Source organism: Falcatimonas sp. MSJ-15 (assembly GCF_018918265.1).
Classification (GTDB): domain Bacteria; phylum Bacillota; class Clostridia; order Lachnospirales; family Lachnospiraceae; genus Falcatimonas.
Genome location: NZ_JAHLQC010000010.1, coordinates 57,672 through 148,265, shown reverse-complemented (window position 1 = coordinate 148,265; position 90,594 = coordinate 57,672). Strand labels below are relative to the sequence as shown.

The window sequence follows — 90,594 nt, the reverse complement described above, 5'->3', positions numbered from 1 at the left end:
TGAGATATCCCAAGCGCAAGCTGTAAGACCCCTTGAAGACGACAAGGTAGATAGGACAAAGGTGGAAGCGTGGTAACACGTGCAGCTGATTGTTACTAATAGGTCGAGGACTTAACCAAAAGAAGAGGTTAACCTCAGAAAAAGGATTCTAAAAGATATAAATTCAGCGTGTAGTTTTGAATATATAATATTCATTTGGCCTGGTGGCTCAGCTGGTTAGAGCGCCGCCCTGTCACGGCGGAGGTCGTGGGTTCGAACCCCATCCGGGTCGTTTCATTGTGAAACAATGATAATTAAATAATGTGGGATCATAGCTCAGCTGGGAGAGCACCTGCCTTACAAGCAGGGGGTCATAGGTTCGAGCCCTATTGGTCCCATATATATGCCGACATGGCTCAATTGGCAGAGCAGCTGATTTGTAATCAGCAGGTTATCGGTTCAAGTCCGATTGTCGGCTTGCATTTTTTTGTGCAGCATATGGATGGATTCCCGAGCGGCCAAAGGGGGCAGACTGTAAATCTGTTGACTTCGTCTTCGAAGGTTCGAATCCTTCTCCATCCATTTATATTGACGCGGGGTGGAGCAGTCTGGAAGCTCGTCGGGCTCATAACCCGAAGGTCGTAGGTTCAAATCCTGCCCCCGCTACTAAGCCCAGATAGCTCAGTCGGTAGAGCAGAGGACTGAAAATCCTCGTGTCGCTGGTTCGATTCCGGCTTTGGGCATTTCCACTTAGGTGGTTATGTAAAAAATGGGATATTAGCTCAGTCGGTAGAGCACTTGACTTTTAATCAAGTTGTCCGGGGTTCGAATCCCCGATGTCTCATTATTAACAAAGACGTTACTATTTGTTTGGTAGCGTTTTTTTGTTTCTAATAATATATAAGAGTAATTGAAAGGCTGTATTCCTTAAGAAGTATGAGGGATACAGCCTTTTTTGTTGTGAGATTATTAGTAGATGTATAAGTTAGAGAGAGTATATTGGGAAGATTTGATAGCATAAGTTGAGTAGGAGTTGGTAGAAATGGTGGAGTAAGTTGTATAGTATAAGTTGAATATGAGACAGCCAATTTTAGCAGATAAATTGGCTATGTATTATGTTGGCAATATTGTGATATACTATAAGTTGCTTTATAATCTATAATCGCATAGAAGTAAGATAGATTATGTTGGAAATATGAATTATGTAAGCACTTAATGTAGTGTATTACAGAAAGGATTTATCATGATAAAAAATAAGGATAGTGAAAGCATTGCTAATAGATGTACCGGTAATATTTTAAATAGTGAAGAATATAGTCATCCTTTATATGAAACACTTTTAGAATACTGTGAACGTACATACAAAGACCATACAAACATTCCTTTTCATATGCCGGGACATAAGAGAAATGTGGAGTATATGAATTTTGTTAATCCTTTTATGATAGATATTACGGAGATAGATGGTTTTGATAATTATCATAATCCTGAAGGAATTATAAAGGAGAGTATGGAATTAGCTACAAAAGTATATGGAACAAGAGAGAGTATATATCTTGTTAATGGGAGTACTGTAGGGCTTATAGCGGCGATCTATGGTGTGACTGATAAAAAAGATAAGGTAATTGTTGCACGAAACTGTCATAAAGCAGTATATAATGCACTTTTCCACCAGGAACTTGAAGCAGAATATATTTATCCACAAATGCACAAAGATACAGGTGCATATTGTGGAATAGATCCTTGTAAGCTTGAAGAAATGTTGAAAAAAAATATAGATACAAAAGCTGTTATTATAACATCGCCAACGTATGAAGGGGTTGTATCTGATATAAGGAGAATTAGTGAAATTGTACATAAGTATAATGCTGTTCTTATTGTTGATGAAGCACATGGGGCACATCTCCCATATATGGATATGTTTCCAAAATCAGCTATATATGAGGGGGCAGATCTTGTGATTCAGAGTCTTCATAAGACATTGCCATCGTTAACACAGACAGCAATATTGCATATATGTTCAGACAGAATTAATAGCAGTAAAGTCCACAGATATCTTGGAATATATCAAAGTTCAAGTCCTTCATATATTATGATGGCGTCTATGGATAATTGTACAAGATTTATGTGCAGAGAAGAAACAGGTGGGATTATAGAGGATTATTATAATAATCTTATGTCTTTGAGAAGACGAATTAATGGGCTTAATGGGATAAGTCTTGTGGAGAATTATGGATATACAATGTATGATTATGATATGTCAAAGCTTGTTATAAAATCGGACTTTTTAAATGGAAGTCAGTTATATAACATTCTTCATGACAGATATGGAATACAGCTTGAGATGGCTTCTGAGAGATATGTAATAGGAATGACATCATTATGTGATAATTTTGAACATTATGATATTTTATATAATGCATTAAGTGAGATTGCAACAATGAGTGGATGCGTTGACATTGTTAATGCAAAAGGATGCGTTAAAGAAAAAAAATGTATATCAGGTGATGAACAGGAGAACTGTGACATAATTAAAAATGATAGAATTGATGTGACTGATAGTAGGTCAGAGTATATACAAATTAATCAGGCTCCGGCTAAAAAAATGACGATATATGAAGCTTTGAATAGTAATTGTGAAACTGTGAAACTCGTAGAATCTCAGGGTATGATCTCGTATGATTATGTATATCTTTATCCACCAGGAAGTCCTATTATTGTTCCAGGTGAAGTGATCTCAGATGCAATTATCAGGAAGATTATACAATATATAGATATGGAACTTAATCTTATTGGTATTACAGAAGATGGAGATATAACTATTGTAAAAAAATAATATCATACATAGTTTGATATATGTTATAATCTAGTAAACACAATGTTGAATAAGAAGATAGCATAGTAATTATTTAAACAAAAAAGCAATATAAAAGGGTAGAGAAAAATGGGAAAGATATTTTATCTAATGGGAAAAAGTTCATGTGGAAAGGATAGCATATATAAGAAGCTTATAGAAGACGGTGAACTTAATCTTAAGAAGATAACAGGATATACAACAAGACCAATAAGAGAAGGCGAGACAGATGGAGTAGAGTATTTTTTTGTTACAAAAGAAGATATGAAAAAGCTTAATCTTATAGAAATGCGAAGTTATAATACTGTTGCAGGAGAGTGGTGTTATGCAACAGCTGATGATGGTAATATTAATGAAACTGATAATTATCTTATAATTGGGACACTTGAATCATACGAATGTTTTTTAAGATATTATGGCAGAGATAGAGTAGTACCATTGTATATTGAAGTTGATGATTATACCAGACTTATAAGATCCTTAAACAGAGAAAAGCAGCAGGCAAGCCCACGATATGATGAGATATGTAGAAGGTATCTTGCTGATGAAGCGGATTTTGCTAAGGAGAATATAGAAAAACTTGGTATAGAGAAAAAATTTGAAAATTATGATTTTTTAGAATGTGTAAACAATATAAAAAATTATATAATGCAAGTGAATATTATGTAATACAAGCCAAACTATATGATGCAGGTGAATTATATAATATAAGCAACTATATGATGCAAGTGAATTATATAATATAAGCAACTATATGATGCAAGTGAATTATATAATATAAGCAACTATATGATGCAAGTGAATTATGTAATATAAGCAAATATATGATGCAAGTGAATTATGTAATACAAGCAAATATATGATGCAAGTGAATTATATAATACAAGCCAAACTATATAATGCAAGTGAATATTATGTAATATAAGCAATTATATAACCCAAGTGAAATCTATAATACAAAACATATTACAGAACAAAACCTGCTTATAATAGAATAATTGCTTGTTGCATGATGACTTTGTTAAGATAGATCCAAAGTGTTAAATAAAACAGCTTAAAAGTCTATACAGTGGTAATAAATATAAAAAATAGACGATAATATACATAAGGATAACGTAGATTATGTCAATCTAAAAATGGAGGGTTTCGAGTGGATATTAGAGTAAATGAACTTCAACCTGTAAATCAGGTTGCAGATAAGTCAAAGACAGCAGTTAATACTGATGATAATTTTAAATTTACACTGGTTAGCAACATTGAAGAAGAAGAATTAAAAGATAGACTCAATGGGCTTATTGATAGAATTACTGAGCAGGGTGATAAGTTGTCAAAGCATATGGATATAAAAGATATGAAGACATATCGTGAACTTGTTAAAGGATTTCTCAATGAAGTTATAAACAGATCACATAAGTTTTCAAGAGAAAATTTTCTTGACAGAAGAGGACGACACAGAATATATGGAATTGTGAGAAAAGTAGATGAGAATCTTGATGCACTTGCATCAGAGCTTATTAAAGATGAAAAAGATAACCTTACAATACTTGGAAAAGTGGGAGAAATAAGAGGATTATTACTCGATATACTTACCTGATAATAAGTTATACTTAATTAATGGAAGGTTATACTTATCCTATAAAAGTTATACTTAATTGATGGAAAACTATACTTATCCTATAAAAAGTTATACTTAATTGATGGAAATTTATACTTACCTGATGAGGAGTAAATTAATAGCAGCCTGGCGGCATAATAAGAGATAATGGAGGACCTGATGAGCGTGGAGAATGACAAAAAGAATAGTGAAGAAAAAAGTATATCATATGATAAAAGTTTTGAAGGATTCATTGGTAACAATGCAATAGTAATGCACCTTAAAGAGGCAATGAAGCATGATAAAGTATCCCATGCATATATTATAAATGGCGAAGATAAATCCGGAAAAACACTTCTTGCTTTGGAATTTGCAAAAGCACTTATGTGTGTTGATGAGAATGAAAGACCATGTGGACATTGCAAATCGTGTATACAGGCAGATTCACATAATAATCCTGATATAATATGGATAACGCATGAAAAACCAAATACCATAACTGTAGATGACGTGAGAGAACAGATTGTTAATGATGCACAGATAAAACCGTATGCAGGACGTTATAAGATATATATAATTAACGAAGCAGAGAAGATGAATGTTCAGGCTCAAAATGCAATCCTAAAGACAATAGAAGAACCTCCACATTATGTTATTGTTATACTCATAACTAATAATGCGGGTGCTTTTTTACAGACAATAACATCAAGATGTGTAATGTTATCTATGAAGCCTGTAAGAGAAGACATAATAAGAGAGTATATTATGAAGAAATATCAGATTCCGGATTATAAAGCGAATCTGTGTGTGTCATTTGCTCAGGGTAATGTTGGTAAAGCAATAGAACTTGCCAAGACAGAAGAATTTGATGAAGTAAAAACAGAAGCAATTCATCTTGTAAAATATATAGATGATATGGAAATTGGTGAGATTATTGATGCAATTAAAAAAATAGAAGAATTCAAGATTTCTGTTAATGATTATATTGATATTCTTATGATATGGTATAGAGATGTATTAATGTTTAAAGTTACAAATGATGCTAATTCAGTGATATTTAAAGAAGAAATTGGCAGCATAAGAGAGCAGGCAAACAGACATTCATACAATGGAATAGAGAATATTCTTAATGCAATGGCAAAAGCCAGACAGAGGCTTAGTGCAAATGTTAATTTTCAATTGACACTTGAGCTTATGATACTTACAATAAAAGAAAACTAATTTTAATTATTCAGATAATATAGATGGAGGTTAATATGATAAAAGTAATTGGGGTCAGATTCAGAAGTGCTGGAAAAATATACTTTTTTGACCCGGTTGGCCTTGACATAGAGGCAGGACAGCATGTAATAGTTGAAACAGCAAGAGGTGTTGAATATGGACATGTTGTTATTGGCCCAAGAGAAGTTGAAGACGAGAAGGTAATACAGCCTTTGAAACCGGTTATAAGAATAGCAACACCAGAAGACGATCAGATAGAGATGAACAACAAAGAAAAAGAGAAAGAGGCATTTAAGATATGTCTTGAGAAGATAACAAAACATGGTCTGTCAATGAAACTTATTGACTCAGAATATACATTTGATAATAATAAAGTATTATTCTATTTTACTGCAGATGGAAGAATAGACTTTAGAGAACTGGTTAAAGATCTGGCATCTGTATTTAAGACAAGAATAGAATTAAGACAGATAGGTGTAAGAGATGAGACAAAGATAGTCGGAGGAATAGGAATATGTGGAAGACCATTGTGCTGTCATTCATATCTGTCAGAATTCGCACCTGTGTCAATTAAGATGGCAAAAGAACAGAATCTGTCACTTAATCCAAGCAAGATATCAGGAGTATGCGGAAGACTTATGTGTTGCCTTAAGAATGAAGAAGAGACTTATGAAGAACTTAATAGCAAACTTCCAGTTGTAGGCGATAATGTTGGAACTCCGGATGGTCTTAGAGGTGATGTACAGAGTGTCAGCGTATTAAGACAGCTGGTTAAAGTTATAGTTACACTCGAAAATGATGAAAAAGAAATCCGAGAGTATAAAGTAAGTGAACTTAAGTTTAAGCCAAGAAGAAAGAAAGAAAAATTAAATATTAATGACGAAGAACTTAAAGCACTTGAGGCTCTTGAGAAAAAAGAAGGGAAATCATTATTAGATGACAATTAATATTAATTCTAATGAAAGAATAGATGACCTGCAGCGTAATGGATATAGAATAATACAGAATCCTTCACTTTTTTGCTTTGGTATGGATGCAGTACTATTAAGTGCATTTGCCAAAGTAAAAAAAGATGAAAAAGTACTTGATTTTTGTACAGGGAATGGAGTAATACCAATACTTCTTGAAGCAAGGACAAAAGGAAGTCATTATACAGGGCTTGAGATTCAGGATACAAGTGCTGATCTTGCAATGAGAAGTGTTATGCTTAATAATCTTGGCGATAAGATAGATATTGTAAAAGGTAATGTAGTGGAAGCTTCAGATATATTTAAAGGAGCTTCTTTTAATGTAATTACATGCAATCCACCATATATGAATGACAATCATGGACTTAAGAATCCGGATCTTCCAAAAGCGATAGCAAGACATGAAGTACTCTGTACACTTGAAGATATAATAAGAGAAGCATCTAAGATACTTAATGAAAATGGACGTTTTTATATGGTACACAGACCGCACAGATTAGTTGAGATAATAACGCTTATGCACGAATATAAGCTTGAACCAAAGAGAATGAGAATGGTATATCCTTTTGCAGATAAAGAACCTAATATGGTGCTTATAGAAGGAATAAAAGGTGCAGGTTCAATGTTAAAAGTAGAAAAACCACTTATCGTCTATAAAGAAGTAGGCGTATATACACAAGAAGTATATGAACTCTACGAAAGCGAATAGACATTAGTGTATGTCAATAAGATAAAGAGGAGAATAAGATGGAGCAAAATACAGCTGGTAAGTTGTACCTGTGTGCAACACCAATAGGAAATCTTGAAGATATAACTATCAGAGTTCTTAATACATTAAAAGAAGTTGATCTTATAGCAGCAGAAGATACAAGACATAGTATAAAACTTCTCAATCATTATGGTATAAAGACACCTATGACAAGTTATCATGAATTCAATAAAGTAGAAAAAGCAAGATATCTTGTTGAAAAATTAAAAGAAGGTGTTAATATAGCTCTGATTACAGATGCCGGAACACCGGGAATATCAGATCCTGGCGAAGAACTTGTTAAACAGTGTAGAGAAGCAGGAGTTGAACTTACATCACTTCCAGGACCGGTAGCATGTGTTACAGCACTTACAATATCAGCAAGAGAGACAAGAAGATTCTGTTTTGAAGCATTTCTTCCAACTGACAAAAAAGAGAGAAAACATATACTTGATGAGTTAAAAGATGAGACACGAACAATAATAATATATGAAGCACCACACAGGCTTATAAGAACGCTGATAGAACTTAAAGAAGTCTTTGGTGGTGACAGAGAACTCACTATATGCAAAGAACTTACCAAGAAACATGAGAATGCATATATGAGTAGTTTTGATGATGCTCTTTCTTATTACGAAGATAATGAACCAAGAGGAGAATATGTTCTTGTAATAAAAGGAAAGACATTTGAAGAGATAGAGAGAGAAAAACAGCAGGAATTTGATGCAATGACAGTTGAAGAACATCTTAATATGTATATCAGTCAGGGCATTGCCAAAAAAGATGCTATTAAAATGGTAGCAAAAGACAGAGGAGTATCAAAAAGAGATATCTATAATATGACATTGAATCAGCAAGATTAGCACATAGATGCAAAATAAATCTTAGTTATAAAGTTATCCCCACAGGAATATAGTTAGTATAAACATATTGGTGTGGGGATTTTTTGTGTGAACATAATCTGGGGAATAATGATAATTGGTGGAATAGTATATGCAGCCTTAACAGGCAGAATGTCAGACATAAGTGACGGAATAATGAATTCAATGAAAGATGCAGTATCATTATCTATTACAATGCTTGGAATAATGTCATTCTGGAGTGGAATAATGGAGATCGCAGCAGATAGCGGAATAATAAAAAGTATGACCAAGAAGATGAGTGTAATAATTAATTTCTTTTTTCCAAATATTCCAAAAGAAAATAAAGCAAGAGAATATATATCATCGAATTTTATAGCTAATATGTGTGGACTTAGCTGGGCAGCGACAGCATCAGGGCTTAGCGCAATGCGTGAACTAAAGAAAATGCAAAATCCTAACGAAGTGAGAGCATCAGATGAGATGTGCACATTCCTCGTACTTAATATATCTTCACTTCAGCTAATACCAATTAATATAATTGCATACAGAAGTCAATATGGAAGTGTCAATCCATGGGGGATAATACTTCCAGGACTTATAGCAACGACAGCATCAACACTTGCAGCAGCAATATTTTGCAGAATAAGATGCAGGAAACAATAAGTATAACAAAAAATAAGATATGTAATTATTATGAAGAAGATGAGGTCGGAGAAGAATATGAACATAGTGAAATATCTTTCGGAGCTTATAATACCACTTATGGTATCTACAATAGTATTAAATGGATTGCTTAATAAGACAGATGTATACGAAAGCTTTGTAAGAGGTGCAAAGACGGGGGCTAAGACAGTAATCGGAGTATTTCCGACACTTGTAGGGCTTATGGCAGCAGTCGGGATAATGAGAGATTCAGGACTTCTTAACGCAATAGGGCAGACAGTTGGAAGAATATCAGAATATATTATGGTTCCGGGAGCAGTAGTTCCTGTTATGATTGTAAAACTGTTCTCAGCATCAGCAGCGACAGGACTTGTGCTTGATATATTCAGAGAATATGGGACAGATTCCTGCGAAGGACTTATGGCATCATTATTTATGTGTTGCAGTGAGACGCTATTCTATACGGTAAGTATGTATTGTATGGAAATAAAAGTTAAAAAGACAAGGTGGATAATACCGGGAGCATTATTTTCTTTGGGAATTGGAACAATTGTAAGTATAATTTTATGCAATATGTGACGATATATATACCAAAACACTAATGATTTGTAGGACTAATTAATATTAAAAAAAAGCAATGGTATATAGGAAGGAGTAATGCATAATGACGATTAAGAAAAGGTGGGCTGCGATTACAGTAACGGCATGTTTATTAACAACAACATTGTTTGGATGTGGAAGTGGTGGTAATAAAGGCAGTGACACTACTGATAATAGCAGTACTGAACAAGAGCAGACAAATGAAGTGCAGACTACATTACCGGGAGGAGATGTCTCGTTAAAATTGTGGAGTGCACCCAATGATGAAGCTCTTATTAAGGACCTTACAGACGCATTCATTGAAAAATATAAAAATGAGGCAAATATAACAATAACATATGAGCCTATGGTTGAAGGTGACTGTAAAGACTCTCTGCTTGGAGATATAACTAATGCACCAGATGTATTTGCATTTCCTGATGACCAGATTATGGCATTTGTAGCAGCAGGTGTGCTTGAACCAATTGAAAATGAAGAAGCAGTAAAATCAGCCAATATAGAAACATCAGTTGAAGCAGCAACAATAGATGGAAAGCTGTATGCATATCCAATGACAGCAGATAATGGATATTTTTTATATTATAATAAAAAATATATTACAGACGAAGAAGTAAAGACATTAGATGGAATTCTGGACGCAGCAGCAAGAAATGGCAAAAAGTTCCTAATGGACTGGTCATCAGGATGGTATATGTATTCATTCTTTGGAAATACCGGAATGGATATGTATCTTAACGATGATGGTGTTACTAACTATTGTAACTGGAACAGAACAGATGGTGATATCAACGGTATTGACGTGGCAGAAGCTATGATTAACATTGCTAAGAATCCGGGATTTTTAAATGCTGGAGATGATGAATTTGAAGCAGGAGTAAAAGATGGCAGTATAATAGCAGGTGTAAGTGGCGTATGGCTTGAAACATCAATAGAAGAAGCATGGGGAGATGACTATGGAGCAGTAAAACTTCCAACATATACATGTGCCGGAAAGCAGATACAGATGTCATCATACGCAGGATATAAGTATCTTGGTGTTAACTCATATAGTGATAATAGGGAATGGGCAGAGAAACTTGCAGATTGGCTTACTAATGAAGATAGTCAGAAAGAGAGATTTGTTCAAAGAGGACTTGGTCCATCTAATATAAATGCATCAGATTCAAGCGAAGTAAAAGCATCACCTGCAATAAATGCAATAATCGAGCAGTCTCAATATGCAAAACTACAAAGAATTGGCGGCAATTATTGGTATCCAATGGAAAGATTCGGAGAGATTATGGCTAGCGGTAATCCTGATAACAAAAACCTTCAGGAAGTTATGGATGATTTGGTTAAGAAAATAACAGCATTAATAGGAAACTAAGAGGAGATTATTAGTATGAAAGATAAGAGATTAAGTATAAGAACAATGATACTTGTGCCAGTGCTTCTTGTAGGAATTATGCTGATAATTACTAACTATACAGGACTAGCAAGTATGAAAAAAGTTAACAATAGTGCCAATATTATTATTGATAAGCATTTAAAGAGTATAGAACAGTTAGCTAATATACAAAAATATGCCAATACAATACATAAGGAATCACTTTCACACATAACAGCTACAAGTTTTGAACAGAAGATAAGTGTTGTTAGTAAAATAAAAGAAGATGAAGCAGGTCTTGAAGCCTTGTTAAAAGAGTTTGGAGATGGTATAGACAGTGATTATAAGTCAGATTATGACAACATAATGATGGTATATGATGAATATAAGATGTCAATAAGGAATCTCCTTGCATATAGTGCAAATAGTAAATCAGAAGCAGCATATTACAGTGCTAACAATGATGTCGCAGTATATGCAGAACAGATATATACAAGCATAGAGAATATAACAAATAGTATTAATAAAAAACTTGAAGCATCCAAAAAAGAACTTGCAGGAGTATATACAGCATCACTTAGTACTAATATAACAACAGCAATAGTAGGAATGTTATTTGCAATATTTACAATAATAGTAGTAGTACGATGTGTTACAGATCCACTTGTAAGAGCAGAAAAAGAGATTAAAGAGATAATAAGCAGTATAGATAATGGAGAAGGTAATCTTACAAAACGAATAACTGTAAAATATGATAATGAGATAGGCTCTCTTGGTAAAGGTATTAATACATTTATGGAGAAGATGCAGCATATCTTAAAAACAATAACAGAGAATTCAGATAAGATGGATGAAGTTGTCAATGAGGTTCTTGAAAGCGTTAAGACATCTAATACAAGTGCAGGAGATCTTTCAGCACTTACAGAAGAACTTGCAGCAACAATGCAGGAAGTATCTAACAGTGCAGGAGCTATTAATATCAATGCTAATACTGTAAAAGAAGAAGTAAAGACAATAGCAGATAAATCAGACGAGATTAACAATTATGCAAAAGACATGAAGACAAGTGCTAATGAGATGGAGCAGGCAGCTAAGAAGAATAAAGAAGTAACATCAGCTAAAGTTAATGAGATTCTTAAAGTGCTTGAAGAAGCAATTGAAGATAGCAGAAGTGTAGATCAGGTAAATAATCTTACAGATGATATCTTAAGTATATCAAGTCAGACTAACCTTCTTGCACTTAATGCAAGTATTGAGGCTGCAAGAGCAGGAGAAGCAGGAAAAGGTTTTGCAGTAGTAGCAGATGAGATAAGACAACTTGCAGATTCGAGCCGAGAGACAGCTAACCGAATACAGGATATCAACAAGATAGTAACTAATGCAGTACATAATCTGTCAGAACATTCAACAAGCATTGTAAATTATCTTAATGAATCAATACTTCCTGAGTTTGAGACTTTTGTTGCCGGAGGCGTAAAATATAGAGAAGATGCAACATATATTGAAGAAGTTATGAATGATTTCTCAACAAAAACAGAAGATCTTAATGGTAACATAGCAGAGATTGCGGGCTCTATAAGCACAATAACAACAGCTATTGAAGAAGGTGTTAATGGTGTAACAAGTGCAGCAGACAGTACACAGGTACTTGTTACAGATATGGATAATATCACAAGAAGAATGGATGAGAATAAAGAGATATCCAAACAGCTTAAGACAGAGACATCAGTATTTACGGTACTCTAGTATATTGTTTTCGAAATAACTAAAACATTCACTTGTCTGTAAATCCGATTGGTATAGTTATCTACGAAACGCATACTGGTATATCTGTGGTGATATAAGCCATTAATCTGTCTGGAAATATTATAAGATATAGAGAAAATATATAAGACGTAAGCAAGTGATATAAAACACAAACAAGTAATATAAAACACAAAAGCTTCGGCACAGATGATAATAAATATCCTGTGCCGAAGCTTTATATTTGCATAAAAATTTTGGTATATATAAGTCTTAACACATATAAGATTTAGTACATATAGGTTATTTATGTATAAAATATTATTAATTAATACTAGGAAGATACATATCAACACTTATATCGCTTTTAGGATTAGAATAAGGATTAATTTTCTCAGTATCATATACTTCATAGTACATACCATTTGCCCATGATGTGGCATCAAGGTCAAGAATTGAAGAACTACATCTTTTTACAGTGATATAATGTTCTTCACCAGGTGAATTGTTATCATAGATAACAATCTTAAGATCATCAGCATTGTCAAGAGAACGGATAATCTTAGTTGCAACAACAGCATGTCCGGCAGTAGAATTACTGATAGACAGAATATAAGGTTTACCACTGTTAAGTGAATTGATTATATCAGTCAGCTGCTCATTCTGATTCTCGCCAGAGAATACATTAGCAGTAGGGAATGAGGTTGTATTCTCATCACATTCAGAAGAAAACTGTTTGGTAAACAGATTAGATATAGCAGTAAACATCTCATAGATCTCAAGATCTTCACCTGTAAGCTCATCTTCATCTATGCCTTCAAGTGAGAAATATACAGAATCATAAGAAGTATACTTAGTTCCATCATCAAGTGTTTGCTCATCGTCACATTCAACAACTTTAGTCTTAATAAACTTACAATTGGCAATAACAGCTTTAGCTTCATCTGTAAACTGAAGATATCCATCGTCATCAACACTAAAACGTTTAGTAGGATCTATAGCTTTAAGATCTTTATAAGCCTTAGTAGCTGAGTTGTTATAATCATACAGATTGTTCTTTGTATTAACTGAAGTTCCGTCAGTTGAGAAGAATGTATTGTTTCCAAGGTCATATTCATCGGCAGTAAGTGTGTTCTTTATAATCGTATTAGATGTATGTGAAGACGCAGAAAGTGTAACAGGAAGATTGCCTGTATAGTAAAGCTGTGAGAACATAGCCATACCAAAGCATTGTCCGTTTGAGTAATCATTATCATCAGTTACGATACCATAATTAGGAAAAGAGAATCCATTAATATCAGCTTTAAAACCTGAATCTGCAAGAACAAAAGTATTATTCTCAAGATCATAATTAATTGCACTCATAATAGTCTTATATACTTCCTCAAGAGCATTAGAATTATTAGCATATACATAACGGCCACCTGTAAGAGAAGCAACTTCGGTAAGAACATCGGTATCAACAGCAGTTCCAAGACCGATAGTAATTATAGTAACATTATTATCTGTAGCATATTCTATAGCGTCGTTAATACTGTGATAAGCAAAGCTGAAAAGACCATGAGATTCGGCACCGTCAGTAAGTTGAACTATGAATTTTCTTGAAGAATCAGAAGATGAGAATCTGTCAACTGAATCATAGAGTGAATCAGCGATACCTGTACCATCGAAGGCCTCGTCTTCAGTTCTAATCTTATCTAAAGCAGCATTAAGAGTATCAGCATCAGAACCCATTGATGCAAGTTCAGTAGGTGTAGAAGTGAACTTGGATATTGAAAAAGAAGCATCATCGCCGCACATCTCAATTAACTTTGAAGCCATATCAAGACGCTTAAAATCAACATCATTTTCATCAGAACCAGGACAATCTTCTTCAGAATACATGCTTCCTGAATTATCAATTAGAAGTACAACTTCAGGTTTGCTATTCTTGCCAATAGTAGTTGCATTGCAAAGAACATATTTACCAGACTCACTTATTGTTGCACGAACAGCATTGTTGTCAGCATCAACTGATTGATCTTTAACTTTAGAAAAAGATGCATCAACAGGATTAAAAGAATATATTCCGATATCAGATGTATTAATATTATGTTCAGACAGATAATCTTCATCATATTTTATTGTGAGTACAGCAGTATCAAAATCAGCCTTATAATAGAACTCATAAAGTGGACTTAATACGCCGGGTGTAGATGAAAAACCTGTAAGATTAAGTTCATTAAAGTAACAATAATGAACATCTGCATTGCCTTTTATAGAAAAAGAACACTGATCGTCATAATCTATATTGTTAGTAGTCTTAACTTTGCTGTCATCTGTCTTGCCATCAGTTTTAGCTTTAAGAGGATCAAGACCAGCTAATACTTCGACACCATCACTAAGACCATCGCCATCAGTATCAGGATTAAGAGGATCAGTCTTAGTAGTATTAATCTCATCATAATCACTAATACCATCACCATCAGTATCTATAAGATGCTTATCAGTCTTATATTCATCTTCCTCTTTGTTAGTAAGACCATCGCCGTCAGCATCGTCATCAGGATTTTCATTTTTAGCGATATATCCTCCTGTAAGAGCAAAGTCAAATGGATCATTGTGATGTACATGAGCAGTTGCCGGTGAGATGTTCATAGATGCAGAAATATCATTTTTGTCAAAGAAAAAATAATAATATCCGCCGGTTATACCAGTTAAGATAGCAAGAATAACTATCATGCTTAATAAGAATTTCTTTTTTTTCATTATTTTCCTCCCTTGTTAAAGAACAGATATTGTTAATATCTGTAAGAATATAAACTCCCTTGTTAATTATGTATAAAAATATATTGTACATATAATATAGACAATTTGAATTGTACGTTAAATGTAAAGATTTGTAAATATGAAAAAAGTAATAATAAGGAATTTAACGTGCTAATACGAAGATGAGATAATAAAAATAAGAAGATAGTATCGAAAAATATTGGATTAATTGCGAGTTAGAGATAACTAATTGTAACTAGGGTTTTCTATAATATGATAAAAATAAAGAAAATATCAGCAAAATATAAATAATTAATGAGAAAACTTATCATATCACTTTATTGACTTTTAATATTAATAAATGCTAGAATAATCCACGTTAGATAAAACTAACTAATATTAGTTATAACTGAAAGGCGTTTTGATATGAAGAAGTTTAAGTTTCTAAAAGAACTTGGAATAGGCGTTGTTATTGCGGGGATTATACTGCTTGCAATATTTTTAATGCGACCTTCAATCGGTGGAGGGAATGAAGAACAGACAACACCTATGTTTGAGGAGAACCAGACAAGAGATGAAAAAGAAGCAGGAATATCTGCAGGAATTAAGATTCCGGGGTTTCGTACAATAAGCATTGATGCGGGAACTAGGAATGTAAGTGTAAACTTTGAAAATCCAAAAGATAATCCATGTTATTTTCAGATTGATATGTATATAAGTGATTCTAGCGATCTTATATATCAGTCGGGTTATATAGAACCGGGAAGTCACATATATGATATCGAGCTTAATCATGAACTTGAAGCTGGTGAGTATGAAGCGATAATAGAATATCATACATTCACAACTGATGGAAACTTTGTACCTCTTAACGGAGCTACAACTAAGTGTACACTGATAGTAGGATAAGCGAAAAGTAATGAAACAGTATATCTAGAAAGAAAGAGGATAAAGAGGATGAAAAATTTAAAAAGAGCAGCTTCGCTTGGACTTTGTGCAGTAACAGTACTGTCACAGATGAATATTCAGGCATTTGCAGCAGACACAACTAATACAGCATACGCAGATGGTACATATATTGCAGAGACACACTTTATGAAGTCATCAGATATTAATACAGCAAGTATGTGTGACAGTCTTTTCTATGATTATGCAACAGCAGAGGTAAAAGGAGAAGACACAACACTTACATTCTATGTAGTAGATCCGATTCCTGCATTCAGCAGTGCAGGACAGCCACTTACAGAAGTGAAATTCACAGTAGATGGAACAGATTATGAGGCATCAATAGACAGCGACAATAAAGAGACAAAATCATTTGGAACAGGATTTGGTTTTACATCAGCAGGAGATTATGAATGTGATGTAATTACAGTAACAGTACCAACAAAAGCGGTTGAAAATGACGAAGATGGAGCATTATACTGTACAGCTTATGTTAATGCAGTAATGTCAACATATCAGTATTTTTATATGATACTTGATATGGATAATGCACAGTTTACACCAGCTGAGACAACGGATGATTCTAAGGAAGAATATGTAGAGGCACAGGGAGAACAAAAAGAAATTAATGCATATAAAAGCGGAACAACAGATAAGAGTTCAATGGCAAATTATCTATATAATAATGTAATTGTAGCAGATACAGAAAATGGACACAGTGTTACATTATATGCTAATGCAGGTGAACTTGGATATGTAAAATATAATGATGCAGAAGCTAAAAAATATGCTAATGCAAAGACAATTGACGGAGTAACTTATGATGCATTTGTAATCTCTGTAAGCGAAGTGGCAGATGTTATGAATCTTACAGTATATGTTAATCAGATGGCAGCAATCAATCCTAACTTTGCAGTGCAGAGCTTTGACTTATCATTTGTAAAAGAAGATGCAAAAGATGATGATACAACTAAGAAGGAAGAGCAGTCAGTAGTTATCACAGCATCAGTAGCAGAAGAAGACGCAGAATATTATGTAACAATACCGGCATCGATCTCACTTGGAGAATTAAGCAGAGATACAGATACAGTAGTGTCATACGATGTAGTTGTAGATGTAAAATCAATGCCTGAAAATGGTTCAGTAAAAGTAAGTGCACCAGAGAATGGCAGCTTAAACAGTGGTTCAAATGTTATTGCATTTGCTAACTCATTTGGAACGGTATCATATACAGAATCAGCAACTACAACAGCTGATATCAGTGTAAAAGCAGATGATGTAAAAGTAAAAGGTGATTATCAGGGAACAACAGTATTTAACATTGAATATTCAGAAGCAGAATAATACACTTGATATAAGATGATATATAAGTAAGCATATTATTATATGGTATGCTTTTGCTATGCAGGTAATAAAAATATACATGATCATACAGGTTCCGCCACCAGGCTGGTGGTGGAACTTTATTAATTGTGCATAAGATTACAATACAAATATGAGAAGAAAATGTAGAGATTTTTTACTTAAAAAAGATGAAGAAGAAAAAAGTAAAGAAGCGAAAAGACAAAAAAGAAAAGACAAAAAAAGAAAAGATAAAAAATATAAAAAAGGAAAAACAAAAAAAGAAAATATAAAAGAGAGAAAGGATAAAAAGAGAAAAGGAAAGGGAGTGTGATTGTGAAGAAAAATAAGAAGTCAGGGTATGTATGCAAGATACTCGCAATAATTATTACTATGTGGACATGTAACACATATACAATATTTTATAAAGATAGTAATAATTCTTTTACAGACATAGGAATGGGGACAATGACTATATGGGCTGCAGATGGTTTGGCTAAGAGAATTCATGCAACAATTGATAATGAGATACTTAGCAAAGATCCATTTGATACAGGAGATATATTTTTTTATGAAGATGCAATAATAGATGGAGATAAGCTTATTGTATATTATAAAGGGCTTGGAAAGATTAGTTACAAAGGAAAGACATATAATCCGGTAAAAAGCAGCGGAACACAATATGATAATGGAGAATGGGATTACTATGAACTTCCATATACAAAGGGACAGAATGATTATACTTATAAGATATATTCAAAGATAACAGATTATGTATTTCATATAAATATGCATATTGATGTTACTGAAGATAAAAATGACAATAATAATAGCGATGATAATAAGAATGATAATAGTGACAACAATAATAATAAAGATGACAGCAGTAGTACAGAAATACCAATTACTGTACTTCAGGAGACATTAGATAATAAGAGTGTACTTAATGATTATGCATATCAAAAAGCAGAGATTACTAAAAATCAAAATGATTATACACTTACTATATATATAAAACACTGGTATGACAAAGCATCTGGTGTTCAGGCAGTTGAATATATTAATTACAATGGTGAAAGATTAGTAAAAAAAGAGAATGTAAAAGAGATAGATGGAGAGATGTATGATACACATGTTATAAATCTGCAAAAACTTACGGATACATTGCCTGTTACTGTTATGGTAATTCCGATGGAGCAGATGGCAGCAGGATTTGGAACACAGAAAGCAAGGATAAGGCTTGAACTATCTGGTTATTCCGGATATGACAATTCAGGCGACAACACAGATAATGACAATAATGGGAATAATACTAATAATAATCAGAATAATTCAGGCAATAACGAAGGCAGTAATGAAAATAGTCAGAATAACAATACATACAATAATGCAGGTACATATATTAATGGTGATTATATGGTTAATATAAGTGCATATAAAGAAAATGTTAATGAGAAGAGCATGGCATCATCATATATGAAAAATCAGGCAAAAATAAATGTTAATAATGGAATATACACACTTACAGTATATTTTAAAAAAAGTGAGATGACATTTCTTGAATATAATGGCATAAGAGCCAGTGTATATAATGAGGGAGAATATGATGGTTTTACATTCAGGCTTAATGATGCAGGAGAATATCAATTAGTAACAGCAGGTGTGGCATATATGGAGAAGATAAATCTTGCAATGGCAGTACAGAGATTTCGATTAAAAATAGATTGGAGTGGGGTAAGTGGCAGTAATCAGAATAATAGTGGAAGTGATGTTGCAACAGGCGATTCAGATGTTACAACTGACATAACAGCAAGCGTGTCAGGAAACCTTACTGCAACAACTGGTACACTTACACCACAAGGAAACTTGATGGCTAATAACACAACTGATAGTGAACTAAAAAATACATTAAATAATAGCCAATCAGGCAATTTGTCTAATGCTATACAAGGTGGTAATAAAGGAAACTCAGATGAATATAATAGTGAAGTCAATGCGGCAGAATATTCTAATAATATAACACTTAGAGAAGCATCAAAACTTGGTATTGTAATATCTATGATAATTATAATTCTTACAGTGTTGATAACAGGCGGTATTGCAGGGATTACATATTATAGTAAGAGACGAAGATTATATAGATTATAGAAGATAATTATAAGTGATATAAGCCTATAATCTAATATTTTTTGCATATAGAAAGGCTGAAACTGATTATTATACATTATGCGATTGCAAGTGACTAAAGCCATAGATAATATCGCATATATAAAAAATAATGTAAGATGCATGAGAATGGATATAGACAGAATTAATAACATATAGACAGAATTGGCAATATATACGAGACTAGCAATATATATGGAATTAGTAACAGATACAGAGAGGATTAATTATGAAAAAAAGTAGAAAAATAAGGAAACTAATAGCATGTGTTATCGTGTTATGTATAACGATAGGAATGGGATTAACAGAAAATATTGGAAACTATAATAATATTATGAGTGTGTATGCGGCAGTTAAATGTGAGACAGCTACATTAAGCATTACATATAGGCATCCACGCACAGGAACTATTGAAGACTCAGGTGGAGAAGCTGGTGAAGCGATAGGCCAGGGAATGGTTGCGAATGTACTTCTAAGTCCTGCACTTGTGGAAACTGATAGTGCCGGTAATGTATATATGACAGTAAGAATGGCAATGATGGATAATATAACAGATGTGAACTTTGCAGTACAAAAGAATGGAGATTCGGCTTATAGTAATACACAAGTTACAGAACTTTCATCTACAAGTACTACCAAAGATTATAGATTATTAATGGCAGGCAGAGATGGGATAATAAGAGTAAGTGCATATGTCACACCGATGGGAAGGAGTGTAGTATTTTTTGCAACAGCATCATCATATACAGATGGAAACCAGACTCCTTTTGACAGTTTGATAGAAGATGTATCTGATAGTAATGCAGGTGAAGGTACCAAGGAAGATACTCTTAGCGATAGTGAAGATAGTGCAGACAGTGCCAAAAAAGCTATCGCAGAAGAAACCGGACTTATAACAGGAGAAGGAAACCCGACTACACAAAATAGTGATATAGATGAGCTTATTAAAGAAGCACAAGAAAACCAGGCGGCAAATGATGAGAAACTTAAAAATGAAAATGAGGTTAAGGCAGCACAAGAGAATAATACAAAAACCATTAAAACAGGTTCTTATATACAAGTAAACAGACAGTTCTGGCTCTATCTTTTTCTAGTAATGACAGCATCAGTTATAACAGGTGGAGTAATACTAAAACTTCTCTTTAAAGTATGTGCTAATTACAAAATAGAGAAAAAGAGGAAAAAAGATGATGAAAGTACAGAAGTTAAGTAATAGATTGAGTAAAGTTTTTGCTAAGAAAAAAATACATTTAAGTATATTATTATTACTTATTATAATTAATGTTACCGGCTGTGTTAATCAACATCCGAATAAGAGTGAAGAAGTGAAAGCGGCAACGCAGACTAATGATGTGCGTGTTGCAACAACAAGCGTAGCGATAACTCAGATATGTGACAGAATGGGAATAAGTCCAATAGCAGTACCAAAAAGTCAGATATCAGACATTGCCGCAACACATCCTGATGCGACAGTAATAGGTTCGCCTATGTCACCTGACATAGAGGTTCTAAGACAGATAGCACCTGATTATGTATTAAGTCCGTCATCACTTATAAGTGATCTGCAGCCAAAATATGAAGCAGCAGGACTTTCGTATGCCTTTTTTAATCTAAAGAGTGTTACAGGAATGTACAAATCAATAGAAGAATTTGGAGCACTTATAGGAAGAGAAGATAAAGCACAGGAATTAATCAGTGAATTTGAGGATTTTTATAATGAATATACTAAGAATCATGAAGGAAAAGAAGGACCAAGAGTTCTTGTGCTTATGGGACTTCCGGGTTCTTATGTAGTGGCAACTGAGAATTCTTATGCCGGAAGCCTTGTAGAACTTGCCGGAGGAATTAATGTATATGCAGGCACAGATAAAGAATTCCTTAATGTTAATGCAGAAGATATGCTGCTTCAGAATCCGGACATAATATTAAGAACTGCACATGCAATGCCGGATTCGGTTATGGAGATGTTTAGCGAGGAATTTGCAACTAATGATATATGGAGTCATTTTGAAGCAGTAAAAAATGGAAAAGTATATGATCTCCCAAGCGAATACTTTGGAATGAGTGCAACATTTGAATATAAAGAAGCACTAAATGTGTTAGAAGATATATTCTACTAAAAGTAACAGCTAGAAAAAACTGTTAAGTGATATATAAAGAAGATTGTTAGGTGCATTGTATATATTTATATATACTTTTGGTTAACAAAATGCAAAATATACATTATGAAATGTAAAATACACATTACAGAATGCAAAATACAAAAATAGGGAAATAAAGAGATGGATAAAGAAAATACAGGAGCAAAGATTTTTAAATTAGAAAAAGCAGAAATTAAGAAAGTGGAAACAAAGAAAAATGAAATAAAGAAAGTGGAAATAAATAAAGCAGAAGCAAAGAAAAATGAAATAAAGAAAGCAGAGATAAATAAAGCAGAAGCAAAGAAAAATGAAATCAAAAAGTCAGCTTTAAAAAAGAAAGGAATAATAAGGATTACAACTGCATTTGCTATACTTATTATATTACATATAGCATTAATATTCATATCTGTACTTGCAGGAAGTATTGATACAGGATTTATAAAACTGTTTAGAGGACTATTTGTAGAATATGATCATGATATTGCAATAATATATGATTTGCGCTTTCCAAGAATAATAGTATCTATGACAGCAGGTGCAGCACTAGCTACAGCAGGAACACTTCTTCAGGCAGTACTTAAGAATCCACTTGCAGATCCGGGAATAATAGGTGTTACAAGTGGTGCAGGATTCGCAGGAGTCATTGTAAGCTCATTCTTTCCGGCAATATATTATCAAAAACCATTATTTTGTGTAGTTGGAGCATGCGTAGCTTTCATTATGGTATATATGTTGTCATGGCAGAATGGTCTTACACCAATAAGAATAATACTTGTAGGAATTGCAGTCGAAGCAGTATTTAGTGGATTTACACAGGGCTTTGAAGCGATGGCAGGAAGTACACTTAGTGGAGTGGCATCTATAACAGATGGCAATGTCACACTTAAGACATGGACAGATGTTAAGACGATTATAGTATACGCAATCCCGGGACTTATAATAGCATTACTTACTTTTAGTATATGTAACATACTGATACTTAAGGATGAGACAGTAAGAGGACTTGGAATTAATGTTAACAGAATTAGAATAATAGTAAGCTTTATAGCTGTATTTTTAGCAGGAGTGGCAACAGCATTTGCAGGAGCTATATCATTCCTTGGACTAATTGTACCGCATATAGGAAGACTTATTGTTGGCAATAATCATAAAGTGCTTATACCATATTCGATGATACTTGGTTCGTTCGTATTTCTTCTTGCAGACACGCTTGGCAGAACAATAGCAATGCCATACGAGATATCACCGGGAATAATAATGGCAGTTATTGGAGGACCGTCTTTTATAATGCTGCTTAGAAAGGAGAAAAACTATGGACGTTAAGGAAATATCATTCTCATATGGTAAGACGAAAATATTAGATAAAATATCTTTTTCTCTAAAAGAAGGAAAAATAACAACAATTATAGGAGCGAATGGATGTGGTAAATCAACACTTTTTAAATTAATGACAAGAAATCTGGTTCCGACATCCGGTAAGATAGTACTTGGAGATAAGAATATAAGATATATCCCGTTAAAAGAATTTGCAAAACAGGTTGCGATTGTGCATCAAAGTGGTAATGAGGGATCAGATATAACAGTAAGACAACTTGTAGAATATGGGAGAATACCACATAGAAAGATAAGCTGTATAAAGATGGCAGATGATGATAAGAAGATAGACTGGGTGATAAGTGTAACAGGACTTGACGAAGTGAAAGACAGACAGATAAATGAATTATCAGGAGGCCAGAGACAAAGAGCATTTATCGCAATGGCACTATGTCAGGATACAGATATATTATTTCTTGATGAACCCACTACTTATCTTGATATAAGATATCAGGTTGAGATACTCGAACTGGTAAAAGAACTTAATAAGAGATATGGAATGACAATAGCAATGATTCTTCATGATATTAATCAGGCTGTACATTATGGAGATGAGATTATAGGACTTAAGGAAGGACATATCCTTATACAGGGAAAGCCAAAAGAAGTTATTGATGAAGAAGTTATACAAAAAATATACGGAATACATCTTCCGGTCAGACAAGTTGATGGTGATATAGCTGTACTTGCAGTCGGAAAGAGAGATATAGACACAGATAAGCAATAAGAAAACGGTATTTTATATATAATCAGTAATAATAGTGAATAAAAGGCTTTGTAGAAAACTGTAAAAACAAATTAAGACATCGGTATGCATTAATAAAAAAATAATATGAATTTTTTGTAAAATAACACTAAAAATAATTACAAAAATGAAAGTTTTTGTTGCTATTTCACAAAAATATGGTAAAATAATGGAATAATTACTTGGTTTGCAATAATAAATTGCACAAATAAGTAGCAATATTTTATTAGAAAAGAGATGTTTTATATGAAGAAAAAAGTACTAATGGCAACAGGGATAACACTGGCAGCTGTAATGGTTACAGTAGGCGTAATGGGAAATACAGTATTTGCAGACCAGGCAGAGGTAGCGAAAGAGCAGATAGTATATGAACAGGGAGTTGTAACAGATGTTGCATCAGATTCACAATATCAGATGCTTGATGATACAAGCTTTGTTCTGTCTGAAAGCAGTGTAAAAGAAGAAAATCTGTCAGATGGAAGTATTGTAGTTGTTAAGGATGACAACGGAGAGAGCAAGGCACTTGAAGTAACAGGACTTGAAGAGAATGCAGATGGTGACGGATACATAGTAACAGGTAAGGAAGCAGATAATATCTTTGATGTATTAAAAAGTGTATCAGTAAGTGGTACAGCGTATGTTAATCCATCAGATATAGTTACTATGGATGGAGTAAGTATTGCATCTGTTCAGTCAGACAATGTAAGAAGCAGAGGACTTCTTGGAATGTTTTCTTTTGGCAAAAAAGGAACAGCAGAATTAACTAAACTTACACTTAACATTAACAGAGATATTGAAGGAATAGGAAGCATTAACGGAGATATAGTGCTTGCACCGGAATTAGAATATGACATTGCTTTTAACACATCAGGAATACAGAAGTTAAGACTTGTAGCAGATAATAAACTTACATTTCACAATCTGTCAGTAAAATGTGCAAAGGCAGGAGAGATACCGCTTGTAAGACTTCCATATACATTCGCTAATGGAATGTTTACAGCATACCTTAACCTTGATCTTGTATATGAGGCAGACGGAAGTGCGTATGTAACATATTATGTATCAGGAGAATGTGGAGTTGATTATGACGGAACTAATACAAGATTCGTATGCAACTATACACCTGGAGAATTTACTTATGGTGTAGATGCAACAATGAAGACAGGTGTGAAGATGGAGATTGGACTTGTTGCGTATGGAACATTTACAATTATGGATATGAATGTTAATACAGGATTTGCAGGAGATCTTGAATGTAACAGTAATGGAGCAAATACAGGAGACATATATTATTACCTTGATGGAGATTATGGTTATAATAGTGTACTTGCACAGTATGGAATATGCGGTAAAGTTATCGTATATGATAAGAATAATAGTGTGTTTAGATATGGATTCTAGTAAGACCATTATAATATAATTAAGGTGTAAAAATCTCCCAAAGCAGATAAAAAGCTGGTTTTGGGAGATTTTTAAAATAAGGTTGGGTGAATGTATGACAGCTATAAATTATATCGGAAGTTACACAGAACCACTTTCGGCTGATATATTTATTGTCGAAGGTGAGAAAAATGTATATATGTATGATACAGGCAACGGTGAGAAGAGTCTTAATGATGTGAAAAACGTGTTGTGTGCGTACGGTGACAAAATGGTAAACGTGATATTATCTCATTTCCATCCAGATCATATGGGCAATATTGATAAGATTAATAAAGAAAAAATATATGCTAGTGCGAATACAATTAAGTATATGAATGAAAAAGATAAGGAGCTTAGTGAGATTGTATCTGACAGACTAGAGATAACTGATGGAAAATTAAATCTAGATATAATATATCTTCCATCATCACATGCAAAAGGCTGTATAGCTATGAACATTAATAGAGAGATATGTCTTCTTGGAGATGCCACATACTCAACTATGAAAGCGGGGCAAATCGTATATAATAGAAGTCTTCTTAGTGAAGAGATAGCAACGCTTGATAAGATAGATACAAAAAAGTTCGTGCTAAGTCATCAAAAAGGACTTTTCAAAAGTAAAGAATCAGTTATAAATGAATTAAAAGAAATATATAAAAGCAGTAATAAAAATGACGCATATATCTCATTTGGAAAATAACAAGTGAGATATATGCGTTATTAATTAAGGGTGATTACAACAACCTCCGGGCGATTGTTAATTCTTAGAGGAATAATACTGTTTCCTAATCCACGACTTACTATCATCTGAGTGTTACCTACAATATATTTTCCAGATGTATATTTTGGAAAAAAACCTTGATTAGGAGCAACTAAACCACCTATAAAAGGAATACGAAATTGTCCACCATGTGCGTGCCCGCTTAATACAAGATTAATATTACAATCAGAGTAGGCATTAATAAGTTTAATTAGATAGTTTTGTCCGTTACCAAAATTAGCATTATGTAAATCTGATATTTGAATAATTTTATAATTACGAAATTCAGAAGGAATCATCTCATCGGACACAGATATGTGATTAATATCGACTGAATAATTTCCCCATAATAGCCATATTGTTAAGAGTATTGCTATGCTAAAAAATATCTTTTTGCGCCATTTTTTCATGATTAAAAATTCTCCTGTAATTGTATAATACATATTAGAAAGCTAAAAGTTTTACCTAACAGTATAACATATATAATTGGTAAATACCATGACGTTTCAGGGAATATTTAAGCATATAGAGAAAATGTGGGGAAAATAAAATGCTAACAGTATACAAATATCTATACTAGATTATGTAAACGTTCAATCTCATAATTAATCTCATCAACAGGTGCACCTTCGCTAAATCCCCAATCGTCTTTTAACAAGACTAATATCTGCTTGTAACATTCGATACTTTTTGCAATATCGCCTTTTATCTCGTATATAAGAGCCATGGCAGTTAGTGGATCGGTATATCTTGGACTCTTAGATGCGAGAAATGCTTTGTCAAAATATGTAAGAGCTGTATCATATTCGCATCTGTCAGCATAGAATCCACCCGCTTCGAATAATGCACACCAGTTATTGGGATAATTAGTTACAAGTTCCTGTATGTGTTGTCTTGCAAGTTCGTGATTGCCTTGGCTTAGGGCAATTCTTGCCTGATAAACAGGAACCTGAATCTCATTGTGATTTTTAAGAGAACGATATTTTAGAAGATATGATAAAGCTTCTTCGTGTCTGTGATCAAGAAGAAGATTATCCATAAGTTCTAAGTAGTTGCGTGAGATGTCAGGATGTTTGGCTACCTGTTCTTTGTAAAAGTTGATGGTCTTAGTATGCTGTCTTGCGTTCCAATCAGTGATGGCAGCACCTTCAGATAATTGTAAAAGCCATTGACAGTCTTTTTTATCAGGATTAAGACGCATAGATTCTCTGGCATATCTGCTTACAAATACAGAATCAGAAGCCATTCTATGATGATATAGTCGTGCAAGCAGAGAATATATTCTTGCTGTATCCTGATTGGAATTAAGTTCTTCCATGAGAAAATGTCTTGTATCGTTAAATGTGTTGTCATTAAGACTGCTCTCGATGTCAAGCATATTCTCAATTCTGTTAAGTTTTTCATCAGTAGTAAGGTTAAATAGCTCGTCAATAGTGATACCGAATATTACTGATAATTGTGGAAGTACATATATGTCTGGAGCACATATATTGTTCTCCCATTTTGATACAGCCTGACTGCTTATTTTAAGTTTGCCTGCAAGATCCTCTTGTGTATATCCTGCTCCTATTCTTAATGATTTTATTTTTTTACCTAAATCCATAACTAGAATCCTTTCCCTGTGCTTAATTATTGGTTAACACAGATTAAAATAATCTATTTCATAACATTGACCGGTCATGTCTTATAACACATTAATTGTATGATATGCACTAATAATATACAATAACGTCTATGGAGAGAGGACTAAACTGTTGGTTGTATAGATGAGTCTAAGATAGAATGATTATGAAGTTGCCTTACAAATGTAATAAGGAATTAAACAAGTTTTAGTGTAGGAATAATTGACCGATATAAAAGATAATAATTATATTTTAAAAGAGGGGTGTATATATGATTATTCAACATAATCTTACAGCATTAAATATCAATGGTAATTATTCAGTGTCAGCCAAAAACAAGGCGAAAATATCTGAAAAGATATCGTCTGGATATAAGATTAATACGGCAGCAGATGATGCAGCGGGGCTTGCAGTATCAAGAAAATTAAACAAACAGGTGCGAGGTCTTAGACAGGCAGTTTCTAATATTCAGGACGGAGTATCAATGGTTCAGACTGCTGATGGAGCGATTGCAGAGATTCAGGATATGTTGCACAGAGGACGAGAGCTTAGTGTAATGGCTGCAAATGATGTCCTTACAGATGAAGACAGAGAATTTTTGCAGGATGAGATAATACAGATAAGAAGTGAGATAGATGATATATCTAAGAATACTGAGTTTAATAAGATTCCACTTCTAAGAGGTAATATGCCTGATATTACAGATCAATATGGTGATGTGATAATAGTAGGTGGTATGCCGGATTGGACACCAATGGATCCTGATGTGAATAATGGTGCTAATAAAATACTCTCAGGAACATATACAACTGATGTTGGATACAGTTATATAGATAATTCCGTAACACCACCTGCCACTAAGACTGGAACTACACAGATTGAACATTCGGCTGGAAGAATAGATTTCACCAATTTTACAGGAAGTAAAAAAGATATAGAAGAACTTGCTGGTAATGGATTCTATGCAACATGCTGTACTTGTCAGAGCCATTATAGTATAAAATTTGAGGATACAGCAACTAGCAGTAAGAAAATTAGTGGAGATAATTATATATATACAATAGGAATAAAAGATGCAACAACTCCACAAGATATAATCTCACGAATAATAGCAGGAACAGATGGCGGTAATCCTAATAGCCATTTTACAAAGCTTGTAGAAGATCCGCAGTCACCGGGAACGCTTATTGTATATGATGACAGAGGTAAGAATCAAGAGCCTGCAGATCTTTTAAATCTTAGAAAAGATCCTGCAAGTAATTTTGCGTATTCTATGTCAGATTGGGATAATCAGATGTTTGGAGTGACAGCATGGGGACCATATGGCAGATTTGGACCGGGAAGTGCATTCTCTGCAGACGATAGTGAGATGTTCAGAGATGCAGACAGCCGTATTCTTCAGGTGGGATCAGAGACAGGTCAGGAACTTGAAGTAAAACTTGCAAGTACATCAAGCCTTGCACTTGGAATCGTAAAAGCTAATATTGGAACACAGGAAGGTGCGTCACAAGCAATAGAAGTATTTAAGTCGGCACTTGAATATGTTAATAATGAGAGAACGAGAATGGGAACGTATCAGAACAGGCTTACAGCAGCTAGAAGAAATCTTGATAATGCAGTAGAGAATACTGAAAAAGCAGAATCAGCGATAGAAGATACAGATATTGCTGAAGCTTCGGTAAAATATGCAGGAACAGATATGATAACAAAAGCAGAAGAGATGTTGCTTGCACAGGCAAAACATGCTGATGATGGGGTTGTAGAGATGTTTGAGCAGAGATAATGAGATTAAATACAGATTATACGTAAATGGAAACAAAAAAGTTTCCATCTACGTAGATATGTAAAGTTATATATTGAAAGCCCCCTATGATGAATATAGATAATAATCATTATAGGGGGCTCGTTTTTAAGCTATATAAAACATAAGTTACACTAATATAATATTACTAATAGTATTTTACATTGTAACGACAACTTCAACACAGTCTTTGCCTGGTTCATAAGGAATTACACATCCGTCAACTTCCTTGCCGTCAACAGTCATGCTTGTAATACCTTTTTCAGAACCGGATTTATTAATAACGTGTATATTATAAGTAGTACTACGGAATAGTCTTGTTATATCAAAATCACCAAAATCTTTAGGAACACAAGGGTTAACGCTGAGTCCTTTGTGTGTTGGATATATGCCTAAAATATATTGAGAGATGTTGACAAAAGTCCAGGCTGCAGTACCTGTAAGCCAACTATTCTTAGCTTCGCCATGATACTTGGCATCTCTTCCGGCTATCATCTGGGAATATACATAAGGTTCTGTTCTGTGTATGTCACTTATATCTTCGATATATGATGGACAAGTTTTTTTGTATACTTCAAAAGCTCTGTCACCACGTCCGATAACAGTCTCTGCGATTGATATCCAAGGGTTGTTGTGGCAGAAGATACCTGCATTTTCTTTGTATCCAGGTGGATATGAAGATATTTCGCCAAGTTCTAGATGATATCTTGTATAAGCTGGCTGGAGAATCATGACACCATATTTTGTATCAAGTCTTTCTTTGACAGAATCAAGAGCCTTTTTGGCTATACCTTCTTTTACACCAACACCGGCAAGAACACAGAAGCCCTGAGGCTCAATGTATATCTGACCTTCTTCGCATTCTTTAGAACCGACTTTGTTGCTGTATGCATCATAGGCTCTTAAGAACCATTCACCATCCCATCCGGCATCAAGAATAGTATTATACATCTCATTAACTTCTCTTAGTGCACGTTCTTTTTCTGCATTATCGTCCATAAGCTCGCATAAGTCGGCATATTCTTTACCATATTTTACAAACATACCTGCAATAAATACAGATTCAGCAACAGGTCCTTCACTAGGTCCGAAAGTCTGGAAAGATTCACCCGGATGCTTAGAGAAGCAGTTTAGATTAAGGCAGTCATTCCAGTCGGCTCTTCCGATAAGAGGGAGTCTGTGAGGACCTTTGTGATTAACAGTATAATCAAAAGATCTCTTTAAATGTTCCATAAGTGTTACAGATTTACTCTCATCATTATCAAAAGGAACCATCTCTTTAAGAATTCCTATATCGCCGGTTTCTCTTACATAAGCAGAAGTTCCTGCGATAAGCCATAGAGGATCGTCATTAAAACCACTTCCGATATCGGAATTACCTTTTTTGGTAAGTGGCTGATATTGATGATAGGCACTTCCGTCTTCGAATTGTGTAGAAGCGATATCTATGATTCTCTCTCTTGCTCTGTCAGGAATGAGATGAACGAAGCCAAGAAGATCCTGACATGAATCACGAAATCCCATTCCACGTCCAATACCTGATTCATAATAAGAAGCAGAACGTGACATATTGAAAGTTACCATACACTGATACTGATTCCATATATTGACCATACGGTTTACATGTTCATTGGAAGATTTGACGCTATATCGTGCAAGAAGAGTATCCCAATAAGTATTAAGTTCCCTAAAAGCTTCATTAACATGTTCTTCTTCGCTGTAACGGTTAAGCAGTTCATGAGCTTTTGTCTTGTTGATAATACCATAAGATTCCCATTTGTCATCATCATCATTTTCGATAAAACCAAGAACGAATATTAAGTTTTTGCTTTCACCAGGGTTTAGTGAGATTTTTAGATGATGAGAACCGATAGGAGCCCATCCACTTGCAACAGAATTAGCAGACTGTCTGTTATGAACAACAACCGGATTGTCACTTCCATGGTAAGCACCTAAGAATTCATCTCTTATAGTATCAAATCCGTCAACACAATTGTTGACTGAGAATACAGCGTAGTGGTTTCTGCGTTCTCTGTACTCTGTTTTATGATAGATAGTTCTTCCACCGTCTTCAATCTCTACCTCACCGATACTTAAGTTACGCTGAAAATTCTTCATATCATCATCTGCATTCCACAGACAGAACTCAACGTATGAGAAAAGTGAGAAGTCCTTAACCTGATTAGAAGTGTTAGTAAGAGTAAGACTGTTAATCTCGCAGTTATCATTCATAGGAACAAAAGTAAGACAGTCGGCTTTAAGTCCATTCTTAGAAGAAGTAAAGCGGCTGTAGCCAATGCCATGACGACATTCATAAGAATCAAGATCTGTTTTAACGGGCTGCCATGCGACATTCCATACACATTCACCATCGTTAATGTAGAAATACTTGCCGTTACAGTCAGCCGGAACATCGTTGTAACGATATCTTGTAAGCCTTAGAAGTTTGGCATCTTTGTAAAAAGAGTATCCTCCTTGAGTGTTGGATATAAGTGAGAAGAAATCCTTACATCCAAGGTAGTTTATCCATGGTAATGGAGTTGTTGGTGTTGTAATAACATATTCTTTGTTAGAATCATCAAAATAACCATATTTCATAATTGTTTCTCCTTTAACTAAAATATTCAAGTAAACGATTAAGTAAAAGGATTAATTAGATTGTAAGATTGGTTACAGGCTGATTATACAATGAATACAGCTCAAAATCAAGAACAAAAATTAACATAATATATGAGATGATTTCGTAATGTATTACTTAAAAACAAAGCAAATAAGCCAGGAATATACTAAAAGTGCGCAAACGGTTGGCAAAAATAACAAAAACATATAGACTATTACTAGGAAAAATATAAAAAATATACAAATGTTTTCAAAAAAACTATTGCATTTGTATAAAAAGTGTTGTATATTAAAGATACGAAAACGATTAAGTAAAAAATAATTCTTCTAAAAATTGAGATGTGATACAATGTATAATAGGTTTTACACACAGGAGGATTATAAATGGTTTCAATGAAAGATGTAGCTTTAGCTTGTAATGTATCAGTGGCAACTGTAAGTAAGGCACTTAATAACCACAACGACATAAGCGAAGCGAAAAGGGAAGAAATCAAGAAAAAGGCAAAGGAGATGGGATATTTCCCAAACATCTCAGCGAGAGCACTTAAAACAAATAGAACTTACAGCATTGGGGTGTTGTTCGTTGACGAAGCCAGAAGTGGTCTGACACATGACTATTTCGTTGCAGTATTAGAGAGCTTCAAGGTGACAGCAGAGAAAAAGGGATATGACATAACATTTTTAAATTGTAACAAAAGCAGAAGCAACAGGTTATCATATCTAGAGCATGCAAGATTTAGGGGATTTGATGGAGTGGTCATCGCGTGTATTGATTTTTCTGATCCTGAGGTAATGGAGCTTGTAGAGAGTGACATTCCGGTAGTTACAATAGATCATCTGTTTAACAACAGAATATCAATTGTATCGGACAATATCAAGGGAATGAGAGATTTATTGACATATATATATAATCATGGGCATAGAAAGATAGCATACATACATGGAATGGAATCAGCAGTAACAAGCAGCAGACTTTCAAGTTTTTACAAGACAGCAGAGGAACTTGGACTTGTGATTCCTGATGAGTACGTTAAGGAAGCAGGCTACAGAGATACTGATATGACAGCGAAGAGAACAAGAGAACTTCTTGATCTGAAAGAACCTCCAACGTGCATTATTTTTCCGGATGACTATGCAGCATTTGGTGGAATCAATGCAATTAAGAAAAGAGGATTACGAATACCACAGGATATATCAGTTGCCGGATATGACGGAATCAGAGTGGCAAGACAGATTGAACCGGCGATAACAACGTTAGCACAGAATACTAAAAAACTTGGCAGATATGCCGCAGAGAAACTTATAGGACTTATTGAAAAACCAAAGACAACGCTTATCGAGCAGGTTATTGTACAGGGTGAGTTGCTAGAAGGAGCTACGGTAGGAAGAATTGAGTTATAACTAAGATTACTGACAGCAAAAAGGAAGGCTGTTGTAATAAAAGAAACTAAATAACCTATACTTATCATTTAGGAGGACTTAACTATGAAGAAAAAATTATTAAGTGTATGTTTAGCGACATCAATGGCAGCAACATTGTTTGCAGGTTGTGGTGGTAATACAGCAGATAATGACAAGAACAATGAGCCTAAGGAAAGTAAAGATAGCCAGTCAACAAAAGAAGACAAAAAAGATGATACAAGTAAAGACGAAGAAGGCAAGGTATTTAGAATTTATTGCTGGAATGACGAATTTAAGGGACTTTTTGATACATATTTTGCAAGTGAAGTTCCATCAGATGTCAAAGTAGAATGGGTATCAACACCTAGTAAAGACAATGCTTATCAGCAGAAACTTGATCAGGGACTTCTTGATCAGGATAAAGCTTCAGATGATGACAAGATTGATATGTTCTTAATCGAAGCAGATTATGCTCTTAAATATGTTGACAGTGATTACACACTTGATGTTATTAATGATATTGGACTTACAGAGGATGAACTGTCAGACCAGTATCAGTATACTAAAGACATCGTAACTGATTCAGACGGTAAGTTAAAAGCTGTATCATGGCAGGCAACACCTGGATTATTTGCTTACAGACGCTCAATCGCCAAAGAAGTACTTGGAACAGATGATCCAGAAGAAGTTCAGAAACAGTTATCTGACTGGGATAAATTCGATGAAGTAGCTAAGAAGATGTCAGACGGTGGCTACAAGATGTTATCAGGATATGATGATTCATACAGAGTATTCTCTAATAACGTAACAAAACCTTGGGTTGATGAGAATGACAACATAGTAATTGATGACAATATTATGAAATGGGTTGACCAGACAAAAGAATATACAGATAATGGATACAACAATAAGACTTCTCTTTGGGCAACAGAATGGTCAGCAGACCAGGGACCAACAGGTAAAGTATTCGGTTTCTTCTATTCAACATGGGGAATTAACTTTACATTACTTGGCAACTCACTTGAGACACCACTTCCAGAAGGACTTACAAAGACATCAGATCCTGATGCTTACAAAGCAGCAACAGAAGGCAATGGTATCTATGGTGACTGGGCAGTATGTGAAGGACCACAGGCTTACTACTGGGGTGGTTCATGGTTATGTGCAGCAAAAGGTACAGATAATCCTACACTTGTAAAACAGGTTATGGAAAAATTCACATGTGATAAAGATACAATGAAGACTATCACACTTGATACAGAAGATTATACTAACAGTCAGTCAGCTATGAAAGAACTTGCAGACGATCCTGATTATGGTTCAGCATTCTTAAGTGGACAGAACCATATCGCATTATTCTCATCTGCAGCTCCTAAGATTGATATGAGCAACTGTACACCATACGACCAGGGCTTAAATGAAGCATTCCAGTCAGCATTCAAAGATTACTTTAATGGAACAGTAACTAAGGATGAAGCACTTGAGAACTTCTACAAAGCAGCAGTTGTTAAATATCCTAACTTAAAATATAAATAATAAGTTGGCAGATATTGATTAAATTATACAGTTAGAGAATTGTTATATTAAAACTTATATACCTGAGGTATAAAGATATGCAATCGATAACTGGGATTTGAAGGTAATAAAATATATGGGGACATATTAAATGTAACCGGTTTGGGGCAATGGGTAATATATAATATCAGAGATAGAGAATCTACACTATAAGGGGCACATTTTACAGGATGGGTAACCAAAATGTGCCCATCCTGTAAAAATAAAATGAGGTGATGAAAATGACGAAAACATCAGGTAACAGGAAAAAATCGAAATGTGTTAAATACACAAAATGGGGTTATATTTTCCTTATTCCATTTTTCCTAACATATACGATTTTTTCATTTATTCCATTAGTAACAACTATTTACAACAGTTTCTTTGAAAATTATATGCTTGGATTACAGCAGATTGGACCAAGATTCGTAGGGCTTGATAACTATAAAGCGATTATATCTAACGGTGATATGGTTGCATACGCAAAGAATACAATAATTATGTGGCTTATGGGATTCATTCCACAGATAATAGTATCACTTTTACTTGCAGCATGGTTTACAGATATCAGATTAAGACTTAAAGCAGCAGGATTTTTTAAGACAGTAATATACTTACCAAACTTAATAATGGCATCGGCATTTGCGATGTTATTCTACTCAATATTCTCAGATCAGGGACCTGTTAATCAGATTCTTATGAATGCAGGAATAATTGAACAGCCAATCAGATTTTTATCAAACGTATGGACAACAAGAGGTCTTGTGGCACTTATGAATTTTATGATGTGGTTTGGTAATACAACAATACTTCTTATGGCTGGTATGATGGGTATAGATACAGCACTTTTTGAGGCGGCACAGGTAGATGGTGCTAAGCCTTTTCAGACATTCACAAAGATTACATTACCACTTTTAAAACCAATTCTTATGTATGTATTAATTACATCTATGATTGGCGGTATACAGATGTTTGACGTTCCACAGATTCTTACAGATGGAAGTGGAGCACCTAATAATACGAGCATGACGCTTATTATGTATCTTAATAAGCATTTATATAGTAAAAATTACGGAATGGCCGGTGCACTTTCAGTTATCCTGTTTATCGTAACAGGCATACTAAGTCTTGCAGTATACAAATCACTGGCAGCGCAGAGAAAGGCATAAGGGGGATGAGGTTATGAACAAAAAAGAAAGAAGCGATAAGGCTGTTCTTGGAGTAAGAAGATTCATAAGCTATCTTGTACTTATATTGCTCTCAGTTATATGCCTGTTTTCATTCTATATTCTTGTAATTAACGCAACACGAGCTAATGCACAGATTCAGCAGGGATTCTCGGTAATACCAGGACAAAGACTTCTTGCTAATATTAAAACTGTATTTGCCAACAAAGAGATACCTATTCTCTACGGACTTAGAAACAGTTTTATAATATCAGCATCATGTGCAGTGCTTACAACATATTTTTCAGCACTTACAGCATACGCAATTCATGCTTATAATTTTAGATTCAAAAATGCAGCTTTTACATTTATTCTTATGATAATGATGGTTCCGGCACAGGTATCTAGTATGGGTTTTGTTAACTTAATGAAATCAATGCATCTTATGAATACTTTTGTACCACTTATAGTTCCATCAATAGCAGCTCCGGTTGTATTTTTCTTTATGAAACAGTACATGGAGAGTTCACTTCCAATAGAGATTATTGAAGCGGCAAGAATAGATGGAAGCAGTGAATTCAGAACATTTAACCATGTAGTTCTTCCTATATTAAAACCGGCAGTTGCAGTTCAGGCGATATTTGCATTCGTATCATCATGGAATAACTACTTCGTACCAGCTCTTATTCTTGAAGATGCTAAGAGAAAGACACTTCCTATCATGATTGCTATGTACAGAAGTGCCGATTACTTAAAATTCGATATGGGTCAGGTATATATGGTAATTGCAATATCAATTCTTCCGGTAGTAGTTGTATATCTCTGCTTATCTAAATTCATCGTGCAGGGTGTTGCTATTGGTAGTGTTAAAGGATAAGATGTCATGCTATTAAATATGGCTGTACATACATAACTTTCCATAAAAATATAATCAGAGAACCACTCCATCGTCTTTTGAAAAATAAAGGTGGTGGGGTGGTTTTTTGTGTGAAAAATGTGATGGAGATGGGGGATATAAAATATAGAAAAAGTGATTAAGATGGGAAATATGGAATATATAAAAAAGTGATTAAGATGGGAAATATGAAATATAGAAAAAGGTGATTAAGATGGGAAATATGAAATATAGAAAAAGTGATTGTGATATGAAATATAAAATATAGAAAGAAATTTTGGGATAAATATTAGTGGAATTATATATACCATAATGATAAGATAGAAATATAGATTAAGTGCGTATAAAATAAGATATATCCAAGCAGATATTAAAGATTATAGATAATAAAGTTCACCGGACCATCGAATGAAGAAAAATCGAGGTTGTAATAAAATTGAACTAGTCAGTAACTATGGATATATCAGAATATATAGATATTAAATGGCAGGTGGATGAATATGGGCGAAGAGATTAAAAATACAGATGGTAAATTGGAATTAGATGCAGTCAGTACTGATGGAATGATATCAGAACTGGATATTACTAATGTTACAACTGGTGATAAGAATAGAGGAAGATATCTATACTATCAGTTAAAACAGAGTATGCGAAATGCCAAATCAATAGATATTGTTGTATCATTTCTTATGGAATCCGGTGTTAAGATGATATTAAGCGATCTTAAACAGGCATTATCAAGAGATGTTAAGATTAATATTCTTACAGGCAATTATCTTGGTATTACACAGCCATCGGCATTATATCTTATAAAACATGAGCTTGGAGATAAGATAGATCTGCGTTTTTATAATGATAAGAGCAGATCATTTCATCCAAAAGCATATTTTTTTCATTATGAGAACAGAAATGAAGTATTCATAGGTTCTTCTAACATATCAAGAAGTGCGTTAACATCAGGAATAGAATGGAATTACAGGCTTGAGGATAGTGTTGATTTGAGAAGTTATCAGATGTTTTATAGTACATTCGTGGATCTTTTTAATAATCATTCAATAATAATTGATGATGATGAACTTGATAATTATTCTAAAAACTGGCATAGACCTGCAGTATCAAAAGACCTTGCAAAATATGATACTCTTGATATTAGCGATAACAATGTAAAAATATTATATGAACCAAGAGGAGCACAGATAGAAGCACTTTATGCACTTGAAAAGAGCAGAGCGGAAGGGGCATCAAAAGCACTTATTCAGGCAGCTACGGGAATTGGTAAGACATATCTTGCAGCATTTGATTCTAAGAATTATAAGAGAATATTATTCGTTGCACACAGGGAAGAAATTCTTAAACAGGCAGCAGAATCATTTAGAAATGTACGTAATTCAGACGATTATGGTTTTTTTGATGGAAAAAATAAAGACACAGACAAATCTGTCATATTTGCATCAGTAGGAACACTTGGTGATGAAAAATATCTTAGCGAAGAATTTTTTGCAAAAAAATATTTTGATTACATGATTATAGATGAATTCCATCATTCAGTAACAAAAGGATATCAGAATATTATTAAATATTTTGAACCGGAATTCATGCTTGGGCTTACAGCAACACCGGAGAGAATGGATGGTAAGAATATCTATGAGATCTGCGATTACAATGTGCCATACGAGATATCACTTAGAGATGCTATTAACAAGGGGATGCTTGTGCCTTTTCACTACTATGGAATATATGATGATACAGATTATTCAAAATTACATATTGTAAAAGGAAAATATGCTGAAAAAGAACTTACAGATACATATAAAAATGCAATAACGAGATATGAACTTATATATAAGAATTATATGAAATATGGCTCAAAACGTGCGATAGGATTCTGCTGTTCAAGAGAACATGCTGAAGATATGGCAAGAGAATTCTGCAAAAAAGGAATAAAAGCAGTTGCTGTATATAGTAATTGCGATGGTGAGTTCTCTGAGAAAAGAGATGTTGCAATAAGACAGCTTAAAAATCTTGAGATAAATGTTATATTCTCAGTTGATATGTTTAATGAGGGTGTTGATGTGGCAGCACTTGATATGGTTATGTTCCTTAGACCAACAGAGTCACCGGTTGTATTTCTCCAACAGCTCGGAAGAGGATTAAGACTTAGTAAAGGTAAGACATATCTTAATGTTCTTGATTTTATTGGCAATTATGAAAAAGCGGGAATAGGTCCAAAATTACTCATGCGTGCAAAGTCATCTAATGAGATTGATGATAAAGCCAGAGGTGTAAAAAATGAAAAAACAGATATATCAGATGCTAATAAAACAGCTTCTATGTATAATGATTCGTCGCTGTATCCTGATGACTGTTTTGTAGATTTTGATTTTAGAATTATAGATATCTTTAAGAAGCTTGATGAACGTTCGGTTAGTATAAGACAGAGAATAGTTAAAGAATATGAGAGAGTTAAGGAGATATTAGGGAAAGTTCCTACAAGGGTTGAACTTTTTACATATATGGACAGTGATGTATATGAATATTGCATCGGAAAATCTAAAGAAAATATATTTAAAGATTATCTTGGATTCCTAAATTCTAACGGTGATCTTAATGAAAATCAGCAGATTATATATGGTGGAATTGCAAGAGAATTCATTAAGAATATTGAGAATACTGCAATGACAAAAGTCTACAAGATGCCTGTGCTTGCAAGTTTTTGCTATATAGATGATGATAATGTTGATGCAATGAATACCAAGAATGTAAAAGAACAGGTGGATAAAGTGCATAAAAACTATATAAAGATGGAACTTAGTGAAGCAGATGTTCTTAAAGGATGGAAGAAGTTTTTTGATAATGGCACTAACTGGAAAGATTTTGGAGATGCAATTACAAGAGAAGAATATATGCAGATAAGTGATAAAAAACATCTGTCGAAGATAAAACAAATGCCGGTTAAGTATCTTCTTGCTTCTGGTGAAGGATTTTTTGTAGAAAAAGAAGGATATGTCATAGCTCTTAGTGAAGAACTTAGAAAATATGCGGGTATGCCTGAATTTGCCACACAGATGAGAGATGTATGTGAATATAGAGCGATGGATTATTATAGAAGAAGATATGAGGAACGTAGGATGTAGGGGGAATATCAATTAATGGATGTGCTAGAGAAAAGCGAGATGGACAAAAGACTAGGCAACAGCCATAGAAAGCTGTGCTTAGTCTTCATAATGTCCTTTACAAGCGATAATCCATAAAAAACCATTTTCATCAATTGTATATACAAGTCTATTAGCGGAATCAATTCTTCGACTCCAAGCTTTGCGATGTTTTAATGGTTCTGGTTTTCCAATTTCTTCCGATAATCCTTTGCGTTCAATCGATTTAACTAGTTCATTGATTCGTTTCATGGTTTTTTTATCCTGAGTTTGCCAATATAAATAATCATCCCATGCTCTGTCTGACCATAATTTTTTCATTAGTCTACCTCTATTAATTCATGTTCCTGTCCTTTGCCGGCTTCTAATTGAGCAATACTTCTGTCAATCATGGCAAGGTATTCGTTGTTTCTAGCAGCTTTTTCTAGCTGATTGTATTGTTCAAGGCTCATAAGAACAACATTTTTTTCGTTTTTTCTTGTAATAATAACTGTTTCTTGAAAATCTGAAGCTTTATCACAGTATTCTTTTAATTTGTTTCTGATGGTTGAATAATTTACAGCTAACATAATTATACTCCTCCTAAAAATTGTACAAGATAATGTACAGATATTTGTACAAATAGTTTATCATGTTAGTAAAATTGAGTCAAGATTATATTGTAAAATAGTTGAAATTAACATTTTCCATTAAAAAAATAATTAGTAGTTTGTTTCAAAGAATCTGAATGTAAAGTCTATACAAATATGATAGAATGAAATTGAGATTTTATACATTTTATGTGTTTATTATAGAAAGAGAAACCATAAATGCCTTAGATAGATAAGAGATAATTAATAATTGTTTGATAATTAACAATGGAATGATTATTTAAGTATAGAAGAATATGTGAGGAATAGATATGAGAAAAGATGAGATAAAGCAGACAATAGAATATTATAATAAAAATGCAGAGAGTTTTGTAAAGACAACAAAAGATGTAGATTTTAGCGAAGCGGGGAATATCTTTTTGTCTTATGTGAGAGATGGTGGAAGTATATTAGATTTTGGCTGTGGAAGTGGTCGTGATAGCAGATATTTCCTTGAAAAAGGTTATGATGTATCTGCGTGTGATGCATCAGAAGCTATGTGCAGACTGGCTTCTGAGTATACTGGAATTATGGTTAAGAAGATGTATTTTGAAGAACTTAATGATGAGAGTAAGTATGATGGAATCTGGGCATGTGCATCACTTCTACACTTGTCAGAAGAAGAACTTAATGATGTCATTGTTAAGATAAAGCGTGCGTTAAAGCTAGATGGGGTGCTATATGCATCTTTTAAATATGGTATAGGAAGCAGAGAGAAAAATGGAAGATATTTTACAGATATGAATGAAGAGAGCGTGAAAAAATGGTTGTCAGATGCCGGTATGTCAGTCTGTAAGATATGGATTAGTGGAGATGTTAGAGAGGGAAGGGATGGAGAAAAGTGGGTTAATGTTGTGGGGGAGAATAGGGAACAGATGTAAGATGTTGTTCAAATATAAAAAATAAAGAGATAAAAATAGAAAATAACTTAAAACACTGTAAGACTTTTGCATTATATGGTATAATACTAGTAAAATGTAAACGATAAAATAACATTATGTACAATATAAAATCTTTTTGAGATAAGAGAGGTAAGTATGCAGAAAAAAATTACCGGTGATATGTCACTAAGAGCAATTGAAAATATGATTGTTGAAGAATTACAGGATAAAGACTTATGGGGAGATATTCCTTTTTCAGTAGACGATTATGAAACAATTAGAAAGAGAATAAAAGACATAATAGAAAATTCAAGTTATGAAATAGGTAATATTTGCAAAAATTATCCGGTAGCTATAACAACATTCCTTGTTTTTATGATGAGATATAAGTATGATGTAAATTTTTGGGGACTTATGGCAGAAGAATTAAATATAGGGCTTAATTCTGTTTTGGAGACTGAGATTGGCAAATGTATAAGAAGAACATTTAAAAAATATGGATTCGATTATAGTGACATAAAAGATGAAAGGCGTGTCAATATGGCTCCCATTTTTTTTGAAGCTGGAATACCACCAGAAAGTAGTTTGGAGAATTTGTTTTATGTCTTAAGTTATGATATACATTCATTTTTTGATCCTCGATTAATAATAGAGGATCTTATTGATATGCGTTCTTGTAAAATAAGAAAACCTTTGCTTGATTTTTTACAGAGATATAGGAATGATAGGGCGGTTGAATTTATTTTGGAAGTTCATGATGCAATGTTAGCAGTAGAACAAGGACGTTATGGCGAATCAAGATATATAGGTATCTATTCGGATTGGAAGAATCGTGAAAGAAGCAATGCGAGAGGTAATGCAGATAAGAAGCAAGAGTTTCAAACAAAACCTTATCTAGCTTTTGAAAATGGAAAAAAAGGCTTATGTATGGTGCTTCCTAGAGTAATTATGAAATCAGAATGGATTGATGATGTTGAATGGCGAATTAAAGGAAATAATGGTGTAAATGTGACTATGAATATGTCTGTTTATGGAGATGAAGGATGTCGCTATATTCAGCCTATTGAAGTCCCTATAGGTGCATCAAATATTTATCAAATTTCTTTATTATAGGTAATTGCGAAACTCGCTTAGCTTGTTCGCAATTTTGAATTCAAAATAAGGAAAAATTCGCGCGGAACACGAATTTTAAGATGAAAAGTGGATAACTGCCAAATTTAGGTGCACTTTAATAAGCCTTAGAATTTATGAAGTTGGTAAGTCCTAGGCTATGAGAGGTTTTAGACTTTGGATGTATTTATGATGGTTGATCTTATCTGCAAGAACAACTGTAATGAGGTGTGTGATACCTGCCAGAATTAAATCAACATGCGGAGGGGGTTCGTTTTGCGTCTGACGTCCTGCCAGACAGAGGTATCTTTGATATGACTGATATCTCTTTCATCAGTGGTTCTGATTTTATAAGTATTATTCCATTCTTCTGTACCACGAAGAACACCAGGGCAGGCACGATGCTCTTTTTCTGGATAAATATAAGTCATCCGACCACACGAAGATGTTGTACAAGGAGAATCACACATGCATTCACGATGGGTTTTACGAGTGGTTTTGTCATAGACATATTTGATTTTGGGACAAACAAACTTATATCTTGTTAATCCGTTTTTGCGTTTAGATGAGCCTTCAGGTTTCATGGGAAGAGAATCATCTTTAGGACAACAAGGTATGCTGTTTTCGTTGATTTTGCAATCAAGATTCTTAATTACTGTACATGAATTAAGAGGAATGTATGCTTTAGAGAAATGTTTATCTTCTCCAAAAGTGCTGCCTGTAAGTAATTCACTGTAAAGCAGAGATGAATCGAAAGCTGCATTACCAAGAAAGGTTTTAGGATTTATAAGAGGGTGTTTTAAAAAGAAGTCTTTCAGTGTTGGAATCAAAAGCTTTGAATCATGAACACATTTATCTTCGTCAGGAGAATCGGATTTCTTTTCGACAACGATATCTGAATGTGATTTCATAAAGTCATTGTTATAAAAAGAGATATGACGGATGATGCCCAGCCCGTTAGTGATAATACCAAACTTGAAGACATAGTAAAAATGACCATTGATATAAAGCTGTTTAATCTAAGGATTAGCAGAGGCATGGGATGGCATGGAACCATATGCAGCCTTGTAGGGAGCATAAGATTCATCAAATCCCTGGGCTTTGGCATAGGCTTTAAGTTGCTTAATAATACGGTTTGCGTATTTGGGATTATTTTCAGTAACAAAAGCTTCAATCCCAAAAGAATCAAAGATGGTGATATCAGCTTTTGCAGAGTCAATCGCCCGACAGATAGGTTCGGTAACATCAAGGTTATCAAATACAAGCTGCAGGTCATCTAAAAAGTCCTGTTTGAAGCGGGTAATTTTGGAAGTGTCCGGAACTTTGGTAAAACCACAGAATTCACGCAGTGGTTTTGAGTAAGCGAGAAAAGTCAGGAGAAGCTGAACTGTAGGGATAGAGAAAATATGCTGTATAATCAAAGCCCACAGGAAAGCCTGTAAAGGGTATTTACGGGTTCTGCCCGTTGAAGCATAAAAATGATTTCTAAAAGAAATCGGAATAAACTCATCAATATCGATATGATTTTCTAATAGGGATAGAAATGCAGGTTTGTCATTTTCAAATTTATTTGGGCAATCTGAAAAAAACTGCCAAAGAAAGCTGTTTATATGGTATCATAGGTATCAGAATAACTCCTTTCTTGGTACATGGTTTATAGTTTTTTTGACAACTCTATTATACCATATCTAGTGAGGGGTTATTTATCTTTTAGCAACAAAAAAAGCTGTATTTATGCGGCTTGTGGCGTTTCGCAAACGCCTATTATAAGATTATGATGGAGGTAAAGAAAAATCAATACATAAAGCTGAGGAAAAATGCATTAAGTTTAGTGGAATTGAGGCAATTCGAATGAAAAAGATGTAGATAAATTATTAAAATATTATGAGGAGCATAGGAAGATGGATAAGCTGATTATTGTAACTGTTAATCAGTGAAGATATTATCTTAAAGATAATTTTTTGCAATATTATGTTTCAAAAAAACTTAAAAAGACATGGATAAAAGCTACTATGAATATGGAAATTAAAAATGAAAAAAGTGAAATAAGTTGTGTTATGAAATTTGACGGATATTTTTGAAATTATTAAGTTTATTATATGTTGCTTTATACAATAAACTTAATAATTTGATTGTTATATAAAAATAAAATTTATATGGAAAAATAAAAGCTTTAGAAAACTAAAAGTTGCTCTATGCAAAATTAGTAAGATATGCTATAATTTATAATAGGTGTTAGCACTCAGTTGGTTGGAAAGAAAGAGGATATAGAGATGAAAATATCTTATAACGGTTTATGGAAAAAACTTATAGATAATGATATGCAAAAAAAAGATTTGACAGAAGCACTCGGTATAAGTTCGGCTACTATAGCTAAAATGGGAAAGGGTGAAGCGGTGTCGCTTGATGTTCTTGAGCGTATCTGTATATATTTTAATTGTGATATTGGAGATGTTATGAGTTTTGAAAAAAGAAGTGTTGATTAAGGAGTATAGTTATGAAGAAATTTACATGCTTGGATCTGTTCTGTGGAGCAGGAGGTTTATCGGAAGGTTTTTTGGAAACCAACAAATTTGATTTTTTGGGTCATGTGGAATGGGAGAAGCCTATGGTAGACACTCTCAGAAATAATTTGGTTAAAAGATGGAAATATTCTGAAGACAAAGCAAAAGAAAGTGTTATACAATTTGATATTCAAAAAACAGATGAACTGCTTTTTGGAAATTGGCCTGAAGAAACGATGAAAGATTATGCAAAGGCTAATTCGGATATAGTTGCAAAAAAGGGCCTTGATGGAATTATTGGTAAGAAAACAGTTGATGTCGTTATTGGAGGTCCGCCGTGCCAGGCATATTCATTGGCGGGAAGGGCACAGGATCCGAATTCTATGAAGAATGATTACAGAAATTATCTTTTTGAAAGTTTTGTTAAGATTGTGGAACATTATAGACCAAAAGTTTTTGTGTTTGAAAACGTGCCCGGAATGCTTAGCGCAAGACCTGGAGATACTCTTGTTATAGAACGTATATGTAAAGCATTTAACGAGATAGGATATGAGATAAGAAGTCCACAAAAAATGAAGAAGTCTATATATTGTGCATCTGATTTTGAAGTTCCGCAAAACAGAAACAGAGTAATTATATTTGGTGTTGATAAAAATTCTGAATATAAGACAGAGGATTTTTATGAAGCGTTGAATGCACAGAAGCTTACCGGTCCTAAAAAAACAGTCAGGGATGCTATTGGAGCCATGCCTAAGTTTAGAGAATTAGAACATCCGTATAAGAAAGGAAATGCCAATGTATCGCATGAACTGATTGGTAATGAGGTAATCTCTCAGCATGAGGCAAGATATCATAATAAGAGAGATATTCAGGTATTTAGAAAATGGGTATCTCAAAAAATGAATGATATTCCTAACGAAGAAAAGTTAGAATTTTATAAGCAGGTATCAGGAAAAACGACAAATCATAACAAATATAGAAGTCTTGAATGGGATAAGCCGTCACCTACAATTGTATCACATTTACATAAAGATGGGCTTATGTTTATTCATCCGGATGAAGAGCAGGGGCGTTCGATTACAATAAGAGAAGCAGCACTTTTGCAGAGTTTTCCTATGGATTATGAATTTATTGGTTCGAATGCGTACTGCTATAAGATGATAGGAAATGCCGTACCAGTATTATTTGCAAAAAGCATAGCGAAAGCAGTAAGTTCAGTTTTGGAGGTTAATGATAGATGAAAAGATTAAATGTGCTGGTTGCATGCGAAGAAAGTCAGAGAGTTTGCACTGAGTTTAGAAAACTTGGACATATAGCGTACAGCTGTGATTTATTGAAATGTAGTGGAGGTCATCCTGAATGGCATTTTAATACAGATGTATTAGATATTATAAAGAATAAAGGTGGAATTTTGCAGAACGGAGAGGAAGCATATATTGATGGTGATTGGGATATAATGATAGCGCATCCACCATGTACTTTTTTGGCTGTTAGTGGAGCAAGATGGTTTTATCATCCAGATGATAAAAATCTTCCTGTTGAGCAGAGAAGGCCACATCCAAGATTTCCAAACAGAGCAAGAGACAGAGAGGAAGGTGCAGCTTTTTTTATGGCATTGGTCAATGCTAATATTAAACATATAGCAGTAGAAAATCCGGTAGGTGTCATGAATACGAGATATAGAAAGCCGGATCAGGTTGTACAGCCATATTTCTTTGGAGATGAAGCATCCAAGTCAACCTGTCTTTGGCTTAAGAATTTACCTTTGCTAGAGAAAACTAACGTAGTTGGTAAGGGAGAGATGGTTGTCTTAAGTAGTGGAAAAAAATTGCCAAAATGGTACTCTGATGCATTGGTAAAAGCGAAAACACCAGAAGAAAGAAGAAACATGAGAAGTAAAACTTTTCCTGGATTTGCAAAGGCAATTGCAGAGCAATGGAGTGAATATGTACTTAGGGAGGATTATAAATATGATAGTGTATGTAAGAAAAGTGTTTCCCCATGATACAACTCATGAGATAAGTGTAAAAACAGATATTGTAAGAAGCTTTTTTGAAAATAGAACATTAGGTGTCGGTTTTCGAGGAATACGTTCTGGTTCGGAAGGCGAAGTGACCATAAATAGTGCTACTGATCCAAGATTTGGCGGAGATTTTAAGAAGATTCTCGCTGATGAGGGCAGGGCTGATATAAATGATATTCTGCTGATATATAAGAAAGATTCAGAACATTATGATGTTGAAATCGTAAAAAGTGGAGATAGCAGATATCTTGATCTTTTTATACTGTTTAGAGGAAGTGACAGGCATGCATTTTTACAAACACGAGAAGAACTAAAGCTTACAGGAAGATATTGATATTACCAATGGAGGATATTATGGCAAACAGTATTTATATTAGAAGAATGGATAAACAGTGTATTACACATCAGATAGGAATAACAATTAAAATTCAGCAGGAAATATTTAATGGCAGAGATACTTTCACTGTAATAGGTGAGAAAAGTGGAGAAAAAGAAGAAATTACTATATTTTCTCAGACTGATAAACGCTTTAGTGGAAATATAAAAACTGCAATGAAGAAAGAAATAGACTGTAGAGGTTTGATTAGAGATATTCAGGAAGGAGATCTGCTGACTTTAAAGGCGGAAAAAGGTGACGTGTTCAAGCTCGGAGTAATTATATCTGATGACGGAGCAGTATATGATTATATGAGTGAATTATGCAGAGAGGATAGGCACAGTGTTGTTATAGCGGCATCAGAAAAGAAAGATTTGGAAGAATCAGGAATAGAGGTTAGACAGCTTATAAAGTATGGCGTGCCAGGAACTGGAAAGAGTTATGGCATTACAGAAAAGATAAAAGAAACATACAGCAATTATGATGAATCTGATGAAGATAATGACTGTGAGTTTGTATTTAGAACAACGCTGCATCCGGAATATTCGTATTATGATTTTGTTGGAACAACATATCCGGTGGTTAAAGATGATAAAAATATAACTTATGATTTTAAACCTGGAATATTTACATTGGCATTATCAAAAGCGATGGATTTAGAGAATGGTGACAAAAAAGTTTTTCTTGTGTTGGAAGAAATGTCGAGAGCGAATGTTGCAGCGGTTTTTGGAGATTTATTCCAACTGTTGGATAGAAGGGATGATGGTAGAAGTGCATACAAAATTAGAAACGATCTTGTTGCAGAATATGTAAAAGATAAAACAGGATTTGAATTTAATAATAATAATATTTATTTGCCTGAAAATTTTTACATATATGGTACTGTTAATACAAGCGATCAAAATGTATTTGTTATGGATAATGCGTTTAAGAGAAGATTTGAGTTTGAATATGTTGGTACAGAGCCGGTTTCACAAAAGAATGGAGATTATAGGAATGATTATAAGTTTGAATTGGGAAATCATATATTAAAATGGACTGATTTTTATCAAAAACTTAATAAATATGTGACAAAAGATATGAAGCTTAGAGAAGATAAACAGATAGGACAGTTTTTTGTTAAGTTTAAAGAAGGTTATAATAGCAATGTTGAGATTGATAAATATAACTATAATCAGATAAAGAACAAGGTATTACAGTATATTTGGGAAGATGTTCATAAATGTGCAATGGCAGAAAAGCCTCTTTTCAAGGAAGAAATAGCTACATTTGGTGAGGCGTATTCAAGGATTGAGAAGCATGAAAATGTTTTTTGTGAGAAGTTTTATGATGAACTTACTGAAGAAGCAGAGGATGACAGTACAGAGTTAAATTCAGATGATATTCAGGAGAATAAAGATGCAGAAACCTCAGATAATTAATATAATGGATGGTGAAATTGCAGATTCTCAGCTGGTAAGGGAATTTGAGATTTCAGAACTTTGTAGAGATGGAAGATATGCCTTTGTAGGATTCATAAATAAGAAAAACAGGATGCTTATATCTGTTCCCAAACATTTTAATTATACTGATGACAGTGATATAAAACTGATAATAAGGTGCATATTAAAAAGCTTTAGGGATACTGACAAAGGTTCAACGCAGATGATAGACTGCAATATACCATATAGAGCATATACGCTTATATGTGATTATTATAATAGGTATGGTTTATTTAAAAATAATGTCAGAGTAAGCAAAAGTGGATATTCAGGTAATATAGATTGGAATAGAACAGTAAGAAAAAGTCAAAAAATTATAAGTGGAAAGAATCTTATATTCCTTCCGTTTGAAATAAGAAAAAATGAACAGTATAATACATTCCTTGGTGAGTGCATGAAGTATACTATAAATGATGGGTATGAACAATTTGGAAGATATGCTGGAATTGGAGAAAAGATTGACAGCGATGGATATCATTTTAACTTTAAAAATACTCAGGCAGTTATAAAGAAACTCAAAGAGGAAGAAGAGAAGTATTTCAAAGATTCTGAAATACAGTTAATAAGGGCAATGATTTCTTATTTCAGATGGCAGGGAAGTATTACAGAAAGTTCCTATTTTTTAACGCAGGCATTTGCATTATCGTGGGAGGCTATGGTACAGAATTACCTTAACAATAATCTTTTGAGGTATGATAATTACAGCAAGAATATGATTTTTGAGCGTGGATGTAAAAAATTTAATTTTCATAAAAGACGTGATAGTACAGAGAGCGTTATAAATCAGAAAAAAAATCATGATTTTACTGTTGAATACGATCACTTTTTTGAACAACAGGAAGAAGGGAAAGTGTGGATTTTTGATTCTAAGTATTATCAAAGGATGTCAGAACTTAACTATAAGCAGGTAGCCTACAGTTATTTTCTCATGAATGATATTTATGGAAAAAGAGTGTTGCCAGAAAAGATTATCAATGGTTTGGTGATGCCATATGAGGGAGAGTATTACTCTCGGGTTCATATAGACCGAAGGGATATTGATGGAATATATATACAGGAACATTATCTTAATATAAGAGATGTGATGCGGTCATATATATAATTGCTGAATTTGGAATGGATGGTGAAATTATGTCTGATGTTATGTCAAAAGAACAAAGAAGCAGAAATATGAAACACATCAGGTCATCTGATACAAAGATAGAACTTATATTACGAAAAGCATTATGGAATAAAGGTTACAGATATAGAAAAAATGTTGCAGATCTCCCTGGAAAACCAGATATAGTGCTTACAAAGTATAAAATAGCAATTTTTTGTGATGGAGAGTTTTTTCATGGAAAAGATTGGGGGACTCTGAAAGAAAAATTGAAGAGCAGTAATAACAGTGAATTTTGGATAAAGAAAATATCAAGGAATATTGAAAGAGATGATGAAGTGGATAAGAAGCTAAGTTTTAACGGATATACAGTATTAAGGTTTTGGGGAAATGATATAAAATGTAATCCTGAACAATGCGTTAAAACAATAGAAGAAACAATATTCAGATTAAAACTTCAGGAAGATTGGGAGGAGACAGAAGATAATGTATGAACAGGAATGTGTGCCATTTGCACCAACATTAATTGAATCAATGAGATCGATTGGATATTCTTTTTCATCGGCAGTTGCAGATTTACTTGATAATAGTATTGGCGCTCGTGCAACAAGGATAGATATAGTATCAGAGCCTTCAGAAAATCCATCGTTAATTATAATCGATAATGGATGTGGCATGTCAGATAAAAAATTATATGAAGCTATGAGATATGGAAGTAGTAATCCGTTAGAAAAAAGAGATGATTCTGATCTTGGACGATTTGGACTTGGTTTAAAATCGGCTTCATTGTCACAGTGCCGTAAACTAGTTGTTGTCAGTAAGCATGATGATGAAATAAACGCATATTCATGGGATTTGGATTATGTTATAGAAAAAGGAGCATGGATGCTAAAAGGGTTTGATACAGACGAGATAAGAGCATTTCCCAAAATAGAAAAATTGTTGAATATGAATTGTGGAACATATTTGTATCTTAACGATTTTGACAGAGTTAGAGAAGGAACAAAAAATATTATTGAAACATTTAATGAGCGTCTAAAAGAAATGGAAGATCATATTGCATTGTTATTTCATCGCTTTTTAGATGATAACCTTATTATAACTGTCAACAATCGTGAAATCGAGGCAAGAGATCCGTTTTTGACATATCATAAAGCAACACAGATAAAGCGTGAGTCAAAAATTCATCTCAAAGGAGAAACAATAACTTTAAAGCCGTATATTTTGCCACATTTGTCAAAACTTACAGAAAAAGATTTTGAAAAAGCAGGTGGAAAAGAAAACTTAAGAACAGAACAGGGATTTTATGTTTATAGAAACAGAAGACTTATAGTGTGGGGAACATGGTTTAGGCTTGAAAGAAAAGATGAACTTAATAAATTGGCGAGAGTAAGAGTAGATATACCAAATTCTTTGGACTATATGTGGTCGATTGATATAAAAAAAAGTACTGCTATATTACCGGATATTATAAAGAAAAATATGTATAATGCAGTATATGAATCGGTGATGGGAAGTGAACGGGTTCATACATACAGAGGCAGAAAAGAAAAGAAAGATGATAATATTGAGTATATTTGGGAACGAATGAAACTTAGAAATGGGTATGAGTATGTTGTAAACAGAAATATTCCACAGATTAAAATGCTTGAAGAAACACTTGATAAAGAACAGGTAAAGATGCTTGATGATGTAATTAAGGTATTAGAGGAGTCGTTTCCAACGGCATCACTTTATGTTGATGCAGCAAAGGGAAATATTGAAGAAAAAAAAGCTGTTGAAGGTGATGATAAAACAGAAGAACTTTGGATTAAATTGCAGGAACAGATTAGGTATATAAAAAATAATGGACTTTCTGAGAAAGAATATTATAAAGCTTTTTACAGAGTTGAGCCTTATTGTGATAATGAAATAGTAAGACAGAGAATAAAGAAGGAGCTTGAAAAGTATGAATGAGATACAGAAACAGTTTAAAAAAATGGTTAAGGCGTTTATGAGCGATGATATGGATATTAATGAGATAACAATCGATGCAAAAATGGCGGAATTAAGAATGTTACCGACATATAGCAGTCTTAAAAATGAAGAGATAGAAGAGGTTGGAGCAGAGATAAAGTCGGAGATGTCGATAAAACTTGACAAGGGAAGTTTGGTTGAACAGAAAAAGCATGAAAAATGGTTTTTGACTAAGAAGGCAGAGTTGGAGATGCGATATTGGAGTAGATATAGACAATATCTCATTAATGATAAAAACTTTGCAACAGGTGTTGTTAATAAGATGGACGATATACTTGATACGCTGACAGATCTGCTTGGAGATCCGTCAGCTAATGCAGTGTATAGCAGAAGAGGGCTTATAATTGGAGATGTACAGTCAGGAAAAACAGCCAATTATATAGGACTTATGTGTAAAGCGGCAGATGCCGGATATAAAGTAATAGTTCTTCTTACAGGAACAATCGAAAAACTTCGACAGCAGACACAACAGAGAGTAGATGAAGGTTTTGTTGGTGCTGACAGTAATGTAATGATTAAGAATAAGACAGAAGGTTTGTACGTTGGTGTTGGCAGGTATGATAAAACTGTAAGTACAGTGGTTCTGACATCTGTAGATTCTGATTTTAAGGCACAGAATGCAAAAAACTTAAATTTCGATCTTAAGAGTATTAATGGAACGGTGGTTTTTGTGGTTAAAAAAAATTCAGGAGTATTAAAGAGACTTAACAAGTGGCTTAGTACATACAATAAGAATGATGAAAATGCAATATCTCAGTCACTTCTTGTTATTGATGATGAAGCTGATAATGCCTCTGTAAATACAAAAAAGGAACAGGATGAAACACCAACTGCGATAAATGGTGAAATAAGAAAAATGCTGAAAATGTTTGAAAAATCAAGTTATGTTGGATTCACAGCGACACCATATGCTAATATATTTATAGATCCGGATACAGAAAATGAGATGTATGCAGATGATTTGTTTCCAAGAGATTACATTTATTCATTAAATGCGCCATCTAATTATATTGGAGCGAGAAATATATTTAGCGAAAATGGTTCAAATAGTAATATGTTGGTTGCAATTGATGATAATATCAAGAATCAAAACAGTATAGCGCTGCTGCTCCCCCAGAGTCATAAAAATTCAATACAGGTTCAGAAACTTCCAAAGGATATGGAGACAGCAATTAATACATTCATACTTGCCAATGCAATTGAAGATTTGAGAGGTATTAAGAAAAATCATCGTTCTATGCTGATTAATGTAAGTCGATTTACATTGGTTCAAAAACAGATAGCTGACCTGGTAAATGATTATCTTAAAAAAATGCAATCTGCAATTAAGATTTATGCAGGACTTGAAGAAAGTGTGGCATTAAGAAACTCAGAATTGTCGGCACTTAATGAAACATATTACCAAATATATAGTAATATTTCAGAAGAGTATGAATGGTCAGAAATACAAAAAACACTTTATCGATCCTCAGCAGGAATAATGGTGCAGATGTTTAATATAGAAGAAGGTCAAAAATTCAGTTATGATGATTATAAAGATGGAGTAAGAGTTATAGCTGTTGGCGGGATGAGCCTGTCAAGAGGGTTGACATTGGAAGGCCTTGTTGTAAGCTACTTTTACCGTAATTCAAAAATGTACGATACACTTATGCAGATGGGAAGATGGTTTGGATACAGAGATGGATATAATGATGTATGTAAAATATTTATGTCAGAAGATAGTATAGAATGGTATCGATATATAAGTGAGGCTACAGATGAACTTCGAAAGGATGTAAAAAAGTTTGAAGACAGTGGACTTACACCGAATGATTTTGGATTAAGAGTAAAATCGGATATGGCAACACTTATGATTACAGCTGCTAATAAGATGCGAAGTGCAGAGAGTAGAAAGTGTGCAATAAGTTTTAACAGTGTTGTAATTGAAACTCCGGAAATATATGCTGATGAAGATATGAATTTGTACAATGAGAAAGAAGTAGAGGAATTTGTGGATGAGTTGACATCAGCTAAATATCAGGTCAGAAAAGAAGTAAATGGGAAAGTTGGATTTGTTAATGTTGCAAAGAAAATGATAATGGAATTCTTGGAAAGAATACAGGTATCGCCTAAAAATGCTTATTTTGATATAAAGACTATCAATGATTTTATTGGTAACTACGAAGGGGAAGAACTTGAATTGTGGGATGTTGCATTTGCAAGTGGAAAATCATCACATGTGAAAGAGTTTGGAAATGGTATAAGATTCAATTGTATTGAAAGAAGTTTTACAGTTGTTAATGATGGGAAAATATTAAAGATGAGTGGTTCTAAAAAAAGACTTGGTTCAGCGATGGATGGAGAATTTGGTTTGACAGAAGAGCAGAAAAAAAATATTGAAGAAACTAATGATGAAAAGGCACTTTCACAAAAAGACTGCTTTTTGATAAAAAGGAATCCTCTCTTAACGATATATTTTATTGAATTAAAAATAGATGATAAAAAACAAAATTTAGATGAGATAAAAAAGGCTGTAAATAAATATAAGGATAAAGAAGTTATTGGATTTAGTATAGGAATTCCTAGACTTGAAAATTCAGAAGCTCAGTATGCAAAATATATGCTTAATAAGGTTGCAATAAGAGAATTGCTCGGTGAAGAAGATGTAGATGAAGGTACATATGAGGAGGAATAACTAACTATAAATATATGGGAAAATTTGCATATGGTGCGAAAAATCACACATATCAGAGAATAGATGCAATATACAGAGCAAATATATATCTTAGATATAATAATGAGGGAATGATGTCAATGGTAATAACCGAACCAGGAAGTGAGAGCGGGTAAAATCATCGAAACTGATAGATGTTACGTTGGCAAGAAGAGAAGATGGAAAGATGGCGCTTTCATTTGAAATTTTGGACGGAAAATATAGCTTGGTATTTGTTATTTTCTGTATCGATATGATAAAAGTGTGTGAGAAAAGCGGAAAAGAAATGATTATATCTACAGCCTTTACAAGATGGAAATATTGGCAAGAAATGTTTGGAAAGCGTAAGATTGTAAGAAAAGATGTTTCGCAGACGGTTGGAAATGTAAGTTATACTCTGATGACCGATGGGTTGACAAAGTTTATGGAGGAATAGGAAAATGGAAGTAAACGAATACAGAACTATGCTGCAAACGGAGATTGATATTGCTGCTGAAACAGGTATGTCAAATCCTGAGGAAGAATTTTTAAAAAAAATTACAGATATTTTGAAGGATGGTGAAGAATTTGATGATTTTACAGAATGCTTCTATGAAGGGGAAACAAAACATAAGGCAAAGATGAGAATTGATGGATATGCAATGGATGAAATAGATGGAAGCTGTTCTGTTTTTATTACGGATTACAGAGGAATTTATGAAGATGATTCTGTCAGGACAGATGAGATAAACAGTATGTTCAGAAAGATAAGGTATTTTGTAGAAGAAGCAATAAAATACAAAATTTATGATGACATGGAGGAAAGTTCTGAAGTTTATGAATTTGCACAGATATTACATAATGAAATTGATAATATTAGTAAATTCAGGTTCTATTTTATTACAGATGCTTACAACAGACAGAGAGTAAAAAACATTAAAGATGATGTAATAGCAGGAAAAAATGTTGAATTAAATGTATGGGATATAAATCGTATATTTAATGTGGTAACATCAACGATGCAAAAAGAAAGTGTAGAAATATACTTGTCAGAATTTGGTATGGAAGGTATACCATGTGTAAAAGGAATGGAGTGTAATAATGTTCTTGCCGACATAGAGATTTTACCTTTGTATAACGAAGATGATGAAAAAACGGATAAAAATAACAAAATCACTTATAGTTCATATTTGGCATCGGTACCGGGACAGATTTTGTGTGATCTGTATCTTGAGTATGGTTCAAGACTGCTAGAAGGCAATGTGCGTTCTTTTCTTAGTGTTAAGGGTAAGGTTAATAAGAGCATACAGAATACAATCAAGAATTATCCAGATATGTTTTTTGCATATAATAATGGAATTGCTGCAACGGCAACAGAGATTGATACCAAGATGACAGAAAATGGTCTTGTAATCACAAGAATAAAAGACCTTCAGATAGTAAATGGAGGTCAGACAACAGCGTCGATAGCAAATGCAGTGCTTACTGCTAAAAAAGGAGAAAAGGTTAAGTTGGATAATCTTAGAGTACCAATGAAGATATCGATATTGGAGTACTATGTGTCAGAGAAAATTATTCCTAAAATTTCGGAATATTCAAATTCTCAGAATAAAGTTGATGCATCTGACTTCTTTTCTAATCATCCATTTCATATAAGAATGGAAGACTATTCTAGAAAAACGCCAGCACCAGCGGTAAATGGAAACCAATATCAGCAATATTGGTATTATGAAAGAACTAGAGGCCAGTATAACCAGGGAAAAATGAAGCTTACAGTGGGAGAAGTAAATCAGTATAAGTTAAGATATCCTGAAAATCAGGTTATAAAGATGGTTGAATTGGCAAAGTATATGGAGATATATGCAGGAGCACCGGATAAAGTCAGCAAGGGAAAGCAGGCAATAGTTAAGGCGTTTGCAGAGAAGATAAAGGTTCAGTGGATGAAATCAGACGAAGAGTTTGATGTTTATTATTTTAAAAGAGTAGTTGCCATAGCAATTATATATAAGAATGCAGACAGGATAATAAAAAATAGTGACGATTACAGAAATGGTGAAAGAAACTCTTATAAGGCTAATGTTATTGCATATATGATGAGTATTATATTTGAATATGTTCAAAAAAATGAGAAAGGCAGGAGCATTGATTTTATGCGAATATGGTCAACACAGAACATTTATCCTGAACTTGAAAAACAGATTAGAGTTTTATGGCCAGAAGTATATGATTTTATTACATCGGTAGACAGATCAACACAAAATGTTACAGAATGGTGTAAGAAAAAGGAGTGTTGGGAGAGGGCTAAAAAACGTAGATGGACAATACTTTCTGAGTTTTTGGATAGTTTGTCAGACGCAAAAAATAGGAAGAAGGATGTGGTATCAAATAAAAATTTGGAAAATGAGATAGATAATTTAAAAATGATAATTGGTGCAGGAGCCTCTTATTGGCGAAAAGTTCTTGAGTGGGGAGATACGAGAAATCTTTTGTATGATGTTGAGAAAGAAGCACTTAAATCAATTATTGCGTTATATACAACAGGTGTAATGCCAAGTGAAAGGCAACAGAGAGAGATACTTAGAGCAAGGGAAAAATTGATAAGAGAAGGAATGAGGATATAGTATTTGGCATTGTTACAATATAATAAGGATAAAGATTGTTGACAAAAGTAATATAAAGATATAATATTTGTTTTTGAACGAAAACTAAAAAGGGCGCAAGCGTCATGTTTTTCGATGAAGTTGTCAACTGTTTTTGACAAGATTTTAATAAAATTGCATTAAATAAGTATTCTCTTGCATATTTCGCTTCAATGCATTACAATAAACTTGTATTCGAGAAAATTATATCAGTTTTTAAAGCTGATCGTTATATTGTATTTTAAACACTTAAGTTTTATCAGAGGGTTTATTTTGACATATCAGGTTTTATATATTTTCGGATATATAGAACCTTTTTTGTTATCAGAGTGCATTGAAAAGGAGAAAAAAGGCATGAATGGAAGTTTAATAGATAATTTAAAAAAGATGATGGATTATGGAATGCTTGGCGTGTACAGGAGAAAGCAGCTTATAGATGAACATTCAGATATAAAGACAGTTCCGGCACTGATTAAAGCATGTTCAATAGGGGCATGGCTAAACAGAATGTATAGATTATTTGATAAAGATGGCAATGGAATTCTTCCACAGATAGAGAGTGAACTCTTTCATATGTTTGAACATCCAGTTGCAGAGATGATAGACAGATTGCCAGAGCCATACAGGACGCAGGCAACATCAGGTGTTACATACTATGGAACAGATGAACTTATAGATGACGGTGACAATGATATTATAATAACAGAAGATGGATATAGGGTATTAGAGATTAATGCGATAGCTGCGGCTAAAGATAAGGCAGAGCAGATGAACGAATATGATGAGTATAACATATATCAGAATATGAATGAGAACAATTATGTAGACAAGAGACAGTTTATTATCAGTGGAGACAATGATTATATTTCGGTACAGGATTTAATTGTGGATGCAGATAAAAGAAGATTTAAAGAGAATTATCCGGAGTTATTCCAATTAGTATATAAGAGAAATGAAAGAACGGACTTATACAGGTGCTACCACTGCGGCATGATATTAAAAGAGAGAAAAGTTGGAGATTTTTCGTGTGTTTCAAAAGAATGCAATCGTTATTTGGACAAAAAAATAAAGATGGATACGACAGCGGGTTGGATAATGAGAGATGTTGTGGTTCAGAGCATACGCTATCCAGGACAGCTTGAACTTAAGATAAAAGATGTTCTTGAGAAAGCTATAGAAAAAGGTACTGTGAAATCATATGACATATGGCCTGGTAAATGGGAAGGAACTAATGATACATGGGATTTTAGGGTATATATGAGTGATGGCAGTATTCTTCTTCTTGATGCCAAAAATGTTACCAATCTATATTGGATAATTAATGATAAGAGAGAATATATGGACGGTGCCAAATTTTGGTATGTTGTACCTGACAGCAAAGAGAAGAGATATGTTGATATTATTAACGAAAATATAGCATATGACGGAATTGCAGGATGTTTAAAAGTTAGAGAACTTAAGAAGATGTTGGGGGTAAAATAATGTTAAAGACAGGAAGAGAACTTAAGAATATTTCAAACATTGTTAAGAAAAATATGGAACTTACAATGAGTAGTGATGAATTTGTGAAGATTGAGCTATTACTCAGGCTGGCGGAACGTCTAGGGGAAACTCAGGATGTAGACATTCTGTATATGCTAATATCAAGACAGGAATTAATATTTAAAGAAAAATATGATAGTAAAGATTTTTTGATTATGAATGCAAGAGTGGTGCTTTGGGAATTTACTTATCCAGCGAAATATAGAGATGTGCTTGAAATATATTGTACGAGTGATAATAAAAGATACGCTATGTACACTGTTGAGGATAATGCCATTAAGAAAAATCCTGAGAGAATCTCTGTATATGATGACAGGCATGTGGATTATGATTATATACTTGAGAATGCTTTCTATATGCAGAATGACAAAAGAAATCTAAAAAAAATAAAATTTGATGAAATATATTTAGCAACGGTAAAACCTGATAAGGAGATTCGTATACGATTTAAAGAACTGGATGGCATGACTGATAAGTTTACTGCAAGAGACAGAAAAGGCACAATTGTAAGGATGTCGGTAAGAAAAATATTAGAGGCAGCAGATCGTATTGATATGCACGAGGGCAGTCGCTACAGAAGTGGAGTGCTTGAAAATCATATATATGATGTTATTGATAATGACAAAGTGCCTAGTAGTGATTTTACGATAAAAGGAGTGTGTAACGTAGCTGGGCAGGTAGGGGCAGGCAAATCAACTTTTGCAGATTCTTTAAGTGTAGCTGCAATGGATGATGGATACAGAATTGTTATGATATTGGCATCGGTTGATGATGTAATTAAGAAGGCCGAGCTTTTGGATAAAATGGGTTATAAGGTATGTACACTGATTGCAGATTCAGGAAGAAAGAGACATATTGAAAATCAGATGAGAGACAGGGCATATCTTTCATTTTTTACATCAGGAGTACTTCAGCAGCCATGTCTGCTTAATGCACTGACTGAAGAACCTAATGATATTATAGAATATGGAGAAGAACCCTGTACATCATTAAAAAAACCAACAGATAAAAATGTAAATGAAAAAATAAGATCAGAGACGTATGTCTGTCCATACTATGATAACTGTCCGAAGACTCAAAATGCTAGAAAGATAAAGAGTGCAGATATAGTTCTGACAACACTTTCAGGTTTTTCACTTTGTAGTTTTGGAAAAGAGAAAGAGCAATTCATGATCTACGCACTTATGAATTTTGATCTTGTTATTATGGATGAGATTGATAACGCTCTGTGTCAGTTGGATGATATATTTTCAACAGAGATTTCAGTTGAAGAATTTATCAGAAGAACAGCAGATTATCATTATAATTATAATAAAAAAGGTATATCAAATAAGAAAAATAGATATGAAGATGAACTGATGTTAAAAATAGGGAAGTTTGCTTATTTAGCTAATTGGATAAATCGAACTGTTAATGATGAAAAAGCAGGATGGAAGTCAAGTCAGTTACGTGATTTTTCGTTGGTTTCACTGCTTAAAAGTATAGAGAATAGACTTAAAGATAGTGGAGAGTACGGCAGAGAGATATTTAGTGAATTAGAGAAACTTATAAAAAATGTCAATGTGAGAAAAGATGAGGCAGAGTTATTATATCTTGCAGAGGAGAGCAGGTTTGAGGAATATATGATAAATAAGCTGTCTGAGGTTACCTGTAATTCTATTGGAAGAATGAATGAGAAAAATAGTATGAAGGTAGCTGATAACAGAGTGAGAAAGATAGAGGACAAGATTAGTAAGTTTGACAGATGTACACAGGAGCGAATTAATTTTATTCTGAGAGTAATAGCTTTTCAGAGAATATATGAGGACATAGATAATATTGTAGAAATAATGGATAATCTGCCAGATGAGTTTAAGGCGATTATTGATTGGAACTGTAAACGTCATAGAAAGCTAATGCCTGATACACCGTTAGGAAGAGGAATCTCGTTTAGGGTAAATAGTGACAGCATAAGCATAAAAAAGCAAAGCGTGATAGGAAGACTACTTGCATTAAAGATGCCATATATGATACTCGGAAGTGATGGAAGTCCTAAAGGACCTAATGTGCTTATGATGTCAGGAACGGGATATATTCCAGGTTCTAATATGTATCATGTAGGTGACAAAGTTGACTATATAATTGAAGCTGAGAAAGAAAAGACAGATTTTATAAGCAGAACAGAGATGATTAATGTAAGGAGTGAGTATAGAATATCAGGACAGGATGATGAGAAGAAAGATAGGAATATAGGACTCCTAATACAGAGTGAGCAGAATTCTATTATGAGATGTGTGAATAATGGAGAGAGAATTCTCATGACTGTTAATAGTTATGAGCAGGCAGAGATAGCATATAAGGCAGTTGACAGGATACTTTGCAAGAATAAATCAAATTATCGGGCATATTATCTTAAGCCTGACAGCAGCGGATGGAGATATGAAGCTGATGGTATAGAGAAGAGTATAAGTAGACGTAATATAACTAAGTTTGATAAAGAAATCCTTATTGCACCAGCATGGGTTATTGGAAGAGGCTACAATATAGTAGATAATTTGGGAAATTCGTGGTTTGATACAGTGATGTTTTTAGTAAGACCGATGCTAAATCCGATGGATTATAAGATTATTATCCAAAAGATTAATGGCTATATTATGAATAATTACAGAGACAGGAATTATTCATACAGGATTGACGTGATGAAAGAACTTAGAAAAGAGTCGTTCAGTATGTATAATGCTCTTAATTATCCTGTGGGAGCTTTGTGGATGCTTGAGGATAAAGACAAGACAGATGTAATTGCAACTTTATTTGTTATACTTCAGCAGGTATTTGGGCGTCTGTGCAGAGTTGGAGAATCTGTCAAAGAAAAAAATCTTAAGATATATTGGATGGATGGTGCATTTTTTGTTTCTGGTGAGAAACAGTTTGATACTATATCTGAGCTCACACGATATCTTGAGAGAATAATAGAGAATGGTAGCAACAGCATAGTTGCGAGGACACTGTATAAACCGTTTTATGAGGCACTGAAAATGATAAAAGATTAATGATATATGTAAAAAACATAAAGAATAATTATTATGAAGGAGATGTAGAACTTATGAACCCTAATTACATAATTCCAATGACACTTGTATTAGATAAAAAAATTGAAAAAGAGGTACATTTTTTAACGCTTCCAGGTGAATTAAAGGAGTCGCTTACAAGACTTGAGGAATTATCTAGAAACGGACAGGATCTAAGAGGACGATTTATTCGTGAAAAGCATAATCTTCCGTTAAATTCTTTGAAAAAAATGTTTATCACATATATGCCGGGAGTAACGGACATGAAGGCTGTTGGTTATAATACGGATGATAGGAGGTGGCTGATAAGTGTTGATAAGATTGATGCAGTTCAGATAGTACAGATTATAAGAGTATGGATAGATGCTTTTTACATCCAGGAGACAGAGCTTGATAAAATAAGAAATAATGATAATAATACTAAAAAGTATGCGCAGGAAGTAATAGATAGACTGAATGCAGATATTTTTAATGGCTGTGAATATACAGAAAATATAGTACTGTTTGCTAATGGTGAGGTTGCTGATAAAGATGCATATTCATTACTCCCGCTTATCGCAGTTAATGAACTGGTATCGACAGAAGTAACTGTAGGTGGAAAACATTCTGTATGGATGTATTCGGATAAAAATCAAATTGTTACCAATCCACTTGCTTATACGGGAAAAGGAGGTAAAGAAAGATTCTCTTTTGTAGCATCTTTTAGTGTTCAGACATTGCCTCCGTATAACAGAGCATATCTGAATGTGAATATATCGTCAAGACGATGGATAAGTCACAATAATTTTGAAAAAATCCCTTATTATAGAGATGAAAAAAGTGTCTATGCCAAAGTTAGTGGTAACAAATTGCAGCATATGTATGCCAAATATGATGCAACAACAAGTGAGTTTGAATGGACATATGCGGATCAAAGACTTTTTAGAGCAATGTATGCAACGGATAATGTTGTCAAATTCAATGATATAATAATTCATCCCGAAGAATACAGCAGGGGTCAGGATTATATGGATTACTATATTGTCTATGAGTATGGAATGAAGATAGGAAAAACAGATATGAATGATCAGGATGCAGGAATAAGTGTAATGGATAGAAGAGAGATATTCAGTGATATCGAGAACAAACTTAATGCTTATAGTAGTGGAGAGAAGCAGTCGTGGAGAACAGAAGGTACTGATTCTCTTACAAAAAGCATATTTACATCTGATTTTTTAATAAATGAAGAATACAGGGAGATATTTGAGAATAATGTAGCTGCGATATGTGGAGATGGTGGATATACGGTAGAAGTATGTTATAGTTCAGGTCAGGAAGAAATAAGAGATGCTCTGTGTGAGAGACTGCAGGTTCACTTTAAAAATACCAAAGTAGTGGTGAACATGGTTTTAATTAGAAATCTTACGGAAAATCTTGTGTGTGAAGATTCTAAGAAGAAGAAAAACAACAGGGGGTATCATCAGAGAATTAAGGAGGTTTATGATGAACTTGGTATGGCAGTAGGACCTACAATATCAATAGTGATAATTCATAATCAGGATTATTACAAAATCAATGGTATAACAGATTCTAAAGCAGATCCGAAAGCAGCACTTAGAATGGGTTTTGCCAAGACAGGCAGGCTTACACAGTTTATTACTGTTGAAGCATACAGAGATCCAAAAAGCGAATCAGACAGTAGAGATAATAAGCAGAAAAAACGTAAAAAATCGAAAGAAATAGAAATGGATAAATTGAATTCAAATGATTCAAAGAAAGATAAACCCAATATGGTTTTAAAAAGTACTATACTGGATGTATACAGGCAGGTGGGAATTCATAATAGTGCTGTAAAAGTGAAAAGAAAAGGTGGTATCTCTCTCTGGGATAATATAAAAGTGGGAATTCATGTTGTTAATTACAAAAATCTGATGAATGATGTTAATATAGCACCATTTCCACTCATAGTATCATGCGATTTTGCCAATGAAATAATCATGGTTCAGACAGAACTAATTATAATGTCAAAGATTACTAACCGTAGAGAAAGAGTAGAAAAAATTAACTGCAGATATGATGAGTTTCCACTAAAAATTTGTAGAATAATAACAGAGCTTGAAAGTGGAAAGAGGATAATACCTTCGGAGCATTTTATAAAAGACTGGTTTGAAGGGCTTGTTGCAAACAGAGAATATGAAATTATGATGCTTGCGGATGGAGTAACAAGAAGGATTGTCAGTGGAATTACGAATAAGGAGATAAAAGATAATTATTGCGAAGAGACAGGCAATGTGTATGCGATTGGAATTAATAGTAACACAAGAGATATTGGCTTTACAATAAAACTTGATGATTACAGTAATGTTCAGTTTCTGAGAATACGTGCCAATGATGAAGTTCCTGATTATATTCTTATGGAGAATGATACAGGTGACGGATTTAAAGAGGGTTACGGTATCTACAGTTTTGAGAATGTGTACTATTCCAAGGATGCAAGGCCAGAATATGAGAAGAATAACATAAAAGAGGATATAACTAAGATTAATAATGATAGTGCACTCTCACATAGAAGTTTGATTGAGATATATCCTGTATATCTTGGTAACAGTCAAAAAAAGACAGAGTATGTAAGAGATATACATAATCTTAGAAAAGCATCAATTCAGTATGACAGTACACAGAGGACGCTTTTGCCACTGCCATTGCATCTTGCAAAATTGTTGGAGGAATATCTTATATAGAGATTACTAGTATTGGAAAATGTAAACATGTAGTGCATATTGTATGGACATATGAAAAAAGAAAAATTAAAAATTTTCAAAAAGTATTGAAATTATTATTGCAAGTCCTTTTTATTGGACAGATAATATAGCATAATAAAAAAAGAATTGGAAATAACATGTAAAATGGTATTGTTAAAAACAACCTATAACATTGATTAAAAGTATTGACAAATGCAATTTAGTGATGTATAGTGTAACCATGGTAAATAAAAAACCAGATACGCAATAAGAGTATCCGGTTCCAATGTGGGTAGATTCATACTATTCATCAATGTTATTTTTAGATTACCATAATTGTATCAGATATTAATCATTGTTTCAACATAACAATTTTAACGGAGGTGGTATTTAGTGAAGTTTGAAGCAGAGTTTACAACAAAAGATAATAAATTTCCACTGGATTACAGAAGAGTATTCATACACTTTTTTAAAAGTTTTCTCACCAGTGAGAATGTAGGTAAGAACTATGATAAGTATTACGGAGAGGCATCTCCAAAGAGTTTCACATATGCAGTTTTTTTTGAAAATCCTAAGTTTACAAAAGAGAAAATAGAATTAGAAGGTAATAATATAAAACTTATCTTCTCAACATCAGACGAGATGACAGGATATATATTTCTAGCTGGATTCTTGGCAAAGAAAAATAAGAGAGTACCATTAGAAGAAGATAATTATATGACACTTAAGACTGTAAGAAGAATTACACAGCAGACAACACAGGAGAATAAGGTAATTATTAAGATGAATTCACCACTCGTCATTAGAGAACATACTAAAGAAGGCAATAAAGATAAGTATTATTCAGTTGCAAGTGAAGAATTCGCTGTAAAAGCAGAAGATACTATAAAGGCACAGCTTAAAGCAGATGGATTTAATGATGAATGTCTTTCTGGTTTTAAGATAAAGTCATTAACCGGTAAAAAGACAGTAGCTAAGTTTTATGGCTGTTATATCGAATCAACAATAGGAACATTTCTATTAGAGGGTGAACCAATAGTGCTTAATCATCTTATTGAATCAGGAATGGGTTCAAGAAAATCAGCTGGATTTGGATGTGTTGAGATGCTGACAGACATGTTATAGAAAGGGGATGAGTGAGTCGTGAGTGATACTAATTATACATCCAGACTAGAATGTGAAGATTGGAGATGTTCGGCGGCGATAGTTGGTCTTATAAAATATCTCGAGTATCACAGTGAAGAATATGATTCTTTGCCATATAATATAGAGAATGATGTGCTTTTATATAACGAAGAAGATATAGATAAGGACAGATATATTGCATTTGCGGCAGACTATTTCTCAGACAATATGGAAAATAGGATATTGGAAAACATACTGAGAAATGAAGAATTTAGTGAAGAGCAGATAAAGTATATTAATGAACTTATGAATAAAAGAACATCTCTTAAAAAATTTTTTAAAGGCATTAAGTTTGATGGAACTAATAAGAATCAGATACTTGATATACTTAGCGATAATCGTAGTGCATTAGATGAAGAACTATATGTGCAAAGACAGTATGGATATTTTTCCAACAAAAATGCATTTTTTGATGATTGTAGCAAGACAAGATGCCGACTTGCAGGATATTATGTAGATGAAGCAAAAAAAGGACGTTCAGCAGCGTTTAATTTTAATCAGGACACATTTGAAGGAACTAACATAAAAGCTTTCGAATTTATACCATTTGCTTTTACAGATAGTTATATATCATTTTTTATTAATGATAATTCTTCTATAGAGCAGATAGTAGCAACTAATAATAAATTCTCAGAATTTATTAAAAATGATGAGAATGGAAGAAGTAAAGCGAAGAAATTATTGATTAGACAGCTTCATGACAGTGCAGATTTTATAGATTATGATGTTGAGGTAATTACTAAGGATGTAATAAATAAAGATTACTTTGAAACATTATATATAAGAAAAGATGCGATTGACATATTAAGAAGCATTAAAAATCTTGATGTATTTAATTACAGCTATAAGATATCTGATGATTATTACATTAATTTTGTTGATGAAGTATCAGACGCTATATTAAATGGAAAGACATTAAACAGTCTTATAGAGATGTGTCTTAAGAAAAATATAGGCAGCAGCTATATGATAGGAGAACTGATAAAACTAAATATAAATATAAAAGGAGTAAAGAATATGGATGGTACAATAAAGTCAGCGTATGCATGCGCACTTGAAGTAACAAAAAAGATTGACAATAACAAAATCAAGACATACAGAACAAAGATTGCCAGTGCATTGACAGCAAATGATAAGATGAGAGTATTTGATGTATTATTACAGCTTTCAAATTACTCAGAAGTTAATATGGGATTTGTATATAATCTGTATGAAGATTATGAGAAAAATATTGAAGTAGTATATGCATTTGTTAATGCACTTGGAACAGTAATTGAAAATAAAGAGAAAAATGGATCACAGGGGGAATAAGATATGGCATCATTAACATTAACAGTAGTAGCAAATATGACAAGTAACTATTCAGAAGGATTAGGAAATATTGCAAGTGTACAGAAAGTATATCGTAATGGCAGTGCATATTCAGTTCGAAGCAGAGAGAGTATGAAAAATGCAATTATGGTTCAGAGTGGTTTCTATGATGACTTAGAGACAGAAGTTGCGAAAAAAGTTAATCAGAAGATTGCAAGTGAAGATAACAATGCTGCAACTAAGAGAGCACTTGAAGGCGGATATATGTATACTAATACAAAGACATATATCAGAAACAGCTCATTTTATCTTACAGATGCTATATCAAGTGAGAGATTTAATAATGAAGCAAGATTTCATAATAACCTTTATATGGCATCTAATTATGCTAAAAATCATGGCATAAATCTTCAGGAAAAAGCAGGAGATGCCGGACTTATGCCATATCAGTATGAATATGAGAAATCTCTTAAGACATACAGTATAACAATAGATCTTGATATGATTGGCAAGGATGAGAACTTTAATGCAGAAGCAGATGCTAATGAGAAAGCTGACAGAGTAATTGCACTTGTTGAAGCTGTAAGAAACTTAAGCCTTGTAGTTAAAGGCAATCTTGATAATGCAGAACCACAATTTATTGTTGGTGGTATCTCAAAGAGAAAAACACATTATTTTGAAAATGTTGTAAGAGTTAATTCAGACAGAATAGAGTTATCACAGGATCTTAAAGACAAGCTATCAGAAGGATTCTCAGTAGCATTATTACATGGAAATGCATTTGTTAATGAGCAGGATATAGTAAAAGAATTATCACCAGTGTCAATGAAAGAATTCTTTGATAAAGTAGAAGATGAAGTAAGAAAATACTATGGTATTTAAGGATGTGATTGATTATGAAGGCGTTAAGAATACATCTTACACAGTCAAGTGCTAACTACAGAAAAGAAGAGACAATACAAAATAAAATGACATATCCTCTGCCACCATTTTCTACAATTATAGGGGCAATTCATAATGCATGTGGATTTAAAGAATATAAGGAGATGCGTATAAGTATTCAGGGAGATTATAAGTCCATGGGTAAAGAAGCATACAGAGATCAGGCATTTCTTAATACAACTTTTGAAGATAGAGGAACACTTGTAAAAATGGCTAATTCAGACTGTCTTTCAAGTGGATACATTAAAGTCGCATCTGCATTAAAACAGGGTAGCAGTTTCAGAAAAGGAACTGATATTGCAGTACATAATGAAGAACTTCTTGAAGAATATAGACAGCTTAAAGATCTTAATGATAAGATACAACAGGAGAAAAAAGAAGTTATAAAACCTAAAATCGATGAGCTAAAAGAGAAAAGAAAAGAGCTTTCTAGTAAAAAGAAAGCTCTTGACAAGAACTCAGAGGAATATAAAGAACTTGACAGACAGGACAAAGAATTAAAAGCAGAAATAGATCGAATTACAGCAGAGTCAAAAGAATATGAAGAAGAAAATTTTGCAAAACCATATTCAAGATTTCGTACACTGAATGGTTCAATAAAGTATTATGAAGTTCTTTATGATATTGAACTGTATATTCATGTTATTGCCAAAGAAGAAATCTTAGAAGCTATATATAACAATGCTTACAATATAACATCAATAGGAAGAAGTGAAGATTTTGTTGATGTTAAAGAAGTAAGTTATGTTGAATTAGAGGAGCCTGATAAGGACTATGAATCATCATTTCATGCATATATATCAGCTGAAGCAGTTGAAGATAATGGATTTGGAGCATCTGTGTATAGAATAGGGAATGAAAGCAAACATGGTTCACAGGGTACTAAGTATTACATAGGCAAAAATTATGAGGTAATAAATAATAAGAGAAAATTTAAAAAACTTAAAGTTTATTATATATCAAATTACTGTGTGGATCAGGAATCAGAAGACGTATATATTGATAAAACTGGTGAAACACCTCTTATAGTGGAATTTGGTAAGATGGATAAGATAGCTGATAACTGATGCAGTAGGGGATTGATTTTGTAACAAGTAACATGAAACACTCATTTATATTAAAATATTAATATATAGTATAAATGAGTGTTTTTTATTAAAAGGGATGGAAGTGTATATATGATTGATTTAAGCAGATACAAGGCGAAAGATAACAAGACAGTAAGGGAACATTCAGATGATGTAATACAAAGAGCAATAACATTACATGATAGGGGATATATTAAAGAGGAAAGAATCTACAATATGCTTCTAAAGGCATGTGAATATCATGATTATGGAAAAATTAATAGAGAATTTCAGCATAGAATAGAATGTAAGACGAAGTTTGATGTAGAGCATGAGATATCACATAATGTATTGTCCATTTATTTTATAGATCCTAGAATTGATGATTATGAGATAATAGCATGTAGTGTCTTATTTCATCATAATTATTGTGAAGAACTAGATGTGATGCAGAATCAGAAAGAACTTATAAACGAACTTTTGTATGATTTTTCCGAAGATATTTATCCAATTGGCAATAGAATGATTAAGAAGATAGAAGAACTTATAAATGAAATTGATAAAACTAAATATAATAAAAACCCAAAATTATTTGAAATTAAAACTAAGCAACATAATGAATTGGTAAAAGTAAAAGGACTACTTCACAGATGTGATTATAGTGCAAGTGCAGAAACAGATATTGAATATCCGGCAGATTATCTTACAGATAAACTTGACAATATGATGAAGGAATGGCAGAAAGAAAAGCCTGAAGCAGGGTGGAATGAACTTCAGGAGTTTTGCAGAAAACATACAGATGACAATATTATTGTTACAGCACAGACCGGAATGGGAAAAACAGAAGCTGGTCTTTGGTGGATGGGAGATAACAAAGGATTTTTTGTACTTCCATTAAAAACAGCAATTAATGCAATATATGATAGAGTAAAAAATGTAATTATTAAAAATGAAAATATAGATACAAGATTAGGTCTTTTACACTCAGATACTATGTCTTATTACAGTCATCAGGATAATGAAACAAATTTTATGGATTATTATACAAAGACGAAATCTTTAGCTATGCCTCTTACAATATCAACACTTGATCAGCTTTTTGATTTTGTATTTAAGTACAGAGGATATGAGATGAAGTTAGTTACACTTGCTTATTCAAAACTTGTAATTGACGAGATACAGATGTATAGTGCAGACATACTTGCATATCTTGTCTATGGGATAAGAAAGATAATTGAACTTGGAGGAAAAGTAGCGATATTAACAGCAACATTATCGCCTTTTATAAAAGATATATTGAAGGAAGAAGCTTTTATGGAAGATGTATGTGAAGCTGGTTTTACTAATGATATGAAGAGACATAATGTAAAGGTTATAGAAGATAGACTTGACTGTGCAATGATTGCAGATATATATAATAAAAGACTTGAAGAAGGAAAAACAGACAAAATACTTGTAGTATGTAATACTGCAAAAAAATCACAGGAAGTATATCGAATATTAAATGAAGAATATGGTATTGAAGATATTAATCTTCTCAATAATAAATTCACTAAAAATGATAGAGCCGAAAAGGAAAAACAAATATTTGAATTTGGAAAAACAGAAAATACAAATGACGCAGGAATATGGGTTGCTACTTCAATTGTAGAAGCAAGTCTTGACATAGATTTTGATATTCTTTTTACAGAATTATCAGATATAAATGGGCTGTTTCAACGACTTGGAAGATGTAATAGAAAAGGTAAAAAAAGTGTAGAAGAATATAATTGTTACATTTTTACAGAAATTGATAGCAAAATTTTAAAGAGAGAACCAAATGGTAAAGGATTTATAGATGAATATCTATATAGTATATCAAAAGAAGCGATACTTAAAGTAGATGGTGTGTTATCAGAAGAAGATAAAATGAAGATTATAGATGAACACTTTACAACAGAAAAAGTGAAGAATAGTCCATACTATAAAAGATATGAAGGGAGTATGCAACTTATAAAATCACTAAGAGTCGGTGAGGATGGAAATCCTAATAAATTAAGAGATATCGATTCAGAAGATGTTATACCATCTCCGGTATATGATGATAACAGAGAAGAGATAAATGCTATTGTTAATAGACTTCATAGTGAAGATTGTAATAAAGCAGAAAAAGTAGATCTTATGGATAGAATGCGTGGATTTATGGTATCAGTTCCGGGTTATGAAGTTGCAAAGAGTACAACGTCACAAGTTATAGAAGTCAGTAAATATAACAAAGTTAAAGTTATGCAGTGTGCATATGATAGTAAAATTGGAGTAAGAGAATCAGAAGAAGGAAATGTAATATTTGTATCTTAATAGAATGGGGTAATGTGCTATGCAAAAAGAGATTACAGGAATGATGATTTATTATTACTATGTGTGTAAAAGAAAATTGTGGTATTTTTACAATGAAATTGCGATGGAATCTTCTAATGATGATGTTGCACTTGGAAAGATAATTGATGAGAACAGTTATAAGAATGACGAGAAACATATCAATATTAACAATGTAATTAATATTGATTACATAAAAAAAGATAACATACTTCATGAGATTAAGAAAAGTAATAAGATAGAAGAAGCTTCTATATGGCAGGTAAAGTACTATCTGTATTATTTAAAACAAAGAGGAGTAATTACAAAAGGGATTATAGATTATCCACTTTTAAAACAAAATGTAGAGGTGGAATTAACAGAAGATGATGAGAAGGCAATAAAAATACTTGTTGATGATATATACAGAATTGTAAAAGAGAATTTGCCGCCAATACTTGAAAAAAAGACTTTTTGTAAGAAATGTGCATATTATGAGATGTGTTATATCTAGATGGGGGGAAATGTATGCAGAGTAGTTTGTATATATATAAAGGTGGCAGATTAAGCAGAAAAGATAATACATTAAGATTTCTTGATTCTAGTGGAGAAAAGAGAGATATACCTGTTGAGAGTGTCAAAGAGATCTATGTTATGACAGAGATGGAGCTTAATGTCAGTTTGTTAAACTTATTATCAAAGTATGGAATAGTAGTTCATTTTTTTAATTACTATGATAATTACATAGGAAGTTTTATACCAAAAGAGAAACTTTTGTCTGGAAGAACTCTTGTTAAACAGGTAGAACATTATACTGACTACGATAAGAGACTTATAATAGCTCAAAAGTTTATTCAAGGTGCCTCTGCCAATATATATCGTAATCTAAGATATTATAATGGCAGAGGTAAAGATTTACAATTGTATATGAATGATATTGATGATTATAGAAAAAATATCAAAAAATCAAAGAGTATCGAAGAATTAATGGGAATCGAAGGTAATATAAGACATAAGTATTATAGCGCATGGCAGGTAATAATTAATCAAGAGATTGAGTTTGAAAAAAGAGTTATGCATCCACCAGATAATATGATAAATAGTATGATATCTTTTGTTAATATGCTCATATATACAAAGACACTTACAGCGATATATCAGACACAATTAAATCCAACAATAAGTTATCTTCATGAACCAGGAGAAAGAAGATATTCGTTAAGTCTTGATATATCAGAAGTTTTTAAGCCAATACTTGGAGACAGATTGATTTTCTCGCTTTTAAACAGGCAGCAGATAACAGAGAAAAGTTTTACAAAAGAACTTAATTATCTTCATCTGGAGAAAGAAGCATCACAGACAATAGTTCAGGAACTTGAAAAAAAGTTACAATCAACAATAAAGCATAAAGAACTTGGACGAGATGTGTCATATCAGCATTTGATGAAACTAGAATGTTATAAGCTTATTAAGCATATTATTGGAGAAAAGGAGTATGAGCCATTTGAAATATGGTGGTAAGTGAAAGATATGTATGTAATTCTTGTATATGATATAACAATGGATGATAGGGGAAAAAAGATTCTTCCTAAAGTGTTTAAGTGTTGTAAAAAATATCTTAATCATATTCAAAATTCAGTATTTGAAGGCGTACTTACCGAAGCAAAGCTGAAGCAGTTAGAAATTGATATAAAAAAGTTAGTTAGAAAAGATGAGGATTCTGTAATTATCTTCAAATCTCGAAATGAGAGGTGGCTTGAAAAAGAATATTGGGGAAAGAAAGATGATAATACATCAATGTTCATTTGATTCTGTCGACCAGAGATATGTGAAAAATATGCGGAGATCGACAATGTTGCTAAATGAAAGAAATGAATAAGAAAAAATGATAAAGAGTTTTAATTATGATTGAGATAAGGATGAAAAATTAACATGTAGACAAAAAAGGGGATTACAAAGGAGGAAAGTTGTAGTATAATTAGTGACGGATATGAATCTTACCATAGTGGAATTTAAAGGATAAATATAGCTTAATTGGACTTAATAAGATTGTAGAATATGAATCTTACCATAGTGGAATTTAAAGGCCATTCTTGCGTCATTAATCTTATCCCTTGACATATATGAATCTTACCATAGTGGAATTTAAAGTAGTATCCTTATATTAATAATTATGTTGGAGGACAATATGAATCTTACCATAGTGGAATTTAAAGTTGCTTCGCTTGAAAATGAAGAAAAAAAAGTTTTAAATATGAATCTTACCATAGTGGAATTTAAAGAGCATTACATATTCTAGCATATTTCATGCAAAAATATATGAATCTTACCATAGTGGAATTTAAAGATTTAGGGATTTTATCAAGCCCTATTTGTGGATTTCTATATGAATCTTACCATAGTGGAATTTAAAGTTATTTTAGCACTTCATGACTAACAATCGTGGCACGATATGAATCTTACCATAGTGGAATTTAAAGTAACTATCATAAATGGTTGGAAAATCATCATTAACATATGAATCTTACCATAGTGGAATTTAAAGTTATCAACAACAACATAATGTTTATAACCCCAACTAATATGAATCTTACCATAGTGGAATTTAAAGATGAGCAGAAGCGAAACGGAAAATAAAATTGAAAGAAGATATGAATCTTACCATAGTGGAATTTAAAGTCTTTGATGTAATAGAACAAATATTCGATACAATCATATGAATCTTACCATAGTGGAATTTAAAGGCAATTGCAGCAACTGTTTTCTTCTCCATGCCAGTATATGAATCTTACCATAGTGGAATTTAAAGTTGTAAACACCAAGATAGAAGACATCTTTTGGTGTATATGAATCTTACCATAGTGGAATTTAAAGACAATGGGGATGACGAAGCAGGTACGAAGCAGAAGATATGAATCTTACCATAGTGGAATTTAAAGGACTATATATATGATGACATTATAGTAAAAACAAATATGAATCTTACCATAGTGGAATTTAAAGATACAGGAACCGGTTTCATTTGACGAGGACGGAGAATATGAATCTTACCATAGTGGAATTTAAAGCGAATATAGGATTTTAAATTGCTATGTCGCTACACATATGAATCTTACCATAGTGGAATTTAAAGTTTGCCCTCCGCCCGCTCCGTGGCGTTGCTACTTATATGAATCTTACCATAGTGGAATTTAAAGTAAAGACCTGTACGTTAATGAATTGATAGACTTGGATATGAATCTTACCATAGTGGAATTTAAAGTGGAGCAGCAGTTTAAGAACGGCGAAGCATCCGCATATGAATCTTACCATAGTGGAATTTAAAGTATTACCACATTGAATGAACAAATAGGGGAAATAGATATGAATCTTACCATAGTGGAATTTAAAGACGGAATGGAAGCGGACAAGGTAACAGATGTTTCTATATGAATCTTACCATAGTGGAATTTAAAGATTGAATGAACAAATAGGGGAAATAGTGGCAAGCAATATGAATCTTACCATAGTGGAATTTAAAGTCTTCTGCCAACTGTGAAAATGATTTTCCGGTCTTATATGAATCTTACCATAGTGGAATTTAAAGAAAGTAGCAGATAAGATTGTGAAAGAAGCAGAAAAGATATGAATCTTACCATAGTGGAATTTAAAGCTTTTACCGTCACGTTCATTGCTCTTATCTTTATTATATGAATCTTACCATAGTGGAATTTAAAGTTTTTTCTCTAGCTGTCGCAAGTTCTGTCTTGAGATATGAATCTTACCATAGTGGAATTTAAAGTCTGCTCCTGCTTCTATTGTCTCATCTGTTACATACATATGAATCTTACCATAGTGGAATTTAAAGTTGTCTGAAGCTGTTAAGTTTGCTGCTGCTCTCTCTATATGAATCTTACCATAGTGGAATTTAAAGACAATATATAATTCACTTTTAATTAAGAATCTTGTATATGAATCTTACCATAGTGGAATTTAAAGCACTCACATCTATAAATCAACATCATATCATCAAATATGAATCTTACCATAGTGGAATTTAAAGTCTATACCGTATCGCAAGTCGAACGGTTTAAACTATATATGAATCTTACCATAGTGGAATTTAAAGTACTTCAATGAAGGCGGGATTCACAACGCGTCAATGATATGAATCTTACCATAGTGGAATTTAAAGAAATATTATACAAAATAAATAAAAAACGGTCGCTAGGATATGAATCTTACCATAGTGGAATTTAAAGAAATAAAAACTAAATATTGGAAAGCGTACACAAAAATATGAATCTTACCATAGTGGAATTTAAAGGTATCTTCTGTTAACAGTTTTACACGTTTGTCGCCATATGAATCTTACCATAGTGGAATTTAAAGTTAATACAACTTTCATATCTGTTTCTGTTTTCTTCATATGAATCTTACCATAGTGGAATTTAAAGTAGCATTCCATTGATTGTTTCTACAGTTACAGTATATATGAATCTTACCATAGTGGAATTTAAAGTGCATACGGAAGGCAGATTGCTAGTCTGCCTTATAATATGAATCTTACCATAGTGGAATTTAAAGCAAGTGCCAGGAATGGAGAATGTAAAAGGTCGAGATATGAATCTTACCATAGTGGAATTTAAAGCCTGACAATCTTTCATATTCATCAACACAGTTCTTATATGAATCTTACCATAGTGGAATTTAAAGAGAATATTATCTAGGAGTGTTCAAAGATGGGAACGGCATATGAATCTTACCATAGTGGAATTTAAAGGAGACAGAAGATGCAGTCGTGAAATTATACGACAGATATGAATCTTACCATAGTGGAATTTAAAGTAAAGAAAAGAATCAGTCAAGCCTTACTACAGTAATATGAATCTTACCATAGTGGAATTTAAAGAAAATTTTGGATTATGGGTTTAAACATTATACAGTTGTATATGAATCTTACCATAGTGGAATTTAAAGTCGTTGAAGTGTAGGGGTTTTCAGTTAAAACGGTCGACATATGAATCTTACCATAGTGGAATTTAAAGACTATATTTCCGTCATTACTCTTTATACGTTTCATAATATGAATCTTACCATAGTGGAATTTAAAGTTTGTATCCATCCGTATCTTCATACCTGACAGCATACTATATGAATCTTACCATAGTGGAATTTAAAGTCATTAAAGAGTCTGACTCCACCGTTGCCATGCTATATGAATCTTACCATAGTGGAATTTAAAGAGTACAGAGTCGATTATTCTAACATGGGAAGATCCGATATGAATCTTACCATAGTGGAATTTAAAGGAAGCTAAGAATACATCAGTACAGAACGGTGACAAATATGAATCTTACCATAGTGGAATTTAAAGAGCTGAACATCGAATTCAACTTTCAACTTATCACCTATATGAATCTTACCATAGTGGAATTTAAAGGTGCTTCTTCAAAGTTGAAGAAATGGAAATCTGATACTGATATGAATCTTACCATAGTGGAATTTAAAGTAATGCAATCTATAAGGTGCATATACTATTGTTCCATATGAATCTTACCATAGTGGAATTTAAAGGCATTTTCCATAGCTGTAAGCAAGGTTGCTTCTTAATATTAATCTTATCATAATGGACCTAAAAATGATTAATATAATGTATTTCATTTGCACAGTTCAAGAACTCCATAGACAAAAGAAACAGCAGAAATTGGAAATAAAATCATTGATTGAATAAGAGCGTGGTTAGATTGAAATTTTACAAAAACCCCCTCATAACCATCAAAATATTTCCCCAAAAGAAGTGTTTTTATGATATCATATATATGTCTTCTTACAGAGCATGATTAATTGGTTTATGTAACTTTATTATATCACAAATTGTGAGGAGATTTTTGTTTTTAATAATAAGAAAGTACCACATTTAATGCAACTTTAGGCATTAAAAAAAGCCTAAAACATCAGAATTTTAAGAAAGGGGACATAGCAATGGTTGATACACAGAATATGGAGATGGATATAGAGAAGATCTTAGAAGAACTTACACTTGAAGAGAAGATAAAAATGATTCACGGATGCGGTCTTTTTAAAACAGAAGGAGTTAAGAGACTTAATATTCCGTCACTTAAGATGTCAGATGGACCTATGGGTGTTCGAGCTGAATTTAAGAATGATGAATGGACACCAGCAGGGAATTCAGAAGATGCAGTGTCATATTGTCCAAGTAATACCGCAATAGCATCAACATGGAACAGAGAACTTGCAGGCAAAGCAGGAAGTATTCTTGGAGAAGAAGCAAGAGGAAGAGGTAAAGACGTTATATTAGGACCGGGAATTAATATAAAGAGGACTCCGTTATGTGGACGTAATTTTGAATATTATAGCGAAGATCCTTATCTTGTAAGTGAACTTGTAGTGCCATGTATTGAAGGTATTCAACAGAATGATGTTGCAGCATGTGTTAAACACTTTGCAGTTAATGGGCAGGAAACAGAACGATTATGGGTGAATGTTGAATTAAGTGAGAGAGCTTTAAGAGAGATATATCTTCCAGGTTTTAAAGCTGCTATTAAAAAAGCAAAATCAAAGACTATTATGGGAGCGTACAACCTGTTTAGAGGAATACACTGTTGTGAGAGCAGTGAATTGCTTGGAGATATCTTAAGAAAAGAATGGAATTATGATGGCGTAATTATATCAGACTGGGGAGCAGTACATGATACTGTTGCAGTAGCAAAGAGTCCACTTGATATAGAGATGTCAATTACATATAATTTTGATGAATATTGTATGGCTAATCCTCTTATAGATAAGATTAAAGATGGCAGTGTGGACATTAAATATGTAGATGAAAAAGTAAGAAATATACTAAGACTTATGATGAGACTTAATATGATAGAGTATAAGGATGGCAGAATTGAAAAATGCAAAGATAGGAAAGCTGGAAGTTATAATACACCAGAACACAGACAGGATATTCTTGAAGTGGCAAGGCAGGCAGTAGTTTTATTAAAAAATAATGACCATGTGCTTCCTTTTAATAAGAAAGATACAGACAAGGTATTAGTTATCGGTGAGAATGCAATAAAGGCTCATGCCAATGGTGGAGGAAGTGCGGAGATAAAAGCTCTGTATGAAATAACACCATTTCTTGGAATAGTGAAATTGCTTGGCGGTAATACAGAAGTAACATTTGCAAAAGGATATGAATCATCTGTATATGACGAAGGTAATAATGACGTAAACTGGCAGGCAGACAGCCTAAAGAGTAATGAAGAGAATGTAACAGATACTTGTAATGATAAGAGTGAGGAATCTTGCAAAGCAAGAGAATTAAGAGAGGAAGCAGTAAGACTTGCAAAAGAATATGATAAAGTCATATTTGTAGGTGGTCTTAACCATGACTATGATATTGAAGGAAGAGATAAAAAAGATATAAGGCTTCCGTATGAACAGGATGTACTTATAAAAGAACTTGTAAAAGCAAATGAGAATACCGTTGTATGTATTATGGCAGGTAGTGCAGTAGATATGAGTGAATGGCAAAATGAAGCCAAGACTATTGTATATTATCCATATAATGGAATGGAAGGCGGAACAGCACTTGCACAGGTACTTTTTGGAGAAGTTAATCCATCAGGTAAATTAGCAGAGACTTTTCCTTATGAATCATCAAGAATACTTAAGAATGACGAAGAAGCATATCCTGGAAGAAAAGTGACTGATGAAGAAAAACAGAGAATGAATGCAATACTTACACAGGAATATAAAGAGGGCATATTTGTAGGATATAGATATTATGAGAAATATAATATTCCTGTAGCTTTTCCATTTGGACATGGGTTGTCATATACAACTTTTAAATATTCTGATATTAGTATTCAAGAGGATGAGAAGAACATACTAGTAGAATTAAAAGTTAAAAATACAGGTGACTTTGATGGATATGAGACAGTAGAGATATATGTTGGTGAACGTAATATATCTGAAGATAATCCTGTAAAAGAACTTAAAGGTTTTGAAAAAGTATGGCTGAAAAAAGGAGAAGAAAAGACTGTACATATAGATATAGCTAAAGATATGCTTATACATTATAATGAACAGAATAGAAGATGGGAACTTAAGAATACTGAATATATAATATATGCAGGTAGTTCATCAAAAGATATAAGACAATCTAAAGTGATAACATTGTAGATATAGGTACAATCTGAAGTAATAACGTTGTAGATATTAAGACAATCTGAAGTAATAACGTTGCAGATATTAAGACAATCTGAAGTGATAGCATTGTAGATATAGGTACAATCTGAAGTAATAATATTGTAGATATAGGTAATATGTCCGTTTGACACTTCTCATATCCAAGGTATATATTATATCTATGGGAGAGTGAAGATAATGAATTTAAAACAACTACAATATTTTATAACGATTGCAGATGAAGGCAGTATATCAGCGGCGGCAAGAAAACTCTATATGTCACAGCCACCACTTAGCTATCATATAAAACTTCTTGAAGATGAATTAAAGTGTGAGCTGTTCTACAGATATGCAAGAAATCTGGTATTAACACCGGCAGGGGAGACACTTTATAGATATGCCAAAGATATAATTGAACTTAGTGATGTAGCAATCACAGAGACGATGAATATAGGGCATATGACAGAGGGAACGCTTCGAATAGGAATAGTATCATCTGTAGTAGGTTCAGCTGCTATGGAATGGATAAAAGAATTTGGAAGAAAATATCCGGAAGTTCATTTTGAGATAGTTGAAGGTGATACATATGAGCTTCTAAACAGGTTCAAATCAGGAATGTTACATATTGCTATTATAAGGACACCTTTTGTAAATGACAGTTTAAAAATTGAGAAGATATTCACAGATAAACTGATTGTAATAGGAGACAGAACACTTCTGCCTGATGAAGAAGTTCCGGTTGATTGCAGATATCTTGAGAATAAAAAGCTTATAATATATAAGAGATGGCAAAGTATAATAGAGAAGAAATTTGAAGAAGAACTTGTAAAACCTGATTTTTATATAATTAATGATGATGCAAGAACAACAGCATATTTTGTACAATCCGGTCTTGGAATAGGAATAATTCCGGAATCAGCGACTTCACTTATAAAGGGTGATAATATCGCAATGCGTGAATTAAATAAGCCGGATATAACATCAGATGTAGTGCTTGCTTATTCAGATGAAGAGACTTTGCCACTATGTGCCAAACGCTTTATTGAATATGTAAAAACTGAATATTGTAAGTAAAGACATAGCCTCTGCATGAGATATATCATAATAAGTTAATGCTTTATATATTGATATATTCAATGCAGAGGCTATATTTATTAACAATTAATGCTTAAAATCCTTCTTTTGCAGAGGCTATATTTATTAACAATTAATGCTTAAAATCCTTCTTCTACAGAGGCTATATTTATCAACAATTACTTCTTAAAGTCCTTCTTTTAAAGAAACTATTTTAGCATATATATCAGGATGCTTCTTTTTTAACTGTTCATCCATATAATCGTGACGTTCCCTGAATTTTTCAGCAAGTTCAGGATGTTCTTTTGCAATCTTCTTAAAGAGTTCTATACGTCTGCTCTCAAGTCGTCTTGCAATAGTAAGTTCGTCTTCACCAGATAGACTTACAAGTTCAGACAGATGAGCTTCAAGATGTGATAACCATTCATCTTCGTCAATCTCGCCAAGTTTCTTCCAGTTACCGGTTGTGATAGCTTCGAGTGAGCCATTTTCTTTAAGTTTAGCAATCTGAATATGAATCTGACGTTCAATCTCATTCTCGGCTTCATTGCCAAAAGCCCATACGAATTCCTGCACAGTATTCTCGGCACGTTTTCGTATAATTGAATGTTCCGTATTATCAGCACCTACAAGTGGATATGGATGAGAAAGTCCAAGATCTGAGAGTGCAGTTCCTATAGACTGACGCACACATCCATCAGTGATAAGATCGCCAAGACCAAAACGTCTTAATTGGACATTGAGATCTGATATATGTTCAGTGATATAGAACCTGATACCTTTTTCATTCAGATTACGTCTTATGATTAGAAGCATTTCAGCAGCAGTACTGTCAATGCTTGTTATACCACTTGCATCGATTATGACAGCCTTAGTATCATCTTTAATCGCATTTTCAATATCATTTTGGAAGATTCCTGCATTAGCAAAGAAGAGATCGCTGCTAAAACGGTATATAACAACACCTTTTATAGGATAAGTATATCGAAACATCGTCATGTTGAAGAAATCTTCATGCCCTGGAAGTACACCAAGAAAACATCTTGAAGGCTTTGAGGCTCTTATAATAACTTCGATAAAAGATAGAACAATTCCAATAAGTACACCATATATTGTACCGAATATGAGTACACCTACAAAAGCTCCGAGGAAGATATAGAATTCTTTTCTATTTTCTCTAAAAAGCTTTATTGCCATCTTATATTCTGTTGCACCAATAAGTGCAGATATTACAATTCCTGTAAGTACAGGCACCGGAAGATATTGTATGAATCCTGTTGCAAATAGAAGAACAAGTGCCATAACAAGTGAAGCCACGATGTTGCTAAGCTGAGATTTTCCTTTGTATTGAACACTCATAGAACTTCTTGATACAGAACCATTAATAGGAACAGCACCGGTTAGTGCTGAAGCAAGATTACTCATTGAAAAAGCGAGAATTTCACGATTTTCATCTATTTTATAATTATTCTTAGTAGCAAGATTATTCTCTGCAAGAAGTGTTTCCATCATAATTACAACTGCAATTGGAAGACTTACTTTAAGAGCATCGATTATTCCTATTACATCAAAGTGTGGAAGAATGAATTTTGGAAGTCCTGGCTCTACACTGCTTAGAAGCTTTATACCATAGTCGCTTACAGGAACGAATACTGTAAGACAAGCACCAAGTAACATAATGACTATTGCCATCGGGAATTTAGGAAATAATCTTTTGGAGATTAACATTATTGCAAGGCACGATCCACCAAGTATAAGTGATGGAATATTAATATTACTAAGCGATTTGGCAAAATGACTTGCAAGTTCAAATAATTCACCGGTGCCTGCAGTACCACCGAATAATTTTGGAAACTGCATAAGAATAATAGTGCAGCATATACCACTTATAAATCCACCCATAACAGGTGTTGAGATAAAGTTTACAATTCGCCCTGCTTTAATAAAATAGAATATTAAAAGCCATGCAGCTGTTAAAAGAGTTATTAGCTGGACAACAGCGAATGCATCATCTGTTCCGGCTTCAATTCCAAGTTCAAGAAGGCTTGCACCGACAAGTGCACATGGAGCTGCATCAACTCCGAAGTTAAAATGTGGTGAAGTTGTAAACATTGCAAAAATAAATAGGGGAAGAACTGAACCATATAGTCCATAAACAGCCGATATTCCGGCTATCTGGGCATATCCCATTGCAATAGGTATAGACACCATTGCGATAACAATACCGGTAAAGATATCATTAAAAAGATATTCCTTGCGGTAGTTATTAAGCGTTTTAAACACTTTTAAATTCATTAAGAACCCTCCTGTAAATTTTTCAAAACTATATCATATAATATTATGTCAAGTCAAGAAAAAGTATAGTTGATATGCTAAATCAGGTGCAAATCAGTATTATTTTCGGTGCAATCATTGACATAATATAGTGTGTGTGATATATTTTCAAAACAGTTAGATGAAACTAACAAGAGTAAGCATAAAAAAACGAAAGTAAGAGGAGTGTTAAGATGAAAAAGAAAATAGTATCAGTTATTCTTGGAATTACAATGATTGTAGGCGTATTGTCAGGATGTGGAAGTAAAACAGGCAGTGAAAATAATAACACTACTGCTAACGAGGAGCATAATGATAGTTCAGATAATGTAACAGGAGAAACTCAATATCCTGTTACAATTACACATGCATATGGTGAGACTGTAATCGAGTCTAAACCGGAGAGAGTTGTAACATTAGGATGGGGTAATCAGGATACAGCTCTTGCTCTTGGAATAGTACCAGTTGGAGTATCAGCTGCTAATTATGGATATGTAACTGAACACAAGTTACATGAGTGGACAGATGAAGCATTTTTAGAACTTGGTGAAAGTGAGCCAAATGTGTTTGATGATACAGATGGATATGATTATGAAGCAATAAGTGATGCTGCACCTGATGTTATTCTTGCAGCATATTCGGGAATGACAGAGGAAGAATATAATACTCTTTCAGAGATAGCGCCAGTTGTTCCTTTCGAAGAAACTGCGTGGAAGACAAGCTGGAGAGAACAGACAATTCGTAACGCAGAAGGTCTTGGAATGAAAGAGGCAGGTGAAGAACTTGTTAAACAGACAGAAGATATGATAGCAGAAAAAGTAAGTGAACATCCAGAATTTAAAGGTGTTAAGGCAGGATTTTTTTGGATAAGTGCAGATGATTTTAGTACTTTTTATGCATATCTGCCAGCAGATCCAAGAGCATCATATCTGCAGGATCTTGGATTTGAACTTCCAAAGAGCATTAAGAATCTAGCTGGAGGTGGCAGCGATTTCTCAGTGACATTAAGCAGAGAAAGTGTTGAAGCATTATCGGATATTGATCTAATGGTTGTATATGGTGATGAGGAATTATTAAAAGCATTACAGGCAGACAAGATAATGTCAGAGATTCCGGCGATTAAAAATGGAGCAGTAGTTCTTCTTGATAGTACATCACGTCTTGCAGCATCTACAACACCAAGTATTTTGTCAATTCCTGCAACGATTGATGAATATTTAGATGTTCTATCAGAGGCTTGTGGTAAGATTAATGGATAAAAAAAGAATAGTTTTAGCATATATAGTAATATTTTTGCTGTTATTCATTTGCGTAGCATTATCTGTGACGTGTGGCGTAAGAGATGTAGGTATTAAAAGTATAATAGGAGCATTTGTGCCTAATGCTGCTCCAAAGATAGAGGTTAATATTGTGCTTGCAAGAATTCCACGTACTGTATTTGGAATTCTTGCAGGGGCTGCACTTGGAATATCAGGACAGCTTATGCAGTCTGTAACTAGAAATCCTATAGCAGATCCAAGCATTCTTGGTGTTAATACAGGAGCCTCTCTTGCTGTTGTATGTGGAATTACTTTTTTTAATATTCAAAATGGTAATCAATATATTTGGCTGGCTTTTGCAGGAGCAATAATTACTGCAGTTCTTGTATATGGTCTTGCATCAATGGGGCGTGAAGGTGCAACGCCGATAAGACTTGCACTTGCAGGAGCTGCGGCATCGACAGCTTTACAGTCACTTGTCAATACAGTTATGTTGCCTAATACACAGGTGATGGATCAGTTTCGCTTTTGGCAAGTTGGAAGTATAAGTGGTGCTACATGGGAAGATATAAGACTTATGTTGCCTTATATTATAGTTGGATTTGCTATAGCATTTTTGCTTATGCCATCTTTGAATGCACTTGCACTTGGAGATGATGTAGCGACAGGACTGGGAGTTAATGTTACAGCAGTTCGTATGCTTGCAGCAGTTGCAGGTGTATTATTATGTGCATCGGTGACAGCCCTTGCAGGGCCGATAAGCTTTATAGGTCTTATGGTTCCGCATGTGATTAGAGCATTCACAGGGCCTGAGATAAAAAGGGTAATGCCATTATCGGCATTAACTGGGGCATGTATTTTGCTTATATCAGATGTTCTTGGAAGATTGCTTGGAAGACCTGGAGAACTTGAGTCAGGAATTATTACAGCATTGATTGGTGGTCCGGTATTTATATTGATTATTCGAAAGGTCAAGGTACATTCTTTATGATAGATAATAGTACAATTATGGAAGGACACATCAGAAGGCAGAGAAGATATATAATTATTACAGGAATATTATTAATATTAGTGGTTGTTATTGCTTGTTTTATGATGATTTATGGTAATACAATATATATGCCTAAAGAGATTATTAGAATATTAAAAAGTGATGAGATGAAAGGAGCGGCATTTACAATCAAAACGCTTAGAATGCCAAGAATGTTAGCTGCTGTACTTACAGGAGTTGCATTCGGTGTAGCTGGTAATACATTTCAAAAACTTTTTGGTAACCCGCTTGCTAGTCCTGATGTTATTGGCGTTACTTCAGGAGCAAGCGTGGCAGCAGTGTTTGGAATACTTGTATTAAGGCTTAATGGCGATATTATATCATGGATGGCAGTTATATCAGGATTAGCTGTATCAGGAATTATATATATGTTGTCACGAGGAGAAAATTTTTCTAATGGAAGAATTATTCTTACGGGAATCGGTATGCAGGCATTTTTAAATTCGCTTATATCATGGATGCTGCTAAAGGCTGCTGAATATGATGTGTCAAGTGCATTAAGATGGCTTAGCGGAAGTCTTAATGGAGTCACAATGAATCAGATTCCAAGGCTTGCAATAGCAGTATGTTTTTCGGTGGGATTAATTATTGCATTGAATAGACATTTGCAGATATTACAACTTGGAGATTCACATGCAACAGTACTTGGAGTACGAAAAGGAGCAGTAAGAGTTGGACTTATGTTATGTTCATTACTTCTTATAGCTTTTGCAACTTCTGTAACAGGACCTATTGCATCGGTGGCATTTTTGTCTGGACCTATTGCATCAGGAATAGTCGGACATGGAAGAAATAATACTATAGCATCGGCACTTACGGGAGCTATTTTGGTTATGAGTTCTGATATTGTAGGACAGTATGCATTACCATCGAGATATCCGGTTGGAGTAGTGACAGGAATTTTAGGAGCACCATATCTTATATATTTATTAATTAGGATAAACAGGAGGAGTGAATGATGAATAGTCATGTAATAGCGGCACATAATATTGATGCAGGATATTCTAATAAAAACATACTCTCAGGTATAAGCGTAGAGATTCCAAAGAATAAGATAAGCGTGATTTTGGGTGCAAATGGCTGCGGTAAGTCAACGCTTCTTAAAACATTTGCAAGACTGATTACACCTAAAACTGGTCAGATTATACTTGATGGAAAAGATATATCTCTTATTCCATCAAAGCAAATTGCAAAAACATTGGGTATGCTGCCGCAATCACCGGTCATTCCGGAAGGCATAAGAGTTATTGATCTTGTATCAAGAGGGCGTTTTCCATATAGAAAATTTTTGCAAAGTATGAACAAAGATGATTATAATGCGATAGAGAAAGCAATGCAGATTATGAAGATTACAGAATTAGCAGACTGTGTGGTTGATGAGCTTTCAGGAGGTCAGAGACAGAGAGTATGGATTGCATTGGCACTCGCACAACAGACAGATATATTATTTCTTGATGAACCTACTACATTCCTTGATATAGCATATCAAGTAGATATTCTTGATATGCTTACGGAATTAAATGAGCAATATAATACAACAATAGTTATGGTATTACATGATATTAATCTGTCAGCACGCTATGCGAATAATCTGATCGCAATGAAGAATGGACGTATTATAGCTGAGGGAACGCCACAGGAGATAGTAACACCAAAACTTATAAGTGATATATATGGTCTTAACTGTGAGGTGATTAAAGATCCTGTATCAAAAGCACCGATGATTATACCGAAGGGAAGGTATCATTCATCAGAAATGGTCTGAGTACGAAATTGTCCGGGAGTAAGCCCACACCAATTCTTAAACATGCGAGTAAACGCAGAGGAACTTTGATATCCGATAGTTGAAGATATATCAGATATGCTTAAAGTTGTATTTTGTAATAACTTTACAGCTTGATTCATTCTAAGATTATTGGCATAATTCCATATAGTCTGTTGGTATAGTTTTGTAAAACCGACCTTTAATTTTTGTTCGCTGATATCCAAGGCCTGGCTTAATTCGTAGATTGTTACGAATGAGCCGGGTTCTTTTTTTATTTGTTCATGGGCTAGGATTATTTTGTTAACATCGGCATCAGTTAGCTTTATTTTCCGACTTCCAAGATGAACATATCTGTCAGAAGTATTGGAGGGAATGTCGGAGATACAAGTAATTTTTTTATCTGCAAGATATGCGATAAATTCAAGACAGAGAGCTTTTTGCAGAGCAAGAGTCATACGATTGTGGTTGATAAGAAATTCTATGCGCGATAAGATATCTTTAAGCTCATCAGATATATGACTGTATCGTACATTAGGATTGATGAAGTCAAGAGCGTCTTTAGAGTATCCTAAGAAAGGCAGAAGATGATTGTTTAGGTAGTCAACATTTATAGAAACTTCTATACCACGAAAGTGTTGACCACGTTTCCAACATATAATTCCACCTTCGGATTGTTCTAAGGATAGAAAGGCTGATGGATGGGATAAAGGCTCTAATTTTTTATGGACAATAGAATATGTTATTCCTTCATATATGATGCCGAAATGTAAAAAAGAAGATGTATAGTCAAATTCTGACATAATATCAGTAGGAATTTGATAATCGCCCGTTCCACATTGGATATTGTCAAGAGAGCCACATACATGGATAGAACCTATCTGGGGATTATTCCAAATTTGCTCAAAATCTGAATGAGAAGAACAACTGAGGCCTATTTCTTTATAAAAATGAAGGCTATAGTCTTTTGGGTTTGTTGTTTTATAAAAGTTCATAATTCATTCTCCTGCTTGATACACATATATAAATTATAATTAGTATTAACGAATTATTATAAGTCTATCATAACTATTAGAAAGAGTCAAAATTCCAAGTTATCTGTTGTTAATCTCAATATATTTAATGTAATCACCCTGTGATATTGGTCTTGAGTAATAATAACCCTGCAGATAGTGTACACCAAGTGATGTAAGAAGATCTGCCTGTTCTTTAGTCTCAACACCTTCTGCGACTATATGTATGCCAAGTTCTAATATCATAGTTATGATGTTTTTGAGGATTACTTTTGATTTCTCATTTGAATAATCTCCAAAGCATGGCCATAAAAGACTTTTATCAAGTTTTATAATGTCATAACCCATAGATGCGATCTGAGACAGATTAGAATAACCTGTTCCAAAATCATCCATTGAGAAAGTACATCCTGCTTCTTTTAATGTAGTCATATTCTCAACAAGCTGTTTTTCAGAATTAACAGTAGCAGTTTCTGTAACTTCAAGGTTAATAAAAGACGGATCGATTTGGTATACATACATAATGTCAATGAGTTGTCTTGGAAGTTTGGTATCAATGCTTTGTAGTGCAGACAGATTAATCTCAATATAGTCAACGCCCTTGCAATTTAACTGTTCAGTTTTGGCAAATGCACATACTTTATTAAATACGATATAACCTATCTGGGATATTAAACCGTACTTCTCAGCGATAGGAATAAATTCTTCAGGTGATATAAAACCAAGAGTCTCAGTATCTTTTATTCTTATAAGAGCTTCTGCAGAACTAAAGGTATGAGTTTTGGTATTATATATTGGCTGATATAGAATGTTAAACCCATCATTGATTATTGCGTTTTGAAGAATACTAATGATTGTCTGAACACGTCTTTGCTTCTCAATGATCTCAGAACCTATATTTATAACAGTCTCAGAATACAGATTTTTGCCACATTCTTCAATAATATAATCGATTAAGTCATTAACTTCATCAGCATGATTAAGGTGTGCTGCATCCATGGTAAGAAGATGCAGCTCACTTTGAATATTAGTATTTTGTACAGTAAAATCATCCCTAAGTGATAGTTTTAGCTTATCAATTAGGGCATCTTTTTTATCATAATCAGTTATACAGATAAGATTAGAGTGATTAATAATAAATGCCGGGTTATTAGAAAGTCTCTCAATTATATTACCTGCACGAGAGAGAATCCTGTCAGCTTCATCATCACCAAATTGTGAACGTACATAAGATATTCCACCAAAATATACATTTATAATATATAAATTCTTATCATATCGTATCTGCTCATTAAGATATTTAGAAAAGGCATTACGATTAAAAAGATCTGTATCTGTATCCGTTATCATGCTTGTATTCTCGAATGTATGGAAGTATATGAACATTGTCATAACAAATACTGTGCATAACATATCAAGATAGACATCAAAAATAAGCTGTGTAGACAGGCATATAAGCCATATAATACAGCCAAGACGCAGTGAAAATTTTTCTTTTTTATCAAGATGTTTCCAGACAAGTCTTACATTGATAATACCAAAGACTATCTGTATTGCAGATACAGTATATGCTGTTACTACTGTAGTTCCTATAATGTTTACAGTTTCGCCGATATTTGAGCTGCCTTTTACATATATCCAGCTAAGACTTCCAAAAGCCATGATAATAGTTGCGATTATCTGTAATGGAAGATCAATCTTAATGCAGTGTGTTGTCCATCTCTCGCATAGATTTTTAATGTAACACAGATGCATATATATGCCCCAGACAAGCACAATTATATAGATTCTTACAAGAAGAACCTCTATAGTGCTTATGGTATGATCTTTTCTATAAAATATAAACGATGTAAGTACATTAAGTATAAGCGTAACATTAGTAATATGAATAATTGAATGAAATATCTTACTGCTTC

The 90,594-nt window shown here is 33.4% G+C and carries 65 protein-coding genes, 7 tRNA genes, 1 rRNA gene, 2 pseudogenes and 1 CRISPR repeat array (1 of these 76 cut by a window edge); of the genes and pseudogenes, 65 read left to right on the top strand and 10 right to left on the bottom strand.

The window, feature by feature from the left end; translation table 11 throughout:
* From KQI85_RS09500 to KQI85_RS09410, 19 genes are all read left to right on the top strand, one after another.
* Positions 1-119, top strand: a 23S ribosomal RNA gene (locus KQI85_RS09500); the annotation flags it as partial.
* A gap of 78 nt (positions 120-197) precedes the next feature.
* Positions 198-271, top strand: a tRNA-Asp gene (locus KQI85_RS09495).
* A gap of 33 nt (positions 272-304) precedes the next feature.
* A tRNA-Val gene (locus KQI85_RS09490) sits at positions 305-377 on the top strand.
* Positions 378-384: 7 nt separating this feature from the next.
* Positions 385-457: transfer RNA gene (locus KQI85_RS09485), tRNA-Thr, on the top strand.
* A gap of 22 nt (positions 458-479) precedes the next feature.
* Positions 480-561, top strand: a tRNA-Tyr gene (locus tag KQI85_RS09480).
* 10 nt (positions 562-571) lie between these two features.
* Positions 572-645 (top strand) — tRNA-Met (locus KQI85_RS09475).
* 4 nt (positions 646-649) lie between these two features.
* Positions 650-722: transfer RNA gene (locus KQI85_RS09470), tRNA-Phe, on the top strand.
* Between the two features lie 28 nt (positions 723-750).
* A tRNA-Lys gene (locus tag KQI85_RS09465) sits at positions 751-823 on the top strand.
* A 399-nt stretch (positions 824-1,222) separates the two neighbouring features.
* The gene (locus KQI85_RS09460) at positions 1,223-2,815 is read left to right on the top strand and encodes an aminotransferase class I/II-fold pyridoxal phosphate-dependent enzyme (RefSeq protein ID WP_216575849.1); all 1,593 of its coding nucleotides are present in this window, start codon (positions 1,223-1,225) and stop codon (positions 2,813-2,815) included.
* Positions 2,816-2,923: 108 nt separating this feature from the next.
* The gene (locus tag KQI85_RS09455; protein WP_216575848.1) at positions 2,924-3,502 is read left to right on the top strand and encodes a guanylate kinase; all 579 of its coding nucleotides are present in this window, start codon (positions 2,924-2,926) and stop codon (positions 3,500-3,502) included.
* A 481-nt stretch (positions 3,503-3,983) separates the two neighbouring features.
* Positions 3,984-4,427, top strand: coding sequence for a YaaR family protein (locus KQI85_RS09450; RefSeq protein ID WP_216575847.1), 444 nt, complete (start codon positions 3,984-3,986; stop codon positions 4,425-4,427).
* Positions 4,428-4,607: 180 nt separating this feature from the next.
* Complete coding sequence (locus KQI85_RS09445) at positions 4,608-5,648, top strand: ATP-binding protein (protein ID WP_216575846.1); 1,041 nt, start codon at positions 4,608-4,610, stop codon at positions 5,646-5,648.
* A gap of 35 nt (positions 5,649-5,683) precedes the next feature.
* Complete coding sequence (locus KQI85_RS09440; RefSeq protein ID WP_216575845.1) at positions 5,684-6,595, top strand: stage 0 sporulation family protein; 912 nt, start codon at positions 5,684-5,686, stop codon at positions 6,593-6,595.
* On the top strand, positions 6,585-7,325 hold the full coding sequence (locus tag KQI85_RS09435) for a tRNA1(Val) (adenine(37)-N6)-methyltransferase (RefSeq protein WP_216575844.1): 741 nt from the start codon (positions 6,585-6,587) through the stop codon (positions 7,323-7,325). The genes KQI85_RS09440 and KQI85_RS09435 overlap by 11 nt, the downstream gene beginning before the upstream one ends.
* A 38-nt stretch (positions 7,326-7,363) precedes the next feature.
* On the top strand, positions 7,364-8,227 hold the full coding sequence (gene rsmI, locus KQI85_RS09430) for a 16S rRNA (cytidine(1402)-2'-O)-methyltransferase (RefSeq protein WP_216575843.1): 864 nt from the start codon (positions 7,364-7,366) through the stop codon (positions 8,225-8,227).
* A gap of 87 nt (positions 8,228-8,314) precedes the next feature.
* Entirely contained in the window at positions 8,315-8,890 is a 576-nt protein-coding gene (locus KQI85_RS09425; RefSeq protein ID WP_371820588.1) for a nucleoside recognition protein, read from the top strand.
* A 57-nt stretch (positions 8,891-8,947) separates the two neighbouring features.
* Positions 8,948-9,469: a nucleoside recognition domain-containing protein gene (locus tag KQI85_RS09420; protein WP_216575842.1), complete on the top strand. Its 522-nt coding sequence runs from the start codon at positions 8,948-8,950 to the stop codon at positions 9,467-9,469.
* 85 nt (positions 9,470-9,554) lie between these two features.
* Positions 9,555-10,856, top strand: coding sequence for an extracellular solute-binding protein (locus KQI85_RS09415; RefSeq protein WP_216575841.1), 1,302 nt, complete (start codon positions 9,555-9,557; stop codon positions 10,854-10,856).
* A gap of 15 nt (positions 10,857-10,871) precedes the next feature.
* A complete protein-coding gene (locus KQI85_RS09410; protein ID WP_216575840.1) occupies positions 10,872-12,602 on the top strand; it encodes a methyl-accepting chemotaxis protein in 1,731 nt (576 codons plus the stop codon).
* Positions 12,603-12,923: 321 nt separating this feature from the next.
* On the opposite strand, the gene KQI85_RS09405 is transcribed toward KQI85_RS09410, so the two are convergent.
* Entirely contained in the window at positions 12,924-15,347 is a 2,424-nt protein-coding gene (locus KQI85_RS09405; RefSeq protein WP_216575839.1) for a VWA domain-containing protein, read from the bottom strand.
* 426 nt (positions 15,348-15,773) lie between these two features.
* On the opposite strand from KQI85_RS09405, the gene KQI85_RS09400 reads away from it, so the two are divergent.
* From KQI85_RS09400 to KQI85_RS09355, 10 genes are all read left to right on the top strand, one after another.
* Positions 15,774-16,256, top strand: coding sequence for a hypothetical protein (locus tag KQI85_RS09400; RefSeq protein WP_216575838.1), 483 nt, complete (start codon positions 15,774-15,776; stop codon positions 16,254-16,256).
* 48 nt (positions 16,257-16,304) lie between these two features.
* Positions 16,305-17,636, top strand: coding sequence for a hypothetical protein (locus tag KQI85_RS09395; protein WP_216575837.1), 1,332 nt, complete (start codon positions 16,305-16,307; stop codon positions 17,634-17,636).
* A gap of 151 nt (positions 17,637-17,787) precedes the next feature.
* Positions 17,788-17,967, top strand: a complete 180-nt coding sequence (locus KQI85_RS09390; RefSeq protein ID WP_216575836.1) for a hypothetical protein — start codon at positions 17,788-17,790, stop codon at positions 17,965-17,967.
* Positions 17,968-17,969: 2 nt separating this feature from the next.
* Positions 17,970-19,781 carry an NEAT domain-containing protein gene (locus tag KQI85_RS16950; protein WP_216575835.1) on the top strand — a complete coding sequence of 604 codons (1,812 nt, stop codon included), beginning with the start codon at positions 17,970-17,972 and terminating at the stop codon, positions 19,779-19,781.
* 247 nt (positions 19,782-20,028) lie between these two features.
* Positions 20,029-21,012 (top strand): heme-binding Shp domain-containing protein, encoded by a 984-nt coding sequence (locus KQI85_RS09380; RefSeq protein ID WP_216575834.1) that lies wholly within the window; start codon positions 20,029-20,031, stop codon positions 21,010-21,012.
* Positions 20,987-21,919, top strand: coding sequence for a heme ABC transporter substrate-binding protein IsdE (gene isdE / locus KQI85_RS09375; protein WP_371820587.1), 933 nt, complete (start codon positions 20,987-20,989; stop codon positions 21,917-21,919). Before KQI85_RS09380 ends, isdE begins: the two co-directional genes overlap by 26 nt.
* A 162-nt stretch (positions 21,920-22,081) precedes the next feature.
* The gene (locus KQI85_RS09370) at positions 22,082-23,263 is read left to right on the top strand and encodes an iron chelate uptake ABC transporter family permease subunit (RefSeq protein WP_216575833.1); all 1,182 of its coding nucleotides are present in this window, start codon (positions 22,082-22,084) and stop codon (positions 23,261-23,263) included.
* The gene (locus KQI85_RS09365; RefSeq protein ID WP_216575832.1) at positions 23,253-24,041 is read left to right on the top strand and encodes an ABC transporter ATP-binding protein; all 789 of its coding nucleotides are present in this window, start codon (positions 23,253-23,255) and stop codon (positions 24,039-24,041) included. Before KQI85_RS09370 ends, KQI85_RS09365 begins: the two co-directional genes overlap by 11 nt.
* Positions 24,042-24,305: 264 nt before the next feature.
* Positions 24,306-25,460: a hypothetical protein gene (locus KQI85_RS09360; RefSeq protein WP_216575831.1), complete on the top strand. Its 1,155-nt coding sequence runs from the start codon at positions 24,306-24,308 to the stop codon at positions 25,458-25,460.
* A 94-nt stretch (positions 25,461-25,554) separates the two neighbouring features.
* Entirely contained in the window at positions 25,555-26,181 is a 627-nt protein-coding gene (locus KQI85_RS09355; protein ID WP_216575830.1) for an MBL fold metallo-hydrolase, read from the top strand.
* Positions 26,182-26,201: 20 nt separating this feature from the next.
* Here the strand turns inward: KQI85_RS09355 and KQI85_RS16945 are convergent.
* Positions 26,202-26,429: pseudogene (locus KQI85_RS16945) on the bottom strand (metallophosphoesterase); the annotation flags it as partial.
* A 383-nt stretch (positions 26,430-26,812) separates the two neighbouring features.
* Positions 26,813-27,844 (bottom strand): helix-turn-helix domain-containing protein, encoded by a 1,032-nt coding sequence (locus KQI85_RS09345; protein ID WP_216575828.1) that lies wholly within the window; start codon positions 27,842-27,844, stop codon positions 26,813-26,815.
* A gap of 290 nt (positions 27,845-28,134) precedes the next feature.
* Here KQI85_RS09345 and KQI85_RS09340 point away from each other — a divergent pair, with 290 nt between their 5' ends.
* Positions 28,135-29,646 carry a flagellin gene (locus KQI85_RS09340; protein ID WP_216575827.1) on the top strand — a complete coding sequence of 504 codons (1,512 nt, stop codon included), beginning with the start codon at positions 28,135-28,137 and terminating at the stop codon, positions 29,644-29,646.
* Positions 29,647-29,823: 177 nt separating this feature from the next.
* Here the strand turns inward: KQI85_RS09340 and KQI85_RS09335 are convergent, their stop codons facing one another.
* Positions 29,824-32,262, bottom strand: coding sequence for a GH36-type glycosyl hydrolase domain-containing protein (locus KQI85_RS09335; RefSeq protein ID WP_216575826.1), 2,439 nt, complete (start codon positions 32,260-32,262; stop codon positions 29,824-29,826).
* A gap of 405 nt (positions 32,263-32,667) precedes the next feature.
* Here KQI85_RS09335 and KQI85_RS09330 point away from each other — a divergent pair, with 405 nt between their 5' ends.
* The 5 genes from KQI85_RS09330 to KQI85_RS09310 all read left to right on the top strand — a co-directional run bounded on the left by KQI85_RS09330 (position 32,668) and on the right by KQI85_RS09310 (position 40,433).
* Positions 32,668-33,684 (top strand): LacI family DNA-binding transcriptional regulator, encoded by a 1,017-nt coding sequence (locus KQI85_RS09330; RefSeq protein ID WP_216575825.1) that lies wholly within the window; start codon positions 32,668-32,670, stop codon positions 33,682-33,684.
* A gap of 84 nt (positions 33,685-33,768) precedes the next feature.
* On the top strand, positions 33,769-35,220 hold the full coding sequence (locus KQI85_RS09325) for an ABC transporter substrate-binding protein (protein WP_216575824.1): 1,452 nt from the start codon (positions 33,769-33,771) through the stop codon (positions 35,218-35,220).
* Between the two features lie 260 nt (positions 35,221-35,480).
* Positions 35,481-36,407 (top strand): carbohydrate ABC transporter permease, encoded by a 927-nt coding sequence (locus KQI85_RS09320; protein WP_216575823.1) that lies wholly within the window; start codon positions 35,481-35,483, stop codon positions 36,405-36,407.
* A gap of 13 nt (positions 36,408-36,420) precedes the next feature.
* On the top strand, positions 36,421-37,281 hold the full coding sequence (locus KQI85_RS09315) for a carbohydrate ABC transporter permease (RefSeq protein ID WP_216575822.1): 861 nt from the start codon (positions 36,421-36,423) through the stop codon (positions 37,279-37,281).
* A 518-nt stretch (positions 37,282-37,799) separates the two neighbouring features.
* Positions 37,800-40,433, top strand: coding sequence for a DEAD/DEAH box helicase family protein (locus KQI85_RS09310; protein ID WP_371820586.1), 2,634 nt, complete (start codon positions 37,800-37,802; stop codon positions 40,431-40,433).
* Between the two features lie 78 nt (positions 40,434-40,511).
* Here the strand turns inward: KQI85_RS09310 and KQI85_RS09305 are convergent, their stop codons facing one another.
* Both KQI85_RS09305 and KQI85_RS09300 read right to left on the bottom strand, forming a co-directional pair.
* The gene (locus KQI85_RS09305; protein WP_216575821.1) at positions 40,512-40,772 is read right to left on the bottom strand and encodes a Txe/YoeB family addiction module toxin; all 261 of its coding nucleotides are present in this window, start codon (positions 40,770-40,772) and stop codon (positions 40,512-40,514) included.
* Entirely contained in the window at positions 40,772-41,020 is a 249-nt protein-coding gene (locus KQI85_RS09300) for a type II toxin-antitoxin system Phd/YefM family antitoxin (protein WP_216575820.1), read from the bottom strand. Before KQI85_RS09300 ends, KQI85_RS09305 begins: the two co-directional genes overlap by 1 nt.
* A 332-nt stretch (positions 41,021-41,352) precedes the next feature.
* On the opposite strand from KQI85_RS09300, the gene KQI85_RS09295 reads away from it, so the two are divergent.
* Both KQI85_RS09295 and KQI85_RS09290 read left to right on the top strand, forming a co-directional pair.
* A complete protein-coding gene (locus tag KQI85_RS09295) occupies positions 41,353-41,961 on the top strand; it encodes a bifunctional 2-polyprenyl-6-hydroxyphenol methylase/3-demethylubiquinol 3-O-methyltransferase UbiG (RefSeq protein WP_216575819.1) in 609 nt (202 codons plus the stop codon).
* 156 nt (positions 41,962-42,117) lie between these two features.
* A complete protein-coding gene (locus KQI85_RS09290) occupies positions 42,118-43,074 on the top strand; it encodes a hypothetical protein (protein ID WP_216575818.1) in 957 nt (318 codons plus the stop codon).
* Positions 43,075-43,319: 245 nt separating this feature from the next.
* On the opposite strand, the pseudogene KQI85_RS09285 reads toward KQI85_RS09290, so the two are convergent.
* Positions 43,320-44,691, bottom strand: a pseudogene (locus KQI85_RS09285) (transposase).
* 653 nt (positions 44,692-45,344) lie between these two features.
* Here KQI85_RS09285 and KQI85_RS09280 point away from each other — a divergent pair.
* The 24 genes from KQI85_RS09280 (at position 45,345) to KQI85_RS09165 (ending at position 81,280) form a co-directional block, all read left to right on the top strand.
* Entirely contained in the window at positions 45,345-45,557 is a 213-nt protein-coding gene (locus KQI85_RS09280) for a helix-turn-helix transcriptional regulator (protein WP_216575817.1), read from the top strand.
* Between the two features lie 11 nt (positions 45,558-45,568).
* Entirely contained in the window at positions 45,569-46,816 is a 1,248-nt protein-coding gene (locus KQI85_RS09275) for a DNA cytosine methyltransferase (protein ID WP_216575816.1), read from the top strand.
* Entirely contained in the window at positions 46,813-47,580 is a 768-nt protein-coding gene (locus tag KQI85_RS09270) for a hypothetical protein (protein WP_216575815.1), read from the top strand. Before KQI85_RS09275 ends, KQI85_RS09270 begins: the two co-directional genes overlap by 4 nt.
* Positions 47,546-47,932, top strand: coding sequence for a hypothetical protein (locus KQI85_RS09265; RefSeq protein ID WP_216575814.1), 387 nt, complete (start codon positions 47,546-47,548; stop codon positions 47,930-47,932). Before KQI85_RS09270 ends, KQI85_RS09265 begins: the two co-directional genes overlap by 35 nt.
* A gap of 20 nt (positions 47,933-47,952) precedes the next feature.
* Positions 47,953-49,395 carry an AAA family ATPase gene (locus tag KQI85_RS09260; RefSeq protein ID WP_216575813.1) on the top strand — a complete coding sequence of 481 codons (1,443 nt, stop codon included), beginning with the start codon at positions 47,953-47,955 and terminating at the stop codon, positions 49,393-49,395.
* Positions 49,373-50,557 carry a hypothetical protein gene (locus tag KQI85_RS09255; protein WP_216575812.1) on the top strand — a complete coding sequence of 395 codons (1,185 nt, stop codon included), beginning with the start codon at positions 49,373-49,375 and terminating at the stop codon, positions 50,555-50,557. Before KQI85_RS09260 ends, KQI85_RS09255 begins: the two co-directional genes overlap by 23 nt.
* A gap of 14 nt (positions 50,558-50,571) precedes the next feature.
* Positions 50,572-51,048: a very short patch repair endonuclease gene (locus tag KQI85_RS09250; RefSeq protein ID WP_253293818.1), complete on the top strand. Its 477-nt coding sequence runs from the start codon at positions 50,572-50,574 to the stop codon at positions 51,046-51,048.
* Positions 51,041-52,510 carry an ATP-binding protein gene (locus KQI85_RS09245; RefSeq protein WP_216575811.1) on the top strand — a complete coding sequence of 490 codons (1,470 nt, stop codon included), beginning with the start codon at positions 51,041-51,043 and terminating at the stop codon, positions 52,508-52,510. Before KQI85_RS09250 ends, KQI85_RS09245 begins: the two co-directional genes overlap by 8 nt.
* On the top strand, positions 52,503-55,244 hold the full coding sequence (locus KQI85_RS09240; protein WP_216575810.1) for a Z1 domain-containing protein: 2,742 nt from the start codon (positions 52,503-52,505) through the stop codon (positions 55,242-55,244). The genes KQI85_RS09245 and KQI85_RS09240 overlap by 8 nt, the downstream gene beginning before the upstream one ends.
* A 181-nt stretch (positions 55,245-55,425) precedes the next feature.
* Positions 55,426-55,698 (top strand): hypothetical protein, encoded by a 273-nt coding sequence (locus KQI85_RS09235; RefSeq protein WP_216575809.1) that lies wholly within the window; start codon positions 55,426-55,428, stop codon positions 55,696-55,698.
* A gap of 4 nt (positions 55,699-55,702) precedes the next feature.
* On the top strand, positions 55,703-57,862 hold the full coding sequence (locus KQI85_RS09230; protein ID WP_216575808.1) for an AIPR family protein: 2,160 nt from the start codon (positions 55,703-55,705) through the stop codon (positions 57,860-57,862).
* Positions 57,863-58,234: 372 nt separating this feature from the next.
* The gene (locus KQI85_RS09225; protein ID WP_216575807.1) at positions 58,235-59,362 is read left to right on the top strand and encodes a hypothetical protein; all 1,128 of its coding nucleotides are present in this window, start codon (positions 58,235-58,237) and stop codon (positions 59,360-59,362) included.
* Positions 59,362-62,451 (top strand): hypothetical protein, encoded by a 3,090-nt coding sequence (locus KQI85_RS09220; RefSeq protein WP_216575806.1) that lies wholly within the window; start codon positions 59,362-59,364, stop codon positions 62,449-62,451. The genes KQI85_RS09225 and KQI85_RS09220 overlap by 1 nt, the downstream gene beginning before the upstream one ends.
* Positions 62,451-65,189, top strand: a complete 2,739-nt coding sequence (locus KQI85_RS09215) for a pPIWI_RE module domain-containing protein (protein WP_216575805.1) — start codon at positions 62,451-62,453, stop codon at positions 65,187-65,189. Before KQI85_RS09220 ends, KQI85_RS09215 begins: the two co-directional genes overlap by 1 nt.
* Before the next feature lie 393 nt (positions 65,190-65,582).
* The gene (gene cas6 / locus KQI85_RS09210) at positions 65,583-66,314 is read left to right on the top strand and encodes a CRISPR-associated endoribonuclease Cas6 (RefSeq protein ID WP_216575804.1); all 732 of its coding nucleotides are present in this window, start codon (positions 65,583-65,585) and stop codon (positions 66,312-66,314) included.
* An 18-nt stretch (positions 66,315-66,332) separates the two neighbouring features.
* On the top strand, positions 66,333-67,685 hold the full coding sequence (gene cas8a1 / locus KQI85_RS09205) for a type I CRISPR-associated protein Cas8a1/Csx8 (protein WP_216575803.1): 1,353 nt from the start codon (positions 66,333-66,335) through the stop codon (positions 67,683-67,685).
* Positions 67,686-67,688: 3 nt separating this feature from the next.
* Positions 67,689-68,567, top strand: coding sequence for a type I-B CRISPR-associated protein Cas7/Cst2/DevR (cas7i, locus tag KQI85_RS09200; RefSeq protein ID WP_216575802.1), 879 nt, complete (start codon positions 67,689-67,691; stop codon positions 68,565-68,567).
* Positions 68,568-68,581: 14 nt separating this feature from the next.
* Positions 68,582-69,694, top strand: a complete 1,113-nt coding sequence (cas5, locus tag KQI85_RS09195) for a CRISPR-associated protein Cas5 (protein ID WP_216575801.1) — start codon at positions 68,582-68,584, stop codon at positions 69,692-69,694.
* 111 nt (positions 69,695-69,805) lie between these two features.
* A complete protein-coding gene (gene cas3, locus KQI85_RS09190; RefSeq protein ID WP_216575800.1) occupies positions 69,806-72,031 on the top strand; it encodes a CRISPR-associated helicase Cas3' in 2,226 nt (741 codons plus the stop codon).
* A gap of 19 nt (positions 72,032-72,050) precedes the next feature.
* Positions 72,051-72,542, top strand: coding sequence for a CRISPR-associated protein Cas4 (gene cas4 / locus KQI85_RS09185; protein WP_216575799.1), 492 nt, complete (start codon positions 72,051-72,053; stop codon positions 72,540-72,542).
* 14 nt (positions 72,543-72,556) lie between these two features.
* Positions 72,557-73,549 carry a type I-B CRISPR-associated endonuclease Cas1b gene (gene cas1b / locus KQI85_RS09180; RefSeq protein ID WP_216575798.1) on the top strand — a complete coding sequence of 331 codons (993 nt, stop codon included), beginning with the start codon at positions 72,557-72,559 and terminating at the stop codon, positions 73,547-73,549.
* A gap of 9 nt (positions 73,550-73,558) precedes the next feature.
* Positions 73,559-73,837, top strand: a complete 279-nt coding sequence (cas2, locus tag KQI85_RS09175; protein WP_216575852.1) for a CRISPR-associated endonuclease Cas2 — start codon at positions 73,559-73,561, stop codon at positions 73,835-73,837.
* 179 nt (positions 73,838-74,016) lie between these two features.
* Positions 74,017-77,649: direct repeats of the CRISPR family, unit length 30 nt; unit sequence ATATGAATCTTACCATAGTGGAATTTAAAG.
* A 343-nt stretch (positions 77,650-77,992) separates the two neighbouring features.
* Complete coding sequence (locus KQI85_RS09170; protein WP_216575797.1) at positions 77,993-80,200, top strand: glycoside hydrolase family 3 protein; 2,208 nt, start codon at positions 77,993-77,995, stop codon at positions 80,198-80,200.
* Between the two features lie 204 nt (positions 80,201-80,404).
* Complete coding sequence (locus KQI85_RS09165; protein WP_216575796.1) at positions 80,405-81,280, top strand: LysR family transcriptional regulator; 876 nt, start codon at positions 80,405-80,407, stop codon at positions 81,278-81,280.
* A 186-nt stretch (positions 81,281-81,466) separates the two neighbouring features.
* On the opposite strand, the gene KQI85_RS09160 is transcribed toward KQI85_RS09165, so the two are convergent.
* A complete protein-coding gene (locus tag KQI85_RS09160) occupies positions 81,467-83,575 on the bottom strand; it encodes a SulP family inorganic anion transporter (RefSeq protein ID WP_216575795.1) in 2,109 nt (702 codons plus the stop codon).
* Between the two features lie 212 nt (positions 83,576-83,787).
* Here KQI85_RS09160 and KQI85_RS09155 point away from each other — a divergent pair, with 212 nt between their 5' ends.
* From KQI85_RS09155 to KQI85_RS09140, 4 genes are read left to right on the top strand one after another with little or no spacing between them, the layout of a single operon-like run.
* Positions 83,788-84,852: an iron-siderophore ABC transporter substrate-binding protein gene (locus tag KQI85_RS09155; protein ID WP_216575794.1), complete on the top strand. Its 1,065-nt coding sequence runs from the start codon at positions 83,788-83,790 to the stop codon at positions 84,850-84,852.
* Positions 84,845-85,843: an iron ABC transporter permease gene (locus tag KQI85_RS09150; protein ID WP_216575793.1), complete on the top strand. Its 999-nt coding sequence runs from the start codon at positions 84,845-84,847 to the stop codon at positions 85,841-85,843. Before KQI85_RS09155 ends, KQI85_RS09150 begins: the two co-directional genes overlap by 8 nt.
* On the top strand, positions 85,840-86,862 hold the full coding sequence (locus KQI85_RS09145) for an iron chelate uptake ABC transporter family permease subunit (protein ID WP_216575792.1): 1,023 nt from the start codon (positions 85,840-85,842) through the stop codon (positions 86,860-86,862). The genes KQI85_RS09150 and KQI85_RS09145 overlap by 4 nt, the downstream gene beginning before the upstream one ends.
* The gene (locus KQI85_RS09140; protein ID WP_216575791.1) at positions 86,859-87,668 is read left to right on the top strand and encodes an ABC transporter ATP-binding protein; all 810 of its coding nucleotides are present in this window, start codon (positions 86,859-86,861) and stop codon (positions 87,666-87,668) included. The genes KQI85_RS09145 and KQI85_RS09140 overlap by 4 nt, the downstream gene beginning before the upstream one ends.
* On the opposite strand, the gene KQI85_RS09135 is transcribed toward KQI85_RS09140, so the two are convergent.
* Positions 87,647-88,660, bottom strand: a complete 1,014-nt coding sequence (locus KQI85_RS09135; protein ID WP_216575790.1) for an AraC family transcriptional regulator — start codon at positions 88,658-88,660, stop codon at positions 87,647-87,649. The genes KQI85_RS09140 and KQI85_RS09135 overlap by 22 nt on opposite strands.
* Before the next feature lie 99 nt (positions 88,661-88,759).
* Positions 88,760-90,594: the 3' portion of an EAL domain-containing protein gene (locus KQI85_RS09130; protein ID WP_216575789.1), read on the bottom strand. 94 nt of this gene lie beyond the right edge of the window; 1,835 of the gene's 1,929 nt are visible here — the last part of the coding sequence; the start codon falls outside the window, past its right edge; its stop codon occupies positions 88,760-88,762.

Excerpts from the sequence above, each read along its gene's own strand:
- KQI85_RS09300 (WP_216575820.1), bottom strand. The coding sequence starts at position 41,020 with ATGTTAGCTGTAAATTATTCAACCATCAGAAACAAATTAAAAGAATAC.
- KQI85_RS09225 (WP_216575807.1), top strand. The coding sequence starts at position 58,235 with ATGAATGGAAGTTTAATAGATAATTTAAAAAAGATGATGGATTATGGA.
- KQI85_RS09365 (WP_216575832.1), top strand. The coding sequence starts at position 23,253 with ATGGACGTTAAGGAAATATCATTCTCATATGGTAAGACGAAAATATTA.
- KQI85_RS09275 (WP_216575816.1), top strand. The coding sequence starts at position 45,569 with ATGAAGAAATTTACATGCTTGGATCTGTTCTGTGGAGCAGGAGGTTTA.
- KQI85_RS09370 (WP_216575833.1), top strand. The coding sequence starts at position 22,082 with ATGGATAAAGAAAATACAGGAGCAAAGATTTTTAAATTAGAAAAAGCA.
- KQI85_RS09435 (WP_216575844.1), top strand. The coding sequence starts at position 6,585 with ATGACAATTAATATTAATTCTAATGAAAGAATAGATGACCTGCAGCGT.
- KQI85_RS09310 (WP_371820586.1), top strand. The coding sequence starts at position 37,800 with ATGGGCGAAGAGATTAAAAATACAGATGGTAAATTGGAATTAGATGCA.
- KQI85_RS09220 (WP_216575806.1), top strand. The coding sequence starts at position 59,362 with ATGTTAAAGACAGGAAGAGAACTTAAGAATATTTCAAACATTGTTAAG.
- KQI85_RS09405 (WP_216575839.1), bottom strand. The coding sequence starts at position 15,347 with ATGAAAAAAAAGAAATTCTTATTAAGCATGATAGTTATTCTTGCTATC.
- KQI85_RS09455 (WP_216575848.1), top strand. The coding sequence starts at position 2,924 with ATGGGAAAGATATTTTATCTAATGGGAAAAAGTTCATGTGGAAAGGAT.
- KQI85_RS09315 (WP_216575822.1), top strand. The coding sequence starts at position 36,421 with ATGAACAAAAAAGAAAGAAGCGATAAGGCTGTTCTTGGAGTAAGAAGA.
- KQI85_RS09340 (WP_216575827.1), top strand. The coding sequence starts at position 28,135 with ATGATTATTCAACATAATCTTACAGCATTAAATATCAATGGTAATTAT.
- KQI85_RS09170 (WP_216575797.1), top strand. The coding sequence starts at position 77,993 with ATGGTTGATACACAGAATATGGAGATGGATATAGAGAAGATCTTAGAA.
- KQI85_RS09305 (WP_216575821.1), bottom strand. The coding sequence starts at position 40,772 with ATGAAAAAATTATGGTCAGACAGAGCATGGGATGATTATTTATATTGG.
- cas4 (WP_216575799.1), top strand. The coding sequence starts at position 72,051 with ATGCAAAAAGAGATTACAGGAATGATGATTTATTATTACTATGTGTGT.
- KQI85_RS09255 (WP_216575812.1), top strand. The coding sequence starts at position 49,373 with ATGCAGAAACCTCAGATAATTAATATAATGGATGGTGAAATTGCAGAT.
- KQI85_RS09440 (WP_216575845.1), top strand. The coding sequence starts at position 5,684 with ATGATAAAAGTAATTGGGGTCAGATTCAGAAGTGCTGGAAAAATATAC.
- KQI85_RS09230 (WP_216575808.1), top strand. The coding sequence starts at position 55,703 with ATGGAAGTAAACGAATACAGAACTATGCTGCAAACGGAGATTGATATT.
- KQI85_RS09325 (WP_216575824.1), top strand. The coding sequence starts at position 33,769 with ATGAAGAAAAAATTATTAAGTGTATGTTTAGCGACATCAATGGCAGCA.
- KQI85_RS09270 (WP_216575815.1), top strand. The coding sequence starts at position 46,813 with ATGAAAAGATTAAATGTGCTGGTTGCATGCGAAGAAAGTCAGAGAGTT.
- KQI85_RS09135 (WP_216575790.1), bottom strand. The coding sequence starts at position 88,660 with ATGAACTTTTATAAAACAACAAACCCAAAAGACTATAGCCTTCATTTT.
- KQI85_RS09155 (WP_216575794.1), top strand. The coding sequence starts at position 83,788 with ATGAAAAAGAAAATAGTATCAGTTATTCTTGGAATTACAATGATTGTA.
- KQI85_RS09165 (WP_216575796.1), top strand. The coding sequence starts at position 80,405 with ATGAATTTAAAACAACTACAATATTTTATAACGATTGCAGATGAAGGC.
- KQI85_RS09335 (WP_216575826.1), bottom strand. The coding sequence starts at position 32,262 with ATGAAATATGGTTATTTTGATGATTCTAACAAAGAATATGTTATTACA.
- cas7i (WP_216575802.1), top strand. The coding sequence starts at position 67,689 with ATGGCATCATTAACATTAACAGTAGTAGCAAATATGACAAGTAACTAT.
- KQI85_RS09250 (WP_253293818.1), top strand. The coding sequence starts at position 50,572 with ATGGATGGTGAAATTATGTCTGATGTTATGTCAAAAGAACAAAGAAGC.
- KQI85_RS09460 (WP_216575849.1), top strand. The coding sequence starts at position 1,223 with ATGATAAAAAATAAGGATAGTGAAAGCATTGCTAATAGATGTACCGGT.
- KQI85_RS09380 (WP_216575834.1), top strand. The coding sequence starts at position 20,029 with ATGAAAAAAAGTAGAAAAATAAGGAAACTAATAGCATGTGTTATCGTG.
- KQI85_RS09415 (WP_216575841.1), top strand. The coding sequence starts at position 9,555 with ATGACGATTAAGAAAAGGTGGGCTGCGATTACAGTAACGGCATGTTTA.
- KQI85_RS09410 (WP_216575840.1), top strand. The coding sequence starts at position 10,872 with ATGAAAGATAAGAGATTAAGTATAAGAACAATGATACTTGTGCCAGTG.
- KQI85_RS09240 (WP_216575810.1), top strand. The coding sequence starts at position 52,503 with ATGAATGAGATACAGAAACAGTTTAAAAAAATGGTTAAGGCGTTTATG.
- KQI85_RS09215 (WP_216575805.1), top strand. The coding sequence starts at position 62,451 with ATGATATATGTAAAAAACATAAAGAATAATTATTATGAAGGAGATGTA.
- cas1b (WP_216575798.1), top strand. The coding sequence starts at position 72,557 with ATGCAGAGTAGTTTGTATATATATAAAGGTGGCAGATTAAGCAGAAAA.
- KQI85_RS09320 (WP_216575823.1), top strand. The coding sequence starts at position 35,481 with ATGACGAAAACATCAGGTAACAGGAAAAAATCGAAATGTGTTAAATAC.
- KQI85_RS09360 (WP_216575831.1), top strand. The coding sequence starts at position 24,306 with ATGAAGAAAAAAGTACTAATGGCAACAGGGATAACACTGGCAGCTGTA.
- KQI85_RS09160 (WP_216575795.1), bottom strand. The coding sequence starts at position 83,575 with ATGAATTTAAAAGTGTTTAAAACGCTTAATAACTACCGCAAGGAATAT.
- KQI85_RS09345 (WP_216575828.1), bottom strand. The coding sequence starts at position 27,844 with ATGGATTTAGGTAAAAAAATAAAATCATTAAGAATAGGAGCAGGATAT.
- cas2 (WP_216575852.1), top strand. The coding sequence starts at position 73,559 with ATGTATGTAATTCTTGTATATGATATAACAATGGATGATAGGGGAAAA.
- KQI85_RS09390 (WP_216575836.1), top strand. The coding sequence starts at position 17,788 with ATGAGAAGAAAATGTAGAGATTTTTTACTTAAAAAAGATGAAGAAGAA.
- KQI85_RS09330 (WP_216575825.1), top strand. The coding sequence starts at position 32,668 with ATGGTTTCAATGAAAGATGTAGCTTTAGCTTGTAATGTATCAGTGGCA.
- KQI85_RS09260 (WP_216575813.1), top strand. The coding sequence starts at position 47,953 with ATGGCAAACAGTATTTATATTAGAAGAATGGATAAACAGTGTATTACA.
- KQI85_RS09140 (WP_216575791.1), top strand. The coding sequence starts at position 86,859 with ATGATGAATAGTCATGTAATAGCGGCACATAATATTGATGCAGGATAT.
- KQI85_RS09445 (WP_216575846.1), top strand. The coding sequence starts at position 4,608 with ATGAGCGTGGAGAATGACAAAAAGAATAGTGAAGAAAAAAGTATATCA.
- KQI85_RS09280 (WP_216575817.1), top strand. The coding sequence starts at position 45,345 with ATGAAAATATCTTATAACGGTTTATGGAAAAAACTTATAGATAATGAT.
- KQI85_RS09420 (WP_216575842.1), top strand. The coding sequence starts at position 8,948 with ATGAACATAGTGAAATATCTTTCGGAGCTTATAATACCACTTATGGTA.
- KQI85_RS09265 (WP_216575814.1), top strand. The coding sequence starts at position 47,546 with ATGATAGTGTATGTAAGAAAAGTGTTTCCCCATGATACAACTCATGAG.
- KQI85_RS09290 (WP_216575818.1), top strand. The coding sequence starts at position 42,118 with ATGCAGAAAAAAATTACCGGTGATATGTCACTAAGAGCAATTGAAAAT.
- KQI85_RS09150 (WP_216575793.1), top strand. The coding sequence starts at position 84,845 with ATGGATAAAAAAAGAATAGTTTTAGCATATATAGTAATATTTTTGCTG.
- KQI85_RS09355 (WP_216575830.1), top strand. The coding sequence starts at position 25,555 with ATGACAGCTATAAATTATATCGGAAGTTACACAGAACCACTTTCGGCT.
- rsmI (WP_216575843.1), top strand. The coding sequence starts at position 7,364 with ATGGAGCAAAATACAGCTGGTAAGTTGTACCTGTGTGCAACACCAATA.
- cas5 (WP_216575801.1), top strand. The coding sequence starts at position 68,582 with ATGAAGGCGTTAAGAATACATCTTACACAGTCAAGTGCTAACTACAGA.
- KQI85_RS09400 (WP_216575838.1), top strand. The coding sequence starts at position 15,774 with ATGAAGAAGTTTAAGTTTCTAAAAGAACTTGGAATAGGCGTTGTTATT.
- cas3 (WP_216575800.1), top strand. The coding sequence starts at position 69,806 with ATGATTGATTTAAGCAGATACAAGGCGAAAGATAACAAGACAGTAAGG.
- KQI85_RS09245 (WP_216575811.1), top strand. The coding sequence starts at position 51,041 with ATGTATGAACAGGAATGTGTGCCATTTGCACCAACATTAATTGAATCA.
- isdE (WP_371820587.1), top strand. The coding sequence starts at position 20,987 with ATGATGAAAGTACAGAAGTTAAGTAATAGATTGAGTAAAGTTTTTGCT.
- KQI85_RS09295 (WP_216575819.1), top strand. The coding sequence starts at position 41,353 with ATGAGAAAAGATGAGATAAAGCAGACAATAGAATATTATAATAAAAAT.
- KQI85_RS09395 (WP_216575837.1), top strand. The coding sequence starts at position 16,305 with ATGAAAAATTTAAAAAGAGCAGCTTCGCTTGGACTTTGTGCAGTAACA.
- KQI85_RS09145 (WP_216575792.1), top strand. The coding sequence starts at position 85,840 with ATGATAGATAATAGTACAATTATGGAAGGACACATCAGAAGGCAGAGA.